General features: G+C 63.9%; 111 protein-coding genes and 1 pseudogene (1 of these 112 running past the window's edge). 55 read left to right on the top strand and 57 right to left on the bottom strand.

Features of this window, described 5'->3' with window-relative positions; all coding sequences use genetic code 11:
• The 8 genes in view from HXX15_RS16430 to HXX15_RS16395 are tightly spaced (at most 36 nt apart) and all read left to right on the top strand, a layout consistent with a single transcriptional unit that may run on beyond the window.
• Window positions 1-1738, top strand: the 3' portion of a protein-coding gene (locus HXX15_RS16430; RefSeq protein ID WP_296517388.1) for an extracellular solute-binding protein. The gene continues 158 nt to the left of window position 1, outside the view; only the last 1738 of its 1896 coding nucleotides appear in the window; the start codon falls outside the window, past its left edge; it ends in the stop codon at window positions 1736-1738.
• 14 nt (window positions 1739-1752) lie between these two features.
• Window positions 1753-3618, top strand: a complete 1866-nt coding sequence (locus HXX15_RS16425; protein WP_296517387.1) for an extracellular solute-binding protein — start codon at window positions 1753-1755, stop codon at window positions 3616-3618.
• A gap of 3 nt (window positions 3619-3621) precedes the next feature.
• The gene (locus tag HXX15_RS16420) at window positions 3622-4731 is read left to right on the top strand and encodes a microcin C ABC transporter permease YejB (RefSeq protein ID WP_296517386.1); all 1110 of its coding nucleotides are present in this window, start codon (window positions 3622-3624) and stop codon (window positions 4729-4731) included.
• Complete coding sequence (locus HXX15_RS16415) at window positions 4731-5909, top strand: ABC transporter permease (protein WP_296517385.1); 1179 nt, start codon at window positions 4731-4733, stop codon at window positions 5907-5909. Before HXX15_RS16420 ends, HXX15_RS16415 begins: the two co-directional genes overlap by 1 nt.
• Before the next feature lie 36 nt (window positions 5910-5945).
• Complete coding sequence (locus tag HXX15_RS16410; RefSeq protein WP_296517384.1) at window positions 5946-6167, top strand: hypothetical protein; 222 nt, start codon at window positions 5946-5948, stop codon at window positions 6165-6167.
• Window positions 6164-6613: a type II toxin-antitoxin system VapC family toxin gene (locus HXX15_RS16405; protein WP_296517383.1), complete on the top strand. Its 450-nt coding sequence runs from the start codon at window positions 6164-6166 to the stop codon at window positions 6611-6613. The genes HXX15_RS16410 and HXX15_RS16405 overlap by 4 nt, the downstream gene beginning before the upstream one ends.
• The gene (locus HXX15_RS16400) at window positions 6613-8250 is read left to right on the top strand and encodes an ABC transporter ATP-binding protein (RefSeq protein WP_296517382.1); all 1638 of its coding nucleotides are present in this window, start codon (window positions 6613-6615) and stop codon (window positions 8248-8250) included. Before HXX15_RS16405 ends, HXX15_RS16400 begins: the two co-directional genes overlap by 1 nt.
• 8 nt (window positions 8251-8258) lie before the next feature.
• A complete protein-coding gene (locus tag HXX15_RS16395) occupies window positions 8259-8900 on the top strand; it encodes an NUDIX domain-containing protein (RefSeq protein ID WP_296517381.1) in 642 nt (213 codons plus the stop codon).
• Here the strand turns inward: HXX15_RS16395 and HXX15_RS16390 are convergent.
• Together HXX15_RS16390 and HXX15_RS16385 are read right to left on the bottom strand one after the other, a co-directional pair.
• Window positions 8884-9729, bottom strand: coding sequence for an NlpC/P60 family protein (locus HXX15_RS16390; protein WP_296517380.1), 846 nt, complete (start codon window positions 9727-9729; stop codon window positions 8884-8886). The genes HXX15_RS16395 and HXX15_RS16390 overlap by 17 nt on opposite strands.
• Window positions 9722-11104 carry a M17 family metallopeptidase gene (locus HXX15_RS16385; protein ID WP_296517379.1) on the bottom strand — a complete coding sequence of 461 codons (1383 nt, stop codon included), beginning with the start codon at window positions 11102-11104 and terminating at the stop codon, window positions 9722-9724. Before HXX15_RS16385 ends, HXX15_RS16390 begins: the two co-directional genes overlap by 8 nt.
• Before the next feature lie 131 nt (window positions 11105-11235).
• Here HXX15_RS16385 and HXX15_RS16380 point away from each other — a divergent pair, with 131 nt between their 5' ends.
• Complete coding sequence (locus HXX15_RS16380; RefSeq protein ID WP_296517378.1) at window positions 11236-12039, top strand: tetratricopeptide repeat protein; 804 nt, start codon at window positions 11236-11238, stop codon at window positions 12037-12039.
• Between the two features lie 51 nt (window positions 12040-12090).
• On the opposite strand, the gene HXX15_RS16375 is transcribed toward HXX15_RS16380, so the two are convergent.
• The 10 genes from HXX15_RS16375 to HXX15_RS16330 all read right to left on the bottom strand — a co-directional run bounded on the left by HXX15_RS16375 (window position 12091) and on the right by HXX15_RS16330 (window position 21016).
• Complete coding sequence (locus HXX15_RS16375; protein WP_296517377.1) at window positions 12091-13065, bottom strand: type II secretion system F family protein; 975 nt, start codon at window positions 13063-13065, stop codon at window positions 12091-12093.
• Between the two features lie 9 nt (window positions 13066-13074).
• Complete coding sequence (locus HXX15_RS16370; RefSeq protein WP_296517376.1) at window positions 13075-14055, bottom strand: type II secretion system F family protein; 981 nt, start codon at window positions 14053-14055, stop codon at window positions 13075-13077.
• A gap of 11 nt (window positions 14056-14066) precedes the next feature.
• Window positions 14067-15545: a CpaF family protein gene (locus HXX15_RS16365; protein WP_296517373.1), complete on the bottom strand. Its 1479-nt coding sequence runs from the start codon at window positions 15543-15545 to the stop codon at window positions 14067-14069.
• 20 nt (window positions 15546-15565) lie between these two features.
• Window positions 15566-16831 carry an AAA family ATPase gene (locus HXX15_RS16360; protein WP_296517370.1) on the bottom strand — a complete coding sequence of 422 codons (1266 nt, stop codon included), beginning with the start codon at window positions 16829-16831 and terminating at the stop codon, window positions 15566-15568.
• The gene (locus tag HXX15_RS16355; protein WP_296517368.1) at window positions 16828-17550 is read right to left on the bottom strand and encodes a CpaD family pilus assembly protein; all 723 of its coding nucleotides are present in this window, start codon (window positions 17548-17550) and stop codon (window positions 16828-16830) included. The genes HXX15_RS16360 and HXX15_RS16355 overlap by 4 nt, the downstream gene beginning before the upstream one ends.
• A 19-nt stretch (window positions 17551-17569) precedes the next feature.
• A complete protein-coding gene (locus HXX15_RS16350; RefSeq protein WP_296517367.1) occupies window positions 17570-19021 on the bottom strand; it encodes a type II and III secretion system protein family protein in 1452 nt (483 codons plus the stop codon).
• Window positions 19022-19035: 14 nt separating this feature from the next.
• Complete coding sequence (gene cpaB, locus HXX15_RS16345; RefSeq protein ID WP_296517366.1) at window positions 19036-19827, bottom strand: Flp pilus assembly protein CpaB; 792 nt, start codon at window positions 19825-19827, stop codon at window positions 19036-19038.
• A 124-nt stretch (window positions 19828-19951) separates the two neighbouring features.
• On the bottom strand, window positions 19952-20476 hold the full coding sequence (locus HXX15_RS16340; RefSeq protein ID WP_296517365.1) for a prepilin peptidase: 525 nt from the start codon (window positions 20474-20476) through the stop codon (window positions 19952-19954).
• A 142-nt stretch (window positions 20477-20618) separates the two neighbouring features.
• A complete protein-coding gene (locus HXX15_RS16335) occupies window positions 20619-20750 on the bottom strand; it encodes a hypothetical protein (RefSeq protein ID WP_296517364.1) in 132 nt (43 codons plus the stop codon).
• A 101-nt stretch (window positions 20751-20851) separates the two neighbouring features.
• Window positions 20852-21016, bottom strand: coding sequence for a Flp family type IVb pilin (locus HXX15_RS16330; RefSeq protein WP_296517362.1), 165 nt, complete (start codon window positions 21014-21016; stop codon window positions 20852-20854).
• A gap of 387 nt (window positions 21017-21403) precedes the next feature.
• Between HXX15_RS16330 and HXX15_RS16325 the strand changes: the two genes are divergently transcribed.
• The 3 genes from HXX15_RS16325 (at window position 21404) to HXX15_RS16315 (ending at window position 23224) form a co-directional block, all read left to right on the top strand.
• The gene (locus tag HXX15_RS16325; RefSeq protein WP_296517359.1) at window positions 21404-21901 is read left to right on the top strand and encodes a pilus assembly protein N-terminal domain-containing protein; all 498 of its coding nucleotides are present in this window, start codon (window positions 21404-21406) and stop codon (window positions 21899-21901) included.
• 150 nt (window positions 21902-22051) lie between these two features.
• Complete coding sequence (locus tag HXX15_RS16320; protein ID WP_296517358.1) at window positions 22052-22591, top strand: TadE/TadG family type IV pilus assembly protein; 540 nt, start codon at window positions 22052-22054, stop codon at window positions 22589-22591.
• Between the two features lie 9 nt (window positions 22592-22600).
• Entirely contained in the window at window positions 22601-23224 is a 624-nt protein-coding gene (locus HXX15_RS16315) for a TadE/TadG family type IV pilus assembly protein (protein ID WP_296517356.1), read from the top strand.
• 155 nt (window positions 23225-23379) lie between these two features.
• Here the strand turns inward: HXX15_RS16315 and HXX15_RS16310 are convergent, their stop codons facing one another.
• From HXX15_RS16310 to HXX15_RS16300, 3 genes are all read right to left on the bottom strand, one after another.
• The gene (locus HXX15_RS16310) at window positions 23380-23592 is read right to left on the bottom strand and encodes a cold-shock protein (protein ID WP_011474122.1); all 213 of its coding nucleotides are present in this window, start codon (window positions 23590-23592) and stop codon (window positions 23380-23382) included.
• 268 nt (window positions 23593-23860) lie between these two features.
• Entirely contained in the window at window positions 23861-24142 is a 282-nt protein-coding gene (gene infA / locus HXX15_RS16305; RefSeq protein ID WP_011474121.1) for a translation initiation factor IF-1, read from the bottom strand.
• A gap of 24 nt (window positions 24143-24166) precedes the next feature.
• The gene (locus tag HXX15_RS16300) at window positions 24167-25597 is read right to left on the bottom strand and encodes a DEAD/DEAH box helicase (RefSeq protein ID WP_296517355.1); all 1431 of its coding nucleotides are present in this window, start codon (window positions 25595-25597) and stop codon (window positions 24167-24169) included.
• A 513-nt stretch (window positions 25598-26110) separates the two neighbouring features.
• Here HXX15_RS16300 and urtA point away from each other — a divergent pair.
• From urtA to HXX15_RS16225, 15 genes are all read left to right on the top strand, one after another.
• The gene (gene urtA / locus HXX15_RS16295) at window positions 26111-27433 is read left to right on the top strand and encodes an urea ABC transporter substrate-binding protein (protein ID WP_296517354.1); all 1323 of its coding nucleotides are present in this window, start codon (window positions 26111-26113) and stop codon (window positions 27431-27433) included.
• 77 nt (window positions 27434-27510) lie between these two features.
• On the top strand, window positions 27511-29121 hold the full coding sequence (urtB, locus tag HXX15_RS16290) for an urea ABC transporter permease subunit UrtB (protein WP_296517352.1): 1611 nt from the start codon (window positions 27511-27513) through the stop codon (window positions 29119-29121).
• Window positions 29118-30287, top strand: coding sequence for an urea ABC transporter permease subunit UrtC (urtC, locus tag HXX15_RS16285; RefSeq protein ID WP_296517350.1), 1170 nt, complete (start codon window positions 29118-29120; stop codon window positions 30285-30287). Before urtB ends, urtC begins: the two co-directional genes overlap by 4 nt.
• A gap of 4 nt (window positions 30288-30291) precedes the next feature.
• Window positions 30292-31056: an urea ABC transporter ATP-binding protein UrtD gene (urtD, locus tag HXX15_RS16280; protein ID WP_296517349.1), complete on the top strand. Its 765-nt coding sequence runs from the start codon at window positions 30292-30294 to the stop codon at window positions 31054-31056.
• Window position 31057: 1 nt separating this feature from the next.
• Entirely contained in the window at window positions 31058-31753 is a 696-nt protein-coding gene (gene urtE / locus HXX15_RS16275) for an urea ABC transporter ATP-binding subunit UrtE (RefSeq protein ID WP_296517348.1), read from the top strand.
• Window positions 31754-31789: 36 nt separating this feature from the next.
• Window positions 31790-32626, top strand: coding sequence for an urease accessory protein UreD (locus HXX15_RS16270; protein ID WP_296517347.1), 837 nt, complete (start codon window positions 31790-31792; stop codon window positions 32624-32626).
• A 40-nt stretch (window positions 32627-32666) separates the two neighbouring features.
• Window positions 32667-32969: an urease subunit gamma gene (locus HXX15_RS16265; protein WP_296517346.1), complete on the top strand. Its 303-nt coding sequence runs from the start codon at window positions 32667-32669 to the stop codon at window positions 32967-32969.
• A gap of 10 nt (window positions 32970-32979) precedes the next feature.
• On the top strand, window positions 32980-33285 hold the full coding sequence (locus tag HXX15_RS16260) for an urease subunit beta (RefSeq protein ID WP_213741314.1): 306 nt from the start codon (window positions 32980-32982) through the stop codon (window positions 33283-33285).
• The gene (ureC, locus tag HXX15_RS16255) at window positions 33285-34997 is read left to right on the top strand and encodes an urease subunit alpha (protein ID WP_296517345.1); all 1713 of its coding nucleotides are present in this window, start codon (window positions 33285-33287) and stop codon (window positions 34995-34997) included. Before HXX15_RS16260 ends, ureC begins: the two co-directional genes overlap by 1 nt.
• Window positions 34998-35824: 827 nt before the next feature.
• On the top strand, window positions 35825-36124 hold the full coding sequence (locus tag HXX15_RS16250; protein WP_296517344.1) for a putative quinol monooxygenase: 300 nt from the start codon (window positions 35825-35827) through the stop codon (window positions 36122-36124).
• Between the two features lie 23 nt (window positions 36125-36147).
• On the top strand, window positions 36148-36447 hold the full coding sequence (locus HXX15_RS16245; protein WP_296517343.1) for a putative quinol monooxygenase: 300 nt from the start codon (window positions 36148-36150) through the stop codon (window positions 36445-36447).
• 13 nt (window positions 36448-36460) lie between these two features.
• The gene (locus tag HXX15_RS16240; protein WP_296517342.1) at window positions 36461-37093 is read left to right on the top strand and encodes an urease accessory protein UreE; all 633 of its coding nucleotides are present in this window, start codon (window positions 36461-36463) and stop codon (window positions 37091-37093) included.
• A complete protein-coding gene (locus tag HXX15_RS16235; RefSeq protein ID WP_296517602.1) occupies window positions 37080-37814 on the top strand; it encodes an urease accessory protein UreF in 735 nt (244 codons plus the stop codon). Before HXX15_RS16240 ends, HXX15_RS16235 begins: the two co-directional genes overlap by 14 nt.
• Window positions 37815-37894: 80 nt before the next feature.
• The gene (locus HXX15_RS16230; protein WP_296517341.1) at window positions 37895-38947 is read left to right on the top strand and encodes an alcohol dehydrogenase; all 1053 of its coding nucleotides are present in this window, start codon (window positions 37895-37897) and stop codon (window positions 38945-38947) included.
• A gap of 363 nt (window positions 38948-39310) precedes the next feature.
• Window positions 39311-40063, top strand: coding sequence for an enoyl-CoA hydratase/isomerase family protein (locus HXX15_RS16225; RefSeq protein WP_296517340.1), 753 nt, complete (start codon window positions 39311-39313; stop codon window positions 40061-40063).
• 104 nt (window positions 40064-40167) lie between these two features.
• Here HXX15_RS16225 and mobA read toward each other — a convergent pair whose 3' ends face one another.
• Window positions 40168-40794: a molybdenum cofactor guanylyltransferase MobA gene (gene mobA, locus HXX15_RS16220; protein WP_296517339.1), complete on the bottom strand. Its 627-nt coding sequence runs from the start codon at window positions 40792-40794 to the stop codon at window positions 40168-40170.
• A gap of 110 nt (window positions 40795-40904) precedes the next feature.
• Here mobA and HXX15_RS16215 point away from each other — a divergent pair, with 110 nt between their 5' ends.
• Window positions 40905-41132: a sulfurtransferase TusA family protein gene (locus HXX15_RS16215; protein ID WP_296517601.1), complete on the top strand. Its 228-nt coding sequence runs from the start codon at window positions 40905-40907 to the stop codon at window positions 41130-41132.
• Window positions 41133-41251: 119 nt separating this feature from the next.
• On the top strand, window positions 41252-43906 hold the full coding sequence (ligD, locus tag HXX15_RS16210; protein WP_296517338.1) for a DNA ligase D: 2655 nt from the start codon (window positions 41252-41254) through the stop codon (window positions 43904-43906).
• Window positions 43907-43911: 5 nt separating this feature from the next.
• Here ligD and HXX15_RS16205 read toward each other — a convergent pair whose 3' ends face one another.
• The gene (locus HXX15_RS16205) at window positions 43912-44076 is read right to left on the bottom strand and encodes a DUF3309 family protein (RefSeq protein ID WP_296517337.1); all 165 of its coding nucleotides are present in this window, start codon (window positions 44074-44076) and stop codon (window positions 43912-43914) included.
• Window positions 44077-44256: 180 nt separating this feature from the next.
• Here HXX15_RS16205 and HXX15_RS16200 point away from each other — a divergent pair, with 180 nt between their 5' ends.
• Entirely contained in the window at window positions 44257-44565 is a 309-nt protein-coding gene (locus tag HXX15_RS16200) for a polyhydroxyalkanoic acid system family protein (protein ID WP_296517336.1), read from the top strand.
• Window positions 44566-44957: 392 nt separating this feature from the next.
• Here the strand turns inward: HXX15_RS16200 and treY are convergent, their stop codons facing one another.
• From treY to HXX15_RS16170, 6 genes are read right to left on the bottom strand one after another with little or no spacing between them, the layout of a single operon-like run.
• Entirely contained in the window at window positions 44958-47744 is a 2787-nt protein-coding gene (gene treY, locus HXX15_RS16195; RefSeq protein WP_296517335.1) for a malto-oligosyltrehalose synthase, read from the bottom strand.
• Complete coding sequence (gene treZ / locus HXX15_RS16190) at window positions 47744-49510, bottom strand: malto-oligosyltrehalose trehalohydrolase (RefSeq protein ID WP_296517334.1); 1767 nt, start codon at window positions 49508-49510, stop codon at window positions 47744-47746. Before treZ ends, treY begins: the two co-directional genes overlap by 1 nt.
• Window positions 49507-51585 (bottom strand): glycogen debranching protein GlgX, encoded by a 2079-nt coding sequence (gene glgX, locus HXX15_RS16185; protein WP_296517333.1) that lies wholly within the window; start codon window positions 51583-51585, stop codon window positions 49507-49509. The genes treZ and glgX overlap by 4 nt, the downstream gene beginning before the upstream one ends.
• Window positions 51586-51587: 2 nt before the next feature.
• Complete coding sequence (glgB, locus tag HXX15_RS16180) at window positions 51588-53738, bottom strand: 1,4-alpha-glucan branching protein GlgB (RefSeq protein WP_296517332.1); 2151 nt, start codon at window positions 53736-53738, stop codon at window positions 51588-51590.
• Window positions 53735-57034, bottom strand: a complete 3300-nt coding sequence (gene treS, locus HXX15_RS16175; protein WP_296517331.1) for a maltose alpha-D-glucosyltransferase — start codon at window positions 57032-57034, stop codon at window positions 53735-53737. Before treS ends, glgB begins: the two co-directional genes overlap by 4 nt.
• An 11-nt stretch (window positions 57035-57045) precedes the next feature.
• Complete coding sequence (locus tag HXX15_RS16170; RefSeq protein WP_296517330.1) at window positions 57046-59016, bottom strand: alpha-1,4-glucan--maltose-1-phosphate maltosyltransferase; 1971 nt, start codon at window positions 59014-59016, stop codon at window positions 57046-57048.
• A gap of 204 nt (window positions 59017-59220) precedes the next feature.
• Here HXX15_RS16170 and malQ point away from each other — a divergent pair, with 204 nt between their 5' ends.
• Together malQ and HXX15_RS16160 are read left to right on the top strand one after the other, a co-directional pair.
• Window positions 59221-61197, top strand: coding sequence for a 4-alpha-glucanotransferase (gene malQ / locus HXX15_RS16165; protein WP_296517329.1), 1977 nt, complete (start codon window positions 59221-59223; stop codon window positions 61195-61197).
• Window positions 61181-62983: a glycoside hydrolase family 15 protein gene (locus tag HXX15_RS16160; RefSeq protein ID WP_296517328.1), complete on the top strand. Its 1803-nt coding sequence runs from the start codon at window positions 61181-61183 to the stop codon at window positions 62981-62983. The genes malQ and HXX15_RS16160 overlap by 17 nt, the downstream gene beginning before the upstream one ends.
• Window positions 62984-62991: 8 nt before the next feature.
• Here the strand turns inward: HXX15_RS16160 and HXX15_RS16155 are convergent, their stop codons facing one another.
• The 12 genes from HXX15_RS16155 to pip form a co-directional block, all read right to left on the bottom strand.
• A complete protein-coding gene (locus HXX15_RS16155; protein ID WP_296517327.1) occupies window positions 62992-63804 on the bottom strand; it encodes an HAD family hydrolase in 813 nt (270 codons plus the stop codon).
• A gap of 7 nt (window positions 63805-63811) precedes the next feature.
• On the bottom strand, window positions 63812-64351 hold the full coding sequence (locus HXX15_RS16150; protein ID WP_296517326.1) for a gluconokinase: 540 nt from the start codon (window positions 64349-64351) through the stop codon (window positions 63812-63814).
• Window positions 64341-65084: a 6-phosphogluconolactonase gene (pgl, locus tag HXX15_RS16145; protein WP_296517325.1), complete on the bottom strand. Its 744-nt coding sequence runs from the start codon at window positions 65082-65084 to the stop codon at window positions 64341-64343. The genes HXX15_RS16150 and pgl overlap by 11 nt, the downstream gene beginning before the upstream one ends.
• Before the next feature lie 4 nt (window positions 65085-65088).
• The gene (gene zwf / locus HXX15_RS16140; RefSeq protein ID WP_296517324.1) at window positions 65089-66603 is read right to left on the bottom strand and encodes a glucose-6-phosphate dehydrogenase; all 1515 of its coding nucleotides are present in this window, start codon (window positions 66601-66603) and stop codon (window positions 65089-65091) included.
• Window positions 66600-67637, bottom strand: a complete 1038-nt coding sequence (gene gnd, locus HXX15_RS16135; RefSeq protein WP_296517323.1) for a phosphogluconate dehydrogenase (NAD(+)-dependent, decarboxylating) — start codon at window positions 67635-67637, stop codon at window positions 66600-66602. The genes zwf and gnd overlap by 4 nt, the downstream gene beginning before the upstream one ends.
• Window positions 67638-67768: 131 nt before the next feature.
• Entirely contained in the window at window positions 67769-70621 is a 2853-nt protein-coding gene (locus HXX15_RS16130) for a bifunctional transaldolase/phosoglucose isomerase (protein ID WP_296517322.1), read from the bottom strand.
• Window positions 70622-70838: 217 nt separating this feature from the next.
• A complete protein-coding gene (locus HXX15_RS16125) occupies window positions 70839-71309 on the bottom strand; it encodes a DsrE family protein (RefSeq protein ID WP_296517321.1) in 471 nt (156 codons plus the stop codon).
• Between the two features lie 48 nt (window positions 71310-71357).
• A complete protein-coding gene (locus HXX15_RS16120; RefSeq protein WP_296517320.1) occupies window positions 71358-71984 on the bottom strand; it encodes a hypothetical protein in 627 nt (208 codons plus the stop codon).
• Between the two features lie 110 nt (window positions 71985-72094).
• Entirely contained in the window at window positions 72095-72943 is an 849-nt protein-coding gene (locus tag HXX15_RS16115; RefSeq protein ID WP_296517319.1) for an SDR family NAD(P)-dependent oxidoreductase, read from the bottom strand.
• 40 nt (window positions 72944-72983) lie between these two features.
• A complete protein-coding gene (locus tag HXX15_RS16110; RefSeq protein ID WP_296517317.1) occupies window positions 72984-73430 on the bottom strand; it encodes a MarR family transcriptional regulator in 447 nt (148 codons plus the stop codon).
• A 61-nt stretch (window positions 73431-73491) separates the two neighbouring features.
• Window positions 73492-74154, bottom strand: a complete 663-nt coding sequence (locus HXX15_RS16105; protein ID WP_296517315.1) for a DUF4286 family protein — start codon at window positions 74152-74154, stop codon at window positions 73492-73494.
• An 8-nt stretch (window positions 74155-74162) separates the two neighbouring features.
• Window positions 74163-75152 (bottom strand): prolyl aminopeptidase, encoded by a 990-nt coding sequence (gene pip / locus HXX15_RS16100; RefSeq protein ID WP_296517313.1) that lies wholly within the window; start codon window positions 75150-75152, stop codon window positions 74163-74165.
• A gap of 113 nt (window positions 75153-75265) precedes the next feature.
• On the opposite strand from pip, the gene HXX15_RS16095 reads away from it, so the two are divergent.
• The 5 genes from HXX15_RS16095 to HXX15_RS16075 all read left to right on the top strand — a co-directional run bounded on the left by HXX15_RS16095 (window position 75266) and on the right by HXX15_RS16075 (window position 79778).
• Complete coding sequence (locus HXX15_RS16095; protein WP_296517311.1) at window positions 75266-75523, top strand: hypothetical protein; 258 nt, start codon at window positions 75266-75268, stop codon at window positions 75521-75523.
• A gap of 72 nt (window positions 75524-75595) precedes the next feature.
• Complete coding sequence (locus tag HXX15_RS16090) at window positions 75596-76993, top strand: amidase family protein (RefSeq protein ID WP_296517600.1); 1398 nt, start codon at window positions 75596-75598, stop codon at window positions 76991-76993.
• A 20-nt stretch (window positions 76994-77013) separates the two neighbouring features.
• The gene (locus HXX15_RS16085) at window positions 77014-77490 is read left to right on the top strand and encodes a glutathione peroxidase (RefSeq protein WP_296517309.1); all 477 of its coding nucleotides are present in this window, start codon (window positions 77014-77016) and stop codon (window positions 77488-77490) included.
• Window positions 77491-77507: 17 nt separating this feature from the next.
• Complete coding sequence (locus HXX15_RS16080; protein ID WP_296517307.1) at window positions 77508-77750, top strand: DUF3297 family protein; 243 nt, start codon at window positions 77508-77510, stop codon at window positions 77748-77750.
• Window positions 77751-78002: 252 nt separating this feature from the next.
• Window positions 78003-79778, top strand: a complete 1776-nt coding sequence (locus tag HXX15_RS16075) for a radical SAM protein (RefSeq protein ID WP_296517305.1) — start codon at window positions 78003-78005, stop codon at window positions 79776-79778.
• A 292-nt stretch (window positions 79779-80070) separates the two neighbouring features.
• On the opposite strand, the gene phaZ is transcribed toward HXX15_RS16075, so the two are convergent.
• Window positions 80071-81294: a polyhydroxyalkanoate depolymerase gene (gene phaZ, locus HXX15_RS16070; RefSeq protein ID WP_296517304.1), complete on the bottom strand. Its 1224-nt coding sequence runs from the start codon at window positions 81292-81294 to the stop codon at window positions 80071-80073.
• Between the two features lie 181 nt (window positions 81295-81475).
• Here phaZ and HXX15_RS16065 point away from each other — a divergent pair, with 181 nt between their 5' ends.
• Entirely contained in the window at window positions 81476-82129 is a 654-nt protein-coding gene (locus tag HXX15_RS16065) for a glutathione S-transferase family protein (protein ID WP_296517303.1), read from the top strand.
• Window positions 82130-82501: 372 nt separating this feature from the next.
• Window positions 82502-82936: a cupin domain-containing protein gene (locus tag HXX15_RS16060; protein ID WP_296517302.1), complete on the top strand. Its 435-nt coding sequence runs from the start codon at window positions 82502-82504 to the stop codon at window positions 82934-82936.
• 511 nt (window positions 82937-83447) lie between these two features.
• Here HXX15_RS16060 and HXX15_RS16055 read toward each other — a convergent pair.
• Together HXX15_RS16055 and HXX15_RS16050 are read right to left on the bottom strand one after the other, a co-directional pair.
• Window positions 83448-83654 (bottom strand): hypothetical protein, encoded by a 207-nt coding sequence (locus HXX15_RS16055; RefSeq protein ID WP_296517300.1) that lies wholly within the window; start codon window positions 83652-83654, stop codon window positions 83448-83450.
• 56 nt (window positions 83655-83710) lie between these two features.
• The gene (locus HXX15_RS16050) at window positions 83711-84022 is read right to left on the bottom strand and encodes a GIY-YIG nuclease family protein (RefSeq protein ID WP_296517298.1); all 312 of its coding nucleotides are present in this window, start codon (window positions 84020-84022) and stop codon (window positions 83711-83713) included.
• Window positions 84023-84155: 133 nt separating this feature from the next.
• Here HXX15_RS16050 and HXX15_RS16045 point away from each other — a divergent pair, with 133 nt between their 5' ends.
• Window positions 84156-84506 (top strand): hypothetical protein, encoded by a 351-nt coding sequence (locus tag HXX15_RS16045; protein ID WP_296517295.1) that lies wholly within the window; start codon window positions 84156-84158, stop codon window positions 84504-84506.
• A gap of 99 nt (window positions 84507-84605) precedes the next feature.
• Here the strand turns inward: HXX15_RS16045 and HXX15_RS16040 are convergent, their stop codons facing one another.
• On the bottom strand, window positions 84606-85832 hold the full coding sequence (locus HXX15_RS16040; protein WP_296517292.1) for an ABC transporter substrate-binding protein: 1227 nt from the start codon (window positions 85830-85832) through the stop codon (window positions 84606-84608).
• A 288-nt stretch (window positions 85833-86120) separates the two neighbouring features.
• Here HXX15_RS16040 and HXX15_RS16035 point away from each other — a divergent pair, with 288 nt between their 5' ends.
• The 3 genes from HXX15_RS16035 (at window position 86121) to HXX15_RS16025 (ending at window position 88236) form a co-directional block, all read left to right on the top strand.
• Window positions 86121-87050, top strand: a complete 930-nt coding sequence (locus tag HXX15_RS16035; protein ID WP_296517289.1) for an SMP-30/gluconolactonase/LRE family protein — start codon at window positions 86121-86123, stop codon at window positions 87048-87050.
• 167 nt (window positions 87051-87217) lie between these two features.
• Entirely contained in the window at window positions 87218-87832 is a 615-nt protein-coding gene (locus tag HXX15_RS16030) for a GNAT family protein (RefSeq protein ID WP_296517288.1), read from the top strand.
• A 119-nt stretch (window positions 87833-87951) separates the two neighbouring features.
• Complete coding sequence (locus HXX15_RS16025) at window positions 87952-88236, top strand: hypothetical protein (RefSeq protein ID WP_296517287.1); 285 nt, start codon at window positions 87952-87954, stop codon at window positions 88234-88236.
• Between the two features lie 19 nt (window positions 88237-88255).
• Here HXX15_RS16025 and HXX15_RS16020 read toward each other — a convergent pair whose 3' ends face one another.
• From HXX15_RS16020 to HXX15_RS16010, 3 genes are read right to left on the bottom strand one after another with little or no spacing between them, the layout of a single operon-like run.
• Entirely contained in the window at window positions 88256-89233 is a 978-nt protein-coding gene (locus HXX15_RS16020; protein WP_296517286.1) for a PDR/VanB family oxidoreductase, read from the bottom strand.
• A gap of 11 nt (window positions 89234-89244) precedes the next feature.
• Window positions 89245-90000, bottom strand: coding sequence for a GntR family transcriptional regulator (locus HXX15_RS16015; RefSeq protein ID WP_296517285.1), 756 nt, complete (start codon window positions 89998-90000; stop codon window positions 89245-89247).
• 4 nt (window positions 90001-90004) lie between these two features.
• Window positions 90005-91051, bottom strand: a complete 1047-nt coding sequence (locus tag HXX15_RS16010; RefSeq protein WP_296517283.1) for an aromatic ring-hydroxylating dioxygenase subunit alpha — start codon at window positions 91049-91051, stop codon at window positions 90005-90007.
• 270 nt (window positions 91052-91321) lie between these two features.
• Between HXX15_RS16010 and HXX15_RS16005 the strand changes: the two genes are divergently transcribed.
• Complete coding sequence (locus HXX15_RS16005; RefSeq protein WP_296517282.1) at window positions 91322-92149, top strand: metallophosphoesterase; 828 nt, start codon at window positions 91322-91324, stop codon at window positions 92147-92149.
• Here the strand turns inward: HXX15_RS16005 and HXX15_RS16000 are convergent.
• The 3 genes from HXX15_RS16000 to HXX15_RS15990 form a co-directional block, all read right to left on the bottom strand.
• Entirely contained in the window at window positions 92088-92573 is a 486-nt protein-coding gene (locus HXX15_RS16000) for a cyclic nucleotide-binding domain-containing protein (RefSeq protein ID WP_296517280.1), read from the bottom strand. The two genes, HXX15_RS16005 and HXX15_RS16000, sit on opposite strands and share 62 nt — an antisense overlap.
• Window positions 92574-92681: 108 nt before the next feature.
• Window positions 92682-93524: a MoxR family ATPase gene (locus HXX15_RS15995; protein WP_296517277.1), complete on the bottom strand. Its 843-nt coding sequence runs from the start codon at window positions 93522-93524 to the stop codon at window positions 92682-92684.
• A gap of 97 nt (window positions 93525-93621) precedes the next feature.
• Window positions 93622-93876: a GlsB/YeaQ/YmgE family stress response membrane protein gene (locus HXX15_RS15990; RefSeq protein ID WP_296517274.1), complete on the bottom strand. Its 255-nt coding sequence runs from the start codon at window positions 93874-93876 to the stop codon at window positions 93622-93624.
• A gap of 176 nt (window positions 93877-94052) precedes the next feature.
• Here HXX15_RS15990 and HXX15_RS15985 point away from each other — a divergent pair, with 176 nt between their 5' ends.
• The 4 genes from HXX15_RS15985 (at window position 94053) to sseA (ending at window position 97073) form a co-directional block, all read left to right on the top strand.
• On the top strand, window positions 94053-95228 hold the full coding sequence (locus HXX15_RS15985) for a VWA domain-containing protein (protein ID WP_296517270.1): 1176 nt from the start codon (window positions 94053-94055) through the stop codon (window positions 95226-95228).
• A gap of 33 nt (window positions 95229-95261) precedes the next feature.
• On the top strand, window positions 95262-95663 hold the full coding sequence (locus HXX15_RS15980) for a GFA family protein (RefSeq protein ID WP_296517267.1): 402 nt from the start codon (window positions 95262-95264) through the stop codon (window positions 95661-95663).
• Window positions 95664-95674: 11 nt separating this feature from the next.
• Window positions 95675-96100 (top strand): rhodanese-like domain-containing protein, encoded by a 426-nt coding sequence (locus HXX15_RS15975; RefSeq protein ID WP_296517264.1) that lies wholly within the window; start codon window positions 95675-95677, stop codon window positions 96098-96100.
• A 115-nt stretch (window positions 96101-96215) separates the two neighbouring features.
• Window positions 96216-97073, top strand: a complete 858-nt coding sequence (gene sseA, locus HXX15_RS15970) for a 3-mercaptopyruvate sulfurtransferase (RefSeq protein ID WP_296517263.1) — start codon at window positions 96216-96218, stop codon at window positions 97071-97073.
• Window positions 97074-97085: 12 nt separating this feature from the next.
• Here sseA and HXX15_RS15965 read toward each other — a convergent pair whose 3' ends face one another.
• Entirely contained in the window at window positions 97086-98102 is a 1017-nt protein-coding gene (locus HXX15_RS15965; RefSeq protein ID WP_296517261.1) for a hypothetical protein, read from the bottom strand.
• 272 nt (window positions 98103-98374) lie between these two features.
• On the opposite strand from HXX15_RS15965, the gene HXX15_RS15960 reads away from it, so the two are divergent.
• Window positions 98375-99553, top strand: coding sequence for a L,D-transpeptidase (locus tag HXX15_RS15960; RefSeq protein WP_296517260.1), 1179 nt, complete (start codon window positions 98375-98377; stop codon window positions 99551-99553).
• Window positions 99554-99628: 75 nt separating this feature from the next.
• Here the strand turns inward: HXX15_RS15960 and HXX15_RS15955 are convergent, their stop codons facing one another.
• Complete coding sequence (locus tag HXX15_RS15955; protein WP_296517259.1) at window positions 99629-99781, bottom strand: hypothetical protein; 153 nt, start codon at window positions 99779-99781, stop codon at window positions 99629-99631.
• A 276-nt stretch (window positions 99782-100057) separates the two neighbouring features.
• Here HXX15_RS15955 and ettA point away from each other — a divergent pair, with 276 nt between their 5' ends.
• A complete protein-coding gene (ettA, locus tag HXX15_RS15950) occupies window positions 100058-101707 on the top strand; it encodes an energy-dependent translational throttle protein EttA (RefSeq protein ID WP_296517258.1) in 1650 nt (549 codons plus the stop codon).
• A 10-nt stretch (window positions 101708-101717) separates the two neighbouring features.
• On the opposite strand, the gene HXX15_RS15945 is transcribed toward ettA, so the two are convergent.
• The 3 genes from HXX15_RS15945 to HXX15_RS15935 form a co-directional block, all read right to left on the bottom strand.
• Window positions 101718-102119: a type II toxin-antitoxin system VapC family toxin gene (locus tag HXX15_RS15945; protein WP_296517256.1), complete on the bottom strand. Its 402-nt coding sequence runs from the start codon at window positions 102117-102119 to the stop codon at window positions 101718-101720.
• Window positions 102116-102373 (bottom strand): AbrB/MazE/SpoVT family DNA-binding domain-containing protein, encoded by a 258-nt coding sequence (locus HXX15_RS15940; protein WP_296517255.1) that lies wholly within the window; start codon window positions 102371-102373, stop codon window positions 102116-102118. The genes HXX15_RS15945 and HXX15_RS15940 overlap by 4 nt, the downstream gene beginning before the upstream one ends.
• A 126-nt stretch (window positions 102374-102499) precedes the next feature.
• The gene (locus HXX15_RS15935) at window positions 102500-102718 is read right to left on the bottom strand and encodes a BrnA antitoxin family protein (RefSeq protein ID WP_296517253.1); all 219 of its coding nucleotides are present in this window, start codon (window positions 102716-102718) and stop codon (window positions 102500-102502) included.
• An 84-nt stretch (window positions 102719-102802) separates the two neighbouring features.
• Between HXX15_RS15935 and tam the strand changes: the two genes are divergently transcribed.
• Window positions 102803-103573: a trans-aconitate 2-methyltransferase gene (tam, locus tag HXX15_RS15930; protein WP_296517252.1), complete on the top strand. Its 771-nt coding sequence runs from the start codon at window positions 102803-102805 to the stop codon at window positions 103571-103573.
• A 26-nt stretch (window positions 103574-103599) separates the two neighbouring features.
• On the top strand, window positions 103600-104808 hold the full coding sequence (locus HXX15_RS15925; protein ID WP_296517250.1) for a lytic murein transglycosylase: 1209 nt from the start codon (window positions 103600-103602) through the stop codon (window positions 104806-104808).
• A gap of 131 nt (window positions 104809-104939) precedes the next feature.
• On the opposite strand, the gene HXX15_RS15920 is transcribed toward HXX15_RS15925, so the two are convergent.
• Entirely contained in the window at window positions 104940-105224 is a 285-nt protein-coding gene (locus tag HXX15_RS15920) for a hypothetical protein (RefSeq protein WP_296517249.1), read from the bottom strand.
• A gap of 214 nt (window positions 105225-105438) precedes the next feature.
• The gene (locus tag HXX15_RS15915) at window positions 105439-105750 is read right to left on the bottom strand and encodes a hypothetical protein (RefSeq protein WP_296517248.1); all 312 of its coding nucleotides are present in this window, start codon (window positions 105748-105750) and stop codon (window positions 105439-105441) included.
• A 367-nt stretch (window positions 105751-106117) separates the two neighbouring features.
• Here HXX15_RS15915 and HXX15_RS15910 point away from each other — a divergent pair, with 367 nt between their 5' ends.
• Together HXX15_RS15910 and bfr are read left to right on the top strand one after the other, a co-directional pair.
• On the top strand, window positions 106118-106336 hold the full coding sequence (locus HXX15_RS15910; RefSeq protein WP_366558593.1) for a (2Fe-2S)-binding protein: 219 nt from the start codon (window positions 106118-106120) through the stop codon (window positions 106334-106336).
• Between the two features lie 145 nt (window positions 106337-106481).
• On the top strand, window positions 106482-106964 hold the full coding sequence (gene bfr, locus HXX15_RS15905; protein ID WP_296517245.1) for a bacterioferritin: 483 nt from the start codon (window positions 106482-106484) through the stop codon (window positions 106962-106964).
• 165 nt (window positions 106965-107129) lie between these two features.
• Here bfr and HXX15_RS15900 read toward each other — a convergent pair whose 3' ends face one another.
• The 4 genes from HXX15_RS15900 to HXX15_RS15885 all read right to left on the bottom strand — a co-directional run bounded on the left by HXX15_RS15900 (window position 107130) and on the right by HXX15_RS15885 (window position 110889).
• Complete coding sequence (locus HXX15_RS15900; RefSeq protein ID WP_296517243.1) at window positions 107130-109157, bottom strand: HAMP domain-containing methyl-accepting chemotaxis protein; 2028 nt, start codon at window positions 109155-109157, stop codon at window positions 107130-107132.
• A 212-nt stretch (window positions 109158-109369) separates the two neighbouring features.
• A complete protein-coding gene (locus HXX15_RS15895; RefSeq protein WP_296517241.1) occupies window positions 109370-109795 on the bottom strand; it encodes a DoxX family protein in 426 nt (141 codons plus the stop codon).
• Between the two features lie 77 nt (window positions 109796-109872).
• Window positions 109873-110118 carry a DUF2188 domain-containing protein gene (locus HXX15_RS15890; RefSeq protein WP_296517240.1) on the bottom strand — a complete coding sequence of 82 codons (246 nt, stop codon included), beginning with the start codon at window positions 110116-110118 and terminating at the stop codon, window positions 109873-109875.
• 138 nt (window positions 110119-110256) lie between these two features.
• Window positions 110257-110889, bottom strand: coding sequence for a heme-binding protein (locus tag HXX15_RS15885; RefSeq protein ID WP_296517239.1), 633 nt, complete (start codon window positions 110887-110889; stop codon window positions 110257-110259).
• Window positions 110890-111123: 234 nt separating this feature from the next.
• Here HXX15_RS15885 and HXX15_RS15880 point away from each other — a divergent pair, with 234 nt between their 5' ends.
• Window positions 111124-111390, top strand: coding sequence for a DUF2277 domain-containing protein (locus HXX15_RS15880; RefSeq protein ID WP_296517236.1), 267 nt, complete (start codon window positions 111124-111126; stop codon window positions 111388-111390).
• A gap of 22 nt (window positions 111391-111412) precedes the next feature.
• Here the strand turns inward: HXX15_RS15880 and HXX15_RS15875 are convergent.
• Window positions 111413-111833 (bottom strand): annotated as a pseudogene (locus HXX15_RS15875) (collagen-like protein); the annotation flags it as partial.

The following is a 111833-nucleotide window of genomic DNA, read 5'->3' as shown; positions in this document are numbered from 1 at the left end:
CAAATATCCCGCCGGCTTCAAGCGCTTCGATTACGTCAACCCGGATGCGCCGAGCGGCGGGGTCGCACGCCAGATCTCGATCGGCACCTTCGATAATTTCAACCTCGCGGTGGCCGGCGTGAAGGGCAACATCGCCCCGGCGGTCGGGCTGATCTACGAAACCCTGATGACGCAGTCGCAGGACGAAGTCGCCACCGAATATGGCCTGCTGGCGGAAGCCGCCGCTCATCCCGACGACTTCTCATGGGTGAAGTACCGGCTGCGGGCGGATGCGCGCTGGCACGACGGCAAGCCGGTGACGCCGGAGGACGTGATCTTCTCGCTGGAAGCGTTGAAGCAATACAGTCCGCGCTACGCCTCGTATTATCGTCACGTGATCAAGACCGAAAAGACCGGCGACCGTGAGATCACCTTCAGCTTCGACGCGCCCGGCAATCGCGAATTGCCGACCATCGTCGGCGAACTCGTGGTGCTGCCGAAGCACTGGTGGGAAGGCAGCGACGATCAGGGCCGCAAGCGCGACATTTCGGCGACCACGCTGGAAAAGCCGCTCGGCTCGGGGCCGTATCGCATCAAGGAGTTCGTCGCCGGCCGGTCGGTGACGCTGGAGCGGGTCAAGGATTACTGGGGCGCGGCGACGCCGACCCGGACCGGCCAGAACAATTTCGACGAATTGCGATTCGAATTCTTTCGCGACAACACGGTCGCGCTGGAAGCCTTCAAGGCCGATCAGGCCGACTGGATCGTCGAGAACTCGGCCAAGCAATGGGCCACGGCCTATGACTTTCCCGCCGTGACCGAGAAGCGCGTGGTCAAGGAAGAATTCCCGATCAACGATTCCGGGCGGATGCAGGGCTTCGTGCTCAACCTGCGTCGCGATATGTTCAAGGATGCCCGGCTGCGCCGCGCCTTCAACTACGCGTTCGATTTCGAAGAGATGAACAAGCAGCTGTTCTACGGCCAGTACAAGCGGATCAACAGCTACTTCGAAGGCACCGAACTCGCCTCGTCGGGAATTCCGCAGGGCGACGAACTGGCGATCCTCGACACCGTACGCGACAAGGTGCCGGCCGAACTGTTCGCCACCCCCTATGCCAATCCGGTCGGCGGCAACCCCGAGGCGGTGCGCGGCAATCTGCGCGAGGCGATGAAGCTGCTGCGGGAGGCCAAATTCGAGGTGCGCGATCGCCTGCTGGTCGATCCCGCCGGCAAGCCGGTCAATGTCGAAATCCTGGTGCAGGATCCGTCCTCGGAACGAATCGCGCTGTTCTACAAGCCGTCGCTGGAGCGGATCGGCGTCACCGTCGCGATCAGGATCGTCGACGACGCGCAATATCAGAACCGGATCAGGGCGTTCGATTTCGATATCATCACCGACGTCTGGGGCGAATCGTTGTCGCCCGGCAACGAGCAGCGGGAATATTGGGGCTCGCAGGCCGCCGATCAACCGGGCTCGCGCAACAGCATCGGCGTCAAGAATCCGGCGGTCGATGCGCTGATCGAAAAGGTGATTTTCGCCAAGAACCGAAACGAGCTGGTCGCGGCGACGCGGGCGCTCGACCGCGTGCTGCTGTGGAATTTCTACGTGGTGCCGCAATTCACCTACGGCTTCGCGCGCTATGCGCGGTGGGACCGCTTCAGCCACGCCGAGCCGCTGCCGAAATACGCCCGCGCCGGACTGCCGTCGCTGTGGTGGTACGATCCCGAGAAGGCCGCCAAGATCGGCAAACGCTCTTGAGGAATCTTCTGCGCATGGCGCCGCTCAACCGCCGCAATGTGCTCGGGCTCGGCATCGGCGCGCTGGCGGCGACACGGCTGTCACTCGCGGCGGCGGCTGAGGCTGAGGGCGAAACCCTGGCCCACGGCATCTCGGCCTTCGGCGATCTGAAATATCCGGCTGACTTCCACCATTTCGACTACGTTAATGTCGACGCGCCGAAAGGCGGGGTGTTCAGCTCCATCCCGTCGGGCCGCGCCTTCAACCAGTCGTTCCAGACCTTCAATTCGCTCAACGCCTACATCCTGAAGGGCGATGGCGCCCAGGGCATGGGCGCAACCTTCGCGCCGTTGATGATCCGTGCCGGCGACGAACCCGATGCGATGTACGGGCTGGTCGCCAAATCGGTGGCGACTTCCGCCGACGGGCTCATCTATCGCTTCGCGCTGCGCCCGGAAGCGCGGTTTCACGACGGCAGCAAGCTGACCGCAAGAGACGCGGCATTCTCGTTGACCGCGCTGAAGACCAAGGGCCATCCGCTGATCACCCAGCAGATGCGCGACATGGTGAAAGCGGAAGCGCCCGACGACGCCACCTTGGTCGTCACCTTCGCGCCGAAGCGCGGCCGCGACGTGCCGCTGTTCGTGGCCGGGTTGCCGATCTTCTCGCAGGCCTACTACGCCAGGCAGCCGTTCGACGAATCGACGCTGGAGATTCCGCTCGGCAGCGGACCCTACAAGGTCGGCAAGTTTGAGGTTGGCCGCTACATCGAATTCGACCGCGTCAAGGATTGGTGGGGCGCCGAGCTGCCGGTTAGCCGCGGCAGCTACAATTTCGATGGTATTCGCTACGATTTCTATCGCGACCGCGACGTCGCCTTCGAGGGGTTTACCGGTCGTAACTATCTGTTCCGCGAGGAGTTCACCTCGCGAACCTGGAATACCCGCTATGATTTTCCGGCCGTGGCCGACGGCCGGGTCAAACGCGAGCTACTGCCGGATGAAACGCCGTCGGGAGCGCAGGGCTGGTTTCTCAACACCCGGCGCGACAAATTCAAGGACCCGCGGGTGCGCGAGGCGCTGGGCTACGCGTTCGATTTCGAATGGACCAACAAGAGCATCATGTACGGCGCCTATGTGCGCACGGTGTCGCCGTTCCAGAATTCCGACATGATGGCGAACGGTCTGCCGTCGCCTGACGAACTCGCCTTGCTGGAACCGTTCCGCGGCAAGGTGCCCGACGAAGTGTTCGGCGCGCCCTACGTGCCGCCGACCTCGGACGGCTCCGGGCAGGATCGCGCGCTGTTGAAGAAGGCGGTGCAACTGTTGAACGAGGCCGGTTGCGTGATCAGGGACGGCAAGCGGCTGACGCCGCAGGGCGAGCCATTCAAGATCGAATTCCTGCTCGACGAGCCGACCTTTCAGCCACATCACATGCCCTATATCAAGAATCTCGGCACGCTCGGGATCGAGGCGACGCTACGGCTGGTCGATCCGGTGCAATTCCGCGCGCGCCGCGACGATTTCGATTTCGACATCACCATCGAGCGATTCAGCTTTTCGACCGTGCCGGGCGATTCGCTGCGCTCGTTCTTCTCGATTCGGTCTGCCGTCACCAAAGGCTCGAACAATCTGGCCGGGATTTCCGATCCGGCGATCGACGCGATGATGGATCTGGTGATCGCTGCCGATACCCGCGCGAAACTGGTGGTCGCGGCGCGCGCGCTTGATCGCATCATCCGCGCCGGGCGCTACTGGGTGCCGCAATGGTACGCTAATTCACACCGGTTGGCCTATTGGGACGTGTTCGGCCACCCGCCGAACCTGCCGAAATATATCGGCGTCGGGGTCCCGGATCTGTGGTGGTCGACCGCGAAGCCGGCCACTGGCGAGGCGAAATAGCTCATGAGCGCTTATATCGCCCGCCGCATCCTGCTGATGTTTCCCACGTTGCTGGGAATCCTGTTCGTGTCGTTCGTCGTGGTGCAGTTCGCGCCGGGCGGTCCCGTCGAGCGGGTGATCGCGCAACTCTCGGGTGCGGATACCGGCGCAGCGTCGCGGGTCTCGGGCTCGTCAGGAGGAGATTTTGGCGCCCGCAATCAAGTCGGCGCCGCGTCCGACGCGGTGAATTCGAAATACCGCGGCGCGCAGGGGCTCGATCCGGAATTCGTCAAGAGCCTCGAGAAGCAGTTCGGCTTCGACAAGCCGGCGCCGGAGCGCTTCGCGCTGATGCTGTGGAATTTTGCGCGGTTCGATTTCGGCAAGAGCTATTTTCGCGACGTCAGCGTGCTGCAACTGGTCAAGGAGAAGCTGCCGGTCTCGATGTCGCTCGGGATCTGGATGACACTGCTGACCTATCTGATTTCGATCCCGCTCGGCATCCGCAAGGCGGTGAAAGACGGCTCGAAATTCGATACCTGGACCTCGGCGGTGATCATCGTCGGCTTCGCGATTCCGGGCTTCCTGTTCGCGATCCTGCTGATCATCCTGTTCGCCGGCGGCTCGTTCTGGAGCATCTTCCCGCTGCGCGGGCTGACCTCCGACGGCTGGAGTCAATTTCCATGGTACTGGAAGATCATCGATTATTTCTGGCACATCACGCTGCCGCTGATCTCGATGGTGCTCGGCGCCTTCGCCACCATGACGCTGCTGACCAAGAATTCGTTTCTTGACGAGATCCGCAAGCAATATGTAATGACCGCGCGCGCCAAGGGCTGCAGCGAGACCCAGGTGCTGTACAACCACATCTTCCGCAACGCGATGCTGATCGTGATCGCCGGCTTCCCCGGCGCCTTCATCCATGCCTTCTTCTCGGGCTCGCTGTTGATCGAGACCATCTTCTCGCTCGACGGGCTCGGGCTGCTGGGTTTCGAGAGCGTGCTGAATCGCGACTATCCGGTGGTGTTCGGTACGCTGTTCATCTTTTCGCTGGTCGGTCTCGTGGTCAATTTGATCTCCGATATCGCCTATATGTGGATCGATCCGCGGATCGATTTCGAGGCGCGGGAAGTCTGATGACGATCACCGCGCGCGAACCGATCGAGGCCACCGCGACCGCGCCGCTTGGCGAGGCGGTGCCGTCGACCCGCCACTGGTTCAGTCCGTCGCCGCTCAATCGCCGGCGCTGGCTCAACTTCAAGTCGAACCGTCGCGGCTACTGGTCGTTCTGGATCTTTCTACTGCTGTTCTTCGTTTCGTTGTTCGCCGAGCTGATCGCCAATGATCGGCCGTTCTTCATCAAGTTCGATGGCCGCGCCTATTTTCCGGCCTTCGTCAGCTATTCGGAGACCACGTTCGGCGGCGATTTCGAGACCGCTGCGGACTATCGCGATCCGTTTCTGCAGAAGCTGATCGCCGAGAAGGGCGGCACGATCCTGTGGCCGCTGGTGCGCTATTCCTACGATACCCATAATCTCGATTTGCCGACCCCGGCGCCGTCGAAGCCAACCTGGATGCTGACCGAAGAACAATGCAAGCCGGTGGTGGAGAAGAAGGGGCTGAAGAGCTGCCGCGATCTCGAATACAATTGGCTTGGCACCGACGATCAGGGCCGCGACGTGGTAGCGAGGCTGATCTACGGGTTCCGGATCTCGGTGCTGTTCGGGCTGGCGCTCACCATCATCTCGTCGGTGATCGGCATCGCTGCGGGGGGCGTACAGGGTTATTTCGGCGGCTGGATCGATCTGCTGTTCCAGCGCTTCATCGAAGTCTGGAGCGCGATTCCGTCGCTGTATCTGTTGCTGATCCTGTCCTCTGTGCTGGTGCCCGGATTCTTCGTGCTGCTGGGAATCCTGCTGCTGTTCTCCTGGGTGTCGCTGGTCGGCCTGGTGCGCGCCGAATTCCTGCGCGGGCGCAATTTCGAATACATCATGGCCGCGCGCGCGCTCGGCGTGTCGAACGCCAAGATCATGATCCGGCATCTGCTGCCGAATGCGATGGTGGCGACCATGACCTTCCTGCCGTTCATCGTCTCGTCCTCGGTGATGACGCTGACCGCGCTGGACTTCCTTGGCTTCGGCCTGCCGCCGGGCTCGCCGTCGCTCGGCGAATTGCTGTCGCAGGGCAAGGCCAACGTCCAGGCGCCGTGGCTCGGCTTCACCGGTTTCTTCGCTGTGGCGATCATGCTGTCGCTATTGATCTTCATCGGTGAGGGCGTCCGCGACGCGTTCGATCCGCGCAAGACGTTCAGGTGAGAATGTGGTAGGTTGTCGGGTGGAAGGAGGTCGCTGATGAACAGGATCGTGAAGGAAAACTATCCGGTTTCAAGTCTTCCTGAAGATTTGCGCGAGGGTTTGGAGGCGTCGGTTGTGACGGTGACAATCGAGGAGGTGGAAGGCGCGCCTAAGGCGCGGCCGACACTGGAAGAGATTTTTGCAATGCGGCGGCCTCCTTTCCGCACCAAGGAGGAAATTGACGCGGAGTGGCGACGCCAGCGAGACGAATGGGAATGACTGAGCTCAGTGCATTCCGCCTCTATCTCGATTCCAACGTATTTATCTACGCTGGCGAGGGTAGCGAAGAGATTGCTGGACCCCTTGAGCAGCTTTTTGGTCTGCTGCGAGTTAAGACCGGGATTGCCGTGACCAGCGAATTGACGCTTGCCGAAGTACTTCCGAAGGCCGACGCTAATCAAAGACGTTACTATTTGAATTTGATCGTTTGGAGCGGCATTTTCGAACTGCGTCCCGTCAGTCGAGAAATCCTGATTGAGACGGCCAGCTATCGTCGAATTGCCGGAATGCCGAAGTTGGCCGACTCTATTCATGTCGTCACGGCGTTTCGAGACGGTTGCGGCAGAGTGCTCTCTTCCGATATTCGAATGAAGCTGCCGGACGGAATGTCATTTGTCGATGCGAGCCCGGAGAACGTCTCCCGCCTGATCAGCGAGCTCTCCTGATGGACGCCATCAACCAGCCCTTGCTCGATGTCCGCGACCTGTCGGTGGCGTTTCACCAGCCGAGCGGCACGTCGGTCGCGGTCGACCACATTTCATTTGAGATCAGGCGCGGCGAATGCGTGGCGCTGGTCGGCGAGTCAGGGTCCGGCAAATCGGTCAGCGCGCTGTCGATTCTGAAACTGCTGCCTTATCCGACCGCGTCGCACCCTTCCGGCAGCATCCACTTCAAGGGCCGTGAGCTGCTCACCATGCCGGAGCAGCAGATTCGTTCGATCCGTGGCAATGAGATTTCGATCATCTTCCAGGAGCCGATGACATCGCTCAATCCGTTGCACACGATCGAGGCGCAAATCGCCGAGATCCTGCAGCTCCATGGCGGGGTTCGCGGCATCAAGGCGCGGGAGCGGACGCTGCAGCTGCTGACCCAGGTCGGGATTCCCGAGCCCGAAACCAGGCTTGCGAGTTATCCGCACCAATTGTCGGGCGGACAGCGGCAGCGGGTGATGATCGCGATGGCGCTCGCCAACGAGCCCGATTTGCTGATTGCCGACGAGCCGACCACCGCGCTCGACGTCACTGTGCAGGCCCAGATCCTGACGCTTCTGGCGGAGATCCGCGCGCGGCTCGGCATGAGCCTGCTGTTCATCACCCACGATCTCGGCATCGTCCGGCGCATCGCCGATGTGGTCTGCGTGATGAACGGCGGCAAGATCGTCGAGCAAGGCCCGGTCGAGCAGGTCTTTACCGCGCCGAAACATCCCTACACCCGCGCGTTGCTCGCCGCCGAGCCGAAGCCGGACCCGGCGCCGCCGCGGCCGGACGCGCCGGTGGTGATGTCGACCGACGATCTGAAAGTCTGGTTTCCAATCAAGCGCGGCTTTCTGCGCAAGACCGTCGGCCACATCAAGGCGGTCGATGGTGTCACCCTGTCGGTGCGCAAGGGCGAGACGCTCGGCGTGGTCGGCGAATCCGGCTCGGGGAAGACCACGCTCGGGCTGGCGCTGCTGCGGCTGATTTCCTCCGATGGCCCTATCGTGTTTCTCAGCAAGAATATCCAGGGCCTGAAATTCAAGGAGATGCGGCCGTTCCGCCGCGACATGCAGATCGTGTTTCAGGATCCGTTCGGCGCGCTCAGCCCGCGGATGTCGGTCGGCGACATCGTTGCCGAGGGCCTCAGCGTGCATCAGCCCGGGCTGTCTGAAAACGAGCGCGAAGCCCGCGTGATCAAGGCTCTGACTGACGTCGGCCTCGATCCGGTGACTCGGTTTCGCTATCCACATGAATTCTCGGGCGGCCAGCGTCAGCGCATCAGCATCGCGCGCGCCGCCGTGCTGGAGCCGAATTTCGTGGTTCTGGATGAACCGACCAGCGCGCTCGACATGTTGTTTCAGGCACAGATGGTCGATCTGCTGCGCGAATTGCAGCGCAAGCGTGACCTCACTTACATGTTCATCTCGCACGATTTGCGCGTGGTGGCCTCGCTCGCCAGTCATCTGATTGTCATGCGGCAGGGTAAGGTAGTTGAGGAGGGGCCGGCGTCGGAGTTGTTCGCGCACCCCAAGACCGATTATACGCGGGCGCTGTTCGCCGCCGCGTTCCGGCTCGAGATCGCGCCGGGCGGCGGCGCTGCTCAATAGGAACAGAGATGAGCGACGGCGACGACAGCATCAACATGCTCGCGGACGGCAAGGCGGATGTCACGATCTCGGCCCCCATGCTGATCGGACAAGGTTTCATGGCCTATGAGCGCTATGAAGTCTCGCTGCAGCGTGACGGCGAGCCGCCATTGCTGCAGCGGCGCGACGTGCTGCGTGCCAGCCGCGTTGCCGCGGTGCTGGCGATCGATCTGGGGCGCGATCAGGTGGCCCTGATACGCCAGTTCCGGCTGCCGGCGCATCTCGCGACCGGGCGCGGCGACATGGTGGAGATCGTGGCCGGGCGGATCGAGCCGGGCGAGACGCCGGATGCTGCGGCGCGGCGCGAATGCCTCGAGGAAATCGGCGTGGCGCCGCAACGGCTGGTGGAGTTGTTCAGCGTGCTGGCGACGCCGGGATTCACCGACGAATATGTGACGTTCTTCGCCGGCTTCATCGATTGCGCGGAGATTCCGTCGCGCGGTGGTGTCGCCGATGAAGACGAGGACACCCACCCGTTTGTGGTCTCGATCGACCAGGCGCTGGCCGCGCTGGATCGCGGTGAGGTCCTGAACGCGCTGCTGGTCAGCGCGCTGCAATGGCTGGCGCTCCATCGCGGTCGGCTGCGGGACTATCTCAATCGAGCCGTTTGATGCTGGTGACGTCGCTGCCTGCCGCCTTGATCCGCGCGATTGCAGCGGCGGTGTGTTCGATTGCGGTGGCCATATGATGGGCGTTGGCGTGGACGATCGTAACGGCGTCGCGAACGATCGCGACATGGCCCTTCCAAAACATCAGGTCGCCGCGTCGCAGAGTGGATAGCTCCGACACCGGCAGCGCACGTCCCAGCGCGCCCTCCTGCATATCGCTGTCGCGCGGACAACCGGTGCCGCTGGCGTTCAGCGCGATCTGCACCAGTCCCGAGCAATCGATGCCGAGACTGGTCTTGCCGCCCCACAGATAGGGCGTGCCGACAAACCGTTCCGCGACGGCAACGAAATCATTCTCGAAGCTATCCAGTTCGCCGACATGCCGGCTTGGGATGTACTGGCCGTTGGCGGTGATGGCGAAGACGCCGTCGTCGCGGACGACAGCGATCCTTGCGCCGAGCGGGAGTGTATCGGCGGGCGGCAGTTTGATCGACGGCCCGGGAAACGCGAAGGTCCGCAACGCCGTGACCTTGTGGGTCGGCTCCGCGCCGGGCTTGTAGAGCGCGATGTCGGGCAGCCACCCGACATAACCGTCGCTGACGAGCTGGCCCCAGGCCCAGCCCTCATCGTTGCGGTCGTAGACCGTGACGCGTTCGCCGTGCAACGCCTGGGTGTCCAGCATCGCCCCGGAAAACGGCTCGCGGCGCAGCGGCGCGATACCGTCGAACACCTCGAACTCCTCGCCGCTGACGAAGCGTGTCGCCGCGACCTTGCCCTCGAGATATTTCGCCGCGAGGTCGGGCCGCGCCGGCGTCAGCCGCCGGTCATCCATAGCGTTCGCTCAGCAAGGCGTAGATCGCGCGCGCGGCCTGGCATTCGCCGCCTTCGGGACGGCCCGGCTTGGCCGTCGGCGTCCAACCATAGATATCGACGTGCAGCCAGCTCTTCGCCCGCTCGACGAAGCGCTGCAGGAATAGCGCGCAGGTGATCGAGCCGGCGAAACCGCCGGAGGGCGCGTTGTTGATGGTTGCGACTTTCGAATCCAGCCACGCATCATAGGGGGCCCACAGCGGCAGCCGCCACAGCGGATCATTTTCGGCCCTGGCGCAGCGGGCGAGGTCCAGCGCCAGTGTCTCATCGTCGGTGTAGTAAGGCGGCAAATCGGGACCGAGCGCCACCCGCGCGGCGCCGGTCAGGGTGCCGAGATCGATCAGCAGGTCCGGCGCCTCTTCGTCCGCATAGGCCAGCGCGTCGGCCAGCACCAGACGCCCCTCGGCGTCGGTATTGCCGATCTCGACCGTCGGCCCCTTGCGCGAGGCGAAGATATCCAGCGGTCGCATCGCATTGCCGGCGACCGCGTTCTCGACCGCCGGGATCAACACGCGCAGCCGGACTTTCAGCTTCGCATCCATCACCATCGACGCCAGCGCCAGCACGTTGGCGGCGCCGCCCATGTCTTTCTTCATGATCAGCATGCCGCTGGATGGCTTGAGGTCGAGACCGCCGGTGTCGAAACAGACGCCCTTGCCGACCAGCGTTACTTTTGGATGCGCCGGATCGCCCCAAGCGAAATCTATCAGCCGTGGTGCGCGCGCCGACGCCATGCCGACCGCATGGATGAGCGGGAAGTTCTGCCGTGTGAGATCATCGCCGACGGTGCAATTGAACGCGGCGCCAAAGCGATGCGCCAATTGCTGCGCGGCGTCGGCCAGTTCCGCCGGCCCCATGTCGTTGGACGGGGTGTTGATCAGATCGCGTGCCAGCATCGCAGCTTCCGCGATCCGTTCGATCGCGGCGACGTCGACGCCCTCCGGCGCGACCAGCCTGGCGGTTGGCGCATCGGTCTTGCGATAGCGTCCGAACTTGTAGCTGCCGAGCGCGAAAGCCAGCGCCGCCAGCCGGATGTCGTGCGGCGCATCGGCGAAGCGATACAGCCCCGGTGGCAGCAGGCCCGGCAGTTGTCCGGCCCGAAAAGGATCGTGCGATTTGGCCGCGGGGTCATCCAGACCGAACAGCACGGCGGCGATGTCGCCTGCGGGGGATGGCAAGGCGAGGAACTGGCCGGGCTTGGCGGTGTAGCCGTTGGCTTTGGCAAAGCGCTGTGCGGGTTCCGGAAGCGCGGCTGAGGCCGCGTCCCAGGTCGCTTTGGTGACAAGGGTAATCGGGATGGCGGTTTGGTCCGATGCGGCGGCAAAGATGGACTGCATTTCGGCGGGGTCTTTCGAGTGGTGGCGCTGTAGGCCGGCGAGCGAACGCCGATTAACCAGACATTAGGGTTAACGGTCCATTGCTAAAGGGTCTTTCGTCCGGTCGATCCGCCCTTGCGAGTTAAGGTGCCATGCGTCAGCAGCGTTGTCTTGCCCGGTTTCTCGGCTCCGCGGCCCTGACCGCGAGCTTGGCCGTGGGATTGGCCGGCTGCCAGACCGCGGGGATGCCCGACATCACAGGTTCGCTTGGCGCCAGGGGCGAGGCAAGCCCCGACGTCGACCCGCAGCGGGCGGTGGAGATCGACGGTCAGCGCTACCGCGCCAATCCCAAGGATGCCGATGCGGCGCTGCGCTATGGCCAGGCGCTGCGCGCCACTGGGCAGCGGGCTCAGGCGGTGGCGGTGCTCGAACAGGCGACGATTGCCAATCCGAGCAACAAGACCCTGCAGGCCGCGTATGGCCGTGCACTGGCGGACAACGGCAATTTCCAGCTCGCCTTCGATACGCTGTCGCACGCCCACACCCCCCAAAATCCGGACTGGCGAATTCTGTCGGTGCAGGGCACTGCGCTCGATCAATTGGGACGCAGCGAGGAAGCCCGGCGATATTATGCGAGCGCGCTGAAGATGGCGCCGGGAGAGCCCTCGGTGCTGTCGAACCTCGGGATGTCCTATGTTCTGACCAAGGAATTGCCGAAGGCCGAGGAGGCGCTGCGCCAGGCCTATGACAGCGGCAAGGCCGATGCGCGGGTGCGCCAGAATCTGGCGCTGGTGGTCGGCCTGCAAGGCCGCTTCGCCGAGGCCGAAACCATCGTCAGCGCCGATCTGCCGGCGGCCGAGGCGGCCGCCAATGTCGCCTATCTGAAGCAGATGCTGAACCGTAAGGACGGCCCTGGTATCGGTGCTCGCGGCAGACCGGCCGCCAGTCACTCCTGATGAAAATTTCCGGCCAGATATCATGCGCGGCGCGTGCGACGACGGCGCCGGTTACTGCATCGCCGCGACCTTGATTCCGGTGGGTCCAAGAATAACCACGAACAGCACTGGCAGGAAGAACAAGATCATCGGTACGGTGAGCTTCGGCGGCAGCGCCGCCGCCTTCTTCTCGGCTTCGTTCATGCGCATATCGCGGTTCTCCTGCGCCATTACCCGCAGGCTGTGCCCCAGCGGAGTACCGTAGCGTTCCGATTGCTGCAGGGCCAGACATACCGACTTCACGCCCTCGAGGCCGGTGCGCTTCGCCAGGTTCTCGTAGGCGACCTTGCGATCCGGAAGATAGGACAGCTCTGCCGTGGTCAGGGTGAACTCCTCGGCGAGCGGGATCGATTGCGATCCGATCTCGACGCTGACCTTGCGGAAGGCCGCTTCGATCGACATGCCGGACTCGACGCAGATCAGCAGCAGGTCGAGCGCATCCGGAAACGCCCGTTTGATCGAGAGCTGGCGCTTGGTGATGGCGTTCCGCAGAAACAGCATCGGCGCCTGCATGCCGAGGTACACCGCCGCGATGCAAATGCCGATCTTGATCGGCGTCGACTGCTGCATATGCGAGATCACGAACACATAGATCACCGCGCCGATGCCGAACAGGATCGGCGTGACCAAGCGAAAGAACAGGAACGTGATGTAGGGTGCCTGGCCGCGATAGCCGGCCATGACCAGCTTATCGCGCGCGGCTTCCTGGGCGACCCACTTGCCGAGGTTAAAGCCTTCCACCACCCGCGAGACGATCTGCTTCGGGGCTTGGCGCAGCGACACTCTCTCGGTCTTGGAGAGCCGTTCGCGTTCGCGCTGGCGCAGCCGTTCGCGCTCGCTCGCGACCGATTTCATGCGCTTGGCCAGGGTTTCTCCAGCGAAGAATGGCGTGATCAGAGTGTAGGCGGTCGCACTGACAGCGATCGCCGCCAGCAGCATGGTCATGAAATGCGCGTCGTGGAGCTTGTCGACCAGGAAATCAATCATGCAGCACCATCAGAAGTCGAAGTTGATCATCTTCTTCATCACGAAGATGCCGGCGGACATCCACAGCACGCAGCCGGCCAACATCAGCTGGCCGGTCGGATGAGTCCACAGCAACGAGATGTAATCGGGGGTCGACAGGTAAATTAGCAGCATCACGATCGGCGGCAGCGATCCGATGATGCCGGCGGATGCCTTTGCTTCCATCGACATAGCCTGGATCTTCTCCGCCATCTTTTTGCGATCGCGCAGCACCTTGGACAGATTGCCCAGGGCCTCCGACAGATTGCCGCCGGACTTCTGCTGAATGGCGATCACGATGCCGAAAAAGTTGGCTTCCGGCACCGGCATGCGGTCGTATAGCCGCACGCAGGCGTCGCCGAGCGGAATGCCGATCGCCTGGGTTTCGATAATCGCGTTGAACTCGCTCTTCAGCGGCTCCGGCGCATCCGCGGCGACCACCTTCAGCGATTCGAACAGCGGCAATCCGGCCTTGATGCCGCGAACGATGACGTCCACGGCGTCGGGCAGCGCCTTCAGAAATTGCTTTTCCCTGCGTTTTTTCAAGAAGCTCAGAGCCCAGCGGGGCAGACCGAAGCCAGCTGCAAAGGCCAGGCCGAGGGCGGCGATCAGGCCGCCGCCGAAAACAAGCCCGGCCGCGAAGAACACGGCGCCGAGCGCGCCGGAGACGATCATGAACTTCTTGGTCGTCCAGTTCAGGCCGGCCTGCGCAAGCCGGACGCTCAACGCGACGTTCTTCTGCTTCTGATGTCGCGCCTCGACTTCCTTCAGCGTGCCCTCGACCTGCTCGCGGCGCGAGCGTTGCGACTTGTCGACTTGACGCGCCGCCGGCTCTGGCCTGGCGATCGACGCGCGGCGTTGTTCGGACTTCCTTTCGCCGGACATCGATGGATAGAGAAACACCCAGGCCACGCCACCGACGGCCGTGGCCGCAAGAAAACCGAGCGAGAGCAACTGCAAATTCGTCTGCATCCGATCGCTCCCTAGACCTCGGTCGCGACTTCGGCGGCGTCCAACGCTGCGGCCAACCGCTTCTCCTCGCCGTAATAGCGCGCGCGATCCCAAAATCGTGGCCGGCCGATGCCGGTGGAGCGATGCCGGCCGATGATGTTGCCGTTCTGGTCTTCGCCGATCATGTCGTAGATGAACAGATCCTGGGTAATAATGGTGTCGCCTTCCATGCCCATCACCTCGGTGATGTGGGTGATCCGGCGCGAACCGTCGCGCAGGCGGGCGGCCTGGATCACCACGTCGATCGAGGCACAGATCATTTCGCGGATGGTGCGCGACGGCAGCGAAAAACCACCCATCGTGATCATCGATTCGCAGCGTGACAGCGCCTCGCGCGGATTGTTGGCGTGCAACGTGCCCATCGACCCGTCATGGCCGGTGTTCATCGCCTGCAACAGGTCGAACGCTTCCGGTCCGCGGACTTCGCCGACGATGATCCGCTCCGGACGCATACGCAGGCAGTTGCGCACCAGTTCGCGCATCGTGACCTGGCCTTCGCCCTCGATATTCGGAGGCCGGGTTTCCAGTCGAACCACGTGCGGCTGCTGCAATTGCAGTTCGGCGGCGTCTTCGCAGGTGATGATGCGCTCGTCGTCGTCGATATAGTTGGTCAGGCAGTTCAGCAACGTGGTCTTGCCCGAGCCGGTGCCGCCGGAGATCAGCACGTTGGCGCGGCAGCGTCCGATGATCTGCAGGATCTGCGCGCCTTCCGGCGTGATCGCGCCGAACTTGACGAGCTGGTCGAGCGTCAGCTTGTCCTTCTTGAATTTGCGGATGGTGAGCGCGGGCCCATCGATCGCCAGCGGCGGCACGATGGCGTTGACGCGGCTGCCGTCGGCGAGCCGGGCGTCGCAGATTGGCGAGGATTCATCGACCCGGCGGCCGACCTGGCTGACGATGCGCTGGCATATGTTCAGCAGCTGCTGATTGTCGCGAAAGCGAATTCCGGTGCGTTGAATCCGGCCGGCGACTTCGATGAATACCGTACCGGCGCCGTTGACCATGATGTCGGAGATGTCGTCGCGTGACAGCAGCGGCTCCAGCGGCCCGTAACCCAGAACGTCGTTGCAGATGTCATCGAGCAGCTCTTCCTGCTCGGCGATCGACATCACGATGTTCTTGATGGCGATGATTTCGTTGACGATGTCGCGGATTTCCTCGCGCGCCGATTCGCCATCGAGCTTGGCGAGCTGCGCCAGGTCGATCGCCTCGATCAGCGCACCGAAGATCGTCGCCTTGACCTGGTAATAAGTGTCGGACCGTCGCGCGTCGGCCACCGCCGCCGCCGGTGTCGATCGCGTCGGCGCCAGCGGGGGCGAGGCGACGCTCACGGGCGGCGCGTCTGCGGTCGGGCGCGAGATCGCGGCAGCGCTGGAGGACGATTCCAGCGCTCCGGCTCCGGGCTTGAGGCCTCGGACCTCGTTATCTGATCCGCTACGCTTACCAAACACGTCGATACTCCAACCGGGACTTAGCCGGCCCGCAATCTCTTCAACAACGGCGACAGCAACGAACTTTTCGGCTTCTTGGTCTCGCCGCGGCCGGTCAGCCGTTGCGCGATTTGCAGGAACAGTTCGGTGGTGCGGTGGCTGGCCGCGATTTCGGCGATCATTTGGCCGTTGTTGGCGGCCAGGCCGAACATCTGCGGTTCGAATGGGATGCTGACGATCGGCGGACATTCGATCGCCTTGGCAAATTCGCCGGCGTTGATTTCCGGCCGCTTTGGAACGCCGACCTGGTTGAGGCAATACAGCGGGGCGCGATCGTTCGGCCGCGCCGCCTTCAACAGATCGAACAGGTTCTTGGTATTGCGCAGATTGGCGAGATCGGGCGCCGCCACGATCAGGATATCGTCGGCGCCGATCAGCGCGCGCTTGGTCCATCCCGACCATTGGTGCGGAACGTCGAGCACGATGCAGGGCATCGTGGTGCGCAGCGTGTCGAAGATCGAATCGAAGGCTTCGGCGCCGAAATCGTAGACCCGATCCAGCGTCGCCGGCGCAGCCAGTAAGCTGAGATGATCAGTGCATTTCGACAACAGGCGGTCAATGAATGCGGTGTCGACGCGATCCGGCGAGAACACCGCGTCGGCGATGCCCTGCGGCGGATCCTGATTGTAGTCGAGGCCCGCTGTGCCGAAGGCGAGATCGAGATCGGCGACGACAGAATCCAGCGCCAGGTCGCGCGCGATAGCCCACGCCACATTGTGGGCGATGGTCGAAGCACCGACGCCGCCCTTGGCGCCGACGATGGCGATGATACGGCCGACGGCCTTGGCCTCGGGCGCCGAGAACAGCCCGCAGATCGAGCGCACGACATCGAGTGGGGTGATCGGCGCGATCACGTAATCGCTGACGCCGCGGCGAACCAGCTCGCGGTAAAGCGTGACGTCGTTGACTTTGCCGATCACGACGACGCGGGTGCCGGGATCGCAGACCGTCGCCAGCTGATCCAACCCAACCAGGATGTCGGTGCGTGGATCGGTTTCCAGAATGATCACGTTCGGCGTCGGAGCCGCCCGATAGGCCTCGACCGCAGCCGCCATGCCGCCCATCTGGATCTTCAGATGGGCCTTGCCGAGGCGGCGGTCTTCGCCCGCGGACTGCACCGCGGCGGCGGTCTCCACGCTCTCGCAAAATGCCTGGACCGACACGCGCGGCGCCGGCGCGATATGATCGTCCTCGGTCGCTGCCGAGGCTGCCGGTTCGTCCTGATTTTGGCGTGCGTAGCTGATCATTTTCCAACTTCGCTGATTGCGGTGGACTTGCTAGTGTCGGGCTTGGCGGTCCGGTAGGTTTCGAAGTTGGTCGAGCGGCGCGCGGTGTAGGCCGGCGTCTCGGGACGCGGCTGCACCAGATCGGTCGGGTTGTCGACCATCGCCGCTAGGTTGCGCTGGTTCGCGCAACCGAAATTCCAGTACGGCTTGTTCTCGAAATATCCCTTGTTCTTGATCGAGGGCCCGAGATCTTCCGGCCAGGTCCCGCAGGGGCCGGCGACTGCGGCGATCTTGGGATAGATCAACCGGATGGCGGCGAACTGCCGCTCGCTCGCGGGATGATAGTTCCGCACCGTGATGGCGCGCGGCGGCACGCCGTTGGCGGCCATCAGCGCCTGGATTTCCCGGAAGGAATCCGCGGCTGCGCGGGCGTTGGGGGTCTGGGCGGGGATCTCGGCAACAATCGCGCCGGTGCCTTCGCGCAGCCAGCTCTGCGCCAGCGAGGTGACGTCGGCGCGTTGCGCGGCGTTGAGGCCGCCGCGGGCGTTGCCGACGAAGATCACGACGGTTTGGTCGGCCTCCCGAATCGCGATCGGATGACGCTGCCGATAGTCGTTCGGAATGCTCGCGGCGACTTCCTCGCTGGTATGGGTGCAACCGCCCAGCGTCGCGGCAAGACCGAGCAATGCGGCCCCGAGTCGGAGGCCGCGCATCGTCGTGGCGGGTTTGGTGATCAACATCGTCCTGTCCTCGTCCCGCCTAGTCAGTGATGAAGCCGTAGGTGCCGCGATATTTCTGCGCTGGTTCGGTGCGGCCCGGGCCCCCGTAGATTCGATTGATATTGCCGAGCAGATCCGCCTGCGGATCCGATGCATCGGCGAATCCGTCATCCGGACGTGAGAGGTCCTTCTGCGCCACGGCCCTGACGATGTAGGGCGTCACCATCACCATCAATTCGCTCTGGCGATTGATGTAATCGCGGCTCCGGAACAGCGTGCCCAACACCGGCAACTGCGACATTCCGGGCAAGCCGTTGATCGCCTGCTTGGTCTGTTCCTGGATCAGGCCCGCCATCGCCATCGAGCCGCCCGATGGAATTTCCAGCGTGCTTTCGACCCGACGGGTCTTGATCGAGGGAACAGAAAGGCCGCTGATCACGATCGAGTTGTCGCTCGACACCTCAGAGACCTCGCTCATTACCTTGAGGCTAATCCTGCCTTCGGACATCACCACAGGGGTGAAGTTGAGCAGAATGCCGAATTTCTTGAAGGTCACCGAAGGCGTGCAGAGGCTGTTGGTACAGGTCACGCCGCTGGGGACCGGAAACTCGCCACCGGCGAGGAAGGTCGCGGATTCCCCGGAAATCGCCGTCAGGTTCGGTTCCGCAAGCGTTCGCACCACGCCGGCGGTTTCCATCGCCCGCAGCGTCGCCGTCACCGACGGCACCGCCCCGCCGAACGCGGTCTTCAGGCTGTTGCCGGCGACCAGCGGGCTGCCGGATGCGGTGAACGGATTGCTGTTATTGAAATTCACCACCGCGGTGCCGTAGTTCATGTTGGCGCTGAGATCGACGCCTAGCTGCTTGACGATGTCGCGCTGGACTTCGGCTACGGTGACTTTCAGCATCACCTGATCGCGGCCGCGAACTACGATGCTGTTGACCACCTTTGCGGCGTCGCCGGTCAGCCGCGCAGCTAGATCGCCCGCCTGCTGGGCTTCGATCGGGCTGGAAACCGAACCCGACAGCATCACGCCCTCGCCGAGCCCTTCGATCTGGATATCTGCGTTCGGCATCGCCTGCTTCAGCGCGGCGCGGACGCCGTTGAGATCCCGGGTTACTGCGATGTCGTAAGCGGCGATCTGCTGGCCGCTAGAATCGAAGAAGACGATGTTGGTCTGGCCGACGGCGGCACCGATGATGTAAGCGCGCTGCGCCGAGCGGACCACCGCATTGGCGATCTTCGGATCGGCGACCAGGACATCCTTGATATCGCGCGGCAGGTCGACCACCAGGGATTTGCCGATCCCGAGCGCGAGAAAGCGCGCGTTCAGGCCGGATCCGGCGCTGGCGCTGGCGGGCGGCGTCGCGCGGTAGTCGCTCGCCAACACCGGGGTCAGGGCAGGGACCAGCATCAGCGCCGCGGCGGCCGAGAACGCCATCGCACGGCCCATCCGGGTCTGCATCAATCGGTGCTTGTTAGCGCGGCTCATATCGCGTCCTCTGGTCACTTCTGCGTGGTCGTCGTGGTCGAAACGCCGAAGCGGACAATGTTGATGCTGTCGCGCTTGGAGCTGGTTTCGGTGCTTATGGATTCGGCGGCGTTGGCGTCGGCTAGGCTGCGCAGCGCCAGCGACAACGTGCCGCTCTGGCGCGCCCGCGCCAGGAATTCAGCTTGCTCAGGCTTCAATTCGAGCGTTGCGGTCTTGCCGACCACGACCTTCTGGCCGTTCTTCTCCTCGACGGTCTGGTCGATTGCCAGAACCCGCACGTTGCCGAGGATGATTTCCGAATTGACCATGTCGGCAGAGCCCGCGCGGTCCGGGTTCTTTTCGCGCTTGGACAGGATCACGTCGACCCGATCATTTGGCAGGATGAAGCCGCCGGCGCCGGTTTCAGGCGAAATCTCGGTGGAGACCGCGCGCATGCCGGTTGGAAGGATCGCAGCCATGAATCCCGAGCCGTTGGCCTTGACCAGCTTCTGCTCGCGGATCGGTTCGCCGGCTACGAACGGGGAACGCGCGATCGATCCGACCAGCTGGGTGGTCGCGTTGGGCCGTTCATTGCGGCGAATAAAGCTGGCGCTGGTGCTCGAGGCGGGCCAGCTCTGCCATTGCACTTCGTCAGGCCCGACCGATTGACCGAGCGGAATGTCGGCCTTCGCGACCAGAACGTCGACGGTCTGGAGCTGTGCGACCGGTGCGGTGGGAGCGGGCTCCGGGGCGCCGCTGGCCAGATAGGCGGCAACGCCGCCGGCACCGACAGCGATAGTCAGGACGACAATGCGTGCGGTATTCATACGCTTCACTTTCCACATTACGCGGCGACGGACCCGTCGCTGTGATGGGAGTTGACCAGCTATTCGTCAAAGCATGGTTAATGAGGCGTATCTAAATCGCGTTAATGAGAAGTTCCCTCAGCCATCAGGGTAGCGCGAAGTGCGCGAGATCGACGGCCCTGATCCATTCGGTCTGCGGATAAATCGTCAACGCGCCGATGGCTAGCGCGATCCCGTAGGGGATGCCGGTTTCCTTGTTGTGGAGACGCAACAGCCAGGTCTGACCGGTGAACTGATAGGGCAGCGGCCACTGTCTGAACTGCAGCAGCAGCAAGGTCAGCGCGCCGCCGAACAGCGATGCATAGAGAAGGTATTCGAGTAGGTGGCCAAAGCCGAACCAGAGTCCGGCGGCTGCCGCGACCTTGGCGTCCCCGCCGCCCACCCAGCCCATCGCAAAGCAGCCGAAGGCTACGGTGAGCACCGCGACGCCGGCGCCGACATGGGACAGAAACGCTTCAAAGCCCATCCCGCTCAGGGGAGCAAGGACGAGGAAGCCGGCCACCAGTAGCAACGATACCCGGTTAGAGATGGTCATGGTGAATAGATCGCTGGCGGCGGCGAACGCCATCAGGGCCGGGAAGAACATCAGGCGCAGGATGTCAGCGATCATGGATGGACTCAACCGGCTACGGTGCGACAAAGCGGGCGTTGCGCGAATCTAGCCAGCAGAAATGAACAATCGGAAAACAGAAAGTCTGTCGAACGGCTGGCGGGACAGGCGAACAGAAGGCCGGAACGGTCAGACTGGCGGATCACCACAGCATCGCGATCCGGATTGCGACCGCGACAATCGCCAGCGTCAGCGCCGCGCAGACGGCCTTTCTGGCGTCGAGATCCCTGATCGCAGGCCGCGCTGCGGTCTGCGCGGAAGTTTTGTTTGCCACGCTATTCATGATTGCACGCAGTACTCTCGATCGATCGGTCGGAATGGAATCAAAAAAGGCCTCGGTTTGCCGAGGCCTTTGATGATCGCCTGCTCGGCCGCTTAGTGAAGTGAGGTGTTGAGCGTAGTGAACTTGGTGTTCAGCGTGCCGCCAAGATTGTTGACCGCGACAATGATCGCCAGCGAAATGCCGGCGGCGATCAGGCCGTATTCAATGGCTGTGGCGCCGGATTCATCTTTGAGGAAACGCGCAACGATTTTCTTCATCGGGTAACTCCATGTGTACACGTGGCTGTCGAACTCATTTTGGTCTTTCCGGCGTTCTCAGCGCCGCGACCATGGTAGCAACCCTATGATCGGGAAATTGCAGCGCAGTTAATTCGATTGCGTAAACATGGCTGCATTCGGCTCTTCTTCAGTACGGTAAATGCCCTGTTAAATTACAGCAAATTGATGCTTTCCGCGGTAAACGGCAAGTGAATACCATGACGAAGCGCAGTCTCGGACGGTTCCGGATGCAAGCCGTTACATGTGGCGAAGGTGCTGATTTGGAAATTTGCGGTTCCTTCATCAATTAACGTCACCTTTGCCATGTCGGGCGCCGGCGCCGCTGCGTATCGCTTTTGCCGGCTTGTGAATGCCCCGGAGTAAAGTATGTCGATCAGGCCGAAGCGCCGCATGCGCGCACTCTCTACGCTCCGCTCGCTCGCGATCGGGCTTGTCTTGCTTCCAGCAGCCGCGGTGGCGGAAACTGCAGACACCATCGCGGTCAACGTCGATCAGGCCAAACTGATCAAGCTGCCGGACCACATCTCGGCCGTTGTCGTGGGCAATCCGCTGATCGCCGATGTGACCATGCAGCCCGGCGGAATGATCGTCGTAACCGGCAAGGGTTACGGCGCCACCAACGTGATTGCGATGGATCGAGGCGGAAAGGTCGTCGTTGATCGCATTATTCAGGTCGAGGGTCCGACCGATCAGGTCCTGACGATCTATCGCGGCGTCAATCGGGAATCATACAGTTGCATGCCGATCTGCCAGCGTCGCGTGACGCTCGGAGACTCGGAAGGCTACTTCAAGTCCACCATCGAACAAGCCGGGACCCTGAATAACCAGGCGACCGCCGCCTCGGCGGCTGCCAAGGGCAACTGATCGGCGCAGCCGGCGGCGACGCCGGATATCCGGCGGATGGTTAGCCCGCAGTTAACGGTGCGGGACATTCTGTAGCGATCCGGCGAAACACTTCCACAATCAGTTTTGACTATGCTGGCGGGAAACCAGACCACAGCGTGGGGTTGCTTGATGCCGTCGTCGCTCGTTTCATCCGTCGCAAGGATTGCGCGTCGGTTCAGTCGGAACCGAGGGGCGTCCGCTGCGGTCGAATTCGCGCTGGTCGCGCCAATCTTCTTCGGCCTGCTATTCGCGATCATCGAAACCGCCCTGATGTTTTTCGCGAGCCAGGTTCTCGAGACCGCCGTTCAGGACTCGGCGCGGCTGATTCTGACCGGACAGGCGCAGGGCGCTGCGTTCTCCAAGGATCAATTCAAGACGCAGGTCTGCAATCGTATCAATGCGCTGTTCGACTGCGCCGGCGGCATTTATGTCGACGTGCAGAGCTATCCCGCGTTCACCAACGTGACGATTGCCGATCCGGTCGATGCCAGCAAGAACTTCGTCGACAACACGAAATACCTCCCCGGCGCAGCCGGCGACATCGTCGTTGTCAGGGTGTTCTATCAATGGCCGCTGCTCGTGACCGGGCTCGGCTACAACATCTCGAACTTGAGCGGCAGCAAGCGGCTGCTGTCGGCGACCGCCGCATTTCGCAACGAGCCATTCTAGGATCGATCGATGAAAACGCTGTCAGGAATGTGGCCCCGATTATTCCGCTGCGGTGTCCAGCTGATCGACGATCGCAGCGGCCTGGCGGCGACCGAATTCGCCTTCATCGTGCCATTGATGCTGGTGATGTTTTTCGGCACCGTTGAGTTGTCATCCGGGATCGCGGTTGACCGCAAGGTCACGTTGGTCGCGCGCACGCTGTCGGATCTGACGTCGCAATCCACCTCGGTGATGGACAATGATCTGAAGAATTTCTTCACCGCCAGCTATGGGATTCTGTCGCCATATTCTGCGACCCCGACACAGGCGACGATTTCGGAAGTCTACATTAACAGTTCAAACGTCGCCAAGATCCAGTGGAGCAAGGCTGCGACGGTCAGCCAGGGTGGAAGCACGGTGACGGCCACTCTGACAACGTCAAGCCACAGCGCAGGCGACACCGTCACGATACCCTCGTCGCTCGCGGTGGCGGGGACCTATCTGATCTGGAGTGAGGTCAGCTATCTCTATACCCCGGCGGTTGGCTACGTGATGGGGAGCGCGGGCGTGACGCTGACCGATAGATCGTTCACCCGCCCGCGCCAGACGACGAATGTGCCTTACTGCACCAGCACTTCCAGCTGCACACCGTGACGTGGAGTCGATGGCCCGGGCAGTTGAGAGCGAGCTTGTCCCGCGCTGAAGCCGTCTCGAAAACCGCTTCCCCAAACAAAAAGGCCGCGCATCGAGCGCGGCCTTTCGTTATTTCGCGTACCGAATTTCGACAGCTTTGGCCGTCGAAACCTGGCTTAGCCAGCGGCGCGCAGATTGTCGGCCGACGACTTGCCAGAGCGGCGATCGGCGACGATTTCGTAGCTGATCTTCTGGCCTTCACGCAGAGTGCCGAGGCCGGCACGCTCGACGGCGCTGATGTGCACGAATACGTCGTTGCCACCATCGTCCGGCTGAATGAAGCCAAAGCCCTTGGTCGCGTTAAACCACTTCACGGTTCCCATGCTCACGGGGGTAGTCCCTTCTCAAGATAGATATAGTCGAAGCCCATTTTCAGGCGGGCTGGTGAGATCGAATTTTTGGAAGGGTCGTCAGCGTCTAAACCGGCTGTACCGGTGGATAGCTAATGTCGTCCGGCCGAAAATCGATTAGTCGATATTATGCGAAGCCAGCCCCCAAAACAATCCTGACGTGCACGATTTTTTGATCGGCGTCAGTCCTGAGAAAAGGGCGGCTTCAGCGTGTCTTTGCCCGGCGGGGCAGATCATCGCCGCGCACTTATCTGCGACGAAACTGCCCCCGCGGTGGCGCACCGCGCGGCGGGCCGCCGCCCGGACGCTCGTCCTTGTGCCGAAAGATCAGCCGGCCCTTTTCGAGGTCATAGGGCGACATCTCGATCGTCACCCGATCACCCGCCAGGGTTTTGATCCGGTTCTTCTTCATCTTGCCGGCGGTATAGGCGACAATTTCGTGTCCAGCGTCGAGTTGAACCCGATATCGCGCGTCGGGAAGGATTTCGGTCACCAGTCCTTCGAACTGGATCAGCTCTTCTTTAGCCATCGTGGTCTCCAGATCGGCCGTTGATCAGCGTTGCGGTCGTTGATTGGTTTTGGGCTGCGCGGGGCGGCTTTCGCGATGCAGGAAAGCGACGCCCTGCATCCCTTCCGCCTTGGCGCCATGCTGCGGGCGCGAAGAGGGTTCGTGCCGCGCGGCCTCGTGATGCCGGGCCGGAGCAGCGGCGGCGCCACCGGGCGCTCCGCGGCGTCGGCGCGGGCCGTTCGAGCCCGGTGCGGCTTCATTGCCGCGGCCGCCATGGCCGCCGGAGCGCTGCCCGCGATTTTGCGTCGGGGCCGGCGCGGCGTGGTGTCCCGGGGTGCGGCGGTCTTCCTTCGGCAAGGTGATGCGGATCAGCTTCTCGATGTCGCGCAGAAACGCCAGTTCCTCGCCGGCACACAGCGAGATCGCGATGCCGTCGGCGCCGGCGCGCGCGGTGCGGCCGATGCGATGGACGTAGGTCTCCGGGATGTTCGGCAGGTCGAAATTCACCACATGGGTGATGCCGTCGACGTCGATGCCGCGCGCGGCGATGTCGGTGGCCACCAGCGTTTTGATCTCGCCGGAGCGGAACGACGCCAGCACGCGCTCGCGGTGGTTCTGCGACTTGTTGCCGTGGATCGCGTCGGCGCGGATGCCGGCACGCTCGAGGCCTTTCACGACCTTGTCGGCGCCGTGCTTGGTGCGGGTGAAGATCAGCGCGCGGTTGACGGTTTCCTGCTTCAGAATCTGAGCCAGGATAGCCGGCTTGGCAGAGTGATCGACCTGGATCACCCGCTGAGTGATGCGCTCGACCGTCGACGACACCGGGGTTACGGCAACCCGGGCCGGATCGCGCAGCATCTGTTCGGCAAGGTCAGCGATGTCTTTCGGCATCGTGGCGGAGAAGAACAACGTCTGGCGCTTGATCGGCAGCTTGGCGACGATCTTGCGGATGTCGTTGATGAAGCCCATGTCGAGCATGCGGTCGGCTTCGTCGAGCACGAGAAATTCGACATTGCCGAGCTTGAGGCCGTTGCTCTGGACCAGATCGAGCAGTCGGCCGGGCGTGGCGACCAGCACTTCGACGCCCTGCATGATCGAGCGGACCTGGCGGCCCATCGGCACGCCGCCGATCGCCAGTGCCGAGGTCAGCCGGATGTGGCGGCCATAGGCATTGAAACTCTCGAGGATCTGCCCGGACAGCTCGCGGGTCGGGCTCAGCACCAAGACTCGGCAGGCCTTGGGCTGCGGTTTGATGCGGTTTTCGAGAATTCGATGAAGAATGGGAAGGGCGAAGGATGCCGTCTTGCCGGTGCCGGTCTGGGCGATGCCGACTACGTCGCGGCCGGCCAGTGCGAGAGGAATAGTCTGCGCCTGGATCGGCGTGGGAACGGTGTAGTTTTCTTCGATGAGCGCACGCGAAATGGGTTCGGCCAGGCCGAAATCCTGAAAGGAGGTCAAAAGGTTGGTTCTTTCCATTACAAAAGCTGGCACCCGACGTCATCCGTCGGGAGCGCGCGAGGGGGTGTCTGAGACACCCGCGTGTTTGGGGCGTCGGTTTTGGTTAGCTGAAGGGGCAAGCCAGAAACCGTTGGACGGGCTCAGAACACGCGGCTCGCGATGACCTGATGATTCTCAAGGTCGTAAATAACATATGGAACACGAACGCGGCGCTTTCAAGGTCAATCGCGGTTGAACGCGGAGAAACCACCTCCACCGAGCAAATCGCTCCGAATGTGGTTACGGACAAGATTTAGTCAGCTGTTCTCTCGTCGCCCAATTATTGAGCGAAAAGCTCAATGGATATTCAATCATCGCGCCTAAAATTTGGGCCAATGGCTTCGCCAGACGTTCTGCATTTGGAAGATTCAAAAGCAAAATCAAATTCTTATCAGGATACCGACCGGTGGCACAGTTCTTGCGATTCCGTTAACGCAGGCGGCCGTGGGGCCGTATAGCGTTTGACGTCCTGCGTCAGGGAGATGACACCACATGCTTACTGGATTGCATCACAACAAAGCGACGCCACTGAGCCGACGGAGCTGGCTGGCGGCGACCGCCGGGCTGGTTATGGGCTTGGCCGCGTTCACCTCAGCGAAGGCGGCCGAGGACACCATCAAGGTCGGCGTGCTTCATTCGCTTTCGGGCACGATGGCCATCAGCGAGACCACGCTCAAGGACACAATTCTGTTCCTGATCGACGAGCAAAATAAGAAGGGCGGCGTGCTGGGCAAGAAGCTCGAGGCTGTGGTCGTGGACCCGGCGTCGAACTGGCCGTTGTTCGCGGAAAAGGCCCGCGAGCTGATCACCAAGGATAAGGTTTCCGTGGTGTTCGGCTGCTGGACCTCGGTGTCACGCAAGTCGGTGCTGCCGGTGTTCAAGGAGTTGAACTCGATCCTGTTCTACCCCGTCCAGTATGAGGGCGAAGAGAGCGAGCGCAACGTATTCTATACCGGCGCCGCGCCGAACCAGCAGGCGATCCCGGCGGTAGATTACCTGATGAAGGACGAAAAGGTGAAGCGCTGGGTGCTCGCCGGCACCGACTACGTCTATCCGCGCACCACCAACAAGATCCTCGAAGCCTACCTGAAGTCGAAGGGCGTCGCCCAAGAAGACATCATGATCAACTACACGCCGTTCGGTCATTCCGATTGGCAGACCATCGTCGCCGACATCAAGAAGTTCGGCTCGGCCGGCAAGAAGACCGCGGTGGTTTCGACCATCAACGGTGACGCCAACGTGCCGTTCTACAAGGAGCTCGGCAACCAGGGCATCAAGGCCACCGACATTCCGGTGGTGGCGTTCTCGGTCGGCGAAGAAGAACTCGCCGGCATCGATACCAAGCCGCTGCTCGGCCATCTCGCCGCCTGGAACTACTTCCAGTCGATTAAGACCCCCGAGAACGAGAAGTTCATCAAGGCCTGGCAGGCCTACACCAAGAACCCGAAGCGCGTGACCAATGATCCGATGGAAGCACATGTCATCGGCTTCGACATGTGGGTCAAGGCGGTGGAAAAAGCCAAGTCGGTCGACGCCGACAAGGTGATCGAGGCGCTGCCCGGAACCAAGGCTCCGAACCTGACCGGCGGCATCTCGGAAATGTTGCCGAACCATCACATCACCAAGCCGGTGTTCATCGGCGAGATCAAGGCCGACGGCCAGTTCGACGTGGTGTGGAAGACCCCGGGCCTGGTGGCCGGCGACGCATGGTCGAAGGAGCTTCCGGGCTCCAAGGACCTGATCGGCGACTGGGTGACCCTGAAGTGCGGCAACTACAACACCGTCACCAAGAAGTGCGGCGGCCAGGGTTCCTGACCCGCTCCTGAACGATACCAAGCTGGAGAAGGCGGCGATGTCCGCCGCCTTCTTTCCACCGCTGCCGGGGTCGTAAATTGCTCAAGCTTTTCGCAGGTTTCCGCGCGCTCGCGCTCGCAGGATTGCTGATTGCTGCCTCCACTTTGCCGTCGCTGGCAGGGCCGTTCGAGGACGCGGTCGGACAATTCGCCAATGATTCATTCGCCGATACCGAAGCCGCCGTAGGCGCCTTGGCCAGCGGCGGCAACCCGCTTGCGCTTGCGGTGATCAGCGCGCTGCAGGATGGCCGTTTGCTGGCGGATCCGGCGACGAAGCAAGTTTTCATCAAGCAGGCCGATGGCAAGATCGTCGATGCCAACACCGGCGCCAGCGTGGCGGACGTGCCTGCGCAGCTGGCCGCAGTGCGACTCAATAACCGGCTTCGCCGGGTGGTCGATGCGGCAATGGGCGGCCTCACGCTGGTCTCGCCCGATCTGGCGAAACGCATCCAGGCCGCGCAGTCGGTGTTCAAGACCCACGACGCCACGATGCTGCCGCTGGTCGATGGCGCCCTGAAGAAGGAAACCAACGCCGCCGCCAAGCTGGCGTTTAGCGAGGCGCGCGCCGCGATCCTGCTGTTCAAGCCGGACGCCAGCGACGTCGAAAAGCTGGAAGCGATCGCCACCATCAAGAGCCGCGGCGACCAGGAAGCGCTGGCGCTTCTGACCGGCCTTAGCGGTGAGCAGTCCCCGGTGGTGGCGAGCGGAGCGGCCAGCGCCAAGGCCGCGATCGAACGCAATCTGGCGCTGTGGTCGATGGTGCAAAACGCCTGGTACGGGCTGTCGCTCGGCTCGGTGCTGCTGCTCGCCGCGATCGGCCTCGCCATCACCTTCGGGGTGATGGGCGTGATCAACATGGCGCATGGCGAGATGGTGATGATCGGCGCCTATGTCACCTTCGTGGTGCAGGAAACAATCCGCACCCGCTATCCGGGACTATTCGACTATTCGCTGCTGATCGCGGTGCCGCTGGCGTTCCTGGTCGCAGGCCTCATCGGCGTGGTGATCGAACGCAGCATCATCCGCTTCCTCTACGGCCGCCCGCTCGAAACCCTGCTGGCGACCTGGGGCCTGTCGCTGGTGCTGCAACAGGCGGTGCGCACCCTGTTCGGTCCGACCAACCGCGAGGTCGGCAATCCGACCTGGATGTCGGGCGCCTTCGAACTCGGCCAGATCGTTATCACCTACAACCGGCTGTGGATCCTGTGCTTCACCCTGGCGGTGTTCGCGATCCTGCTGGCGATGCTGCGCTACACCAGCCTTGGCCTCGAAATGCGGGCGGTGACGCAGAATCGCCGGATGGCGGCGTCGATGGGGATCGCGACCTCGCGGGTCGACGCGCTGACCTTCGGGCTCGGCTCCGGCATCGCCGGGATCGCCGGCGTGGCGTTGTCGCAGATCGACAATGTCAGTCCCAATCTCGGCCAGAGCTACATCATCGACTCCTTCATGGTGGTGGTGTTCGGTGGCGTCGGCAATCTATGGGGCACGCTGGTGGGCGCCTTCACGCTCGGCATCGCCAACAAATTCCTCGAGCCGGTTGCCGGCGCCGTGCTCGGCAAGATCGCCATCTTGGTGCTGATCATCCTGTTCATCCAGAAACGACCGCGCGGCCTGTTCGCACTCAAGGGCAGGGCGATCGAAGCATGATGCCGCACATCCTCACGCGCTCGCTGGACCGCAGCGCGACCGTGTTCCTGCTGATCGTCGCGGTGGTGGGAATTCTGCTGCCGCTGTCGAACCTGCTGCTGCCTGACGGCTCGTTCCTGCGCGTGCCGACCTATCTGATGGCGCTGTTCGGCAAATATGTCTGCTACGCCATTCTGGCGCTGTCGATCGACCTGATCTGGGGCTATTGCGGCATTCTCTCGCTCGGCCACGGCGCGTTCTTCGCGCTCGGCGGCTACGCGATGGGGATGTATCTGATGCGGCAGATCGGCAGCCGCGGCGTCTACGCCAATCCGGTGCTGCCCGACTTCATGGTGTTCCTGAACTACAAGGCGTTGCCGTGGTACTGGCACGGCTTCGATATGTTCTGGTTTGCGGCTTTGATGGTGCTGATTGTGCCGGGGCTGCTGGCGTTCGGGTTCGGCTGGCTCGCGTTTCGCTCGCGGGTCACCGGCGTCTATCTGTCGATTATCACCCAGGCGATGACCTACGCGCTGCTGCTGGCGTTCTTCCGCAATGATTTCGGCTTCGGCGGCAACAACGGCCTGACCGATTTCAAGGATATCCTCGGTTTCAACGTTCAGGCCGACGGCACCCGCGCCGCTCTGTTCATGCTGAGCTGCCTGGCGTTGATCATCGGCTTCCTGATCTGCCGCGCCGTCGTCACCTCGAAACTCGGCAAGGTGCTGATCGCGATCCGCGACGCCGAATCGCGCGCGCGTTTTCTCGGCTACCGCGTCGAATCCTACAAGCTGTTCGTGTTCACGCTGTCGGCCTGCATGGCCGGCGTCGCCGGCGCGCTGTATGTGCCGCAGGTCGGCATCATCAATCCCGGCGAGTTCGCGCCGGCCAATTCGATCGAGGCGGTGATCTGGGTCGCGGTCGGCGGCCGGGGGACGCTGATCGGCGCCGCGCTGGGCGCCATCGTCGTCAACTACGCCAAGACGGTGTTCACCTCGGGTGTGCTGGCGCCGTACTGGCTGTTTATGCTCGGCGCGCTGTTCATCCTGGTCACTCTGCTGCTGCCGAAGGGGATCATCGGCACCTTTAACGCCTGGTGGGAGCCGTGGAAGGCCAGGCGCGACAACGCCAATGCGGAAAGCGCCGCGCGCGAAGACGGCGTGATCGAACCCAAGATGGCGGAGTAAGCGGATGAGCATGCTCGAAACCCGCACCACATCCGCGCTGCTGTATCTCGACGGCGTCCACGTCTCGTTCGACGGCTTTCATGCCATCAACAATCTGTCGCTGACGCTGGAGGCGGGCGAAATGCGCGCCATCATCGGCCCGAACGGCGCTGGCAAGACCACGATGATGGATATCATCACTGGCAAGACCAAGCCGGACAAGGGCGAGGTGGTATTCGACGGCACTACCGATCTGACCAAACTCGACGAAACAAAAATCGCCGAACTCGGGATCGGCCGCAAATTCCAGAAGCCGACGGTGTTCGAAAGCCAGACCATTGGCGACAATCTGCTGCTGGCGTTGAACGTCGATCATCGTGTCCGCGGCACGCTGTTCTGGCGCGAAACCAGGGCGGAGACCGACCGGATCGAGCGCGTGCTGGAAACCATTCGCCTGACGGATGCCCGGGACCGGCTCGCAGGCTCGCTGTCGCACGGCCAGAAGCAATGGCTCGAGATCGGCATGCTGCTGGCGCAGGACCCGAAACTGCTGCTGGTCGATGAGCCGGTCGCCGGCATGACCGACGTCGAAACCCACCAGACCGCCGAACTGCTGAAAGAGATCAACCGCGATAACAAGACCGTGGTGGTGGTCGAGCACGACATGACCTTCGTGCGCGAACTCGGCGTCAAGGTGACGTGTTTGCACGAAGGCACGGTACTGGCCGAAGGCACTATCGACCAGGTGTCCGAAAACGAGCGTGTGGTCGAAGTGTATTTGGGGCGATGACATGCTGAACGTCGACAACATCAGCCTTTTCTACGGCGCGGCGCAGGCGCTGCGCGGGGTGTCGATTACGGCGGAGCCCGGCAAGGTCACCTGCGTGCTCGGGCGCAACGGCGTCGGCAAGACCAGCCTGCTGCGGGCGATGGTCGGCCAGCAACCGATCGCGAGCGGTTCGATCATCTTCGACGGCGACGAGATTTCCAAGCTGAAGCCCTACGAGCGGGCGCGGCGCGGCATTTCCTTCGTGCCGCAGGGCCGCGAGATCTTTCCGCTGCTGACGGTGGAGGAGAATTTGAAGACCGGCTACGCGCCGCTGAAGCGCGCCGACAAGACCATTCCGGACGATGTGTTCTCGCTGTTTCCGGTGCTGAACACCATGCTGGGCCGGCGCGGCGGCGATCTGTCCGGCGGCCAGCAACAGCAGCTCGCGATCGGCCGGGCGCTGGTGATGCGGCCAAAGCTTCTGCTGCTGGACGAGCCGACCGAAGGGATCCAGCCGTCGATCATCAAGGACATCGGCCGCGCGATTTCCTATCTGCGCAGCCTCGGCAACATCGCCATCGTGCTGGTCGAACAATATCTCGACTTTGCCTGCGAGCTCGGTGACAATTTCGCCGTGATGGATCGCGGCGCGGTCAAGTTCGCCTGCGATCGCAGTACGCTTGACCCCGCCGAAATCAGCCGCCAGATGGCGCTGTAATTGTTGGCGGCCGATCCGACCGCGGCCGGAGAGCGAATGCAGAACGACAGCGCCGGCGCAGCGTCCAGGACCTTTGAGGCCAATCGCGCGCGCGGTTCGGTGAAATTCGACGTCGGCCTCGTCGACGGCGTCACCCGCCGCCGCGATCTGCATGAATCCGGCTCGTTGCGGGTGCGCTTTCCATCGCCGGAAGCGCGGGGGCTGTCGGCGATGTTCGTCAACACCGCCGGCGGCGTCGCCGGCGGCGATCGCTTCGACATCGACATGTCGGTCGGCGACGGCGCCGCGCTGACCGTCACCACCGCGGCGGCCGAGAAGGTCTATCGCTCGCATGGCTCGGCGGCGCGGCTCGACATCAGCCTGAAAGCCGCCGCCGGTTCGCATCTCGCCTGGTTGCCGCAGGAGACCATCCTGTTCGACCAGGCCCGTGTCGAGCGGCGGATCGATATCGAACTGGCCGAGAGCGCCTCGCTGCTGTTGTGCGAGATCGTGATTTTCGGTCGCGCGGCGATGGGCGAGAAGATGTTGCAGGGCCACTTCGTCGACCGTTGGCGGCTGCGCCGCGGCGGCAGGCTGGTGTTCGCCGAGACGGTGCGGCTCGATGGCGACATCGGCGAGAAACTGGCGCGGCCGGCGGTAGCCAATGGCGGCGTCGCGATCGGCACCGCGCTGATCGTGCCGGGCGACGAGGCGCTGGTGCAGCGGCTGCGCGAGGCGTCGGAGACGTTCGACGGCGAGGTCGGAATTTCCGCCTGGAATGGATTTGCAATGGCGCGGTTCTGTGCCCAAGATGCGGCACGGCTGCGCGCCGACATGATAGCGGTGCTCGGCCGCGTCGGCGGCGCGGCGCTGCCGAGGATGTGGCTCAACTAAGTTCTGGCTCAGCCAGCTCTGCAATCGATCGAGTGCCTGCATGAATCTCTCCCCCCGCGAAAAAGACAAGTTGCTGGTCTCGATGGCCGCGATCGTGGCGCGCCGCCGGCTGGAGCGCGGCGTCAAGCTCAACCATCCCGAAGCGATCGCGATCATTTCCGATTTCATCGTCGAGGGCGCGCGCGACGGCCGCAGCGTCGCCGAATTGATGCAGGCCGGCGCGCAGGTGATTACGCGCGCGCAGTGCATGGACGGCATCGCCGAGATGATCCACGACATCCAGGTCGAGGCGACCTTCCCGGACGGCACCAAGCTCGTCACCGTCCACGAACCGATTCGATAGGGCAGGCAACATGATTCCCGGCGAACTCTTCATCCAGGACGGCGAGATCGAACTCAACGCCGGCCGCAAGACCGTCACTTTGACGGTTGCAAATTCCGGCGATCGTCCGATCCAGGTCGGCTCGCACTATCATTTCTTCGAGACCAATCCGGCCTTGAAATTCGACCGCAAGAAAGCCCGCGGCATGCGGCTCGATATCGCCGCCGGGACCGCGGTGCGGTTCGAGCCGGGCCAGACCCGCGACGTGCAACTGGTGGCGCTGGCCGGCAAGCGCGTGGTCTACGGCTTCCGCGGCGACGTGATGGGGAAGCTCTGATGTCCGTGAAAATTTCCCGTTCCGTCTATGCCGACATGTTTGGGCCCACCACCGGCGACCGGGTGCGGCTGGCCGATACCGATCTGATCATCGAGGTGGAGAAGGATTTCACCGTCTATGGCGAGGAGGTGAAGTTCGGCGGCGGCAAGGTGATCCGCGACGGCATGGGCCAATCGCAAGTGACCAACAAGCAGGGCGCCGCCGACACCGTGATCACCAACGTGCTGATCGTCGACCATTGGGGCATCGTCAAAGCCGACGTCGCGATCAAGGAGGGCTATATCAGCGCGATCGGCAAGGCCGGCAATCCCGACATCCAGCCCGGCGTGACGATCATCATCGGCCCCGGCACCGACATCATTGCGGGCGAAGGCAAGATCCTCACCGCCGGCGGCTTCGACAGCCATATCCATTTCATCTGCCCGCAGCAGATCGAGCACGCGCTGATGAGCGGCGTCACCACCATGCTCGGCGGAGGCACCGGGCCGTCGCACGGCACCTTCGCCACCACCTGCACGCCGGGACCGTGGCACATCGGAAGGATGATCCAGTCGTTCGATGCGTTCCCGGTCAATCTGGGGATTTCCGGCAAGGGCAACGCTTCGCGTCCGGCGGCGCTGGTGGAGATGATCAATGCCGGCGCCTGCGCGCTGAAGCTGCACGAGGACTGGGGCACCACGCCGGCGGCGATCGACAATTGCCTCTCGGTCGCCGACGATTACGACGTCCAGGTGATGATCCACTCCGACACGCTGAATGAATCCGGCTTCGTCGAGGACACCATCAAGGCTTTCAAGGGCCGCACCATCCACGCCTTCCACACCGAAGGCGCCGGCGGCGGCCACGCGCCCGACATCATCAAGGTCGCGGGCCTGAAGAACGTGCTGCCGTCCTCGACCAATCCGACCCGGCCTTTTACTAAGAATACCATCGACGAGCATCTCGACATGCTGATGGTGTGCCACCATCTCGATCCGTCGATCGCCGAGGATCTGGCCTTTGCCGAGAGTCGCATTCGCAAGGAAACGATCGCCGCGGAGGATATTCTTCACGACCTCGGCGCGCTGTCGATGATGTCGTCGGACAGCCAGGCGATGGGCCGGCTCGGCGAAGTCATCATCCGCACCTGGCAGACCGCCGACAAGATGAAGAAGCAGCGCGGAAGCCTGCCGCAGGACAAGGGCAACAACGACAATTTCCGGGTCAAACGCTACATCGCCAAATACACCATCAATCCGGCGATCGCCCATGGCGTCTCGAAGCTGATTGGCTCGGTGGAGAAGGGCAAGCTCGCCGACCTGGTGCTGTGGTCGCCGGCGTTCTTCGGCGTCAAGCCGGACCTCGTGGTCAAGGGCGGCATGATCGTGGCGGCGCCGATGGGCGATCCCAACGCGTCGATTCCGACGCCGCAGCCGGTGCACTACCAGCCGATGTTCGGCGCCTTCGGCCGCGCGCTGACGCAATCCTCCGTGGTGTTCACGTCAGGAGCCGCGATGGCCGGTGGCGTGGCCAAGAAGCTCGGCATCCAGAAGAAGCTCTATGCGGTGGAAAACACCCGCGACGGCATCTCCAAGAAGAGCATGATCCACAACGGCGCGACGCCGAAGATCGAGGTCGACCCCGAGACCTATGAAGTCCGCGCCGACGGCGAACTCCTGACCTGCGCGCCCGCCGAGGTGCTGCCGATGGCGCAGCGCTATTTCATGTTCTGAGGCTGCGCTCTACGAATTGACTCGCTGAATTATCAGCAACCCGTCATTCCGGGGCGCGAACAGCGTCAGCTGTGAGCGAACCCGGAATCTCGCGGTCGGGCTGGCATGCTTCGCTGCAAGATTCCGGGTTCGCGCGGCCTGCGGCCTCGCGCCCCGGAATGACGGCCGTGGTTGGCGCGACGCGGCAATTCGCCGAGACATCGGCGCATGCCGAAGATGCGTCCGAATTTCAAACAGCCACGCAAAATCCTTCTCGCGACTTCGGCGAGTCCGAGGCATGCACCCCTCGCTACGCTGAGGGGCGGGGGCGCGCCGCGCGGCGCTGGGTGTGGTGGAGTCTCGCGGTCGGCGTGAAAGCCGATCGCGCGTCGCCGCATTGGCGCGCCCACCGCGGCGTTTTGTCGGCTTCGGGGCGGTGCTTCCGGGCGCAGGCGCGATGCCACTGCACCGCTTGATCCCGACGGTTTCCCGCCGTTCGCCTGTGCCGCGTCCAGCCAACTAACAAGTGGCAGGCTCTCGTAGTGGAGCCGGACCGCGACCCAAAGCCGTCCGAGGGTGTGCTTGCGAGGCACGCCGCGCGGACGCCGCATCCAACCCGGCTTCGCCAGCTTGCGCTGGCTCCGCCCGGCCATTGACCCGGCTGGTTGCCCAGCCAGGTAGTCTGCCCCGCTTCGCAAGCGCCCTCGAGAAGCGCCCCTCACGGACAGGACGCCTAGGAGGATATTCATAATAGGAATATTGTCAAGGTGCATTGCGCAAAGATTCGCCAGCCCCTAAGGTCCGCCCGGCGCTCGCGCCGCGTCCAACAAGAAACCGGGAGAAACACCTTGATCTACGTCGTCGCCACCCTGACTGTGAAGCCCGACATGCGCGCCGAGATGATCGCCGGCGCCAAGGCCTGTATCGCCGAGACCCGCAAGGAAGTCGGCAATATCGCCTATGACATGCATGAGAGCGTCAGCGATCCGAGCAAGATGGTGTTCGTCGAACAGTGGGAGAACGCCGAGGCGCTGGTCCCGCATGGCAAGAGCGAGCACATGAAGGCGTTCGGCCGCATCGCGGTGAAGTGCCTCGCCACGCCGCCGAAGATCGAGATCATCACGCCTGCCGACGTCGTCGTGCGATAAAAAAGTACAACAGGATAGCGCACATGATCTACGTCATCGCCACCACGCAGGTGAAACCCGAATGTCGCGACGCCTATGTCAAAGGCTCCGAGGAATGCATCTTCAAGACGCGCCAGGAGAAGGGCTGTGTCGCCTATGAAAATCACAGCAGTATTCTCGACCCGAACCTGTTCGTCGTGGTCGAACGCTGGGACAGCCGCGACGATCTCAATGCCCACGGCAAGGCGCCGCACATGAAGGCGTGGCGGGAGTATTCCGCGCCGCTCAAAGTGTCGCCGACGGTGATCGAGATCATCAGCGACGGCAAGGTCGAAAAATTCTGATGAGGTTGCTCAGATGATCCGCGCGACGCAAGTGCAGGGACAACATCGCTGGCGCGAGCCGGCGGCCGACACCGTCGTGCTCGCTTTCGACGACCGTCATCGCCGGCGGATGGCGATGACGGGGACGCGCGGGCTGGAATTCCTGCTCGACCTCGAGAGCGCCATCGCGCTGCGCGGCGGCGACGCGCTGGTGCTGGACGATGGAAGGCTGGTCGAGGTGGTGGCCGCGCCGGAGCCGCTGCTGGAGATCCGCGCCGCCGATCCGCAACAGCTGGTGCGGCTGGCCTGGCATCTCGGCAATCGCCATCTGCCGACCCAGATTGTCGGCAAGGGCCTGCGGATCAGGCGCGACCACGTCATCGCCGCGATGGTGACGGGGCTCGGCGCCAGGGTGATCGAGATCGAGGCGCCGTTCGATCCGGAAGGCGGCGCCTATGCGCCCGCCGCCGCGCCGACGGCGCATGATCACGCGCATCACGATCATGTGCATCACGACCACGGCAAGCACGATCATGCCGGGCACGACCACGCCAAGCATGACCATGCCGGACATGACCACGCCGCGCATGCGCATGACCATCACGTCCACGATGAGCACTGCGGTCATGAGCATCATGACCATTCCCATCCGCATGACCACAAGTGAGCCGGCGGGCGTCGTTGCGCCGGCCGAACCGCTGTCGGCCGAGCAGGGCGCGTCGCTGTATCGCTTGATGACCTGGTTGTCGCCGGCGTTTCCGGTCGGCGCGTTTTCCTATTCGGGCGGCATCGAATGGGCGGTGGAGGCCGGCGACATCGCCGACGCCGCCAGTCTGCGCGACTGGCTGGCGGCGATGCTGGCGGACGGCGCCGGCTTCTGCGACGGCGTGTTCCTGGCCCATGCCCATCGCGCGGCGTCGCTCGCCGATGCCGTTGCGCTGCGCGAACTCGCCGAGCTGGCCAGCGCCTTCGTGCCGTCGCGCGAGCGCCAGCTCGAGACGGGCGCACAGGGCAGGGCATTCATCGAGATCGCGCGCTCGGCGTGGAGCTGCGACGGGCTCGACGGACTGGTCGCCGCTTGCGACGGCGCGATGGTCTATCCGGTCGCGGTCGGCATCGTCAGCGCTGCGCATGGCGTGCCGCTCGCCGCCACCATGCACGCGTTTCTGCACGCGGTGGTGTCGAACTGGATTTCCGCCGGCGCCCGGCTGGTCCCGCTCGGCCAGACCGACAGCCAGCGGCTGCTGGCGGCGCTGGAGCCGGTCGTGATCGGCACCGGCGAGCGGGCATTGCGCGCGACGCTCGACGATCTCGGCGGCGCGACCTTCCGCGCCGATCTCGCCGGCATGCGCCACGAGACGCAATACACCCGGCTGTTTCGCTCATAGGGCCTGCGTCCGGTGAAGGTCGACTCCCGACCGTAAGCCATGGCATATCCGAGCCACAAGAAACGTTCGGGAGAAACGCCATGAAGAGTTTTCAGGTCACCGCTTTCCATCAGCCGCTGACCGAGGTCGACCGGCCGACGCCGGAACTGACCGGCAGCCAGGTGCTGATCCGGGTCAAGGCCGCCGGGGTCTGCCACAGCGATCTGCATCTGTGGGAAGGTGGCTATGAACTCGGCCATGGCCGCAAGCCGCTGTCGCTGAAGGATCGCGGCGTGTCGCTGCCGCTGACCATGGGCCACGAGACCGTCGGCGAGATCGTCGCGGCCGGCCCCGACGCCAGGGACGCCAAGATCGGCGATATCGCGCTGGTCTATCCCTGGATCGGCTGCGGCAAATGCGACGTCTGCAAGGCCGGCGACGAGAACATGTGTCTCAAGCCGCGTTTCCTCGGCGTCTATTGCGACGGCGGCTATGCGGACGAATTGATCGTGCCGCATCCGCGCTATCTGCTCAGCCTCGCCGGGCTCGATCCGGTCACCGCCGCGCCCTATGCGTGTTCCGGCGTCACCACCTACAGCGCGCTGAAGAAACTGGATTTCTGCCTCGACAGCGCGATCGTGATCTTCGGCGCCGGCGGGCTCGGCCTGATGGCGCTGTCGCTGCTGAAGGCGATGGGTGGCAAGGGCGCCATCATGGTCGACATCGATGCCAAGAAGCGCGAGGCGGCGATGGCGGCCGGCGCGCTCGGCGCCGTCGATGGTGCTGCGCCCGACGCGCTGGAGCAGCTCGCGGCGAAAGCCGGCGCGCCGATCCGCGGCGCGCTCGATCTGGTCGGCAACGCCCAGACCGCGCAGCTCGGCTTCGACTGCCTTACCAAGGGCGGCAAACTGGTGATGGTCGGGTTGTTCGGCGGCGGCGCGCCGTGGGCGTTGCCGCTGATCCCGATCAAGGCGATCACCATCCAGGGCAGCTATGTGGGCAATCTGCGCGAAACCCAGGAGCTACTCGACCTGGTCCGCGCCAAGAAGATCGCCCCGATCCCGGTGACCAAACTGCCCTTCGCCAAGGCCAACCAGGCGCTGAACGATCTGCAGGCCGGCAAGCTGGTCGGCCGTGCGGTGCTGACGCCGTAGGGCGCACCGGACCTCGATGGGGTACCGGGCCTCATGGTGAGGAGCGCGCCGCATGGCGCGCGTCTCGAACCATGAGGATGAAAAGCTCATCCTTCGAGACGCCCGCCGCCGCCCTTCCGGCTGCGCCGGGCTCCTCAGGATGAGGGCCGCGGCAGAGCCGGGCCTAGGCGATGCGATTGTTAGTTTGTAGCCCGGATGGAGCGCAGCGAAATCCAAGGCTTTATTGCAAATTTCAACTAACCCGGATTGCGCTGTGCTGCATCCGCGCTACGCTTGCTTGCACCGGCGTCGGATTCCAGTTGCCAGCCAAGGAATGACGCGACCAAATTGGCCGGTGGCCGGCCGGCGCGAGGCCTTGCGAAAATGCCCTATGTCACTACCCAATTGCTCGACGGTTGTAGCAAGATCCGTATTTCAAATACGGACGCCAATCTCCTCACAATCGATGTCATACGGGAGTTGGCTGAAGCCTTTCATGCATCATCGCAGTCGACCAAAGCCATCTTACTGTGCGGCGGCGACCGATTTTTTTCCAACGGTCTCGACGTGAACTGGGCCTTGACGCGATCTGGGGATCAGATGCGCGAGATGTTTCTTACCCTCGGCGATCTTGTCTTACAGATACTGGAGACGCCAGTGCCGGTCGTAGGAGTGATCAAGGGCCATGCAATTGGCGCCGCGAAGACGCTGTTCTGCGCTTGCGACTACCGATACGCGGCGACCGGTCGAGTGCTGATTGGCGTGCCTGAAATCCTCCTCGGCGTGCCAAATCCATATTTCGCCGATCAATTGTTGCGGTTTATCGCAGGCGATCAACTGGCCAGCGACCTCATATACACGGGCCGGCTTATCACAGCCGAGGATGGAGTGCCGGCAGGCCTGGTCCACCACACGGCCGACAAGGCAACAATCGAAGACGACGCCTGGAAAAAGACCGTGGCGCTCGCGGCGCTTTCCGGGACCGCCTTCGCTGAATGCAAGTCGATGCGGGTAGCGGAATTATGCGCGTCGATCCGCCGAAACCTATCGGCCAGGACGGACAAGCTCATCGAGATTTGGGATGGCGCGGAAGCGCAGCGCCGTCTGAAGGCAGCGGCCCAGCGTTTGGCGAAGTGAGCCCCACTGTGTCGACCCTCCCCGCAAGGGGAGGGAGAATTCTGGCGCCGGGGCTCAACAAAGGATGGCCAGGCGATCCCGGCATTCTGAGAATCCCCGAGCCGTCACCCTTCATCCAGCTCCGCCAGCCGCTCCGCTTCGGCGACGTCGTTCATCGTGTTGGCGTTGAAGAACGGGTCGATCGGATCGGCCGGCCAGTCCACCGTGGCGAGCGGATAGCGGGCGATGAAGCGGCCGACCTTGCGGATGTCCTCGGCCACCAGCGCGTGGCGCAGTTCGTCGCGCAAGCTGACCTCCCACAAACCGATCACCGGATGCGATTGTCCGGCCGAGGCCGCGACCGCAAGCCGGGCGTTCTGCGCGACCCTTGCCTGGTGCAGCCGCGTCACCAGATCGCGCGGCAGGAACGGGCAATCCGCTGGCGCGCTCAGCATCCAGTCGGCGTCGGGCCGGTTCGCCGCGCTCCAGTCAAGCCCGGCGAGGATGCCGGCGAGCGGGCCGGCGAATCCCGCGATGCTATCGGCGACGATCGGCAGGCCGAATGCAGCAAACCGCGCCGGGTCGCCGTTCGCATTCAGCACCATTCCGTCGCATTGCGGCGCCAGCCGCGCGATCACGCGATCGAGCAGGCTACGGCCGGCGATGGTTTGCAGCGGCTTGTCGCCGCCACCCATCCGCCGCGCGAGGCCGCCGGCGAGAATCACAGCGGGAATGGCGGGATGGTCGGGCATCGGTTCGGGTCCATGGCATGCGGCTGCTTCGGTCGGCCATTCTACGCAATAAGGACGAGGCCGCGCCAATGCGATTGACGCTGCCGGGCGGCTTCGCCATCGTCGCCGCCATGGCCACCACCAAGCTCGATCTGACCGGATTGAAATGTCCGCTGCCGGTACTGAAAACCCGCAAGGCGCTGAAGACGCTGCGCGGCGGCGACCGTCTCGAGGTGCATTGCACCGATCCGCTGTCGGCGATCGATATTCCGAATCTGGTGCGCGAAACAGGCGATCGGGTCGAGATCACGCGCGCCGCGCAGACCATCGTGTTTCTGATCGAGAAGACAGATCGCTGAAGCCGAGTTCTCGGCGCTGGCTCAGTGGGGAACCATCGCCATTTTTGGCCATTGAGTTGGTTGTCTTTGCGGATTTTGGCGCCGGGCGGCAAGATGGCGGCAGGTGCGCGAACTCGACAATGTCGTGGTTAGGAACTGCCGTGGCCCTGAAGAAGCTGACGCTGTACCGCAACAAGCGCGATTTCGCCCGGACCGCGGAGCCCCGCGGCGACGTCGCGGTGGCGCCGTCGACACAGCGGCGGTTCGTGATCCAGAAGCATGACGCGACACGGCTGCATTACGATCTGCGGCTGGAATTCGACGGCGTGTTCAAGTCCTGGGCGGTGACGCGCGGGCCGTCGCTCGATCCGGCCGACAAGCGGCTGGCGGTCGAGGTCGAGGACCATCCGCTCGATTACGGCGATTTCGAAGGCACAATCCCGAAGGGGCAATATGGCGGCGGCACGGTGCAGCTGTGGGACCGCGGCACCTGGGAGTGCGACGATCCCGCGCGCGGCTTCAAGAACGGCGATCTGAAGTTCACCCTGCACGGCGAGAAGCTGCATGGCGGCTGGGTGTTGGTGCGGATGCGCCGCGACCGTAACGGCGGGAAGCGCACCAACTGGTTGCTGATCAAGCATCGCGACGACTACGCCCGCGACGGCAACGGCGAAGCGATCCTGGCGGAGGATCGCTCGGTCGCCTCCGGTCGGACGATGGCCGACATCGCTGCCGGCAAGGGCCGCGCGCCAAAGCCGTTCATCACCGCGCGGGCGGCCCGCGCCAAGGCCGATGCGGTGTGGGATTCGCGTCAGGGTGCGGCCGCAGAGGCGCGCGCGGCGGCGAAGCCAAAGCGCAAGTCCGCGGGCGCGGCGATGCCGGATTTCATCGCGCCGCAATTATGCACGCCGGTCGAGCGGCCACCCAATGGCGAGGGCTGGGGCCATGAGATCAAGTTCGACGGCTACCGGATGCAGCTCCGGGTCGAGAATGGCAAGGCGACGCTGAAGACCCGCAAGGGGCTGGACTGGACCGGAAAATTTCGCGCGATCGCCGACGAAGCCGCCGGCCTGCCCGACGCCATCATCGACAGCGAGATCGTCGCGCTCGATCATGACGGGCATCCGGATTTCGCTGCCTTGCAGGCAGCGCTCTCTGACGGCGCCACCGACAATCTGATCTGCTTTGCGTTCGACTTGCTTTATGCCGACGGCGAGGATTTGCGGCGGCTGCCGCTGTCCGAGCGCAAGCAGCGGCTGCACGATTTGCTCAAGGCCGCGTGCGGCCGGCGCAAGGAAGGACTGATCCGCTACGTCCCGCATTTCGAGAGCGGCGGCGACGCCATCCTGCAATCGGCCTGCAAGCTGTCGCTGGAAGGTATCGTGTCGAAGAAGCTGGCGGCGCCGTATCGCTCCGGCCGCAGCGAGAGCTGGACCAAGGCGAAATGCCGCGCCGGCCATGAGGTAGTGATCGGCGGCTGGAAGACGACCGCCGGCAAATTCCGTTCGCTGCTGGTCGGCGTGCATCGCGGCGATCATCTGGCCTATGTGGGAATCGTCGGCACCGGCTTCGGCCAGGACACGGTGAAGCGCATCATGCCGGCGCTGAAAGCCGCGGCGTCCAAGGACAATCCATTCGGCGGCGGCAATGCGCCGCGCAAGGCCAGCGACGTGCACTGGGTCCGGCCGGAGCTGGTGGCCGAGATCGAATTCGCGGGCTTCACCGGCGCCGGCATGGTGCGGCAGGCGGCGTTCAAGGGGCTGCGGCTGGACAAGCCGGCCGAGGAGGTCGAAGCCGAAACGCCGGTCAAGACCGCCATCGCCCAACCGGCGGCGCGTAAGGCGCCTGCGCGAGCACTCGCCGCTGTTCGGACTGGCGCAGCACGCGCCGCCGAGGTGATGGGCGTGGTGATCTCGAAACCCGACAAGGAGCTGTGGCCCTCCAGCGGCGGCAGCGAGGCCGTCACCAAGCTCGATCTGGCGAACTACTTCGCGGCGGTGGGCGAATGGATGATGCCGCACATCAAGGGCCGGCCCTGTTCGATCGTGCGCGCGCCGGACGGCATCGAGGGGCAGCAATTCTTCCAGCGCCACGCCATGCCCGGCACATCTAACTTGCTGGAGCTGGTCAAGGTGTCGGGCGATCGCAAACCGTATTTGCAGATCGATCGGATCGAGGGCCTCGCCGCGGTGGCGCAGATCGGCGGCCTCGAACTGCATCCGTGGAATTGCGCGCCGGGCCAGCCGGAGACGCCAGGACGGCTGGTGTTCGATCTCGATCCCGCGCCGGACGTCGATTTCGCCGCGGTCATCGCGGCGGCGCGCGAGCTGCGCGAACGGCTTACGGGTCTTGGTCTCGAAGGTTTCTGCAAGACCACCGGCGGCAAGGGGCTGCATGTGGTGACGCCGCTGCGAGCGACAGCGAAGGACAAGGTCGACTGGAAACAGGCCAAGGCGTTCGCGCAAGCGGTCTGCCAGCAGATGGCGAGCGACAGCCCGGAGCGCTATCTGCTCAACATGTCGAAGAAGCAGCGCGGCGGAAAAATCTTCCTCGACTATCTGCGCAACGACCGGATGGCGACGGCGGTGGCGGTGTTGTCGCCGCGCGCCCGCGAGCGGGCGACCGTGTCGATGCCGCTAACGTGGCCGCAGGTGAAGAACGGGCTAGATCCCCAACGCTACACAATTGGCGCCGTGGCCGCGCTGCTTGCGAGAACAAAACCGTGGGTGGGCTATGGTGAAGCATCAGCCCCGCTGAAGGCGGCGATCGACAAGCTCGCCTCCAGCGGGAGTTGAATCGATCAGAGTTTGCCGAGCAGCACCAGGATCAGAATTATGACGATGACCAGGCCGAGGCCGCCGCCGCCATAATAGCCGGTGCCATAAAACGGCCCGCCGCCGACGCCGCTGAAACCGCCAAGCAGGGCGATGACGAGAATGATCAGAATGATCGTACCGAGTGACATAGAACTCTCCTCAACCCGACGGTTCGCGCAAATGCCCCGCCGTACAATCGCGAAAACGAACCAAATCTCGAAAAGTTCCATTTCGTGAACCCAGCTGAGTACCTCAACCTCTGTTTTTTTGACGATGCCGACTTACATTGCGCAGGGCGTAAAGTCGTTGGCACACAGAAGGAAGCCGGGATGTCAGCTCCGCTTGTCGTTTCAATTCCACACCGGCTCGGTCGCGCCGAGGCGGCGCGTCGGCTCAAGACCGGATTGGCGCGCGCGGCGGCGAGCGTTCCGGTGCTGAAAGTCGATGAAGAGCGCTGGGACGGCGATCGCATGATGTTTCGGATTCGCGCGCTGGGCCAGGCCGCGATCGGGCATCTTGACGTCGCCGAGGATCACGTCCGGGTCGAGGTGACGCTGCCGTGGCTGCTGCAGAAATTCGCCGAAGTGGCGCAGCAGGCGATCAAGAGCCGAGGCCATCTGTTACTTGAGAAGAAGTGACGATGGGGTGTCCTGGTGCGTTGCGGCATGAATCAGCGCAACTAACATGTTGCTATGCAGCAGGTAGTCTCACGCGGTGCGTCGCGAGCCGACTTTAAGATCGAGGTAATAGATTTCTGGAAGCCTTGGCGTGCGGAGGAGGGAACCGATCCCGAGTCGGCACGATGCCGCCAGGCCGTCCGGCCATCGATCCCGGGCGGCCTTGTTTTTGGGGTCTTGGAGCCTGACTGAAACAGCAGCCGTCAATGCGAGCCGAGGCCGGCGCGAAGCGCCGTCCGAAAGCGAAGCAATCCAGCGGAGCCAAGCAAAGACTGGATTGCTTCGTCGCAAGAGCTCCTCGCAATGACGAACTTGAAGGCCTGATTCTATTGATCACTCTTTGAGTCAGGCTCTCAGCTGTGTGGCGTCCGCCGCGGTCGCGCGGACTTTGTCGCTGTCACCCGCGCCCGCCGCACTGCCACCGGCAGGTGAGCGAACAGATCAGACAGCAGCAACTGATCACCTGGGGCATTGCCGTCCACGGCATATCCCTTGATGACCACCGCGCCCTCGAACGCGTTGCCGCGCGGCCATTGCCGGCCTTGCTGCGACAGCGCCGCGAAACATTTACCGACCACCACGATCGCGGCGTCGCGGTCGTGGCGTCGTGCAAAGGCGATGACGTGATCGCGATGCGGCCCGGTGACTTCGAGCGGCTGGTAATCGCCGCTGGTGAAGACGTCGCGCAGCTCGCAGCGAAGTCTCAGCAGTTGCCGGGTCCAGGCCAGCTTGACATGGCCGTCGGTCCAGTTTTCGGCGAGCTTGCCCCAATCCGGATCGCCAAGGCCGGCGAGGACCGCGGCGCGTTCGGCGAAATCGACCGGCCGCCGGTTGTCGGGATCGACCAGCGAGAAATCCCAGAACTCGGTGCCCTGATAGAAATCCGGCACGCCCGGCAACGTTGCCTTCAGGGTGATCTGGCTCAGCGAGGTCAGTGCGCCGAGCAGCGCCACGCGATCCTTCAGGCCGCGCAGTGATTCGAGAAACGGCGCCGACAGCGCGGGGTCGAGAATGCGATCGATGAAAGTCCGAACGCCTTCTTCATAAGCGAGGTTGGGATTGAGCCAGCTGGTCTCCTGCTTGCCTTCGCGACCGGCTTTCAATGCATAGGCCTGGATCCGGTCGGCGAACGCCTCGTCGGCGTGCAGCGGCCAGGCGCCGAGCAGGGCCTGATACAGCATGTATTCGAACGCGGCCGAGGGCGCGCGCCGATCGCCGTCCAGCACCAGATGCGGTGCGTTGAGGATCTTCCATTTCGCCACCGCGCTGGCCCATTCGCCGGGCAGTTCGGACAGCGCCAGCAGCCGTGTCCGCGCGTCCTCGCCGCGCTTGGTGTCGTGGGTCGCGGTGGCGGTCATGCCGTGCGGCCATTCCGCGGCGCGCTTGGCCATTATCTCGTGAAACGCGCCGACCGACAGCGCACCGGCGGACGGATCGCCGCCGACCTCGTTGAGCGCGAGCAGGCGGTGATAGCGATAGAACGCGGTATCCTCCAGCGACTTCGCCATTGTCGGCCCGGTGAATTGCTGGACCTTGAGGGCGAACCGCCTGACCCGTGGTTTGCCGTGCGCGGCGCGGCCCGGCTCGTTGAGGTCCATGGTCAGCGCGTCCTGCAGAAAGTCGAAAATGCCTTCGTCGGCGCCGAACCATTCGGCGCGCGCCTTTTCGATGGTTCGCGCGATCAGCGACCGATCGAGCGCGGTCGGGCCGGCGGCGGTCAGATAGGTGCGGTAGACCGGAAAATGCACGACATAGAGCTCGAATGCCTGCCGCAGACTGTCGGCGGAGAAGTCGCGCGTCGAATAGTGGCCGCCGGCGATCCGGGCGAGCAGCTTGGCCAGTACCGTGAACTCGCTGAGCAGCAGAGTCTCCAGCACCCGGCGCTTGGCTTCCTTCAGCACCGGCTCGAATTGCGGCGCGACGTTGCTGATCTGGCGCCACACCTCGTCGAGCGGCCGCAATCCTTCGGCGTCGATCAGCACCTGCGAGATCACGTTCATCCACTCATAGCCGGTGGTGCCGTGGACGCCGCTGAAGCGGGGCAGCGCTTCGTGTTCGCCGAGGATCTTCTCGATCACGGTGTAGAACGGCTTCGCCGTGCCCTGGGCGTCGCGGACCAGCCGGCGCAGCCGCTGAAAATATTGCGCGGGGTCACGCAGCCCGTCGATGTGGTCGAGACGCAATCCCTGCAACCGGTCGTCGGCGATCAGCCGCTTCACCAGCACGTGGATCGCGTCGAAGGTGGCGGCGTCCTCGATGCGCAAGCCGGCCAGCGTATTGATGTCGAAGAAGCGCCGGTAGTTGATCTCGCTGGAGGCCAGCCGCCAGTGGCCGGGCTTGTAGTGCTGCCGCTCCAGCAGATTGTGCAGCGACTGGATCTGCGCGGTGCGGCCGTCGCCAGCGCGATAGGCGTCGAGTCCGCGATCGATGATCTCGGCGCCGCCGACGATCGCCTTCAGCGCCGCCTTGAAACCCGGCGCTTCGGCGCGGTTGGGGTGGCGCAGCCCCTTGGTGCGCGAAGCCAGTTCCAGGACCTGCCGGCCGGCGGGCAGGTCGGCCGCCTCGGCGTGCTTGACGATGGTGCGCAGGATCTCGCTGTAGCGCTCCGGCGCGATCGGCAGCCGGTGCTCGAAATACCACGCCGAAAAACTGCCGTCGGCGGCGTCGTAGCGCAGCTCGATCTCGCCGCCCTCCAGCGCGCGTCCGTAGGAGGTGCCGATGATCGGCAGCAATACGCCGCCGCGGGCGCGGTAGGGCAGCATGTCCCAGTCGATATCGAATGACGCGGCGTGCGGCGACGCCGGCCCCCATTCCAGCACGTCGAGCCACCATGGATTGTCGGCGAAATGCACGCCGACATGGTTGGGCACGAAGTCGAGGATCAGCCCGAGATCGTGCTGTTTGAGCGTGTCGCTCAATCGTTCGAAGCCGGCTTCGCCGCCGAGCTCCGGATTGATCTTGGCGTGGTCGACGATGTCGTAGCCGTGGGTGCTGCCCTTGCGCGCCGTCATGAACGGCGAGGCATAGAGATGCGAGATTCCGAGCGCCTTGAGATAGGGGACGATAGCGGCGGCCTTGTCGAAGCCGAATTCGGCCGTCAGCTGGATCCGGTAGGTTGCAATCGGAATGGCAGCAGGCATCAGGTCTCTTCAAGGCGCCACGACACCGCCCAAGGCGGGATTACCCCCTGCAAATCGTTTCCCCAAAGATTGGTTCCGCCGGCGCTCGGTTGGTCGAGCTGGAGTTCCTGATCCGACAGGTTGGCGACGAGACGCAACGTGGCGCCGTTGGCAAAACTCCAATCGGCCCGCAGCAGCGCGTTGTCTCGCACCGCTGCGCGACCGAACCGCGCGCCTGCGAGTCGGGGGACGATCTCGCGGCGGCGGATCGCGAGCAGCTGCTTGACCAGGTGAAGGCGGCGGCGGCCAGCCGCGCTGTGGCGCGCGTCCCGGTCGAGGACGGCGGAGCGGAATGCCGCGTCGCTGAGCGGGTCGGGGATGTCGTCGCCGTATTTGGCATAGGCGCCGGCGAATTCCCGGCGCCGGCCGTTGCGCACCGCGTCGGCGAGATCGCCTTGGAAATCGCAGAAGAACGGGAACGACGCCTGCGATCCCCATTGCTCGCCCATGAACAGCATCGGCACCATCGGCGCCAGCAGCGTGATCGCCAGCGCCGCCTCGATCGGCTCGACCGCAGCGAGGCTTTCCAGTCGGTCGCCGAGCGGGCGATTGCCGATCTGGTCGTGATTCTGCAGGAAGTTGACGAACGCCAATGGCGGCAGCGCGCCGCTGGGCTCGCCGCGCGGCGCCCCGCCGCGATGCGCGGAAGGCTCGCCCTGATAGGCGAAACCGGAACCGAGCGCGCGCGCCAAATGAGTCAGCGGCGACGGCGCATAGTCGGAATAATAGCCGTCGTTCTCCCCGGTCAGGAACACGTGCCAGGCGTGGTGATAGTCGTCGTTCCACTGCGCGCGATAGTTTCCGTGCGGCGGCTCGGCGTTCGGATCGAGCAAGGTAGCGCGATTGTCGTCGTTCTCGAGCACCAGATGGATGTGACGGTTGGTCTGCGCCGCGAGCCGGCCGACCTCGCGGCTGAGCTCGTGCAGCATCGGGATCTCGCCCTGATCCGGAATCGCGTGCACGGCATCAAGCCGCAGCCCGTCGAATCGATAGTCGCGCAGCCAATACAACGCATTCTCGATCGCGAAGGCGCGGACCTCGGCGACGCGATAGTCGATCGCGCTGCCCCACGGCGTCTGCGCCGCGGTGAAGAAGCCCGGCGCATATTGCCCGAGATAGTTTCCCTCCGGGCCGAAGTGATTGTAGACCACGTCGAGAAACACCATCAGCCCGCGCAGATGCGCCTCGTCGATCAACGCCTTGAGGTCCTTGGGCCGGCCATAGGCGCTGTCGGGTGCGTACCACAGCACGCCGTCATAGCCCCAATTGCGCGCGCCCGGAAAATCCGCCAGCGGCATCAGTTCCACCGCGGTGAAGCCGGTGTCAACCAGTTCATCGAGCTTGCCAATCATGGCGCGGTACGTGCCCTGCGGCGTGAACGTGCCGACATGGGTTTCGATCAGCACGGTGTCCTGCCACGGCCGGCCACGCCAGTCCTGCGCGCGCCATGGGTAGGCGACGTGGTCGACCACTTCGCTCGGCCCGGCAACGTCCTGCGGCTGAAATCCGGACGCGGGGTCGGGCACGTCGATGGCGTCGTCAATCCGGAAGCGATATTGCGCGCCGGGCTTCGCTTCGGCGACTACGGCGGAGAACCAGCCGGCGTCGCCGCGCTGCATCCGGTGCACGTGGTCGATGACGACATCGACGCGCTTTGCATTCGGTGCCCATAACCGGAATTCGATGCCGTTCTGCGTCAGACGCGGTCCGAAGCTCGGCCGGTTCAATCGGCCGCTCCCGAGAATGCCAGGACGGATCGCGGCGGCGCGGTGCTCTCGCTGCCCGACGGCAGCGCTGCGGCCCGCACGCTTTCCGAACTGGTATCGAACAGCTGATGCCAGCTCTGATATTCCGTCATCTTCGGCAGGCTGAAGGTGATCGCGTCCAGGGCCGAATTCAACACGATGAAGATTGCCGTGGCGTCGGATTCGGCGGGGCTGAGCACGTAGGCCAGAAACCGGCCATCCGGAAACGCCCAATCCTGCTCGGTCATTTCCTCGGCCGCGGGCGTCAGCCACAGCACGCCGTAAGTGCCGTCGGCGCGGCGGCCATCGAGCCAGCGCCGCGAGCGGATCTGGGGAAATCGCCGGCGCAACTCGGTCATCAGGCCGACGAACTCGACCATGTCTTCGCCTTCGCGATGGAGGCCGTCCCAGCCCACCCAGCCGACTTCGTTGTCCTGACAATAGGCGTTGTTGTTGCCACTCTGGGTATTGCCGACCTCGTCGCCGGCCAGCATCAGCGGCACGCCCTGGGCGAGGAACAGGCAGGCCAGCTGGTTCTTGCGCAACTGCCGGCGCAACGCCAGAATCTCGGTATCGTCGGTCGGACCTTCGACGCCGCAATTGTTGCTGAGATTGTCGCTGGAGCCGTCGCGGTTGTCCTCGCCGTTGGCCTCGTTGTGCTTCTCGTTGTAGCTGAACAGATCGGCCAGCGTGAAGCCGTCATGCACCGTGACATGATTGATGCTGGCGCGCGGCATCCTTCCGTCATGGTTGAAAATATCTGACGAGGCCGTCATCCGTCGCGACACTTCGCCGATCAGGCTGCCTTCGCCGCTCCAGTAGCGCCGCATCGCGCTGCGGTAGCGGTCGTTCCACTCCGACCATTGCGACGGAAACGCGCCGACCTGATAGCCGCCCATGCCGAGATCCCACGGCTCGGCGATCAGCTTGACCGAGGCCAGCACCGGGTCCTGCCGGATCGCGGTGAAGAATCCGGAATTGCGGTCGTAGCCCTGCGGGCCGCGCGCCAGCGTGGTGGCGAGATCGAACCGGAAGCCGTCGACGTGGCAGACTTCGACCCAGTAGCGCAAGCTATCCATCACCATCTGCAGCACCCGCGGATGGGTGAGATTGACCGAGCTGCCGCATCCGGTGAAATCGTCGTAGAACCGCGGATTGTCCGGCATCAGCCAATAATACGAGGCGTTGTCGATGCCGCGGAACGACAGCGTCGGGCCGAGATGATTGCCCTCGGCGGTGTGGTTGTAGACGACGTCGAGGATCACCTCGATGTCGGCGTCGTGCAGTCGTGCGACGGTGGTGCGGAACGCATCGAGCGCATTGTCCTGCGCGTAGCGCGGCTCCGGCGCGAAGAACGACAGCGTATTGTAGCCCCAGTAGTTCACCAGCTTCTTTTCGACCAGGGTGCGGTCGTCGACGAAGCCCTGCGCCGGCAGCAGCTCGATGGTGGTAATGCCGAGCCGCTTGAAATGATCGATCATCGCCGGCGCCGCCAGGCCGCCGAAGGTGCCGCGCAAGCCCGGCGGCACGTCCTGGCGCAGCTGCGTCAGCCCTTTGACATGGGCTTCGTAAATGACGGTGTCTTCCCAGGGAATGTTGGGCCGGCTCTGTTGCCGTCCCCAGCTGGTGGTCTCGTCGACCACCACCGCTTTCGGCATGCCGCGCGCGTTGTCGCGGCGGTCGAACGACAGGTCTTCGCGGGCGCTGCCGGTGCGATAGGCGAAATGCGCGTCGCTCCACACCAGGCGGCCGAACAGCCGCTTGGCGTAAGGGTCGAGCAGCAGCTTGTGGGCGTTGAAGCGGTGGCCGCGTTCCGGATCGTAGGGACCGTGCACGCGGTAACCGTAGAGCTGGCCGGGCGAGACGTCGTTCAGATAGCCGTGCCAGACGTCTTCGGTGCGCTCCGGGAGCTCGATCCGTTCGAGTTCGCGGCGGCCCTGACTGTCGAACAGGCACAGCTCAACCTTGTGAGCGTTGGCGGAAAACAGCGCAAAGTTGGTGCCGAGGCCGTCCCAGCTGGCGCCGAGGCGGGCGGAGTTTCCTGCGGTCAGGCGCATGCTTAGTCTTCCGGCGTGAGAAAAATGGCTGCCAGCGGCGGGATCGTCAGACTAAGCTCGGGTATCAGCCCGTCAAGGGTGCGAACCTCGCCGATATTGCCGGTATTGCTGCCGCCATAATGCGCCGAGTCGGAATTGAGTACCTCACGCCATTTGCCCGGGAACGGGACCCGGACGCGGTAATCGCGATAGACGTTCGGCGAGAAATTCGCGATCACCAGGCAGCGGGCGCGGGCATCGTTACCCTTTCGGATCCAGGCGAACACGTTGCGGTCGGCATCGTCGGTGACGATCCATTCGAATCCGAACGGGTCGCAATCCAATTCGTGCAGCGCCGGTAGCGTGCGATACAGCTGATTGAGGTCGCGGATCAGCGACTGGATGCCCTGGTATTTCGCCTGCTCCAGCAGGTGCCAGTCGAGCGAGCTATCATGATTCCATTCGCGTTCCTGCGCGAATTCGCAGCCCATAAACAGCAGCTTCTTGCCGGGGTGACCGAACATGAAGCCAAAGTACACCCGCAGATTGGCGAAGCGCTGCCAGTCGTCGCCGGGCATCCGGCCGATCAGCGATTTCTTGCCGTGCACGACTTCGTCGTGCGACAGCGGCAGGATGAAGTTCTCGGAGAACGCGTATTGCAGCCCGAACAGGATGTCGCCGTGATGATGCCTGCGGTGGATCGGATCCTTGCTGATGTAGTTCAGCGTGTCGTGCATCCAGCCCATGTTCCACTTGTAGCCGAAGCCGAGCCCGCCGAATTCGACCGGCCGCGAGACCTGCGGCCAGGCGGTGGATTCCTCGGCGGCGGTAGTGGCCTGCGGGAATTTGGCGAACACTTCGGTATTGAAGCGGCGCAGGAAATCGATCGCCTCGATATTTTCGCGGCCGCCGAACTTGTTGGGAATCCAGGCGCCGGAGTCCCGGCTGTAGTCGAGATAGAGCATTGACGCCACCGCATCGACGCGCAGGCCGTCGATGCTGTAACGCTCCAGCCAGAACAGCGCGTTGGCGACGAGGAAGTTGACCACTTCGGTGCGGCCGTAGTTGTAGATCAGGGTGCCCCAGTCCATATGCCGGCCCTGCAGCGGATTGGCGTGCTCGTACAGCGCGGTGCCGTCGAAATGGCCGAGCCCGTGCGGATCGTCGGGAAAATGCCCGGGCACCCAGTCGAGCAGCACGGCGATGCCTTCCCGATGGCAGGCGTCGATCAGGGCGCAGAAATCTTCCGGCGTGCCGAACCGACTGGTCGGCGCGAACAGTCCGGTCGGCTGATAACCCCAGGAGCCGTCGAACGGATGTTCGCTGACCGGCAGGAATTCGACATGGGTGAAGCCGAGATCGCGCACATAAGCGGGCATCGTCTCAGCCAGTTCGCGATAGCTCAGCCATTGATTGCCGTCCTTGCGCCGCCACGAGCCGAGATGGACCTCGTAGATCGACATTGGGGCATCAAATGTGTTGACCCGGTCGGGAGCGGACCGCGGATGCGGCAAACGGGTCTGATCGAGCACGATCGATGCGGTGCTCGGACGCAGCTCCGCGGCGAACGCCATCGGATCGGACTTCAGCGGTAACTGTTGCCCGTGCGGGCCGACGATATCGAACTTGTAGTGATCGCCTGGCATCGCCGCCGGGACGAACAATTCCCAATAGCCGTTGCCGCGGACCCGCATCGGGTGCCGCCGCGGGTCCCAGAAATTAAAGTCGCCGACCACGCTGACGCGTCGCGCATTCGGCGCCAGCACCACGAAGCCGACGCCGCTGACGCCCTCGAGCGTCATCGGATGCGCGCCGAGCTTGTCATACAGCCGCTGGTGGGTACCTTCGCCGAGCAGATAGAGATCGAATTCAGTCAGAATCGGCGGGAAACGATAGGGGTCCTCGAGATCGACAAGGGTGTCGCCGAATTTGGCGCGCAGCTGATAGCGGCCGGAGCCATTGGGCAGCGGGCCGACGAACAATCCGGCCTGGTGGACACGCTCCAGCGTCGCAGTTTCGCCGTGCTCGTCGACGGCGTCGACCATCGAGGCTTCGGGGAGAAAAGCGCGCACCACGGTCCGATCGCCTTCCCGGTGGGGGCCGAGATAGTGAAACGGGTCGGAATGGCGGCCTTCGACGATCGCGTAGGCTTCGTCGGAAAGTTTCGTGGTCATTTATCCTCCTCGGGATGCCGAGACAGTATTCTTAGCATGCCAGCCAGAGGGACGCGCAGCCAATCGGGTCGGTGGGCGAGTTCGTATTCGATCTCGTAGAACGCTTTTTCAAGCAGAAAGAAATCCAGAATGCGGTCGGCGGCCCCCGGCGTGGATGGCCACAACGATAGGTTGGTCATGCTCTCGCGATAAGCGCCAAGGAACGCGGCGGTGGAGCGGTTACGCCACGCTTCGAGAGCGACCGCAAGCTTGCCGTGTTCGTCGGGCGCGACTTTCAGCGCGCGCTCCAGTGCCGCGGTTGCCGAATAGTCGATCGAGCGGATCAGCCCAGCGACATCGCGCGCGGCGGGTGCCTTGCGACGACGTTCCGCCAGCGAGCGGCGTGGCTCGCCCTCAAAATCGATGATGAAGATGTCGTCCTTGACGATCAGCATTTGGCCGAGATGGAAATCGCCATGGTGGCGGATGTTCAATCCGCCGCCATTTGCATCGAACAAAGCCCGTAGCCGCTCGCGGATGGCGGCGCGTTGCGCCAGCAGCTGGTCGATCAGGCCGCGGTCCGCATCCTTGACGATGTCGCGCTTGCGACCGAGATCGTCGAGCACGCGCTCGGCATCGGCGGCAACGCTGTCGATCCAAGATCGGGCGTCCTCGGCGGTGATCGGCGCCGGCGCGAAATCGATCGTGTTGTCGTGGCTGGCAAGTGCGACGTGCATCTCGGCAACTCGTCGGCCGGTTTGCGACATGTAGCGCAGATAGGGGATCTGCTCGTCGCTTTCGGCGGGATGGTCGGCGCCGACCAGCAGCCGCTGTTCATCGACAAAGCGGTCGAGATAGGCGGAGGTCACGGTCCAGCCGTCGCCCTGATTGCCGACGAAGGCATGCACCACCGCTATCGCGCTGACGCTGTCGCCCTCGACCAGTTCCACGCTGCCGAGCAGCGCCGGCGTGTTGGCAAAGCCGGCGACTTCGGTCAGGAAGCGGCCCATCTCGATTTCCGGGCTGATCCCGGTCTCGAGCCTGCGATACAGTTTGACGACATAATTCTCATCCACCAGCGCGGTGCTGTTGGACTGCTCAGTCTCCACCGCGCGGATATTCTGGAACGGCTGCTCCGGTCGCTCCAGCAGCCGGGCGGTGGGCCGAAACTCGAGTCGCGTACTGGCTTCCTCGACGGTGACCGACGATCGCAGGTTCTTGAGCAGCAGCTCGATTAATGCCGGGTCGGACGCGACGTCGAGCAGGGTGCCCTCGCGCGCGCCCTGGCGGACGGCGGCGAAGGCGCGCGGGTTGTAGCGTTCGCGATCGAACCGGATCCAATCGATCCGCATCGGCAGCACATAGCGCGAGGTGACGCCGCGCTGGGTGGCCTCGAAGAACGCCAGCCACGGGCGGGTCCCGCCGTCGTTGCCGAACGGAATCGCGGAGGTCAGGTGCGGATGGATCGCGCGCGCTGAACGCTCGGGATACCATCGCGTCCGCGCCAGATGCGACGGCAGCACGTCGCGCTCGAACACCGCGCGGGTCCTGCCGAGCGTATTCCAGGTGGCGCCGAGCGGCACCACCAGGGTCTCAAATTCGGGGACCACGCTATGCGCCGCGGCCTTTGACGGCTCGGGCTCGCACAACCGGAACCAGTAGAATCCGAACGGCCCCAGCGTGACCATATAGGGCAGTTCGCTGATCGGCGGAAACTTGCTGCGCCCCAGCATTTCCTGCGGCACGCGACCCTTCCATGTCGACAGATCGAGTTCGGTGGCTTGCGCCGAGCGCGACAGGTTGGCAACGCAGAGGATGACTTCATCCTCATATTGCCGGACATAGACCAGCACCGAGCGATTTTGCGGGCGAATGAAGGTCATGGTGCCGCGGCCGAAGGCGAGCGTCGACTTGCGTACTGAGATTTGCCGCTTGGTCGCGCTGAGCAGCGACGACAGGCTGCGCGACTGCGCCTCGACATTGACCGACTGATAGCCATAGACCGCGTCCATGATGGTGGGGGCGTAGAGCCGCGCCGGATCGGCCCGGGAGAAGCCGCCATTGCGGTCCGGAGACCACTGCATCGGGGTGCGGACGCCGTTGCGGTCGCCGAGATAGATGTTGTCGCCCATGCCGATCTCGTCGCCGTAATAGATGATCGGCGTGCCGGGGAACGACAGCAGCAGCGAATTCATCAGCTCGATCTTGCGGCGGTCGTTGTCCATCAGCGGCGCCAGGCGGCGGCGGATGCCGACATTGATCCGTGCCCGCGGATCATTGGCGTAGGTCGACCACAGATAATCGCGCTCGACGTCGGTGACCATTTCGAGCGTCAGTTCGTCGTGATTGCGCAGGAACAGCGCCCATTGGCAGTTCGCCGGAATGTCCGGGGTCTGGCGCAGGATGTCGGTGATCGGGAAGCGGTCCTCCTGGGCGATCGCCATGTAGATCCGCGGCATCAGCGGGAAGTGATACGCCATCTGGCATTCGTCGCCGTCGCCGAAATATTGCTGGACGTCCTCGGGCCATTGATTGGCCTCGGCCAGCAGCACCTTGCCCTTGGCATAGGCGTCGAGTTCGGCGCGCAGCGTCTTGATGACCTTGTGGGTCTCCGGCAGGTTTTCGTTGTTGGTACCGTCGCGCTCGCACAGATAGGGGATGGCGTCGAGCCGGAAGCCGTCGACGCCGGCGTCGAGCCAGCGCTTCATCACCTGGACGACGGCGCTTACAACGCGCGGATTGTCGAAGTTGAGATCCGGCTGGTGCGAGAAGAAGCGGTGCCAGTAGAACTGGCCGGCCTCGGGGTCCCAGGTCCAGTTCGACTTCTCGGTATCGGTGAAAATGATCCGGGTGCCCTGATATTTCTGGTCGGTGTCGCTCCAGACATACCAGTTGCGCGCGCTGGAATTCTTGTCGCTGCGCCGCGCCCGCTTGAACCAGTCGTGCTGGTCGGAGGTGTGGTTGATGACGAGTTCGGTGATCACCCGCAAGCCGCGCCGCTTCGCCTCGCCGATGAAGCGACGGAAATCCTTCATGGTGCCGAAATCGGGATTGATCGCGCCGTAATCGGCGATGTCGTAGCCGTCATCACGGCCGGGCGACGGATAGAACGGCAGCAGCCACAGCGCGGTGACGCCGAGCTCCTGCAGATAGTCCAGCTTCTCGGTCAACCCGGCGAAGTCGCCGATGCCGTCATTGTTGCTGTCGGCGAACGCCTTGACATGCAGTTGATAGATGATGGCGTCCTTGTACCACAGCTCGTCGGCTTGAACGGCGGCCTCAGACTCGGTCGGAATGATCGTTGGCATGATATTCATGGCTGCGCCTTTCAGGCGAGGCAGCGAAACAGCAGCGCCGGGTCGCGTTGCGGATCGATCCGCAGGCGAATGCCGCCCCATTCGACCGGGTGCCTTTCGCCGGTGATCAGGTTCTCGACGGCGGCGACGGCACGGCGCTCGCCGCCCGATTCGACCTGCAGGTCGCCGAACGGAAACCAGAATTCGTGGTAATCGCGTGACAAGGCAATCGCCACCGCCACCGCATTGCCGCCGTCGGCGGACTGCTTGACGAAACCGATCACGTTACCGTCCTCGATCGGCACAAACCGCAAATTGCTGGTCTGCTGCAGCGCCGGATTGGCGCGGCGGGCGCGGTTGATGTCGCGGATATAGGGCTTCAGGTTGCCCGGCTGATCCCAGTCACGCACCTTGATCTCGTATTTTTCGGAATGGAGATATTCCTCCTTGCCGGGGATCGGCTCGTGTTCGAGCAGCTCGAAACCGTTGTAGATGCCATAGGTGGATGACAGGGTTGCGGCGAGCGCAAGACGGGATTTGAACATCCACGGCTCGCCGCCCTGCAGATGGAAGGGCAGGATGTCCGGCGTGTTGACGAAGAAATTCGGCCGGTAGTAATCACGCTCCGGATAGTCGGTGAGTTCGCGCAGATATTCCTCCAGCTCCCACTTCTGCGTACGCCACGTGAAGTAGGTGTAGGATTGGGTGAAGCCGAGCTTGGCGAGCGCCTTCATCAGTTTCGGCCGGGTGAACGCTTCCGCCAGGAATATGACGTCCGGATGACGCAGCTGAACGTCATGGATCAGCCATTCCCAAAACCGGAACGGCTTGGTGTGCGGATTGTCGACCCGGAAGATCTTCACGCCGTGATCGACCCAAAACAGGATGACGTCGCGCAGCGCGTTCCAGAGCGATCCCGCGTCGTCGCAGGAGAAATCCGGGTTGACGATGTCTTCATATTTCTTCGGCGGATTCTCGGCATAGCGCATCGAGCCGTCCGGCCGTCGCCTGAACCAGTCCGGATGCTGGGTCAGCCAGGGATGATCCGGCGAGCATTGCACGGCGATGTCGAGCGCGACTTCGATCTCGACCAGCTTGCAGGCGTCGACGAAGGCGCGAAAATCGTCCAGCGTTCCGAGTTCGGGATGCACGGCGTCGTGGCCGCCTTGCTCCGCGCCGATCGCATAGGGGCTGCCCGGGTCGCCGGGCGCCGCCGTGAGCGCATTGTTGCGGCCCTTGCGATTGGTGTGGCCGATCGGGTGAATCGGAGTGAAGTAGATCACGTCGAAGCCCATCGCGGCGATGTCCGGCAGCCGCGCGATGCAGTCGCGGAAGGTGCCGTGTTGGCCGGGGACCGTGCCCTGGCTGCGCGGCACCATCTCGTACCAGGCGCCGTTGCGCGCCAGCGGCCGGTCGATCGTCAGGGGCAGCAATGGCGAGCGGGTCAAATCCGTGCGCGTCTGGCTGTCGGCCATCGCCTCGGCGAGTTCGGGCGCGAGCAGCGGGGCGACGTCCCCGGTTTCCAGGTAGGCTTCGCATTGCCCTTGAATGATCGCCACGGCCTCGGGTCCGCCGGACTGTGGCTTGGTTAGCATGCCGGCGCCTTCGAGCGCGTCGAGCGTCACGTCCTGTCCCGCCTGCCGCTTCAACTCGATGGCGTGACGCCAGGTCGCGAATTCGTCGGTCCAGGCTTCGATCGCATAGATGTAGCGCCCGGGCGCATCCGGGACGAACGATCCGCTCCAGCGGTCATTGACCTGATGCCGCATCGGCGCGCGCCGCCAGTCACTGTCCTGCTCCCTACGCCAAATCAGCGCGGCGGCCACCACGTCATGCCCATCGCGAAAGATGTCGGCCCAGACCTCGATCGGCTCGCCGACGATCCGCTTTACCGGAAACCGCCCGCCATCGATAATCGGGTAGATTTCCTCGATATGAAAAGGGCTGAATGCGATGCGATCGAACGTCTGAGTTGTTTTGTTCAATGTGATGCCTAGGGTCATGCTAGCGGACTAGGACAACCGTCCCATTTCTGGAATCCGTAACCTCTGTGGAATCCGATAAGCGAACGTCTGGACATATACAAAGCCGCTGGAACGGCATAGTTCCCGGAACACACCCTACGCAATCGCGTTGGAGACGACTATCCTGCTTACAAATCGTGGATTCGCGGCGTCCCCCAGCGTTGCGTGCAAACAGCGTGCCGAATGAACCTATATGAAAAAGCGACCGAACTCGGGATTCAGACCGAATTTTTCGATGGTCAGGGTCAACGACACGTCACCGACGCCGCAGCACTGAAATTGATCATCGATGCCATGCCGGTGCGTGCTCCGCACCGGTTTCTGGATCACGTGGTCGTCGTGCGACTTGGCGAACACGGCCAATCCGAATTGACCGACGCTGTCGCATTTCCGTTACAATGGAAGATCCGCGCCGGCGTCGAGATCGTCGCGCAAGGCAGCGCCGAACAGCGGACGGTGACGTGGCCTTCGACGCTGTCGATCGGCAGCTACCATCTCGATCTGACGGATGCGTCAGGTATCAGCGAAGACGTCCCGCTGATCGTCGCGCCGCCAAGGGCCTTTGGCGGCGATTTCGATCGATCGTGGATTCTGGCGGTGCAGCTCTATGGCGTGCGATCGCCGCGCAACTGGGGGGTCGGCGATTTCACCGATCTGGAGCGGCTGATCGAACTGGCGGCGGATCTCGGCGCCGACGGGGTCGGGCTCAATCCGTTGCACGCGCTGTTCGACGACCGGCCATCGGATTGCAGCCCATATTCGCCGAACAGCCGATTGTTTCTCAATCCGCTCTACATCGACGTGGAAAAGCTGCCGGAGTATTCGACGCCGGATGTGGCCGCGGGCCGGGCCGAACGATCGAGCCTCGGCTTCGGCGACACGATCGACTACACCGCCGTCGCCGATGCCAAATGGCCGGCGCTGCGGCTGGCATTCGAAAATTTCCGCCGCAATCCACAACCGAGGCGACGTGCGGCATTCGACGAATTTCGTCGCCAACGCGCGCCGCTGTTGTCCCGCTTCGCCTGTTTCGAGGCGCTGCGGCACAGATTGGCCCGGCCGTGGTGGGAATGGCCGGATGACCTGCAGCATCCGGACGACGCGCGATGCGCGCAATTGCGCGAGGGACCCGACGCGGAAGACATCGAGTTCGTCGAATTCGTGCAGTGGTGCGCCGACGATCAGTTGCGAAATTGTCACGAGCGCGCGGCCGGCCTCGGCATGAAAGTCGGTCTCTATCTCGACGTCGCGGTCGGCGTACAGAGCGACGGCTTCGACGCCTGGAACGAGCAGGTGGCGATTTCCCGGCATCTGTCGGTCGGCGCGCCACCCGATCAGCTCAATTCCGCCGGCCAGAACTGGGGTCTTGCCGGGTTCAACGCGGCGGGGCTCGAGGTCACATCGTTCGAGCCGTATCGCCAGATGCTGCGCGCGGCGATGCGCTACGCCGGCGCGATCCGGCTCGACCACGTGCTCGGCCTCAACCGGCTTTATCTTGTCCCGTCAGGATTCGCCGCGGACCACGGCGTCTATGTGAAAATGCCGTTCGAAGCGTTGCTGGCGATCGCCGCGCAGGAAAGCGTCGCCAATCGCTGCGTGGTGATCGGCGAGGATCTCGGCACCGTGCCCGACGGATTTCGCGAGCAGCTCGCGGCGTGGGGGATCTGGTCGTATCGGGTGATGATGTTCGAGCGCCATTTTCACGAAGGCTGGTTCTTCGGCGTCGATCACTATTTGCCGGAGGCGTTGGTGACTTTCAACACCCACGATCTGGCGACCTATGCGGGCTGGCACAGCTTCGCCGATCTGCATTTCAAGCGCGGAATCGGGATGGACCCCGGCGAAAGCGACGACGCACGCGGTCATGCGCTGACCATGCTCGGGCACGCGTTGCGCTTTCACGGCATCGCTCGCGACGATTTCTATGGGGTGGTGACGTTCCTGGCGCGGACCCGGTCGCGCCTGCTCGCGGTCGCGCTGGAAGATCTGCTCGGCCTGACCGATCAGCCCAACATTCCGGGCACCGTCAACGAGCACCCGAACTGGCGCCGCCGGCTGCCGCTGGCAATCGACGAGATCGCGGCGGCGATCGACCGCCCGGCATTGCAGGCGGCGACTGCGGGCCGCGGCAAGGTGCGAAGCGTTGCCCAGCAGGATTGAAGATTACGGCCTGATCGGCGATTGCGAGACCGCAGCCCTGGTCGGCCGCGACGGCTCGATCGACTGGCTGTGCTGGCCGTCGTTCGATTCCGACGCCTGCTTCGCAGCGTTGCTCGGCACGCCGGAACACGGCCGCTGGCAGATCGTCCCGGCCGGTCCGATCACGGCGTGTTCGCGCCGCTATCGCGGCGATTCGCTGATCCTGGAAACCAGGTTCGAGACCGCCGACGGCGCCGTCACCCTGACCGACTTCATGCCGCCGCGCGGCAAGGTGTCGGACGTCGTCAGGATCGTGCGCGGCGAGCGCGGTCGGGTGACGTTGCGGATGGAGCTGGTGATCCGCTTCGGCTTCGGCGCCAGCATCCCTTGGGTGAAGCGGACCGAAGACGGCGCGCTGCTGGCGATCTGCGGTGCGGACATGACGGTGCTGCGCACGGCGGTCGAAACCCGCGGTCAAGACCTCACCACGGTGGCGGAGTTTTCGGTCGGCGTCGGCGACACCGTGCCGTTCGTGCTGAGCTACGCGGCGTCGCATCTGGCGGTGCCCACCGCGATCGATCCGGAGCAGGCGCTGCGCGATACCGAGGCGTTTTGGGCCGAATGGTCCGGGCGCTGTACTTACAAGGGCGAGTACAGCGATCTGGTGATGCGCTCGCTGATCACCCTGAAGGCGCTGACCTTCGCGCCGTCCGGTGGCATCGTCGCGGCGCCGACCACGTCGCTGCCGGAAAAGCTCGGCGGCGCGCGCAATTGGGACTACCGCTATTGCTGGCTGCGCGACGCCACCTTCACGCTGCTGGCGCTGATCGATTCCGGCTATACCGAGGAAGCCACCGCCTGGCACGACTGGCTGCTGCGCGCGGTCGCCGGCGCGCCAGCCAACATGCAGATCATGTACGGCATCATGGGCGAGCGCCGGCTGCTGGAATGGCAGGCGGACTGGTTGCCGGGTTACGAGGGCGCGCAGCCGGTTCGGATCGGCAATGCGGCTCACGTGCAGTTGCAGCTCGACGTCTATGGCGAATTGATTGATGCGTTTCATCAATGGCGGATGGCCGATCTGATGCTCGACGGCGAGTCATGGTCGTTGGAACGCAAGGTGATCGAGCACCTTGCCGGGATCTGGCAGAAGCCGGACAGCGGCATCTGGGAGCGCCGCGGCCCAGGCAGGCACTACGTCTCGTCCAAGGTAATGACCTGGGTCGCGTTCGACCGCGGCATCAAGAGCGCCGAGCGGTTTGGCCTCGAAGCGCCGCTGGAGCGCTGGCGGACGCTGCGAGATGAAATTCATCGCGACGTCTGCGCCAACGGTTTTGACGTCGCGCAGAATTCCTTCGTCGAGTCCTACGGCGCGCAGATTCTGGATGCCAGCATCTTACTGCTGCCGTCGGTGGGTTTCTTGCCGGCGTCGGACCCGCGGGTGCAGGGGACGCTGGCCGCGATCGAACGGCATTTGATGCGGGACGGCTTCGTGCTGCGTCACGACCCGCGCGAAATCACCAATGAGACCCAGCCGATCGAAGGCGCGTTCCTGGCCTGCAGCCTTTGGCTCGCCGATGCCTACGTGCTGGCGGGCGAGATCAACAAGGCCAAGGCGCTGTTCGAGCGGGTCGCCGCGGTCGCCAACGACATCGGCCTGCTGGCGGAGGAATACGATCCCGACGCCAAGCGGCAGACCGGCAATTTCCCGCAGGCGTTGACCCATATCGCCTTGATCAACACCGCGCATAATCTCAACGCGGCAAGCAAACCCGCCGACAAGCCGGCGGCCCAGCGGTCGAAATAGCGTCGCGGTCAGCCGGTGCGATTGCGCTCAAGGATGAAATCGATCGCGCCGGCGAAGCCCTCGGCCTCGTTGCTGCCCGTGACGTGGCTGGCGCAACGTTTGACGTCGTCGGTGGCGTTACCCATCGCGATCGACAAGCCGCTTGTCCGAAACATCGCCAGATCGTTCTGCATGTCGCCGATGGTGGCGATCACGTCGGTCGAGATGTCCAGACGCTTGGCCATCGCCCGCACGAAGGTGCCCTTGTCCCGCCCCGGTGGCGTGACGTCGAGATAATAGCTCTGCGACCGGATTGCCAAAGCCGTGTCGCCGAGCGCTGCCTGCAGCGCCTTCTCGCATCGCTCCAACAAGGCGGCGTCGGCGCTGGCGCCGACGATTTTGCAGGCGGTGGCAATCATCGGCGAAAAATCCTGCACCACGGTCGGATCGAACAGGATGGTGTCTCGTTCGTGCGGCACATATTTGCCGTCGTCTCGGCGGATGAACCAGTTGTCATTGCTGAACAGCCAGATGTCGACGCCGAATTGGTCCAGCAGCGCCAGGCTGGTCTGCACCGCCGGCGCGGGGATCAGATGCTGTTCGAGCACCTTCAGCGCCGGATCGACGATCGAGCTGCCGTTGAACGACCCGACCGGCAGTGTGATGCCGAGCGGCTCGATCAGCATCCGCATCCCGACCGTCGGCCGGCTGCTAGTGATGGTGAAGCCGATGCCGGCAGCGTGCAGCCGGGCAACCGCGGCACGCGCATTGTCGGTCAATTGCTTGGCCGATGTAACCAGCGTGCCGTCGACGTCGGAAATCACGAGAGCGATCTGGCTCATGGAAGGCTCATCCTTGCGTTACGCGGTCCGGCGCGAGTTTGCCGACGATGGCGCTGACGATGGCGTCGACCGATGCGTCGATGCCGACGACGAGAGGGTTTTCGTCGGCGCCGGGCGGCTGCAACGCGGCGAACTGGCTGTCGAGCAATCCCGGCGGCATGAAGTGATTTTGACGCGCGGCCATCCGCGACGCGATCAGTTCATAACTGCCGTCGAGATAGACGATCCGCACGTCGGCGCGGCCGTGCACCAGGATTTCGCGATAAGCGCGCTTCAGCGCCGAGCAGGCGATCACCACGTGACCGTCGGCGTCGGCGACCCGGTCGATCTCGTCGGCGATCGCGCGCAGCCATGGCCAGCGGTCGTCGTCGGTGAGGGGATGGCCGGCGCTCATCTTCGCGACATTGCTGGCCGGATGAAACCGGTCGCCGTCCTCATAGCTCCAGTGCAGCCGTTCGGCCAGCGCCGCGGCGATCGTGCTCTTGCCGGAGCCGGAGACGCCCATCACGATCAGCGCGCAGGGCGCGCGCCCGGGTTCATCCGCCATGAAGCGACTCGGGCAGCGCCGCCTGATCGACCAGCCAGACCGTCTTGCCGCTCGACCGCGCGCGCCCGGCGGGAAGATCCTCACCTTCCAGTACCCTTGTCGCAATCGCGCGCTTGCTGTCGCCGCTGAGCAGAAACAGCATCTCCTCGCAGGAGGCAAGCGCGGGCAAGGTCAGCGTGACGCGGGGAACGAACGGCTCGACATTGGCGGTGGCGACGCCGACCACCCAGCGCTCGCACTCGTCGAGCGCGGGAGCATTGGGAAACAGCGACGCGGTGTGGCCGTCGGGGCCGATGCCCATCAGCACCAGATCGAACAGATGCCGCGCCGGGTCGAACCGATCCGCGCCGTAGAAGGCTTTCAACTCGGCCTCGTAGCTCCGCGCGGCGTCGTCCGGGGAGGGGGCCTCGGTCGCGATCGGATGGATATTGGCCGCGGGCGCCCGGCCGTCGAGGAACAATTTTCGCGCGATGGCCATGTTGTTCAACGGATCGTCGCTCGCAACGAAACGCTCGTCGCCGATGAACCAGTGGACCTTGCCCCAGGGAATCCGGTGTTCGAATTCGCCTGCGAGCAATTGATACAGCCGCTGCGGGCCGGAGCCGCCGGTCAGGCAGATCGCCGGGCGGTCGTGCCGCAATTCGATCCGCGCGATCAACCGCTGCGCGGCAAGCCGCGCCAGCGCCTCCGGATCGGTGGCGACGACGATACTGCGCTGGTCGCCTGCAAGCATGGGTCTAGCCCGGTTCGCGCCAGTTGCGGCCGTCACGCGTCAGCAAGGTGTCGGCATCGTCGGGGCCTTCGCTGCCTGCGCGATAGGTTTGCAGACCCTTGGCGCCGGCCTTTTTCCAGGCGTCGAGGAACGGCTGCACGGCGCGCCAGCCAGCTTCGACGCCATCGGCGCGCTGGAAGAGAATGTTATCACCGATCATGCAATCGTGCAAAAGCGTCTCATAGCCGTTGCTCGGCGCGACATGGAAATAGTCCTTGTACTTGAAGGTCATCTCGACGCCGTCGATGGCGATAGTGGGGCCCGGCACCTTGGAATTGAATTGCAGCGAGATGCCTTCCACCGGTTCAATCCCGATCACCAGATAGTTCTGCGACAATTGCTGGATCGGGGTGCAGCGAAACATCGCGAACGGCGCCTGCTTGAACTTGATCGCCACCTCGGTGCGCTTGGCGCCGAGCGCCTTGCCGGTGCGCAGATAGAACGGCACGCCGGCCCAGCGCCAATTGTCGATGGTCAGCTTCAGCGCCGCATAGGTCTCGGTGGTGCTGTCAGGAGCGACGTCCTTGGTGTCGCGGTAGTCGTCGATGTCGGTCTCGTTGACGCGGCCGGCGGTGTATTGCGCCCGCACCGAATTGTGCAGAGCCTCGGCTTCGCTCTGCAGCTGGATCGCCGCCAGCACGTCGGCCTTGGCCGAGCGCACCGCGTGGGCGTTGAAATGCGCCGGCGGTTCCATCGCCACCAGCGACAGCAGCTGGAACAGATGGTTCGGCACCATGTCGCGTAGCGCGCCGGTCTTGTCGTAGAAACTGCCGCGGTGACCGACGCCGAGCTTTTCTTCCACGGTGATCTGCACGTGATCGATGTGATCGCGGTTCCAGATCGGTTCGAACATGCCGTTGGCGAAGCGCAGCACCAGGATGTTCTGCACCGTTTCCTTGCCGAGATAGTGATCGATCCGGTACAACTCGTGCTCGCTGACGATCTGCAGCAGGTGATCGTTCAGCGCTTTGGCCGAGGCGAGATCGGTGCCGAACGGCTTTTCGACCACCAGCCGCCGCCACGCCGTGCCGTCTTCGCGCAACAGTCCGGCGCGGCCGAGTTGTTCGCTGATCGGCGCGAAGCCGTCGGGCGGCGTCGCCAGGTAGAACAGCCGGTTGCCGCCGGTGTCGCGCGCCGCCTCCAGCTTTTCCAGCCGCTCGCGCAGCCGATCGAACGAGTCCGGATCGCCAGGGTCGGCGCTGACCGCGGTCACGCAATACAACAGTCGGTCGGCGACAGTGTCGTCAACCGGCCGGGTCGCGAATTGCCGCAACCCCTGCATCAGGCTGGCGCGCAGATCCTCGCTCGACATTTCCTTGCGGGTGATGCCGACTACGCAGAATTTCTCCGGCAGCAGCTTGGCTTCGGCGAGATTGTACAGCGCTGGAATCACCAGACGATGGGCGAGATCGCCGGTGACGCCGAAAATCACGAAGGCGCAACCATCGGCAAGGATCGGGTCGGTGTCCTGGCTGGTCACGATCGATCCACCTTGGGCTTCAGGATTTCGGGCGCGGCCTGCCTGGCGGCGTCGGGATGCTGTTGCGGTTCCTTGTGGCCGCCGAAGCCGGCGCGCATTGCCGAGAGGATCTTTTCAGCGAATGTATGCTGCTGGCGCGAGCGGAACCGGGCGAACAGCGCCGCGGTCAGCACCTCGGCCGGCACCGCCTCGTCGATCGCGGCGTTGACGGTCCAGCGGCCTTCGCCGGAATCCTCGACGAAGCCGGAATACTCATCGAGCGTGTGATTGTCAGCGAGCGCCGAGGCGGTGAGGTCGAGCAGCCACGACGGGATCACGCTGCCGCGTCGCCACACTTCAGCGATGTCGGCGATATCGAGATCGAACCGGTGCTCGCTCGGCAGCGCCTCGATATTGGCGTTCTTGAGAATGTCGAAGCCCTCGGCATAGGCCTGCATCAAACCGTACTCGATGCCGTTGTGCACCATCTTGACGAAGTGGCCGGCGCCGACCGGGCCGGAATGAATGTAGCCCTGTTCGACGCGCGGATCACGGCTGTCGCGACCCGGGGTGCGCGGAATCTCGCCGATGCCGGGCGCCAGCGTGGCGAAGATCGGATTGAGCCGGTCGACCACCGCCTTGTCGCCGCCGATCATCATGCAATAGCCGCGATCGATGCCCCAGACGCCGCCGCTGGTGCCGACGTCGACATAGTGGATTTTGCTTTCCTTCAGCGCCTTGGCGCGGCGGATGTCGTCCTGCCAGAAGGTGTTGCCGCCGTCGATGATGACGTCGCCGGGCGACAGCAGCTTGCCCAGCGCATCGATCGTTGTCTCGGTGATCTTGCCCGCGGGTAGCATCACCCAAACCGTGCGCGGTGCGGTCAGCTTGGCGACCAGATCTTCCAGCCCGCTGGCGCCGACCGCGCCTTCGGCGGCGAGGGCGTCGACCGCCTTCGGATCGCGATCATACGCCACGGCATGATGGCCGTTCCTCATGAGACGGCGAACAATGTTACCGCCCATTCGTCCCAAGCCGATCATGCCGAGCTGCATGGCGTCTCCCTGTGTGGCATTGCCGTTGTCCCCGTCATTGCGAGGAGCGAAGCGACGAAGCAATCCAGTCCTTGCCGTATCGCTCTGGATTGCTTCGCTGCGCTCGCAATGACGATCTCAAATTTAAGTTCCTAATTCAACGCCGCGTGGAGAGCGGCGTCGAGCATCTTCAGGCCGGCCGCGAGGTCGCCCTTGAGATGAACCCGCAGCGCGCGGCGGCCACGTTCGGTCAGCACGTCGAAATCGCCGCGTGCCTGCGCCGCCTTGATCACGCCGAAGCTGGCGCTCTGGCCGGGCACGGCGAGGTCACTGCTGTCGTCGGCGGTGATCTGCAGGAACACGCCTGAGTCCGGCCCGCCCTTATAGGCCTGGCCGGTGGAATGCAGAAAGCGCGGGCCGAATTCTGCGCAGGTCGCGACGTGCTTGCGATCGCGCACCGCCATCCGCATGTGTTGCAGCATGTCGATGTGATCGTGGTCGCGCTCGATATAGGCCAGCAGCGCGACGTAGTCGCCGGCCTTGGAGCGGGCGAAATGCGCAGAGAGCCACGAGCCGAGATCGCCATCGGCGCCGGCCTTGCGCAACGCCGCGGCGTTGGCGTCGTCGGTGTAGAGATCGGCCTGCGCGGTGGAGAGCGCCGGCGTCTCGGCCGGCAGCTTGCCGGATGTTTCGAAAGCGCCGGTGAGTTCGCGGGTCTTGATCTTGGCGGCTTCGACGTCGGGCTGATTGAACGGATTGATGCCGAGGATCGCGCCCGCCACCGCTGTGGCGATCTCGAAACGGAAGAATTCCTGGCCGATGTGATCGGGCGATTGCAGCACGATCCGCACCACCGGATGCCCGGCCTTTTCCAGCGCCGTGAGCTTGTCGTCATGCGCCTTGTCGGTCTCACCTTCGGTGCGCAGATCGATGAACAAGCGATCCGTGCCGTAGACGGCGGGTTCGCCGAGCGGTTCGCCGTCGATCGGGATCAGGCCCTTGCCGTCCTTGCCGGTGGATTCGGCAATCAGCTGTTCGGCCCAGGCGCCGAAATCGGCGATCGCCTGCGACGACACGATGGTGACCTTGTCGCGGCCTTTGAGCCCGGCGCAGCCCATCGCAAGTCCAAGCTGGACGCCGGGATTTTCCGAAGGCGGCACGTCGGGTCCGCAGGAGCGCACCATCGCCAGCGCCAGATCGAGAAAGCGTGCCAGATCGATGCCGGCGGCGGCCGCCGGCACCATGCCGAACGGCGACAGCACCGAATAGCGTCCGCCGATGGTGGGGTCGCCGTGGAAGATCCGCGCGAAACCCTGCTGCTTGGCGACTTTCTCCATCGACGAGCCCGGATCGGTGACGGCGACGAAATGGCCGCCGGCCTTGTCGGGGCCGACCACTTCGCTGACGCGGGCGTAGAAATAGTCCTTCATCGCGTTCGGCTCGGTGGTGCCGCCGGATTTGCTGGAGACGATGAACAGCGTCGTGGCGAGATTCACTGATCTGTCCATCGCCCGCACCTGCGCGGGATCGGTGGAGTCGAGGACGCGCAATTTCGGAAAGCTGGATTGCTGCGCGAAGGTCTCCGCCAGCACCTCGGGGCCGAGACTGGAGCCGCCCATGCCCAGCACCACCGCATCGGTGAAAGCTTGCTGCTGCACCCAGCCGGCGAAGTCCTTGTAGGCGGCGAGTTTCGCCTTCTCGGCGGCGGCGCTGTCGAGCCAGCCGAGCCATTTGTCTTCGTCGGTGCCGGTCCAGATCGCGCTGTCGCGTTCCCACAGCTTGCGGATCGTGCCGGCGGCGCGCCACGCCTCGCTGCTGTCCTTGATCGCCTTGGCGAGATCGTCACCGAGCGCGATGGTCTGGCGGTTGATGCCGCTGGCGAGCACCGCAGTGCGCTTGTGCGCCACCGCGCCGAGCAGCTTGTCGAACGCGTCGGCGAACAGCTGCACGCCCTCGATCACCAGCCTGTCGGTGATGGCATCGAGCGAAATTCCGGCGCTGGCGAGCCCGGCCAGCGCGGCGCGGGCGTCGTCGACGTTTTCCTCGAGGCTGTCGCGCAGCTTGCCGTGATCGCGGAACGCATCCAGCGTCGCAGGCGGAACGGTGTTGACGGTGTTGGGGCCGATCAGTTCCTCGACATAGAGCACGTCGCTGTAGGCCTTGTTCTTGGTGCCGGTCGAGGCCCACAACAGCCGCTGCGGCTTGGCGCCGCGCGCTTCCAATTTCTTCCAGCGCTCGCCGGAGAACAGCCGCTTGTAGTCCTGATAAGCGAGCTTGGCGTTGGCGATCGCGATCTTGCCTTTCAGTGCCGCGAGCCGCGCCTTTTCGCTCGGATCATTGGCCTTGGCGATCTTGTCGTCGAGTTCGTTGTCGACCGCGCTGTCGATCCGGCTGACGAAGAAACTGGCGACGCTGCCGACGTGGGACGGATCGCCGCCGCCGGCGACATAGGCCTCAAGGCCGTCGAGATAGGCCTCGGCGACCTGGACATAGACCTTCTGCGAGAACAGCAGGGTGACGTTGATGCTGATGCCCTTGGAGATCAGATGCCGGATCGCCGGCAGGCCTTGCTGCGTCGCTGGCACCTTGACCATCAGGTTGCGGCGATCGACCTCGCGCCACAGCCGTTCGGCCTCCACGATGGTGCCCTTGGTGTCCAGCGCGAGATAGGGCGACACTTCGAGGCTGACGAAGCCGTCGGTGCCCTTGAGCCGGTCATAGACCGGGCGGAGCACGTCGGCGGCGTGCTGGATATCCTCGACCGCCAGCGCCTCGTATAATTCGCCGATCGGGCGATCGCCGGCTTGCAAAGCCTGGCTGACCGCGCCGTCATATTCGTCCGAGCTGCCGATCGCTTTCTCGAAGATCGACGGGTTCGAGGTCACGCCCTTCACGCCGTCGACATCGATCAGCTTCTTGAGGTCGCCCTTGGCGATGAAGCCGCGGGCAAGGAAATCCAGCCAGACAGCCTGGCCATGTTGTTCGAGCGCTTTGACGGGGTTCATGATGCCTTGTTCATTGTTTGTGCGATGCAGCCTCGGGGCCATTTCCGTCCGGGAGCCGAGCCTTGTCAACACGTCGTTCGGCGGCGCATGGCGCGCGGCCGAATACCCTTAAAGGTTGACGTATCAGCGGCCGAACGGTTCCAACCCGAGCCCTATCGCAATCGCGTGATGCTGGGATAACAGCCCGATCGGCGCGAATGCGGCGGCCGCGAGCGACTCACGGCCGAAGGTAGAGGTATCCCTGCGATTGCAGCTCGGCGATCCGCACCACGCCGCCATGCTCGGCGCTGACGAAGCCGGGCAACAGGTCCTTGAGGGTCACATTCTGCCCCTTCATGGTGTTGCCGCAGGCGGCCAGTTCGACGCCGGCGCTGGAAAATCCGCCGATCTGGCGACTGACGTCGGGATTGGCCTTGTCGGCGTGGAACGAGCGCAGCGCCGGGCCATGCACCACCAGGGCGATGGTCACATGATCGGGGCCGCCGACGCCGTCGATGTGATTGCGGATGTTGCCGAGCACGAAGCCGACCTTGTCGTGATCGCTGAGGTGGTAGACGACCTTGAGCTTGCCGGGGGCGGTCTCGGCCGGGGCGGTTTCAGCAGGTGCGGCTTCGGCGCGGCTAGCGGCGGCGAGCAGCGCGGCCCCCAGCGACGACAAAGCGGCGGACAATAATTTGCGTCGATGCATGGCGGGCTCCCGGAGTGGCGAGGACGGCTGGTGCGATCTGCGATCCGCTCAGGGCTCGGTCGACGCCACGATCTTGCGCTCGGGCATCAGCGCGTCGCAGTCGCGCAGCTCGACGCGCTGCAGCCGGAACGACTTGTCGTCGGCGCCGGCGACCAGCTCATGGTACGTTTCCTCGTCCGGCCTGTCCTTCTGCCAGATCCGGATCCGCTCCAGGCTGACCAGCGTGGATTGGTCGTCGTCCGCCAGCGCCATCGAAATCCCGCCGCCGTCGCAATCGACGCCGCAGCCGAGCTGGATCTCGCCGCCCTTGTCGTCGGCGACGACATGGCGGCAGGAGCCGCTCGACTCGAAATTGGCCTTGCGGTGGCGGTAATTGAAATTGAGCGTGAACGAATAGGTCTCGGCGCCGTCGTCCGGCGATTTCTCCGCGCTGACCAGCAGCTTCATGGCGGCGACCTTCTGCTGCGGATGCCGCGCCAGATGGTCGGCATCGTAGCGGCGGGCGAAACACGCATAGGCGTTGTCGGCGCCGACTGGCTTGCCGAAGATCCGGGTATCGAACGCGGCCTGCCGGGCGGGATCGATCGGATGATCGCCGTCGTCGGCACGGGCACTTGCCAGCGACAGGGTCATGATGGTCGCGGCCAGGGCCGCAAGGGGGAGGGCGCCTCGCATGACATGATCCTCATCATCGAACGGTCAGCGATGTCGTGCGGTGGCCTCACAGCAGCGACGTCGCCGTCAAGTCGTCGTCAGGATTGTGTCGCGCCAGGCGTCGCTGCCGTTCAATGGCCGGCGGCCGGAGGATTGCGGCCGACGCTCTGCTCGATCGACACAAGCCGCTGCAATATCTGCGGGTTTTGGTCGGGATGGGTCAGAATCAGGAAATCGTCGCGTTCGATCCCGGCCAGCACGCGCCTCGCCAATTCGTCGGTCGGCATCGGGTCGGCCATCGCCTGCGCGAAGGCGGCGCGGATGCGGTCGAGCAGAGCGGCCGGCGTTTTCACCGCGGCGGCGAGGTCGGCCGGCCGGTTTCGCTCCGAGTCGGCGATCCGCGACTGCACCACGCCGGGGCAGACCACCGAGACTTTGATGCCGGAGCCGATCGCCGCCAGCTCCTGCTTAAGGCTTTCCGACAGCCCCACCACCGCATGTTTGGTCGCCACATAGGTGCTCAGGAACGGCGGCGCGGTGAGGCCGGCCAGCGATGCGACATTGACCACATGGCCACCCTTGCCAGCCAGCATCCGCGGCAGGAATGCGCGCAGGCCATTGACCACGCCGAACACGTTGACGCCGAACGCCCAGCTCCAATCGTTCGGATGGCTGTCCCACAGCGGCCCGAGAAAGCCGCCGACGCCGGCATTGTTGACCAGCAGGTCGACGCGGCCGAAACGCGCCATGACCGCCGCCGCCAACGTCTCGACGGCGGAGGCATCGGCGACGTCACAGACGAAGGGTTGTGCGTCGATTCCTTCGGCCTGGAGTCGCCTGCTTGCCTGATCCAGCGCTTTGGCTTCGATGTCGGCGAGGGCGACAGCAAGCCCGCGCTGGCCCAGCGCTGTGGCGATGGCAAATCCGATTCCGCTTGCGGCGCCGGTCACCACCGCCACCTGTCCGGCCTCGAGTTTCATTTCAGCATTCCTTTGGGTTCGATTGCGCCAGCTGCGTGCGTCAAGCGATGTCGCCGGGCAGCGTGGCGGTGAAGCGGCCGAGCAGGCCGGCAAGCGTGGCAATGTCCTTGTCGCTCCAGCGGTCGCGAAAGATCTCCTCGGCCATCCGCTGCAAGGTGATTTCGGTCTCGGCGACCCGGGTCCGGCCGGTCTTGGTCAAGGCGACGTAGCCGACCCGGGAATCGCGCGGATCGGATTCGCGCTTCACCAGCCCGGTCTTTTCCAGCGGCGCCGTCATCCTTGTGATGGTCGACTGGCTGGTGTTCAGGCGCGCGGCGAGGTCGACCCGCCGCAGCCGGTGCAATGGCGCGCGACCGAGCTGCATCAGCAGCAGCAGCTCGTTCAGCCCAAGACCATGCACCGAGCCGAGCTCGGGGCTCAACCGCGCTTCCAGAACGGATTGCGCGCGCAACAGCCGCAGCATCGCGGTGACAGGAGGTGTCGTCATGCGCCATGGATAACGCAATGTACTTCCGCATGCAAGTATATTAAAAGTATTTTCCGGCGCGCTAGATTTCGGCCTTCGCTAGGTCCCACAGCAGGGTGTAGATCCCGACCGAAACCAGGGTCGAGGCGGTGGCGCTGACGATGCCGTCGAAAACGCCGTCGATGGCGGCTTCCAACGCTGCGGGCGAGGTGCCGTCGATCAGCACGAACCAGTCGCCGGCGCCGGGCGCCTCGGTGTCGCCGGTGAGCGGCTTCGACAGCGCGGGATCGTTTTCCATCAGGTGCATAGAAATGATGCCGTCGAGCAGCTCCGGTTCGAGCTGCTTGAGAATGCCGGCGCGCAGGGCGTCGGCGTGGCCGGCGCCGGGACGAATCCGGACCAGACCGAGCCAGGCGCCGCGACCGCGGCCGCGGCTGGTGGTGATGCGGGCGACGCCGCGGATCATGTTGCGGAATTTGGCGATGTTCTTGTTCGACCACGCGGTCTGGTTCGCCAGCGCGGTCTTGTAGGCGGCGCTGCTCAGCACCTCGAAGGTCTGGGTGGAATACAGGCTGAGATATTTCGGGCTGGCCCGATGCGCGACATAACGCCGGGCCTCGATGAAGCCCGGAATCGCGACCCGCTCCAGCAGATGTTCGCGGTCGTACCAGCGATTGAAATCGAGTTCGTCGGCCGGATCGATATCCATCGACGTCAGCAACATTCCGGTTCCGGCCAGCGGCATCTGCGCTCCTATTCGGTGATCATGTCTGCCAGGTCGGCGATCGCCTTGATCACCGCGTCGCGGATGCCGGGGTCGTAAAGCGAATGCCCGGCGCCTGCGACGGTGCGCACCTCCGCGTCCGGCCACACGGAGGCCAGCGCGTGCGAGGTCGCGGGCGGACACAGCAGATCGTAGCGGCCCTGCACGATGATGCCGGGAATCCCCGCCAGTGCGCTCGCTCGATCGAGCAATTGCCGCGGCTTCATGAAACATCCATTTGAAAAGTAATGCGCTTCCATGAACGGCGTGGCCGGCAGCGGTCGCGCGTCGCTTAGCGTCGCCAGATCGAGCCTCGTCCGGCTCGGCGCGATCTGCGACAGGATGCTTTCGGTGTCGCCCCAGGCGCGCGCCGCCGGGGCCTGCACGGCCGGGTCGGGATCGAGAAGCCGGCGCCAATACGCCTCGAGCGGCGCGGCGCGCTCGTGCTCCGGCAACACGCCGAGGAAATCCTCATTGAGAGCGGGATAAAGCCGCGGCAGATTTTCCAGGAACGCGGCGTGCAGTTCGTCGTTCGTGCCGAGAAACGTTGCGCGCAGCACGATGCCGCTGACCCGTTCGGGATGGGCCTGAGCATAGGCCAGCGCCAGCGTCGCGCCCCACGAACCGCCGACCACGATCCAGCGCTCCATGCCGAAGGTCGCGCGGATCAGCTCCATGTCGGCGATCAGATGCGGCAAGGTGTTGGCGTCGCGCCCGCCCTTCGGCCGGCTGCGCCCGGCGCCGCGTTGATCGAACAAAACCGCGTGAAACCGCTCTGCATCGAACAGCCTGCGGTGGTCGGGTTGGCAGCCGCTGCCGGGGCCGCCATGCAGATAAACCGCGGCGAGCCCGTCGGCATTGCCCGCGGTTTCGACGTAGATCTCGTGGCCGTCGCCGACCGGCAGCATTTGCGACGTCAACGGCGCGGGACGGTCGCTGGTCTTCGCGGGGGGTGTCGCGGCTTCTGCTTCGGGCGCCATCCGGTTTGGTTAGCGCGAAACCGCGCGCTTTGCGAGCGGGCTTTGCCGCAGGGCGGGTTGCGGATCGCGCTGCGCGGCATCACCTACTAGGGTGAACAACGGGAACCTCGACGATGCCGCGATACTATTTCAACACCAAGATTGGCAACGAATTGATCCTAGATTCCGAGGGCGAGCTGTTGCGCGATCCCGATCACGCCTGGGAAGTGGCGCGAACCACGATTCGGCAGATCTTGAAATCCGAAGGCGAACAGGCCGGACTTCTGAGCGCCAGCCTGGAAGTGACTGACGAGGACGGCGAGGTGGTGCTGGAATTTCCGTTCAGCGAGGCGATTCTCGATATAGCGGAGGCGCCGCGGACCCGGCATTGAGGCTGTGCGCGAATTCGCGTTGGCGTTGCGGTGATGGCTGCGATATCAAGCCAGCAGCGCAACGGAGTGATCATGCAGGACATCTGGCGAATCCCGGCCGCGGAACTGGCGGCGCTGATCCGGGCGCGAAAGCTGTCGGCGCGCGAGGCGGCGCAGGCGGCGCTGGCGCGGCTCGACGCGGTCAATCCGGCGATCAACGCGGTGATTGATCACAAGCCGGACGAGGTGCTGGCGCAGGCCGACGCGATCGACGCGGCGTTCGCGCGCAATGACGACCTTGGCCCATTGGCCGGCGTGCCTGTCACCGTCAAGGTCAATATCGATCTGCAGGGGTTCGCCACCACCAACGGCCTCGCGCTGCAGCGCGATCTGATCGCACGCAGCAACAGCCCGGTGGTCGACAATCTGCGCCGCGCCGGCGCGGTGATTCTCGGCCAGACCAATACCCCGGCGTTCTCGTTTCGCTGGTTCACCAACAACCAGATTCATGGCGAGACCAAAAACCCGCGCGATCCCTCGATCACGCCCGGAGGATCGTCCGGAGGCGCTGCCGCGTCGCTCGCCGCCGGCATCGGGCATCTCGCGCACGGCACCGACATCGCGGGCTCGATCCGCTATCCGGCCTATGCCTGCGGCGTCCACGGGCTGCGGCCGACCCTTGGCCGGATCGCGGCGTTCAATGCCTCGTCGCCGGAGCGGCCGATCGGGCCGCAGATCACCGCGGTGTCGGGTCCGCTGGGACGCACGATCGGCGACGTTCGGCTTGGGCTGGCCGCGATGGCGCAGGCCGATCCGCGCGATCCGTGGTGGGTGCCGGCGCCGCTGCAGGGTCCGCCAGCGCCGAAGCGCGCCGCGCTGTGCCTGGCACCCGATGGGCTGCAGACCGCTGCCGAGGTTCGCGATGCGGTGGCCGATGCCGGCCGCCGGCTCGCGCGCGCCGGATGGCAGGTCGAGGAGCTGCAAATCTTGCCGCCGCTACGCGAAGCCGCGGAGCTGCAAACCCGGCTTTGGCTCGGCGACGGCTACGAGGCGATGCTGGATGCCGCCGAGCGCGAGGGCGATCCCGGCGCGCTGGCCTGCCTGCGCGGCAACCGCGACAAGGTCATCAACGATATGGCCGCGTTCTCGAAAATTTTGACCAGGCGCGCGACGCTGACCCGCGAATGGCAGCTCTTCTTTGAGAGCTATGCCGTGCTGGTGATGCCAGTGTCCGGCGAATTGCCGTTTCCGCAGGCGCTCGATCTGCGCGACGACGCGTCGTTCAAGCGGGTGTGGCAGGCGCAGATGCCGCAGGTGGCGATTCCGTTCATGGGACTACCCGCGCTGACGGTGTCGACCGGGCTGGTCGGCCGCGTTCCGGTCGGCGTCCAGATCGTCGCCGGGCGTTATCGCGAGGATCTGTGCCTGCTGGCCGGCGAAGCGGTCGAGGCCGGCGGCGCGCCATCATCGCCGATCGATCCGGTGATCTGAACAACAAGGCGGAACCCAAGATGGCCTCGATCTATGATTTCTCAGCCAATACGCTCGCCGGCAAGGAACTGCCGCTGAAGCAGTTCGAAGGCCAGGTGCTGCTGATCGTCAACACCGCCAGCGCCTGCGGGTTCACGCCGCAATACAAGGGCCTCGAGGCGCTGCAGAAGACCTATGGCCCGCGCGGATTCTCGGTGCTCGGATTTCCGTGCAACCAGTTCGGCGGCCAGGAGCCCGGCGACGCCGCGCAGATCGAGCAGTTCTGCGAACGCAATTACGGCGTGACCTTTCCGATGTTCGCCAAGGTCGACGTCAATGGCGGCAAGGCCCACCCGCTGTTCAACTACCTGAAGGGCGAAAAGACCGGGCTGCTCGGCTCGGCGATCAAATGGAATTTCACCAAGTTTCTGGTCGATCGGTCCGGCAAGGTGGTGGCGCGCCATGCGCCGACCGCGACGCCGGACTCGCTCACCAAGGAAATCGAGGCGCTGCTATGACTGCGAAGGACGACGCGATGACGATTCAACTGCCCGACCGCCTCTCCACCGATCCGAGAAGCCCGTTCTACAACGAGGAAGTTCTCGCGCTCGACGTCGGCATCCGCTTCAAGGGCGCGGAAAAGACCAACGTCGCGGAGTATTGCGTCAGCGAAGGCTGGATCCGCGTCACTGCGGGCAGCGCGAAGGACCGCTTCGGCAATCCGCTGACTATCAAGGTCGTCGGCCCGGTCGAGCCCTATATCCGCGCCAAGGACTGAGCATGTCGGTCCGCAGCGTCGCAAATCCGATCGGTAAGCCGAGATGAAGGCGCTGGCGTCTTGGTACCGCAAGGTGCCGCTGGGTTCCCGTCGGGTTGCGGCATTTCGGTCACGACCGGGCGGCAAAGCCAGGTTTCAGGTGTATTTCCCGGCGATTGGACTTGCGGCGGCGCCCGGGGGCCGGCAACACTAATTTCCAGTATTCTGCCGCAAGGTCGATTTTCATCTCCTCATATTGCTGAGGGTGGCGACGTGTCGAATTCTGAATCACGGCCCAAGCGCCGGTTTCAATTGCTGCTACTGAAGCCGTCGCATTATGGCGAAGACGGCTATGTGATCCGCTGGTGGCGCGCCAATATCCCGTCGAATTCGCTGGCCAGCGTCTACGGTATCGGAACTGACAGCGCATTGCACCATGCGCTCGGCCCGGACGTCGAAATCGACATCGAGGCGATCGATGAGTTCAACACCAGGATCGATATTCCGAAATTGCTGAAGCGCCTGTCCGATCACGACAATTTCGGGCTGGTGGCGCTGATCGGGGTGCAGTCCAATCAATATCCGCGCGCGCTCGATATCGCCAAGCCGTTCCGCGACGCCGGGGTGCAGGTCGCGATCGGCGGTTTTCACGTCTCGGGATGCTTGGCGATGCTCGACGGCAAGGCGGTCGATCTCGATGCCTGCCGCGACATGGGCGTGTCGATCTTCGCCGGCGAAGCTGAAGGCCGCCTCGACCTGTTGCTGCAGGACGCCGTCGCCGGACAATTACAGCCGGTCTACAACTACCTCAATGATCTCCCCGGGATCGAGGGCACGCCGGTGCCGTTCCTGCCGCTGGTCAACGTCGAGCGCACCATGGGCCGCAATGCCAGCTTCGACGCCGGCCGCGGCTGCCCGTATCAATGTTCTTTCTGCACCATCATCAATGTGCAGGGCCGCAAGTCGCGGTTCCGCTCGCCGGACGATATCGAAGCGCTGGTGCGGCAGAACTGGGCGCAGGGCGTTTCCAATTTCTTCATCACCGATGATAACTTCGCCCGCAACCGGGATTGGGAAGCGATCCTCGACCGGCTGATCTGGCTGCGGGAAGAGCAGGGCATTCCGCTCGGGCTGCTGATCCAGGTAGATACGCTGTGTCACAAGATCCCGAACTTCATCGAGAAGGCGAAGCGCGCCGGGCTGACGCGGGTGTTTCTCGGGCTGGAAAACATCAACCCGGACAATCTGCTGCAGGCCAAGAAGCGGCAAAACAAGATCACCGAATACCGCGCGATGCTGCTGGCCTGGAAGGCGCAGGGCATCATCACCCTGGCCGGCTATATCCTCGGCTTCCCGGGTGATACGCCGGACAGCATCCGCGCCGATATCGACATCATCAAGCGCGAATTGCCGATCGACATCCTGGAATTCTTCTGCCTGACCCCGCTGCCCGGCTCCGAGGATCATCAGACGCTGTGGAAGGCCGGGATCGCGATGGACCCCGATCTCAACAATTACGACCTCGAGCATGTTTGCACCGCGCATCCGAAGATGTCGAAGGCGGAGTGGGAAGACATCTACAAGGAGGTCTGGGAGCAATATTACGAGCCGGCGCATATCGAAACGCTGCTGCGCCGCGCCGCCGCCACCAAGATCAAGCTGAGCAGCATGGTCAAGCTGCTGCTGATCTTCTCGCTGTCGCTTTCGATGGAGAAGGTGCACCCGCTGCAGAGCGGGATCTTCCGGCTGCGGCACCCCTCCGAGCGCAGGCCCAGCCTGAAGCGCGAGAATGCGTTGCTGTTCTGGCCGCGGCTGTGGCTCGAACTCGTCTACAAGACCGGCATGATCCTCGCCACCGCCTGGAAGCTCAGCCGGGTTGCGATGAAGATCGCGCGCGATCCGCGGCGGGCGGAGTACATGGACCAGGCGCTGACCCCGGTCACCGTCGAGGACGAGACCGAACTGGAGATGTTCACCCAGTCCGCCGCGGCCAAGGAAGCGGTGGTGCATCGCAACAAGGTGCTGAACCTGACGCGCGGCGCGGCGTAGTTGAGCATTCTGAAAGATTTCTGATCATACACTGGTTGCTGCACATCGCCCCGCAAGCGGGGCGAGCGCTGCTTGTGGCGCGTCCGCCGCTTCAATCGGCGTTGTAACAACTTCATGCAGCGGTTTAAAGATTCCGGTCTCGCGACTTGCCGCGATGCCTCACATTCCGGCTGCAAGGCTTTGGAAATAAAACAGAATGACGAGCGGCGTGCGGCCTTAGCGGCGCGCGATCAATTCAGAATTGGTTTTCCTATCGGAGCTTCCGTCGGCTTCCCCGGCCGCGGTGCTGCGCTCACGAATTGACGTGAACGAAATCGCGTAGCAGCGGATAGATCTCGTTGTTCCAGCGCCGGCCGCTGAACACGCCGTAGTGGCCGACGCCGGCCTGCATGTGATGCACCTTGCGATAGGTGCGCACCCCGGTGCAGAGATCCTGCGCGGCCAGCGTCTGGCCGATCGAGCAGATGTCGTCCTTCTCGCCCTCCACCGTCATCAGCCCCATGCGCTTGACCGCGCCCAGATTCACCGGGCGGTCGTAATGCATCAGTCTGCCCTGCGGCAGCAGGTGCTCCTGGAACACGTCGCGGACGGTCTCGATATAGAATTCCGCCGGCAGATCCATCACGGCGAAATACTCATCATAGAACGTCTTGATGGTGTCGGCCTTCTCGGTCTCGCCCTTGGCCAGATGATCCAGCAGATCGACGTGGGATTTGACGTGGCGCTCCAGATTCATCGACACGAAAGCGGTGAGCTGGATGAAGCCGGGATAGACCTTGCGGAATGCGCCCTTGCACTGGAACGGCACGAAATTGATCAAGTTGTCCTGAAACCACTTGATCGGCTTGCTCTTGGCGAAGTCGTTGACCTTGGTCGGCAGGATTCGGGTATCGATCGGGCCGGCCATCAGGGTCAGGCTGGCCGGCCGCGCCGGATGATTGTCCTCCGACATGATCGCGGCGGCGGCCAGCGCCGACACCGAGGGCTGGCAGATCGCTACCATGTGCGAGCGCGGTCCGAGCACGTTGAGAAACTGAATCAGGTGGTCGGTGTAGTCGGCGAGGCTGAAGCCGCCGGCGCTCAGCGGGATGTCGCGCGGATTGTGCCAGTCGGTGATGTAGACGTCGTGATCCTGCAGCAGCGTCTGCACGGTGCCGCGCAGCAGCGTGGCGAAATGCCCCGACATCGGCGCCACCAGCAGCATCTTCGGCTGCTCCGGCGAATTCTCCTTCTTGAAGTGCAGCAACGAGCCGAACGGGGTCGAAAACACCACTTCCTCGGTGACCTCCAACTCGCGGTTGCCGACCATCACCGGCTTGATCGCATAGGCCGGGCGGCGATAGGTCAGCGACGAGCGCGAGATCAGTTCCAGCGCGGCGGCGAGTCGCCCGAACGCCTGGCGGGAGACATCGGGCGGGATCAGGTTGAGATATTTCAGCGCCGATGCGGCCCCGGTGCGCCACGGCGCCGCCATGTCCATGTGGTTCTGATAGGCCTGATACATCATTGACATCATTATTCCTGCGCTCCCGGTCTGGTGCTCATGCAATATCGAAGCCAGCTCGAAGTCAAATCGCCCAGGAAACTGGCACATGGTTTGCTGCTTCGGACGCGAGTTGGAGCGCGGGCGGGAATGCGAATATGCTTGCGCGCCCGGTTAGGGCGCCAATGTCAGGTTGTGTCACAGGGAGAACGCCATGGCGAAGGCCACACTCACGATCAGCAGCAAGAACTATTCGTCATGGTCGATGCGGGGCTGGCTGCTGACCAAATTTTCCGGTCTGGAGTTCGACGAAATCATCACCTCGCCGGATGACGCCTCGGCGCGGGCGGAAATCCTGCTGCTGTCGTCTTCGATCCTGGTTCCCTGTCTGCGCCACGATGGCGCGGTGGTCTGGGACACCCTGGCGATTGCCGAATATCTCAACGAGATCATGCCGAATGCCGGCCTGCTGCCGTCGGAACGCATCGCGCGGGCGCATTGCCGCTCGATTTGCGGCGAGATTCACTCCGGTTTCACCACTTTGCGTGCCTCGCTGCCGGTCAATCTCAAGGGACATTTCCCCGGCTTCAAGATCTGGTCGCGGGCGCAATCCGACATCGATCGGGTCTGCACCATCTGGCGCGAAGCCTTAAGCAAATCAGGCGGGCCGTTCCTGTTCGGCCAGCGCAGCATGGCGGACGCGATGTACGCGCCGGTGGTGACGCGGTTCAAGACCTACGATGTGAAGCTGGATTCTGAACTTGCCAGCTATGCCAATATGATCATGGGACTGCCGGAGATGCAGGAGTGGATCGAAGCCGCACGCAATGAACCGGCCGAGATCGAGGAACTCGAGGTCGAATATTAAGCAGCGTGGCGCTTGTTCCGGCGCCACGACGGGCTCAACAATCTTGCAGGCCTTGCTCAACTTCACGTCAAAGCCTTACTCGACATGAGCCCAACAAGATCGCGCCTGTGAGTTCGTCATTGCAAGGAGCCCTTGCGACGAAGCAATCCGGGGCGGCACAAGAAGCCGCTGGATTGCTCGGCTTTCGGTCGGCGCGCCGCGTCGACCTCGGCTCGCAATGCCAAGATCGCTGATCCGGTTGTCGTCCAGACGACTGCTGGCGTGATTTTCGCATAGCAACAAACTCAGCAAACCCGCGGCTTTCGTGCTGCTGATCATTTGGTCACTACGCGGGTCGTCGCGATTGCATGACTCAACACAGTGGAGGCTTCGATGAACCAGCACGCTGTCGTCAATAAATTCTCTCACGTCAAACCGAGCGATACCGAGTTCACCGGCGGTGGGCTGCGCGATTTCTTTCTGTATCGCGACCTCGGCATTGCGGACGCCACCGGGGGGCAGGTGATCTGTCATCTGGTCAAGGCAAACTCCGAGATGCCGCCGGAAGACGGCACCGGCTGGCACCGTCACGATTGCGATTTCCAGATCGTGATCATGACCAAGGGCTGGGCGCGGTTCATGTACGAGGACAAGCCGACCCTGGTGCAGGCCGGCGACGTCGTGCACCAGCGGCCGGGGATCGTGCACTACCTGTACGACTACTCGCCCGACATGGAATATCTGGAGATCGTCAGCCCGGCCGATTTCAAGACCGTCGACATGCCGCCGGCGACCGACAAGGTGCCGCCGGTCACGCCCTGGAAGTGATCGACATGGTCGGGAAAAGGTGATTGCCGGCCGGTTAACGATTTGCTCGCGATCCCGGTCGTAAGGGCTTCAGGCGTCGACGCATCTTGTGTCCGGCCCGATCAGGCTTGCGAGATGTTGGGGGTGAACCGCGGGAACATCGCGCGGAAACCGATTCGGGCGTGTTTCGTTCCGGGCGCGTTCCAAAGCTTAACGAGCGGCGCGATCCAAGTCGCGTTCCGGGACATCGTTTGCCGAGGTGCAGCGTTCACCCGCGTGACGCTTGGCCGGCACGGACGAAGCTGCCGGTTAACGATGACCAGGCCGCCGCAATGGCGCCGCCGAAGGCTGCTCTGCATTTGGTGCCGATCCGGTGTCTTGTTGGCAGGATGTTGGGGGTGAACGAAGAGAACATCGCCGCTCGGCTGATTCGGGCGCGTTTCGTTCCGGACACGTTCCAAACCCTAAAATATGGAAGGAACCCTGTCTCATTGTGGGACATTAATCCGCGTGCCAGAATTAAGTCCGCATTTCACCAGCGCGGCAGGCGCCAGCCGACCACGGTGGCTTCGACCAGGCTACCGGATTCGGCGTTGCGCCATTCGCCGTCGATCAGCCGGCAGGCGAATGGCAGCTGATAGGTGCCGCTGTGATCCTCGCACAGCACCTGCACCGATTGATCCGGCGCGGGATCGCCATTGCCGTTGAACTCGGCCAGCCGCCGCTCACGCGTTGCCATTGCTGACGCTCCCTTTCGAAAATGGCCGACGCGGGTTGCCGTCGGACCTCACGCCGTCATGCCGGAAGCGAAGGTGATCCAACCTCAACGCCGGAATGAGGTTTTTGGATGTTGCGTTTCGCCTGCTCGACGAGGCTCTTGCGGAATGCCCGGTCGCGCTTCAGATGCCACTCGCGGCTCATTGCCTGCTGCCGCGTGGCGTAGCGTTCGCAATGGATCAGCACCCAGCTGCGGCCGCGGGTCGAGCGTGCGCCGGTGCCGGCATTGTGCTGCGCCAGACGACGATCGAGATCGAGCGTCCAGCCGACGTAGGTCAGATAACGGTTGGCGCCGGCGCTGCCGAGCACGTAGACGAAGCAGTCTTCCATGGTCGGAGTCTTTCACGGATGGCTGCGCCCGGCAATCCGCGAGCAGCAGCCGGTCGCGGCGGTGAACTCCGTTGACACGCCACGGCCGAACCGGCTTGGCTGCGTCGGGCAATCCTATGCCACGGAGCGAGCGATGATCGGCCGGAGCGTTGGTGTGGCGGTATTGACCGCCGGTTTTGTCGCCGGCGCTTGCGCGCAGGACGTGCCGGGGATCGAAATCTGCACCGTCGAAAAGACCATGGAGCGCCGCACCTCTTGCCTGCAAAGCAACGTCAACTTCCTGCACGCCACGATCGGCAAGCTCGCACTCGACCATCAGACCAAACTCGACGCCGCGAATCGGCAAATCGAGAGCCTCAAGGCCGCCGTGGTGGCATTGCAGAAGACGGTCGAGCAGTTGCAGGCGGCGCAGAAGAAGACCGACGCGCCGGCGGCGAAGGATGCGGCGAAAGACGTCGCGCCGGCCAAGGACGGTGCGAAGTAGCGTCCCCCTCTCGTCATGGCGAGGAGCGAAGCGACGAAGCCATCCAGAAGGCTCAGCGCTTGGTGCCGCTGGATTGCTTCGCTTCGCTCGCAATGACGCCTAGTCGTTCTTCTCGCCGCTGATGATCGGCCCGAACAGTTCCCAGCGTTCGCCCTTGAAACGCATCATCTGCAATTGCTCGAGCGGGCTGTAGTCGGTCGGGCTGGTCTTGATCCGCGTTCCCGGCAGGTAGACGCCGACCTCGAAATCGAGGCTGGTCGCCTGCTTCATGACGTTGTCGCGGGTGAGGTTGTCGCCGCATTTCGCCAGCACATGCGCCAGCGTCCTGGCGACGCCGAAGGCGTAGACCGTGTAGATGTCGCCCTTGTCGCCCTCCGGGTAATATTTGTCCATGAAGGCATGCCATTCCTTGATGGTCGGATCGTCCTTCCACTGCGGATCGTTGGGGTCCTTCATGTAGGCGGCGCTGATGATGCCTTGCGCGTTGTCGAAGCCGGCCGGCTTCATCACTGTGCTCACCGATTGGGAGACGTTGACGAGGAGCTGAATCGGCTTCCAGCCCAGTTCCGCGACCCGCTTGATCGCCTGGGCGGCGAATTTCGGCGTGGCGATGTTGAGGAAGATGTCGGGGTTGGCCGCCTTGATCTGGACAATCTGGGAATCGATCGTCGGCGAGGTGGTCTCGAACGCGACCTGGGAGACAATCATCTTGTCGGCCTTGTCGCCGAGGCCCTGGCGCAGGCCGGTCACATAGTCCTTTCCGAAATCGTCGTTCTGAAACAGCATCCCGATCTTGGCGTCGGGGTGGTTCTTCAGGATGTAGCTGGCCCAGATCCGGCCCTCGCTCTGGTAGCTCGGCGACCAGCCCATGGTCCACGGAAAGTTCTTCGGGTCGGCCCACCTGGACGCGCCGCTGGAGACGAACAGCTGTGGCACCTTCTTGGCGTTCATGTATTTCTGGATCGCCGAATTGGTCGCGGTGCCGAGCGGATTGAACAGCAGCAGAACCTCGTCGCTCTCGACCAGCTTGCGCGCCTGCTCGACGGTCTTCGGCGGGCTGTAGCCGTCGTCTTGCGAGATGAAATTGATCTTGCGGCCGTTGATGCCGCCCTGACCGTTGACCATCTTGAAGTAGGCGGCTTCGGTCTTGCCGATCGACGCATAGGACGATGCCGGCCCGCTGTAAGCCATGATGTTGCCGACCTTGATCTCGGTGTCGGTGGCGCCGGGATCGTATTTCTTCTGCGCGTCGGCGCCGTTCGTCAGCGCGCCGAGCAGCATCGCGGCGAGCGCAGCGGTGATCCCGTAATTGAGGCGAGTTTTCATCATCGTCCTTGTCGTCCTTCCTGACGTTTCTTGATTGCGGCTTCCGCCGTCGGGCAGCGGATCGCCGAGGCCTTTGTGAGCGAGGCGAGTATGCACGATTGGAACGGCGTTGCTATCGTGTCGTGCTGTCGTGCTGTCGTGGTGTCGCAGCGCCGCGATTGCCCGCTCTGCGGAATTTGCCGCGTTGCTTGGCAATGGCGAGCGACTTGCCGTAACATCGCCGGATCAAATTGCGTGTGCGGGACCGCTGCAATCCGCCCTGCAAACAAGAAAAACCCGGGAGGATTCATGTCCGACATTCGCGTTCTCGCCACCGATCTCGCATTCCCCGAAGGCCCCGTGGTGATGCCGGACGGTTCGGTGATCCTGGTCGAGATCAGGGCGCAGCAATTGACGAGGGTGTGGCCCGACGGGCGCAAGGAAGTCGTCGCCAAGATTCCGGGCGGCCCCAATGGCGCGGCGCTCGGCCCCGACGGCAAGATTTACATCTGCAACAATGGCGGCTTCGGCTGGTTTCCGTCGCGCGGCACCATCATGCCCGGCGCTCCGGAGCCGCACGAATATATCGGCGGCTCGATCCAGCGCGTCGATCTGGCGACCGGGAAGGTCGAGACGGTGTTCGACAGATGCGGCGAGCATCCGCTGAAGGGACCGAATGATCTGGTGTTCGACAAGCAGGGTGGGCTGTGGTTCACCGACCTCGGCAAGCGCCGCGCCCGCGACATGGATGTCGGTGCGGCCTACTACATCAAGCCCGGCATGGCCGAGATCACCGAACAGGTGTTCGGCACGCTGCCGCTGAACGGCATTGGCCTGTCGCCCGACGAGACCACGATGTATGCCGCCGAGACCCCGACCGCCCGGCTGTGGGCGTTCGAACTGTCGGCGCCCGGCGAGGTCAAGCCGCGCGACGTGATCTACCGCGGCGAACGAGGCAAGCCGATCGCCGGACTCGGCGGCTACCAGATGTTCGATTCGCTCGCCGTTGAAGCATGCGGCAATGTCTGCGTCGCGACCTTGATCTCGGGCTGCATCTCGGTGATCGCGCCCGACGGCACGCTGGTGGAGCAGGTGCCGACCGGCGATCGCGTTACCACCAACATCGCCTTTGGCGGCGAGGGGCTGAAGACAGCCTACATCACTCTGTCGGGCCGGGGTGAATTGGTCGCGATGGACTGGCCGCGCGGCGGCCTACCGCTGAATTTTCTCAACAATTGATGCTATGACGCGTGGCAATGTCGCCTGATGCCGTCATTGCGAGCGAGCGCTTCGACGCGAAGCGCCGAAAGACCGCGAAGCAATCCAGGGCTGCAAGCGAAGACTGGATTGCTTCGTCGCAAGAGCTCCGCGCAATGACGTTGCACCGCCTTTGAAAGGACCACCCGATGCCCTGGCTCGACCCGATCACCCTCAGCGGTCCTCATGCCACGCTGGAGCCACTCGCGCCGTCGCATCGCGACGGGCTGATCGAGGCGGTGAAGGACGGTGAATTGTGGAAGCTGTGGTACACTTTCGTGCCGAGGCCGGAGAACATGGACGCGGAGATTGTGCGCCGGTTGGCGCTGCAATCCCAGGGCGCGATGCTGCCGTGGACCGTGCGCGACGCCGACGGCCGGATCGCCGGCATGACGACCTACATGAACGTCGATGCCGGCAACCGCAGGGTCGAGATCGGTTCGACCTGGTATGCGAAGCGGGTGCAGCGCACCGGCCTCAACACCCAATGCAAGCTGCTGCTACTTGCCCACGCCTTCGAACAGCTGAACTGCATCGCGGTTGAGTTCCGCACCCACTTCTTCAACCACCAGTCGCAGCGCGGCATTGAGCGGCTCGGCGCCAAGCGGGACGGCATCCTGCGCAATCATCAGATCGCGCCGAACGGAACCTTGCGCGACACCGTGGTTTACAGCATCGTCGCCGCCGAGTGGCCGACCGTGAAGGCGCATCTGAACTATCAGCTCAACGAACGGACCGTGCCCGGAAAGCCGGATCTGGCTTGATCTCGATCAAGTTCGGAATTGGTAACAGCACACTAATCGCCTAAAAAATCATCGCGAGCGCGTCTTCGAATTGATTTACATCATTTTGCAAGTCCGCCAGGCCCGGCAATGTTACATTTATGCCGTTCTATCGCTTTCATGTGCGTGATCCGATCAACCGCGTCGATGGCCCCGGCCACGACGGCGCGGCGCTCGCCGACGATATCGACGCCACGCTATTCGCCGCGGGGGTGATTCAGCGGCTGATCCAGCACCAGCCCTCGGTTCCGCGGGACTGGTCGATTGAGATCGTGCAGGATTCGCGGCAGGTCGGCCTGCTGCCGTTCGAGAAGGGCTGTCGGTTCATGCTGCGGCCGGACTGGACTTGCGACCAGCCGCTGGAAGAACACGAAGGCTGGCGCTAAAGCCGTCGTCGCGCGGCGGTCAGACCCGGTCGGCGCGATACAGCGTGTCGACGGTGACAATGCCTTGCGCGCGCGACACGCAGGGACACATCTTCGTGTTCCCTGTGCGCTGATCGGCGCTAAAGAACACGTCGCGGTGGTCGATCTCGCCTTCGACCGCCGCCACGTCGATCGCGCAGACCCCGCATTCACCGCGCCGGCAGTCGGCGATCACCTCGTAGCCGGCCGCGTTCAGCGCATCCAGCATCGAGCGGTCCTTCGGCACCAGGATTTCCGCGCCCGACGCCTTCACCCGCACGCGGAATTCCGAAGTCGGCAATCGTCCGCTGGAGCCGAAGGTCTCGAAACACAGATCGCAGGCCGCGCGTCCGGCGTCGCTCCAGGCCTGCCGCGCCGCGTCCAGCATGCGTAGCGGCCCGCACAAAACAGCGACGGCGTCGGCGGGGAGGGCGCGGAACGTCGCGTCGAGATCTAGCCGCGCGCCTTCGTCGCTGGCATGGAGCCGCAGCCGGTCGCCGAGCAAGTCGACCAGTTCGTCGCGCAGCACGGCCTCGCGATGCGATTTCACCGCGTAATGCATCGTCAGCGTAGCGTTCTTGCGCGACAGCGCCGCCGCGATGCCCAGCATCGGCGTGACGCCGATCCCGCCGGCGATCAGGCAATAGTCGCGGCGGCTCCAATCGATCTCGAACAACGAGATCGGGTGGGAGATCTCGATCCGCGCGCCCGGCCGCAGCGCCCACATCGCGCGCGAACCGCCGCGGCTGTCGTCAGCCAGTCGCACCGCGATCCGTAACTCACCCTCGGGACGGACGCCGACCAGCGAATAGCTGCGCGTTTGCGGCTGCCCGTCGATCAGCAAGCTGACGTTGATATGACTGCCGGGCCGCCACGACGGCATCGGCGTATCGGGCTGCAGCACGATCTCGCGTATCGACGGCGCGAGATCGCGGATCGCCGTCACCGTGCTGGACGTCCATTGGTCGGCGAAGCGCATCGGGATCCCCGCTAATTGGCTGTCGTCGAGCTCAGCAGCGCCAGCGCCGGCAGCAGATCGAGATGACCGCGGTTGCGCAGCGCTAGCCGCAGGTTGCGGGCGGCGAGCCGGGCGTGTTCGCGCATCACCGCCTCGGCGCGTCCGCCCTCGCGATTCTCGATCGCATCGACGACGATGCGATGGTGGTCCTGCGCGATCAGCAGGATCTGGTGCGCCTCGGGCAGCGCCGATTGCGCCATCACGAAGCCGCTCGGCGAGGCGAACGGCAGCGCTGCGACGCGGTCGATCTGCCGGATCACCGGCGCGCTGCCGGAGAGCTCGGTGAGCAGCGCGTGAAACCGCGCGTTCAGCGTCACGTAGGACGAGAACGCTTCTTCCGAGACCGGATCCTGCCGCACCAGCCGGTCGATCTCGCCGAGGCATTCCTTCAGCGGCTCGAGGCTGCGCGCGCTGACGCCGCGTTCGGCTGCGAAGCGGGCGGCGAGGCCTTCCAGCGTGCCGCGCAGCTCGATCGAATCCAGAATGTCGCGTTCGGAAAACGCCTTCACCATGAAGCCGCCGGAGGGGATCGCCTGCAGCAGGCCTTCGTCCTCGAGCCGCACCAGCGCCAGCCGCACCGGCGTGCGCGAGACGCCGGTGATCTCCACCGCCTGCAATTCGGAAATCCGCTCGCTGGCGCGCAGCCGGCCGGACAGGATCATGTCGCGCAGCGCCAATTGGGCGCGGACGGTCTGCGACATCGCGCGGTCGGCAACCGGTTCGGTCATCGCGTCACTCCGCCGCTTGCAGCCGCGGCGGCGCGGCTTCCAGCGCGGCCATGCGGTCGATCAGCCGCCGCGCCCACATCGCGCCGGCGTCGATGTTGAGATTGTAGAACACCCGGTCCGGATTTTCCGTCATGGCGCGCTGCTGCGCTTCCAGGATGATCTCGTCCTCGCGGAAGATCGTGGAGACGCCCTCGCGGATCTCGGTAGTGAGCCGCTGGTCGCCGAGCCGGTAGTTGCGCACGAAGGCCCAGAAATAGTGGCAGGTGGTGTCGGTCTCGGGCGTCATGGTGTTGAGCACGAAGCCGTTGACGCCGTGCGAGCGGTCGCCTTCCGGCGCGCCGCTGCCGGCGGGCGCCACGCCGACGTCGATCGTCACGGTGCCGGGCGCCTCGAAGCGGATGATTTGCCAACGGTCGACCAGTCCGGGCTTTTGCAGTTGCGCGGCCCAGAACGGCGGCGGCTCGATGCCGCGCATCCACCGCGTCACCGTCACCGTGCGGTCGCCATGGGTGACGTCGAACGGCGCTTCGGCGACCGCCTCGTTGCCGATCGAGGAGCCGTGCACATAGGTCTCGTGGGTGAGGTCCATCAGATTGTCGACGACGAGCCGCCAGTCGCAATTGACGTGGATGGTCTTGCCGTCGCCGGCCCATGCGGAATCGTGGTTCCAGTGCATGTCCGGCACCAGCGCCGGATCGGCCAGCGCAGGGTCGCCCATCCACAGCCAGACGAAGCGATGCCGCTCCACCACCGGATAGGACCGCACGCCGGCCGACGGGTTGATGGTCTCCTGCGACGGCATGAAGGTGCAGCGGCCCTGGGCGTTGAATTTCAGCCCGTGATAGCCGCAGACCACGGTATCGCCCTCGAGCCGGCCCTTCGACAGCGGCACCAGCCGATGCCAGCAGGCATCCTCCAGCGCGGCGACGCTGCCGTCGGCCTTGCGATACATCACCACATGCTTGCCGCAGATCGTGCGCGGAAACAGCGCCTGCTTGAGATCGGCGTCCCAGGCGGCGGCATACCAGGCGTTGAGCGGAAACGCGGGCATCGGGTGTCCTCCGGCATCTTGTTGTTGGGTTCAATCTGTATACTGAAATGCGGAAAATAGCAATAGAATTACCAAATATTGGAATTTTTGTCGATTTATGTATACCGATTATGCGGTTGTGGCTGCGGCGGGATCTGGCTCGGCCGGAAAATCCCCATCCATTGCCCCGCCTCGGCTGCGTGAATCGCGCGGGGCGGGCTTGCACGATAACGGTTCGGCCCTACGATGATAGCGTTCCAACTTCATCGTCAGGCCAACGGAACGGGTACAATGCGCTGCCTCGTTGTCGCCGATCTGCACTACTCGTTGCCGCAATTCGACTGGCTGCTGAGCGCGGCGCCGCAATTCGACGTGGTGATTTTCGCCGGCGACGCGCTGGACATCGGCTCGCTGGTCGATTTCCGGGCGCAGATCCTGGTGGTTCGGAAGTATTTCTCGCTGCTCTCCAGCGTCACCAAAGTGATCCTTTGCTCCGGCAATCACGACCTCGACGAGCGCAATCCCGAAGGCGAGAAGGTCGCCCGCTGGATCGGCGAGGCGCGCGAGCTCGGCATCGCGTGCGACGGCGATAGTCTGGTGATCGGCGACACGCTGTTCACGGTCTGCCCGTGGTGGGATGGTCCGCTGGTGCGGGAGCGGATCGTCGCCCAGCTGCGCGACGCGGCGGCGGGGCGGCTTAGCCGATGGATCTGGATCCATCACGCGCCGCCGGCCAATTCACCGACCAGCTGGGGCGGCTCGCGCTTCTTCGGCGATGTCGAGCTGGCGCAATGGATCGAGGGCTATCAGCCCGACATCGTGCTGTCCGGCCACGTCCATCAGTCGCCGTTCATCCGCGACGGCTCCTGGTTCGATCAGTTGGGCGCGACCTGGGTGTTCAATGCCGGCCATCAGTTCGGCCGTCCGCCGGCGCATATCGTGCTCGATATCGCCGACGGCAAGGCGTTCTGGCTGTCGGCTGCGGGCGAGCAGGTGATCGATCTGACAGCGCCGCTACGGCGGCCCGCAGCCGAGATCGCCGAGGCGCCGGACTGGCTCACATCCTTGGGTCGGGTTGCCGATCCGATCCCGGCGCAACCTTTGTCGGCGACAAATTGATCATGCTTTCCAGCATGTCGCCGACCATCGCCAGATGGTTGCCCTGGCCGGCATATTGCCGCTTGATATCCGCCAGATAGGTGGTGGCGATATGGAGCCGCTGCGCCAGCAACCGTGCGATCAACAGCGCCACCGCCGGCTGTGCATGCAGGAACGATGCGGCGTCGCTGAACGCGTAGATCGTGGAGGCGGTCGCCGCGCGGACCGTCGCAGTATGCGGCTGATCCAGCAGCACCGACATTTCGCCGAGCACCGCGCCGGGTTCGACGATCGTCGCCACCACGGTGCCGCCCTTGATGACCTCGAGCCTGCCGTCGATCAGAACGTACAGCCGTCCGGTGGTTTCGCCCTCACGGATCACCAGCGTCCCTTCCGGCACGCTGCTCTCCTGACCGCCCACGCAATAGTCCAGAATGGCGCGCATATCCGTTGTGACTCCGCCCCGGACCAGATTAGGAACAAGCCCAGCGGCGGTCGACCGGATAATGCGGCCGGCCTGCCCAAATAGTCGGCATCGATAGGGCTGTGCGCCTCAGACCTCGCGGCGGCTCAGGAACGCCAACCGCTCGAACAGGTGCACGTCCTGTTCGTTCTTCAACAGCGCGCCGTGCAGCGGCGGGATCAGCTTGCGCGGGTCGCGCTCGCGCAGCGTCTCCGGGGTCATTTCCTCGTTGAGCAGCAACTTCAGCCAGTCCAGCAATTCGGAGGTCGACGGCTTCTTCTTCAGGCCGGGCACCTCGCGGACCTCGAAGAAGATCTTCATCGCCTCCGCCACCAGCCGCTGCTTGATGCCGGGGAAGTGGACCTCGACGATCTTGTTCATGGTGTCGATGTCGGGGAACGTGATGTAGTGGAAGAAGCAGCGGCGCAGGAACGCGTCCGGCAGTTCCTTCTCGTTGTTCGAAGTGATCATCACGATCGGGCGCTTGTCGGCCTTGATGGTCTCGCCGGTCTCGTAGACGAAGAATTCCATGCGGTCGAGTTCGAGCAACAGATCGTTGGGAAATTCGATGTCGGCCTTGTCGATTTCGTCGATCAGCAGCACCGGGCGCTGCTCGTGGGTGAAGGCCTCCCACAATTTGCCGCGCTTGATGTAGTTCCTGATGTCAGACACCCGCGCGTCGCCGAGCTGGCTGTCGCGCAGCCGCGACACCGCGTCGTATTCGTACAGGCCCTGCTGCGCCTTGGTGGTCGACTTGATGTGCCAGGTCAGCAGCGGCGCGCCGAGCGCCTTGGCGACTTCCTCGGCCAGCACGGTCTTGCCGGTGCCGGGCTCGCCCTTCACCAGCAGCGGGCGCTCCAGTACGATCGCGGCGTTGACGGCGATCTTGAGGTCATCGGTCGCGACGTAGTCCTTGGTGCCGGTGAATTTCATCCGAAGTTTGCCCTGTTTTTTCTACGAGCGGCTGTTCCGCTTTTTCATAAATCGAACGGCCGCCGGTGCGGCGGCCGCTGTCGGGATTCGTTCGACGCTAGGCCCGCCGGACCAGCGAGAGAATGACCAGCACGATGACGGCGCCGATCGCCGAATTGATGATCGCCCGGCCGATGCCGCTGCCGAGATTGACGCCGAGTTGCGGCAGCAGCCAGCCCGCCACTACCGCGCCGATGATCCCGATCACGATGTTGCCGATCAGACCGAAACCGAAGCCTCGTACGATCAGCCCGGCGAGCCAGCCAGCGATCGCGCCGACCAGCAGCCATACAATAATGGAATCAATACCCATGACATTCCCCAATTTCGACCGCTCGCGCGGAGCGCGCCAGCCAACTCTAGTTGAAAAACCACCGCGGTCTAGGCTGTCCGGCCGGAATTCGCCGCGGTGCGCCGGGAGTGCAACTCCGCCGGGCGGAATATAGCGGCGACCCTTGACGAATGCGCCCGCCCGGGCAACCTTGGAGCATGTTCTTGCAATTTTTCACATCGCTGCGCGATGCCCAGGTTCCGGTCACCCTGCGTGAATATCTGACGCTGATGGAGGCGCTCGACGCCGATCTCGCCGGGCAGTCGATCGAGAATTTCTACTACCTGTCGCGCTCGGCGCTGGTGAAGGACGAGCGCAATCTCGACAAGTTCGACCGCGTGTTCGGCACCGTGTTCAAGGGGCTGGAAAGCCTGCTCGAAGGCATGGAGAAGGCGGACATTCCGGCCGAATGGCTGAAGAAGCTGGCCGAGAAATATCTGACCGAGGAAGAGAAGAAGCAGATCGAGGCGATGGGCTGGGACAAGCTCATGGAGACGCTTCGGGAACGCTTGAAGGAACAGAAGGGCCGGCACCAGGGCGGCAGCAAGTGGATCGGCACCGCAGGGACCTCGCCGTTCGGCGCCGAGGGCTACAATCCCGAAGGGGTCCGGATCGGCCAGGACAAGAGCCGGCACCAGCGCGCGGTGAAGGTCTGGGACAAGCGCGAGTTCAAGGACCTCGACGGCAATGTCGAGCTCGGTATCCGCAACATCAAGGTGGCGCTGCGCCGGTTGCGCAAATTCGCCCGCACCGGCGCACCCGACGAACTCGATCTCGACACCACCATCAAGGAAACCGCCAATCACGGCTATCTTGACGTCCACATGCGGCCGGAGCGGCGCAACGCCGTCAAGGTGCTGGTGTTCTTCGATATCGGCGGCTCGATGGATTCCCACGTTGCGCAAGTCGAGGAACTGTTCTCGGCGGCGAAGACCGAATTCAAGCACATGGAATATTTCTACTTCCACAATTGCCTCTACGAAGGCGTCTGGAAGGCGAACCGCCGCCGCTTCACCGACCGCACCCCGACCTGGGACGTGCTGCACAAGTACCCGCACGACTACAAGGTGGTGTTCGTCGGCGACGCCTCGATGTCGCCTTACGAGGTGATGGTGCCGGGCGGCTCGGTCGAGCACGTCAATGAGGAAGCCGGCTCGGTCTGGCTGGAGCGCGTGACGCGAACCTATCCGCATGCGGTGTGGCTCAACCCGGTGGCGCAGCGGCACTGGGACTATTCGGAATCCACCACGATCATCCGTCGGCTGTTCTCCGAGCGGATGTTTCCGCTGACGCTCGAAGGCCTCGAAGGCGCGATGAAAGAGCTGGTGCGGTAACTCTCGAACTGCGTCGCTGTATTGGAGTTTCTGATGGTGCGCGGCAGTTGCCTGTGTGGGCGCGTGAAATATCAGATCGACGGCAAGCTGTCCGGCCCGATGAACTGCCACTGCTCGGTTTGCCGGAAAGCCCATGGGGCGGCATTCCGTAGCCGCGTCGGCGTTCGGGTGAGCGATTTTGCGTGGGTGCAAGGCGAAGATGTCGTGACGTTCTACGAGTCCTCGCCCGGCAATCATCGCGGATTCTGCTCGGCGTGCGGTTCGCCGATGCTGAGCAAGTTCGATTTTGATCCGGCGCATTATGGCGTGCCGCTGGGCGTCCTGGACGGCGATCCCGGGGTTCGGCCGCAATGTCACGTCCACGTCGCCAGCAAGGCGCCGTGGTTCAGCATCACCGACGATCTTCCGCAGTTCGCCGAATTTCCGTCGAGGTAGGGATCTTTACAATGACCCAGCACATCACCCGCGGCATCAAGGCGATGCTCGACGAGGCCAATGCGCAGATCGAGACGCTCAGCGCCGCCGAGGCGATCGCCGTGCATCAAGCAGGCGCCAGCGCCGACGTCGTCATCGTCGATATCCGCGATCCGCGCGAGATCGAGCGCGACGGCCGGATTCCGGGCGCGTTCGCCTGCACGCGCGGCATGCTGGAGTTCTGGATCGATCCGGACAGCCCCTATGCCAAGCCGGTGTTTCAGGGCGACAAGAAATTCGTGTTCTATTGCGCCGGAGGCCTGCGCTCGGCGCTGGCGGCGAAGACCGCGCAGGACATGGGACTGAAGCCGGTGGCGCATATCGCCGGCGGCTTCGCCGCCTGGCGCGATGCCGGCGGTCCGGTCGAGGCCTGGCTGCCGAAACAGCCGAAGAACTAACGGACGGCGTCGCACGCGGGCTTGACCCGCGTGCCCATCATCTTCGAAACAGGATAGGTTGCCGGATCAAGTCCGGCAACGACGCCTTCACTGCGGTAACGCCGAGGACCTCGCAATGACATCGCAAGACGATCCGCTGGTTTCCGCCGACTGGCTCGCCGCCCATCTCGACGACCCCAAGGTCAAGATCATTGACGCCTCGTTCAAGATGCCGGGCGTGCTGCCGTTGCCGTTCGACGACTATCTCGCCGCGCACATTCCCGGCGCGGTGTTCTTCGATGTCGACGCGGTGTCGGATCATGGTTCTCCGCTGCCGCATATGTATCCGGACGCCGGCCAGTTCGCGCGCGATGTCGAGGCGCTCGGCATTTCGTCGGGCGATACGGTGGTCGCCTATGATTCCGGCGGCTGGGTCGCAGCGCCCCGCGCCTGGTGGATGTTCCTGTCGTTCGGTTATGGAAATATCCGCGTGCTCGACGGCGGCCTGAAGAAATGGCGGGCGGAAGGCCGCGCCATCGAGTCCGGCAAGGCGTCGCCGGCGGCGGGCCGTTTCAGCGCAAAGCTCGACTCGAGTTTTGTTCGCAGCCAGGCACAACTGGTCGCCAATCTCAGCTCGGGCGTCGAACAACTGATCGATGCCCGCGCCGGCAACCGTTTCGAGGGCAGCGTCGCCGAGCCGCGCCCGGGCCTGCGCGCCGGTCACATCCCGGGCAGCCGCAACCTGCCGTACAATCAGCTGATCGATCCCGACTCCGCCACGATGAAGCCGCTCGACGAGCTGCGCACGGCGTTTAACAATGCGGGCCTCGACCTGGCGCGGCCGATCGTCACCACCTGCGGCTCCGGCGTCTCTGCGGCGGTTCTGACGCTGGCGCTTTACCGGCTCGGCGTACGCGGCTCGGCGCTCTATGATGGCTCATGGTCCGAATGGGGATTGCCGGACGGGCCGCCGGTCGCAACCGGCCCGGCCTGATCGCTGCGCGACTCAGCTGGGCGGCGAGCCGAACGGCCCGACCGTGGTCGGGCGAACGCTACGCGACCGCGCGGCGCGCCGGCGGTGCTTTTTCGTCCGTCTCGCCCGCGTTGGTTTCTTGACGACTTGCCCGGGTGATGCCGTGGTCTGACTGCTGGCAATGGTGTCGCTTGCCGATGCTGCGCTGGCCGACGCCGACAGCGGTGCCGAGGAGGGGGCAATAGCGGGCGGCGGGGTGACCGCATAGGGTTCGAACGGATCGGTCGGCGCCGGCTCGTCGGCGACGGCGACCTTGCTCTCGTCAGCGCCAGCCGGCGGAACCGGCGCCAGATCGGTCGCGGCCTGAATTGGCGGTTCGGATTTGGCCGGCTGCGACTGTTGCGGTTCGTTCGGCTTGAAAATCACCGGTTCAGGAGACCGGGTTTCAGCTTGTGCCGCTGCTTCGACCGCCCGCTGGCCGGTTGCCGAAGTGGCGATGCTGGCTGTGGTCGTGGCGGGTTGCGGCGCCGCCGCAGTCGGCGGTGGCGACGTTGCAGCCAGCGCCGTCAGTTCGGGCGACGGCGTCGTCACGCTGGCCGGTTCCGGCGCTTTCGGATCTGGCGTGGGTGTTTCCACCCGCAGCATGCTCAGCGTCGGCGTCGGTGCATCGATTTGTCGCGCGAACAGCGAACTCGGCGGCGCGCGCAGCGACGGCGCGCTGACGAACTGTTCGTGCGCCGCGCGCAGCAGTGCCGCGGCACCAAGGCCAAACACCAGCATCGAGACCGACAGGACAATCGCCGCAAACAAAAACCGGAATCCGGGAAGCATCGGCTGTATTCCGTCTTCGCTTGCTATTGACGAAGACACTTGAGCAACGAAAACGCGGCGACCACGCATGGAAACATGTCGATCATCGGCGGGCCAAAACACGTCGGCGCGCTGCGAATCAGACCAGCTCAGAATAGCGCAACGATGCAAACCCGCCTGCGAAAAATACGACAGACGATTCCCAGCCGCAGAAGCTGCGTCGCGTGCATCAAGCTGCACCGCGCGTCGCGGAGCGGCTGCTTTGGTCGGGCGCGAAACTGAGCCGTGCCATCGGAAAGCGCTTGCCATGGGGGTTCGAGTTGCATTCGCGTCCGTGTCGCGATTGACGGATCGGAGGCTTCGCGAATTGCAGGCGGGGCAGCGCCGAAACCTCGGAATCATGCGATTTTGTTCGAAAATCGACGTTATTTTGTCGGCACCGTCTTGAATGCGCCGCGATCCTCCGGCATCCCGTTAACGTTCCGGTGTCGGCTTGGGTCTATGAACGAATTATGATGAACAAACGCATTTTGACGTTGTTGGCGACCGTGGCGGCTGTCGCGGGTGGTACCTCTTTGGCCTGTGCGCAGGGATATCCCGCGACGCCTGGAGCGTATGTGACCGCGCCTGCGCCGTATCCGCCAGAATACCGTCGCGGCTCCGATTCGGTTCCCGATTTCGACGCGCTGGACGACGAAGACTCGTCGCGCGGGCAAGGCTCAGTGGCGCTGTCGCCGCCCGGCCCGGTGATGTCGCCTGAAGACCCGCGCTACGGCCGTCCGATGGGGGCGCCGCCAGTGTATTCCGATCGCGCGCCGCAACCCGGGTATGCGCCGCAGGGGCCGGTGATGTCACCCGACGATCCGCGCTATGGCCGTCCGGCCGGGCCGCCGTCGATCATCTATTCGGACCGCGCTCCGGCGCCAGGCTTCGCCGATCGCAACGACGGCCGCGGCCTGCGTCCGCCGGAAGCTGTCGGCGGTCTGCCGGGCGCCACCGGATCGGTGCAGCCGCCGCAACAGCCGCCGGTCGGCAGTGACGGCAGGCCGCTGGTGCTCTCGGCGCTGCCGCCGGACGAACAGCCGGAAGCCGATACCGCGGTTCAGCTGGCGCCGAATCTGCGCCGGCAGGAAGTCGCGTTCCCCACCAAGGAACCGGCCGGTACGCTGGTCGTCGATACTCCGAATACCTATCTCTATTATGTGCTCGGCAACGGCCGGGCGATCCGCTACGGCGTCCGGGTCGGCCGCGACGGCTTCACCTGGACCGGCGTGCAGAAGATCACCCGCAAGGCCGAATGGCCGGATTGGCATCCGCCGACCGAGATGATCGAGCGTCAGCCCTATCTGCCGCGCTTCATGGCTGGCGGCCCCGGCAATCCGCTCGGCGCCCGCGCGATGTATCTCGGTTCCACGGTGTATCGGATTCACGGCACCAACCAGCCCTCGACGATCGGAAAATTCGTGTCGTCGGGGTGCATCGGCATGCTGAACGACGACGTCTCCGACCTGTTCGATCGGGTCAAGGTCGGAACTCGCGTCGTTGTGCTGCCTGGCGGTTCGCCCCCGCCCGCAACCACCACCGCCTCGGCGCAGCCGGTTCAGGCGGGTGCCGCCCAGTCGCTTCCGTCGGTTCCGGGCACCCAGCCGACGGTGGTGCCGCCACTGCCGGCGCCGGTCACGATCCGCTGATTCAAGCAGATAAGGCCGTCGTCCGCACCGGATGACGGCACGTGTCCCGCCAGTGTCTCTAGAAACTTAGCCTGATTACGGATGCTTGGCTTTGCCGTGTTTGGCGCGCCAGGCCGGTCCGGGGCCGCGCATGTAATGCTGCTCGGGACGATAGGGATTGAACGCGGCGAAAAAGAACTGCCGCCAGAAATCGCGGATTTCCTGCAACGGACGGGTGGATTGGTCCATCTCCTGCTCCAATGGGGGCGGAGACGTTGTTGTCGCGGTTGCCATAGCTTGTGCCGTTTCTTCAGCGCTCACGCGAGTCGCACCGGGCTCGCAGTCATCTTCCCAGTGTTCGATGAAGTCCTTAAGAACCGGTTCGAATTGTCTCTAACCGGATTTCTGCAGCCGTTAGGCTGAACCATTGCTTAACCGGGGTCGCTCGGGTTGCCCTTTGCAGGCCGCGCCGCTACATCAGCCACAACCCGATTTCCGCACATCCGACGGTTTCCAAGGATCACGATGGCTCGCCAGTTCGTCTATTTCATGCAGGGTCTGTCCAAGACCTACCCGACCCGCAAAGTGCTCGATAACGTCAATCTGTCGTTCTACCCTGACGCCAAGATCGGCGTGCTGGGCGTCAACGGCTCCGGCAAGTCGACGCTGCTCCGGATCATGGCCGGGCTCGACAAGGAATACACCGGCGAGGCCTGGGTCGCCGACGGCGCCCGGGTCGGCTATCTTGAGCAGGAGCCGCAGCTCGACCCGGCGAAGACCGTCCGCGAGAACGTGATGCTCGGCGTCGCCAAGCAGAAGGCGATCATGGATCGCTACAACGAGCTGGCGATGAACTACTCGGAAGAGACCGCCGACGAGATGACGAAGCTGCAGGACGAGATCGAGGCCCAGGGCCTGTGGGATCTCGACAGCAAGGTCGATCAGGCGATGGACGCGCTGCGCTGCCCGCCCGACGACGCCGACGTCACCAAGCTGTCCGGCGGCGAGCGTCGCCGCGTCGCGCTGTGCAAGCTGTTGCTCGACCAGCCCGATCTGCTGCTGCTCGACGAGCCGACCAACCATCTCGACGCCGAATCGGTGTCATGGCTGGAAGGCCATCTGCGCAACTATCCGGGCGCGATCCTGATCGTCACCCATGACCGCTACTTCCTCGACAACGTCACCAGCTGGATTCTTGAGCTCGACCGCGGCAAGGGCATCCCCTACGAGGGTAACTACTCGTCCTGGCTGAAACAGAAGCAGAAGCGGCTGGAGCAGGAGGGCCGCGAGGACGCCGCCCACCAGCGCACCTTGATGCGCGAACAGGAATGGATCGCGGCCTCGCCGAAGGCGCGGCAGGCCAAGTCCAAGGCGCGCTACACGCGCTACGAGGAACTGCTGCAGAAGGCCAGCGAGAAGCAGACCCAGACGGCGCAAATCACGATTCCGGTGGCCGAGCGGCTCGGCCAGAACGTGGTCGACGTCGAGGGCGTCAGCAAAGCGTTTGGCGACCGCGTCCTGATCGACAACCTGACCTTCAAGCTGCCGCCAGGCGGCATCGTCGGCGTGATCGGCCCGAACGGCGCCGGCAAAACCACGCTGTTCCGGATGATCACCGGGCAGGAAAAGCCGGACAAGGGCACCATCACCGTCGGCGAATCCGTGCATCTGGGCTATGTCGACCAGTCGCGCGACAGCCTGGACGGCAACAAGAACGTCTGGGAGGAAATTTCCGGCGGCAACGAATTGATCCTGCTCGGCAAGCGCGAGGTCAATTCGCGCGGCTATTGCTCGTCGTTCAATTTCAAGGGGGGCGACCAGCAGAAGAAGGTCGGCTCATTGTCCGGCGGCGAACGCAACCGCGTCCATCTCGCCAAGATGCTGAAATCCGGCGCCAACGTGCTGCTGCTCGACGAACCGACCAACGATCTCGACGTCGACACGCTGCGCGCGCTGGAAGAGGCGCTGGAAGATTTTGCCGGCTGCGCCGTGATCATCAGCCATGACCGCTGGTTCCTCGACCGCATCGCCACGCACATCCTTGCCTTCGAGGACGACGCCCATGTCGAATGGTTCGAGGGCAATTTCCAGGACTACGAGAAGGACAAGATGCGAAGGCTCGGGCAGGACTCGATCATCCCGCATCGGGCGAAATACAAGAAGCTGACACGGTAGAAATTCAGGTTTAGGACGGCGCGATCAGCTCGACGTCGGGAAAGTAGCTCCGGTAGCGCCCGGTGTCGCGGGTCAGGATTGGAATTCTTGCCGCGGCTGCGTGAGCTCCGATGAAGAAATCGGCCAGGATGCTGGTCCGGATCCCGCCGGCGCGGCGATAGTTGTTGAAGGTCTGGCCGGCGAGATACAGGGCTGACTTCGGAATCCACTCGAAGTGAAGTTCAAGCAAGTCGATGGCCGCATCCAGTTGCTGCTGGCTGGTATAGCGGGCGGACAATTCGGCATAGACGATTTCGTTGATCAAAAGCAGTCCATGCTGCGACTGCTGTCGCAATGCCGAGGCGGACCACAATTGCCAATTTCGATCACTCGACAAAATGTCGATCAGAATATTGGTGTCGACCAGCGTCATTTCTTGTAGTCGTCCGCGGGGTCGCCTCGCAGTTCGCGCATGATCTCATCCGTCGTCCCGCCGCGGATCGGATAGCGTTTCGCGATCGCTTGAAGCTTTTTAAGATAGGCTCCCTCGGAACCGGATTTTCCAATATAGATTCCGCCCGACGCAGTGTTGCGGACCTCGACCTTGTCTCCGGGCTTGATGCCGGCTGCGTCGCGCACCTTCTTGGGCAACGTCACCTGCCCTTTAATGGTCACGGTCGTGGTCATTGGATGCCCCCGTATTACGATTTTGGGAAGGGTAATACCACGACGTCGCGCCGTCAAATCGGCGGGTGTTCTTTCTTGCCGACGGGCCTATCCCACCTTCTCCGCCAGCCGGATCTTGATCGGCGACTAATACGGTACGTCGCGCTTGTTGGCGGCGATCTTGATCTGCTCGAGCAGGCTGACCGGCAGCCGCAGCGAAATCGCGGTGGTCAATGGCTTCAGGTTGGGGAAGCGGACGCGCGGAGCATCGCTCCAGTCGACATAGTCGGTCGAGTTGTGGGATTCCCAGAATTTCCGTTCCTCCGCTTCGCTACAGAAAGCGGGAACAGGCTTCCGACGGTTCATCGGCAGAGGCTCCTTGCGATGGTCTGAATGTTAGCATAATTCCTTGCCACGGGCTGAGTGGCAACGCAGGGTTTATCAGGATTCATGGCCGACTGGAGTGCCGAGCAGTATCTGATGTTCGAGGACGAACGCACTCGCCCGGCGCGGGATCTGCTGGCGCAGATTCCGATCCAGGATGCGCGCAGGGTGGTCGATATCGGCTGCGGCCCGGGCAATTCGACGGCGCTGCTGGTGGCGCGTTGGCCACAGGCCTCGGTCGTCGGCGTCGATACCTCCGCCGACATGCTGAAGCAGGCGCGGGCGCGGCTGCCGGAGCACAAATTCGTCGAGGCCAATGTCGCGCATTGGGCGATGCCGGCGGGCACCGACGTGGTGTTCGCCAATGCGGTGTTCCAGTGGGTTCCGGATCATCTCAAGCAGCTGAAGCGGCTGCTCGGCGGGCTTCCCGATGGCGGCGTGCTGGCGGTGCAGATGCCCGACAATCTCGACGAGCCGTCGCATATCATGATGCGCGAGGTGGCGTTTCAGGAGCCCTGGCGCGCGCACCTCGCCAAGGCCGCCGAGCTGCGCGACGACTTGCCGAAGCCGGGCGTGTATTACGACGCGCTGCGGCCGCTGTGCTCCCGGCTGGAGATCTGGCATACGATCTACAACCATGTGCTCGATGACGCCGTCGCGATCGTCGAATGGGTCAAGGGCACCGGGCTGCGGCCGTTCGTCGATCCGCTGGAGCCGCCCGAGCGCAAGGCCTATCTGGCGGCCTATACCGCGCGGATCGCCGCGGCCTATCCGCCGCAGGCCGACGGCAAGGTGCTGTTGCGGTTTCCGCGGATCTTCCTCGTTGCGATCAAGTGAGACGAGGGCCTCGCATCCGGCTCACCGTGGCCATATTCCTGCTGCTGTTGCTCGCGCCGCACGCGGCCATCGCTGCGGACGCCGGCTTCACGCAATTCATCGCCTCGCTGTGGCCGGAGGCGCGCGCGACGGGGGTGTCGCGCGCCACCTTCGACGCGGTGACGAAGGGTCTGGAGCCGGACTACAAATTGCCGGATCTGTTGTTGCCGGGGCGGCCCGCCACCGGTGCGCCATCGCAGGCGGAGTTTGTCCAGGTGCCGGCCGACTACATCAAGGAGGCGTCGATCGCCCGGCTCGCCGCCGAGGGCCAGCGGCTGCTGCAGACCCATCGTCAGACGCTCAACGGGATCGAGCAGCGCTTTGGCGTGCCGGCCACCGTGATCCTGGCGATCTGGGGCCGCGAGACTGACTATGGCCGCTATCGGCTGCCCTATGACGCGGTCCGGGTGCTGGCGACCCAGGCCTATGTCGGCCGCCGCAAGGATCAGTACCGCACCGAATTCATTCTGGCGCTGAAGATCATCGGCGAGGGTGACGTGGCGAGGAAGGATATGCGTTCGTCGTGGGCCGGCGCCACCGGGCTGACCCAGTTCCTGCCATCGGAATTCTACAAGCATGGCGTCGATTTCGATGGTGACGGCCATGTCAATATCTGGACCTCGGTGCCGGACGCGCTGGCCTCGGCCGCGCAGCAGCTCGTCAACAAGGGCTGGCAGCCCGGGCTGCGCTGGGCCTATGAGGTGCGCGCGCCGGCCAACGCCGATTGCACCCAGGGCGTACCTGAAGTCACCAAGCCGATCGGGCAGTGGCTGCGCGAAGGCTTCGTGCCGGTGCGCGGCGAGCGGTTGAGCGCGGCCGAGCAAGCGCAGCCGGCGTCGCTGCTGCAGCCGGAAGGGATTTACGGTCCGGCGTTTCTGACCACCAAGAACTACTTCGTGATCAAGGAGTACAATTTCTCCGACCTTTACGTGCTGTTCGTCGGCCATCTCAGCGACCGCATCACCAGCCCGCAACCGTTTGCGGCCAAATGGTCTGCATCGAATCAGCTACGCACCAGCGATGTCGAAACCATGCAGCGGTACCTGACCCGGCTCGGGCTCTATGCCGACAAGGTCGACGGCAAGGCCGGGATGCAAACCCGCGCGGCGCTCGGCGCATTTCAGAAGTCCGCGAAGCTCAAGTTGGACTGCTGGCCGAGCGAGACGGTGCTAAGCGCGATCAGGACGGCGCGCTGAAACACCATCGCGAAAGCGGGGCAACCGGGCACGCCACCCCGACATATGAAAAGCCCGGCGGGACGGTCGTCCGGCCGGGCTTGGCTATTTCAGATCATTGCGTCGCGGTCAGGTAACCGGCGCCAGATCGATCAATCGCAGACTTCGACCGGGCGGGTGCGCCAGACGCCGCGATACTCGTCGAAGAAGCGCTGGCGCACGACGCGGCATTCCGGCTCTTCGACATAGACCGGGGCAGGGGCGGCATAGGCCGGGCGGCTGCCAGCCAGCGCGCCGCCGAGCAGGGCGCCGCCGATCAACCCACCAGCAACGCCGGCAGCGATCCGCCCGCCATCGGCCTTCGCGCTCGGAGCAGCGGTCATCAGCGAACCGGCAATCGTCGCGATCGCAAGCAGGGCGGAAACTGTCTTCTTCATTTAGGGGCTCTCCTGAGATGGCGCCCAACGGCGCGGGTTTTAGGGCTTCTCGCGATGGAACCGCAATGCACCAAAATAGCGCATGGCCGTCAATTGCTGGTAAGAACCAACAAGGCTGTCGACTCAAAAGATGGTTTTTTCAGGCCGTCACGGCATTTGCCTTGAAAAACCGGCTGTTTCGCAACGCCGACCCGCGATTTTCAGCTGCCAGCGGTCAGCCGCAAACCCGGACCCGGCGCACCCGCCAGCCAAAGCCGTCCCAGAATCGCTGTCGCTGCCAGTAGCAGCCGCCGTAATAGCCGGGTCCCGTGACATAGGCCGGCCGGCCGTAATAGCCGTAGCCCGGCCCGTAGTAGCCCGGCCCATAGTAATAGCCCGGGCCTGCCAGTGCGCCGCCGACGATCGCGCCGCCGAGCAGTCCGGCCGCGATGCCCGCGCCGAGGCCGCGCTGCGCGTGGGCCGGCGCCGCCATCGCCGTTACGGCCAGGGTCGCGGCGGCAGCGACCGCCATCAATGATTTCTTCATGGCTCCACCTTTCGATTTCGAACTTGGACGGATCATTCAGTTCACCGTGCAAAATTTCACATGAGAGTTGAACGATCAATGAACGGCGGCGACCCTGGTCGGCCACTTTTGCGCCTGCCGACGGCCTGTTGCGTCGCACACCCTGCCTCAGGCGCCTCGGACCGCGGAACCGCCCGGTTGCCCCGGCCCGCGCCGGTCGGGCTGCGGGCGGCGAGCCCTGGTGAGTTCCGGCTGCATCGCCCAGCGAGCGGCCTTGACCGAAATCAAGTCAGCTTCCGCAGTTTGGAATAGCTTGAAATTGACCGTTTTCCTTTTGCATCGGCGCCGGGTCTTCCATATTTCTGGCGTTGGAAATCACCTTTAGGGAATGCTCGGACTCATGATTGTTTGTTCCTGCAATGTGTTGAGCGACCATGACGTCCGCAGCGCGGTCTGTTCCGGGGGCGGCAACGCGCGTACCACCGGTGAAGTCTATGCCTGTCTTGGTGGCACCGCGCAGTGCGGTCGCTGTGTCCGCACTATCCGGAAAATCATGAACGAGGCGCTGGTGCCCGGGACCCTTGAGACCCCGCTGAGGGCGCTCTGAACGCGCGATGCCCCGCTCCCAATGGCGCGCGTTTCAGCAGCGCCAGGATTGCGATGTCGCTGTGTTCTGATCTAGAAATGGCTTAATCAGAATCTGATCACTCGATAACAGCCAGGCCTTGAATGGCCGGGCCACAGGAGTCGTTATGAAGGGCGATGCGAAGGTCATCGAATATCTCAACCGGGGTCTGCGCAGCGAACTGACCGCGATCAGCCAGTACTGGCTGCACTATCGTCTGCTCGCCAATTGGGGTCTGAAGGAACTCGCCAAGCAGTGGCGTAAGGAATCGATCGAGGAGATGGAGCACGCCGACAAGCTCACCGACCGCATCATCTTCCTCGACGGCTTTCCCAACATGCAGGTGCTGGATCCGTTGCACATCGGCCAGAACGTCAAGGAAATCCTGACCGCGGATCTGCAGGCCGAAATCGGCGCCCGCACCCTGTATCAGGAAGCCGCGACCTACTGCCACAGCGTCAAGGACTACGTGTCGCGCGACCTGTTCGAGCAGTTGATGAAGGACGAGGAACACCACATCGACTTCCTCGAGACCCAGCTCGATCTTGTCAGCAAGATCGGCGTCGAACTGTATCAGGCGCAGCATATCGGCGAACTCGACCACGACTGACCCGGTCGCGCCCGTGAGGCGTGCTCGTCGAAGCGATAGCCGAGCACGGTGTTCTTGTCCGAGCCGATCTTGAACGAGAACGACGCGCAAGTGGCCGTGTGGCGGAAAAACACGACGGCTCCCGATACCGCGCGGGCGTCGGGAGCCGAGGCCGGCAGAGTTGGATCAGGCCGCGCGCACTGAATCGAGGAATTTTTCGACCTCGATCTTCAGCTTGCTGCTGTCGGCAGAGAGCGATTTGGCCGAACTTAGCAGTTGCGACGAAGCCGAGCCGGTCTCGCTAGCGCCGCGCTCGACGTCGGCGATGTTGGCGCTGACCTGCGTCGTTCCCTGCGCCGCCTGCTGCACGTTGCGGGAAATTTCCTGGGTCGCCGCGCCCTGCTGTTCGACTGCCGAGGCGATCGCCGAGGAGATCTCCGACATCTGCGAGATCGTGGTGCCGATCTCCTTGATCGCCGCGACCGATTCATCGGTGGCCGACTGCATGCCGGTGATCTGCTGACTGATTTCGTCGGTGGCCTTGGCGGTCTGCTCGGCGAGCGCCTTGACCTCGGAGGCGACCACGGCGAAGCCGCGGCCGGCCTCGCCGGCGCGCGCCGCCTCGATGGTCGCATTCAGCGCCAGCAAATTGGTCTGGCCGGCGATGGTGTTGATCAGCTCCACCACGTCGCCGATCCGGTTGGCGGCGGTGGCGAGCTGGTTGATCCGCGCATTGGTCTTGTCGGCCTGTCGCACGGCGGCGCCGGCGATCTGCGCGGAATCTTGAACCTGCCGGCTGATCTCGTGGATCGAGGACGCCATCTCCTCGGTGGCGGACGCCACCGACTGGACGTTGCTGGTGGCTTCTTCGGATGCCCCGGCCACCGCCACGGTCAGCTTCTGGGATTGCTCCGCCGTCGCCGCCAGCGTCGCGGCCGAAGCCTCGAGTTCGGCCGACGCCGCGGAGACGGCTTCGACGATCATGCCCACCGCGCTCTCAAAATCGTCGGCCAGCCGGCTCATGTCCTGCTTGCGTTGCTCCGCTCGGGCGCGATCGCGTTGGGCCTTGCCCTCGGCTTCGTCGCGCGCCTTGTGATCGGCGTTCTCGCGGATCACGATCACGGTCTTGGCGATGTCGCCGATTTCGTCGCCGCGGGAAGCGCCAGGAATTTCCACGCTCAGTTCGCCCGCCGCCATCTTGCCGAGCGCGCCGTTGAGCCGCATCAGCGGCCGCGAGGTGACCAGGAAGTTGAATACCAGCGAAATCAGCAGCGATAGCATCACCGCCATCCCCAGCGCGAAATTCAGCCGGTTGGCGCCGCTCAGCTCGGCGGAGGCCTGTGTGCTGGCTTCGACGGCGGATTTTTCCGCCTCCTTGATCGCGGTCTGCATCAGCTCCAGCGTCTTGTCCGCGATCGGAAGCGCCCGCAATTCCACCAGCTGGTTCTTGGTCTCGACAGCCTGGACCAGGTCCTGGGTCGCGGCTTTAAAGTCCTTCGCCACACTGGCGAGGGTATCAATCGTGGCGCTCATCGTCCTGTCGTCGGCGCGAGCGCGCATCCGCTCGAGCGCGGCGCTCAGTTCTGTTATGCTGGTTGCAATCAGCTGCTTCTGGCTGTCCTCCCCGGTGGAGGCGAAGCGCCAGGTCGCGGCGCGCAATGCATTGAAGGTCGAGTCGGCCTCGTACAGCGCTTTTTCGATCTCGGCGCGATTGGAGGCTGCCTGCTGCGCGAGCGCGGCGAGCTGGCTCTGCAATGCCTCGCGCCAGACCGCGGCGGATTCCTGCCGCTTGCGGATGGTTTCAAACAGCCGGAGTTCGGTATTGCCGAGCTCGGTGACGAATTTGTCGTAGTCGAGCGCGAGCGACTTGATGGTTGCGAAGCGGTCCTTGGTCTCAGGGCGCGCGGCGCGCGAGACCGCGGCGTCGATCTCCGTGGCCATTGCGACGTGCGCGTCATGGAGCGCCGTGATCGCCTTTTCCACTTCGGCAGGCGTGGTCATCAATCGGATGTCCCGGCCAGCGATCTGCATCCGTCGCAACGCGAGATTGGCTTCGAGCCCATGCTCGGCGATCGCCTGCTGTGCTTCGGCGCGTTGGTTGGCAAGGTTGATCGCGTGTTCCGAGATCGTCTGGTTGCCCTGCATGGCCAGTGTAAGGACGATGCTGACCAGGCTGGCAAGACCGAGCTTGATTCCAATGCTATTAATTCTCATGATGGCGACTTTCAGATTTGACTGCAATTGTCGATGAATCTGGCGTTACGCCGGGTCGTAAAATGATTAGTTAATTTGGCGCTTGCTTCATACTAAGTACTCAATTTGAGCGACCGTTCCCCTGCATGCAGCTACCATTGTTGTGACAGAATGGAGTTGTGCGACTTCCATCCAGACTGAAGGCGGCCGGGTGGTTCAATTCGCTTTGTCCGCTAACGGACCGTCGTCGACCTCGGCCGTCGCGGCTGCAAACCGTCTCCGCGCGATCGGTTGCGCCGCGGCCAGTCGATCACCTCGGCGCAGTACAGCGCCCCCCAGATGATCAGCGGTTGCGCCGCCAGCCGCGGTCCGTGATACCACCAGCTGTTCGGAAGGCCTCCGATGTCGACGCCGGCGAAGGCATGCTTGAAATTGGCCGGCCAGACGCACAGCGCATAGGCGGCGAACGCGACGCCGGCCCACCAGCGCAACGGCCGGGTCACCAGCGCGACCGCGCCGGCGAGCTCGCACAGGCCGGTAACGAAGATCACGTGCGAGGCGAAGGGCACCCATGATGGCGTCATCGCCATGAGCTTGTCCGGAACATACAGATGCGCGACGCCGGCGGCGGCGAACAACGCTGCCAACACCCAGCGCATCGCCGCCCGGGCGATGCGGGATGATGGTCTCGGTTGCGGTGTCGGTTTCGCTGATGCGTCCATGGACCGTCGCGGGCTTAAGTTTTATCGACGATGTTCGTCGTCGGCCGATCGTTGCCGCGCGCGGTTTCCTCGTGCCACTTGCCGTGTTCGTCCTCGTACTGGATCACCTCGGTGCGGCCGGGGACGCGCTGCTCGGCGGCCGCGCGCCGCGCCGCCGCAGCCGCCTTGTCGTGGGTGGCGAACGGCTCGGAGAACACGTCGCCGACCTTGTAGGCCCAGCCGCCATCGTGTTCGACGATGGTGTAAACAACTTTTGTCATGGCCGACTCGCTGTTGGAATGAGTGCCGGTCCGCAGTCTGACGCGACGGGCTGAGCGGTGCAATAACGCGCCGGGTCGATCGATGTTCCGCGGTGGGAACCGACCGCTCCCGATGCCGCGCAGCCGCGGCAGTGCGTGCTATCGCGGCGCCACCGCGACGGCTGCCTCGTTGCGGCGCAGAAAGGGAATCGTGAACGGCGCATCGTAGAACAAACCGTAAGGCGCGCCGGTCGGCTTCCAGCGCGACTCCGCCAGCGCTGCGATCAACGCCTGCTCGCGCGGCGCGAGGTCGCGGCCGGTTCCGGAAAATCGCAGCGTGGCGACGGTTTGCTCGGGCACGGTGACAATTTTCACCCGCTGGTCAGTCGGCGCCGGCGCGGTATCGCGCGTGTAGCGCGCCGGCAGAAAGAACCGCATCCGGACATTGCCGTCCTGTCCGGCGGTTTCGACCGGGGCGGTCATCGCAATTGTCGCCGGCCGCGCGACATCGACCGGCACTGTCATCGCCACCCGTTCCGCCGCGCCGGCGCTGCCGCGATTGGCTCCGGCGATGTAGGAAAACAACAGGCCGAAGGCTTGGCTGCGGCCGGCGTCGTCGCGCCGGTCAAGTTCGACTTCGGCGGCGAGCCGCGGGCCGTAACGGCGGATTTCGATATGGTCGGCCGGCTTGTCGAGCAACGTGTAGGGCGGCTCTTCATAAAGCCGCAGCCCGAACGTGCCGAGGATCGCCTCGGTGACGAGGACAACATAGTACCAGACATCCGACGCCATCTGCGCTTCCGATCTTCCGCGCGCCGCCGATACGACGCTTAACCAGAGCTAGTGACGAAGCGGGGCGAGGCAAGGTTTCGGTGACATCGGCCGACGGATCGTTCGCGAGCCATCGCTTGCGAGCAGGCGTCGGGCCGCCGGATCTCACAAATGTTTGTTTCCAAATGACGCCTGATTACGCTCAAAAGCGGATGAGTTACCTATGCGCGCGCTGTCGGCGCACCGGAGCAAGCCATGTGCCGCAATATCAAGACGCTGTTCAATTTCGAGCCGCCGGCGTCCGAGGACGAGATTCATGCCTCGGCGCTGCAATTCGTCCGCAAGCTGTCGGGCTTCAGCGCGCCGTCGCAGGCCAACAAGGCGGCGTTCGATCGCGCGGTGAGCGAGGTGTCGGAGGCGGCGCAAACGCTGCTCGCGTCGCTGCACACCAAGGCGCCGCCGCGCGACCGCGACGTCGAGGCGGAGAAGGCGCGCGAACGGTCGCGGATCCGATTCGGATAGCAGCCGCCTTGAGGGCGTGCGATTAGTCCTTGTGCTTGTGTTTCTTCTTTTTCTTCTTGCCGTCGCCGTCTTGGTCCGCGTCGGATTCGGCCTCACGCGCGGCCGCTTCGCTGGCCAGCTGTTCCTCGAGCTCGCGGGCTTCGCGTTCCTGGGCTTCGCGGGCGCGGGTCGCCTTGTAGTCTTCATAGGCGTCGAAGATCAGATGCAACCACGGCATCACCTGATCGAGCGACGGCAGCTGTCCGGGCGCTCCTGGCTCGCCGCGCGGCCCCGCTTCGCCACGCTCGCCCGGTTTGCCCTGCGGTCCCTGCGGCCCGGCCGCGCCCTGCGGACCCGGCTTGCCTTGCTGTCCGTGGGCCCCAGGCTTGCCATTTACTCCGTGCTTGCCTTGCTGCCCCACCCATCCGCGCTTGCCCTGGGCGACCGCACTACCCGTCCACTCC

The sequence above is a fragment of the Rhodopseudomonas sp. genome (genome assembly GCF_013377015.1).
Classification (GTDB): domain Bacteria; phylum Pseudomonadota; class Alphaproteobacteria; order Rhizobiales; family Xanthobacteraceae; genus JARJEH01.
The sequence above is the reverse complement of the archived record's forward strand: the minus strand, read 5'-3'. Positions and strand labels throughout refer to the sequence as shown.

Bases quoted from the DNA above. Each gene is read 5' to 3' on its own strand.
- HXX15_RS16425 (WP_296517387.1), top strand. From the start codon at position 1,753: ATGGCGCCGCTCAACCGCCGCAATGTGCTCGGGCTCGGCATCGGCGCG.
- HXX15_RS16420 (WP_296517386.1), top strand. From the start codon at position 3,622: ATGAGCGCTTATATCGCCCGCCGCATCCTGCTGATGTTTCCCACGTTG.
- HXX15_RS16415 (WP_296517385.1), top strand. From the start codon at position 4,731: ATGACGATCACCGCGCGCGAACCGATCGAGGCCACCGCGACCGCGCCG.
- HXX15_RS16410 (WP_296517384.1), top strand. From the start codon at position 5,946: ATGAACAGGATCGTGAAGGAAAACTATCCGGTTTCAAGTCTTCCTGAA.
- HXX15_RS16405 (WP_296517383.1), top strand. From the start codon at position 6,164: ATGACTGAGCTCAGTGCATTCCGCCTCTATCTCGATTCCAACGTATTT.
- HXX15_RS16400 (WP_296517382.1), top strand. From the start codon at position 6,613: ATGGACGCCATCAACCAGCCCTTGCTCGATGTCCGCGACCTGTCGGTG.
- HXX15_RS16395 (WP_296517381.1), top strand. From the start codon at position 8,259: ATGAGCGACGGCGACGACAGCATCAACATGCTCGCGGACGGCAAGGCG.
- HXX15_RS16390 (WP_296517380.1), bottom strand. From the start codon at position 9,729: ATGGATGACCGGCGGCTGACGCCGGCGCGGCCCGACCTCGCGGCGAAA.
- HXX15_RS16385 (WP_296517379.1), bottom strand. From the start codon at position 11,104: ATGCAGTCCATCTTTGCCGCCGCATCGGACCAAACCGCCATCCCGATT.
- HXX15_RS16380 (WP_296517378.1), top strand. From the start codon at position 11,236: ATGCGTCAGCAGCGTTGTCTTGCCCGGTTTCTCGGCTCCGCGGCCCTG.
- HXX15_RS16375 (WP_296517377.1), bottom strand. From the start codon at position 13,065: ATGATTGATTTCCTGGTCGACAAGCTCCACGACGCGCATTTCATGACC.
- HXX15_RS16370 (WP_296517376.1), bottom strand. From the start codon at position 14,055: ATGCAGACGAATTTGCAGTTGCTCTCGCTCGGTTTTCTTGCGGCCACG.
- HXX15_RS16360 (WP_296517370.1), bottom strand. From the start codon at position 16,831: ATGATCAGCTACGCACGCCAAAATCAGGACGAACCGGCAGCCTCGGCA.
- HXX15_RS16355 (WP_296517368.1), bottom strand. From the start codon at position 17,550: ATGTTGATCACCAAACCCGCCACGACGATGCGCGGCCTCCGACTCGGG.
- HXX15_RS16350 (WP_296517367.1), bottom strand. From the start codon at position 19,021: ATGAGCCGCGCTAACAAGCACCGATTGATGCAGACCCGGATGGGCCGT.
- cpaB (WP_296517366.1), bottom strand. From the start codon at position 19,827: ATGAATACCGCACGCATTGTCGTCCTGACTATCGCTGTCGGTGCCGGC.
- HXX15_RS16340 (WP_296517365.1), bottom strand. From the start codon at position 20,476: ATGATCGCTGACATCCTGCGCCTGATGTTCTTCCCGGCCCTGATGGCG.
- HXX15_RS16330 (WP_296517362.1), bottom strand. From the start codon at position 21,016: ATGAAGAAAATCGTTGCGCGTTTCCTCAAAGATGAATCCGGCGCCACA.
- HXX15_RS16325 (WP_296517359.1), top strand. From the start codon at position 21,404: ATGTCGATCAGGCCGAAGCGCCGCATGCGCGCACTCTCTACGCTCCGC.
- HXX15_RS16320 (WP_296517358.1), top strand. From the start codon at position 22,052: ATGCCGTCGTCGCTCGTTTCATCCGTCGCAAGGATTGCGCGTCGGTTC.
- HXX15_RS16315 (WP_296517356.1), top strand. From the start codon at position 22,601: ATGAAAACGCTGTCAGGAATGTGGCCCCGATTATTCCGCTGCGGTGTC.
- infA (WP_011474121.1), bottom strand. From the start codon at position 24,142: ATGGCTAAAGAAGAGCTGATCCAGTTCGAAGGACTGGTGACCGAAATC.
- HXX15_RS16300 (WP_296517355.1), bottom strand. From the start codon at position 25,597: ATGGAAAGAACCAACCTTTTGACCTCCTTTCAGGATTTCGGCCTGGCC.
- urtA (WP_296517354.1), top strand. From the start codon at position 26,111: ATGCTTACTGGATTGCATCACAACAAAGCGACGCCACTGAGCCGACGG.
- urtC (WP_296517350.1), top strand. From the start codon at position 29,118: ATGATGCCGCACATCCTCACGCGCTCGCTGGACCGCAGCGCGACCGTG.
- urtD (WP_296517349.1), top strand. From the start codon at position 30,292: ATGAGCATGCTCGAAACCCGCACCACATCCGCGCTGCTGTATCTCGAC.
- urtE (WP_296517348.1), top strand. From the start codon at position 31,058: ATGCTGAACGTCGACAACATCAGCCTTTTCTACGGCGCGGCGCAGGCG.
- HXX15_RS16270 (WP_296517347.1), top strand. From the start codon at position 31,790: ATGCAGAACGACAGCGCCGGCGCAGCGTCCAGGACCTTTGAGGCCAAT.
- HXX15_RS16265 (WP_296517346.1), top strand. From the start codon at position 32,667: ATGAATCTCTCCCCCCGCGAAAAAGACAAGTTGCTGGTCTCGATGGCC.
- HXX15_RS16260 (WP_213741314.1), top strand. From the start codon at position 32,980: ATGATTCCCGGCGAACTCTTCATCCAGGACGGCGAGATCGAACTCAAC.
- ureC (WP_296517345.1), top strand. From the start codon at position 33,285: ATGTCCGTGAAAATTTCCCGTTCCGTCTATGCCGACATGTTTGGGCCC.
- HXX15_RS16245 (WP_296517343.1), top strand. From the start codon at position 36,148: ATGATCTACGTCATCGCCACCACGCAGGTGAAACCCGAATGTCGCGAC.
- HXX15_RS16240 (WP_296517342.1), top strand. From the start codon at position 36,461: ATGATCCGCGCGACGCAAGTGCAGGGACAACATCGCTGGCGCGAGCCG.
- HXX15_RS16235 (WP_296517602.1), top strand. From the start codon at position 37,080: ATGACCACAAGTGAGCCGGCGGGCGTCGTTGCGCCGGCCGAACCGCTG.
- HXX15_RS16230 (WP_296517341.1), top strand. From the start codon at position 37,895: ATGAAGAGTTTTCAGGTCACCGCTTTCCATCAGCCGCTGACCGAGGTC.
- HXX15_RS16225 (WP_296517340.1), top strand. From the start codon at position 39,311: ATGCCCTATGTCACTACCCAATTGCTCGACGGTTGTAGCAAGATCCGT.
- mobA (WP_296517339.1), bottom strand. From the start codon at position 40,794: ATGCCCGACCATCCCGCCATTCCCGCTGTGATTCTCGCCGGCGGCCTC.
- HXX15_RS16215 (WP_296517601.1), top strand. From the start codon at position 40,905: ATGGCCACCACCAAGCTCGATCTGACCGGATTGAAATGTCCGCTGCCG.
- ligD (WP_296517338.1), top strand. From the start codon at position 41,252: ATGTCGTGGTTAGGAACTGCCGTGGCCCTGAAGAAGCTGACGCTGTAC.
- HXX15_RS16205 (WP_296517337.1), bottom strand. From the start codon at position 44,076: ATGTCACTCGGTACGATCATTCTGATCATTCTCGTCATCGCCCTGCTT.
- HXX15_RS16200 (WP_296517336.1), top strand. From the start codon at position 44,257: ATGTCAGCTCCGCTTGTCGTTTCAATTCCACACCGGCTCGGTCGCGCC.
- treY (WP_296517335.1), bottom strand. From the start codon at position 47,744: ATGCCTGCTGCCATTCCGATTGCAACCTACCGGATCCAGCTGACGGCC.
- glgX (WP_296517333.1), bottom strand. From the start codon at position 51,585: ATGCGCCTGACCGCAGGAAACTCCGCCCGCCTCGGCGCCAGCTGGGAC.
- glgB (WP_296517332.1), bottom strand. From the start codon at position 53,738: ATGACCACGAAACTTTCCGACGAAGCCTACGCGATCGTCGAAGGCCGC.
- treS (WP_296517331.1), bottom strand. From the start codon at position 57,034: ATGAATATCATGCCAACGATCATTCCGACCGAGTCTGAGGCCGCCGTT.
- HXX15_RS16170 (WP_296517330.1), bottom strand. From the start codon at position 59,016: ATGACCCTAGGCATCACATTGAACAAAACAACTCAGACGTTCGATCGC.
- malQ (WP_296517329.1), top strand. From the start codon at position 59,221: ATGAACCTATATGAAAAAGCGACCGAACTCGGGATTCAGACCGAATTT.
- HXX15_RS16155 (WP_296517327.1), bottom strand. From the start codon at position 63,804: ATGAGCCAGATCGCTCTCGTGATTTCCGACGTCGACGGCACGCTGGTT.
- HXX15_RS16150 (WP_296517326.1), bottom strand. From the start codon at position 64,351: ATGGCGGATGAACCCGGGCGCGCGCCCTGCGCGCTGATCGTGATGGGC.
- pgl (WP_296517325.1), bottom strand. From the start codon at position 65,084: ATGCTTGCAGGCGACCAGCGCAGTATCGTCGTCGCCACCGATCCGGAG.
- gnd (WP_296517323.1), bottom strand. From the start codon at position 67,637: ATGCAGCTCGGCATGATCGGCTTGGGACGAATGGGCGGTAACATTGTT.
- HXX15_RS16130 (WP_296517322.1), bottom strand. From the start codon at position 70,621: ATGAACCCCGTCAAAGCGCTCGAACAACATGGCCAGGCTGTCTGGCTG.
- HXX15_RS16125 (WP_296517321.1), bottom strand. From the start codon at position 71,309: ATGCATCGACGCAAATTATTGTCCGCCGCTTTGTCGTCGCTGGGGGCC.
- HXX15_RS16120 (WP_296517320.1), bottom strand. From the start codon at position 71,984: ATGCGAGGCGCCCTCCCCCTTGCGGCCCTGGCCGCGACCATCATGACC.
- HXX15_RS16115 (WP_296517319.1), bottom strand. From the start codon at position 72,943: ATGAAACTCGAGGCCGGACAGGTGGCGGTGGTGACCGGCGCCGCAAGC.
- HXX15_RS16110 (WP_296517317.1), bottom strand. From the start codon at position 73,430: ATGACGACACCTCCTGTCACCGCGATGCTGCGGCTGTTGCGCGCGCAA.
- HXX15_RS16105 (WP_296517315.1), bottom strand. From the start codon at position 74,154: ATGCCGCTGGCCGGAACCGGAATGTTGCTGACGTCGATGGATATCGAT.
- pip (WP_296517313.1), bottom strand. From the start codon at position 75,152: ATGGCGCCCGAAGCAGAAGCCGCGACACCCCCCGCGAAGACCAGCGAC.
- HXX15_RS16095 (WP_296517311.1), top strand. From the start codon at position 75,266: ATGCCGCGATACTATTTCAACACCAAGATTGGCAACGAATTGATCCTA.
- HXX15_RS16090 (WP_296517600.1), top strand. From the start codon at position 75,596: ATGCAGGACATCTGGCGAATCCCGGCCGCGGAACTGGCGGCGCTGATC.
- HXX15_RS16085 (WP_296517309.1), top strand. From the start codon at position 77,014: ATGGCCTCGATCTATGATTTCTCAGCCAATACGCTCGCCGGCAAGGAA.
- HXX15_RS16080 (WP_296517307.1), top strand. From the start codon at position 77,508: ATGACGATTCAACTGCCCGACCGCCTCTCCACCGATCCGAGAAGCCCG.
- phaZ (WP_296517304.1), bottom strand. From the start codon at position 81,294: ATGATGTCAATGATGTATCAGGCCTATCAGAACCACATGGACATGGCG.
- HXX15_RS16065 (WP_296517303.1), top strand. From the start codon at position 81,476: ATGGCGAAGGCCACACTCACGATCAGCAGCAAGAACTATTCGTCATGG.
- HXX15_RS16060 (WP_296517302.1), top strand. From the start codon at position 82,502: ATGAACCAGCACGCTGTCGTCAATAAATTCTCTCACGTCAAACCGAGC.
- HXX15_RS16055 (WP_296517300.1), bottom strand. From the start codon at position 83,654: ATGGCAACGCGTGAGCGGCGGCTGGCCGAGTTCAACGGCAATGGCGAT.
- HXX15_RS16050 (WP_296517298.1), bottom strand. From the start codon at position 84,022: ATGGAAGACTGCTTCGTCTACGTGCTCGGCAGCGCCGGCGCCAACCGT.
- HXX15_RS16045 (WP_296517295.1), top strand. From the start codon at position 84,156: ATGATCGGCCGGAGCGTTGGTGTGGCGGTATTGACCGCCGGTTTTGTC.
- HXX15_RS16040 (WP_296517292.1), bottom strand. From the start codon at position 85,832: ATGAAAACTCGCCTCAATTACGGGATCACCGCTGCGCTCGCCGCGATG.
- HXX15_RS16035 (WP_296517289.1), top strand. From the start codon at position 86,121: ATGTCCGACATTCGCGTTCTCGCCACCGATCTCGCATTCCCCGAAGGC.
- HXX15_RS16030 (WP_296517288.1), top strand. From the start codon at position 87,218: ATGCCCTGGCTCGACCCGATCACCCTCAGCGGTCCTCATGCCACGCTG.
- HXX15_RS16025 (WP_296517287.1), top strand. From the start codon at position 87,952: ATGCCGTTCTATCGCTTTCATGTGCGTGATCCGATCAACCGCGTCGAT.
- HXX15_RS16020 (WP_296517286.1), bottom strand. From the start codon at position 89,233: ATGCGCTTCGCCGACCAATGGACGTCCAGCACGGTGACGGCGATCCGC.
- HXX15_RS16015 (WP_296517285.1), bottom strand. From the start codon at position 90,000: ATGACCGAACCGGTTGCCGACCGCGCGATGTCGCAGACCGTCCGCGCC.
- HXX15_RS16010 (WP_296517283.1), bottom strand. From the start codon at position 91,051: ATGCCCGCGTTTCCGCTCAACGCCTGGTATGCCGCCGCCTGGGACGCC.
- HXX15_RS16005 (WP_296517282.1), top strand. From the start codon at position 91,322: ATGCGCTGCCTCGTTGTCGCCGATCTGCACTACTCGTTGCCGCAATTC.
- HXX15_RS16000 (WP_296517280.1), bottom strand. From the start codon at position 92,573: ATGCGCGCCATTCTGGACTATTGCGTGGGCGGTCAGGAGAGCAGCGTG.
- HXX15_RS15995 (WP_296517277.1), bottom strand. From the start codon at position 93,524: ATGAAATTCACCGGCACCAAGGACTACGTCGCGACCGATGACCTCAAG.
- HXX15_RS15990 (WP_296517274.1), bottom strand. From the start codon at position 93,876: ATGGGTATTGATTCCATTATTGTATGGCTGCTGGTCGGCGCGATCGCT.
- HXX15_RS15985 (WP_296517270.1), top strand. From the start codon at position 94,053: ATGTTCTTGCAATTTTTCACATCGCTGCGCGATGCCCAGGTTCCGGTC.
- HXX15_RS15980 (WP_296517267.1), top strand. From the start codon at position 95,262: ATGGTGCGCGGCAGTTGCCTGTGTGGGCGCGTGAAATATCAGATCGAC.
- HXX15_RS15975 (WP_296517264.1), top strand. From the start codon at position 95,675: ATGACCCAGCACATCACCCGCGGCATCAAGGCGATGCTCGACGAGGCC.
- sseA (WP_296517263.1), top strand. From the start codon at position 96,216: ATGACATCGCAAGACGATCCGCTGGTTTCCGCCGACTGGCTCGCCGCC.
- HXX15_RS15960 (WP_296517260.1), top strand. From the start codon at position 98,375: ATGATGAACAAACGCATTTTGACGTTGTTGGCGACCGTGGCGGCTGTC.
- HXX15_RS15955 (WP_296517259.1), bottom strand. From the start codon at position 99,781: ATGGACCAATCCACCCGTCCGTTGCAGGAAATCCGCGATTTCTGGCGG.
- ettA (WP_296517258.1), top strand. From the start codon at position 100,058: ATGGCTCGCCAGTTCGTCTATTTCATGCAGGGTCTGTCCAAGACCTAC.
- HXX15_RS15945 (WP_296517256.1), bottom strand. From the start codon at position 102,119: ATGACGCTGGTCGACACCAATATTCTGATCGACATTTTGTCGAGTGAT.
- HXX15_RS15940 (WP_296517255.1), bottom strand. From the start codon at position 102,373: ATGACCACGACCGTGACCATTAAAGGGCAGGTGACGTTGCCCAAGAAG.
- HXX15_RS15935 (WP_296517253.1), bottom strand. From the start codon at position 102,718: ATGAACCGTCGGAAGCCTGTTCCCGCTTTCTGTAGCGAAGCGGAGGAA.
- tam (WP_296517252.1), top strand. From the start codon at position 102,803: ATGGCCGACTGGAGTGCCGAGCAGTATCTGATGTTCGAGGACGAACGC.
- HXX15_RS15920 (WP_296517249.1), bottom strand. From the start codon at position 105,224: ATGAAGAAGACAGTTTCCGCCCTGCTTGCGATCGCGACGATTGCCGGT.
- HXX15_RS15915 (WP_296517248.1), bottom strand. From the start codon at position 105,750: ATGAAGAAATCATTGATGGCGGTCGCTGCCGCCGCGACCCTGGCCGTA.
- HXX15_RS15910 (WP_366558593.1), top strand. From the start codon at position 106,118: ATGCTCGGACTCATGATTGTTTGTTCCTGCAATGTGTTGAGCGACCAT.
- bfr (WP_296517245.1), top strand. From the start codon at position 106,482: ATGAAGGGCGATGCGAAGGTCATCGAATATCTCAACCGGGGTCTGCGC.
- HXX15_RS15900 (WP_296517243.1), bottom strand. From the start codon at position 109,157: ATGAGAATTAATAGCATTGGAATCAAGCTCGGTCTTGCCAGCCTGGTC.
- HXX15_RS15895 (WP_296517241.1), bottom strand. From the start codon at position 109,795: ATGCGCTGGGTGTTGGCAGCGTTGTTCGCCGCCGCCGGCGTCGCGCAT.
- HXX15_RS15890 (WP_296517240.1), bottom strand. From the start codon at position 110,118: ATGACAAAAGTTGTTTACACCATCGTCGAACACGATGGCGGCTGGGCC.
- HXX15_RS15885 (WP_296517239.1), bottom strand. From the start codon at position 110,889: ATGGCGTCGGATGTCTGGTACTATGTTGTCCTCGTCACCGAGGCGATC.
- HXX15_RS15880 (WP_296517236.1), top strand. From the start codon at position 111,124: ATGTGCCGCAATATCAAGACGCTGTTCAATTTCGAGCCGCCGGCGTCC.